Annotated in this window: 107 protein-coding genes and 6 pseudogenes (1 of these 113 only partly in view); 58 read left to right on the top strand and 55 right to left on the bottom strand. The window is 63.5% G+C overall.

What is annotated here, in order from left to right:
* Positions 1-802, top strand: partial view of an adenylate/guanylate cyclase domain-containing protein gene (locus AC0L14_RS18400; RefSeq protein WP_473750287.1) — the end only. The gene continues 923 nt to the left of window position 1, outside the view; the window shows 802 of its 1,725 coding nt (coding positions 924-1,725); the start codon falls outside the window, past its left edge; it ends in the stop codon at positions 800-802.
* A gap of 429 nt (positions 803-1,231) precedes the next feature.
* On the opposite strand, the gene AC0L14_RS18395 is transcribed toward AC0L14_RS18400, so the two are convergent.
* Positions 1,232-1,987: an SDR family NAD(P)-dependent oxidoreductase gene (locus tag AC0L14_RS18395; protein ID WP_473750286.1), complete on the bottom strand. Its 756-nt coding sequence runs from the start codon at positions 1,985-1,987 to the stop codon at positions 1,232-1,234.
* Positions 1,988-2,190: 203 nt separating this feature from the next.
* On the opposite strand from AC0L14_RS18395, the gene AC0L14_RS18390 reads away from it, so the two are divergent.
* The 3 genes from AC0L14_RS18390 to AC0L14_RS18380 all read left to right on the top strand — a co-directional run bounded on the left by AC0L14_RS18390 (position 2,191) and on the right by AC0L14_RS18380 (position 4,675).
* Complete coding sequence (locus AC0L14_RS18390) at positions 2,191-3,072, top strand: AraC family transcriptional regulator (protein ID WP_473750284.1); 882 nt, start codon at positions 2,191-2,193, stop codon at positions 3,070-3,072.
* 722 nt (positions 3,073-3,794) lie between these two features.
* Positions 3,795-4,133: a 4a-hydroxytetrahydrobiopterin dehydratase gene (locus AC0L14_RS18385; RefSeq protein ID WP_473750283.1), complete on the top strand. Its 339-nt coding sequence runs from the start codon at positions 3,795-3,797 to the stop codon at positions 4,131-4,133.
* Between the two features lie 170 nt (positions 4,134-4,303).
* Positions 4,304-4,675 carry a hypothetical protein gene (locus AC0L14_RS18380; RefSeq protein ID WP_473750282.1) on the top strand — a complete coding sequence of 124 codons (372 nt, stop codon included), beginning with the start codon at positions 4,304-4,306 and terminating at the stop codon, positions 4,673-4,675.
* A gap of 313 nt (positions 4,676-4,988) precedes the next feature.
* On the opposite strand, the gene gndA is transcribed toward AC0L14_RS18380, so the two are convergent.
* The 6 genes from gndA to AC0L14_RS18350 all read right to left on the bottom strand — a co-directional run bounded on the left by gndA (position 4,989) and on the right by AC0L14_RS18350 (position 10,825).
* Positions 4,989-6,416: an NADP-dependent phosphogluconate dehydrogenase gene (gndA, locus tag AC0L14_RS18375; RefSeq protein WP_473750281.1), complete on the bottom strand. Its 1,428-nt coding sequence runs from the start codon at positions 6,414-6,416 to the stop codon at positions 4,989-4,991.
* 141 nt (positions 6,417-6,557) lie between these two features.
* A complete protein-coding gene (locus AC0L14_RS18370) occupies positions 6,558-8,183 on the bottom strand; it encodes a copper resistance CopC/CopD family protein (protein WP_473750279.1) in 1,626 nt (541 codons plus the stop codon).
* Between the two features lie 50 nt (positions 8,184-8,233).
* A complete protein-coding gene (locus AC0L14_RS18365; protein ID WP_473750278.1) occupies positions 8,234-8,752 on the bottom strand; it encodes a YcnI family copper-binding membrane protein in 519 nt (172 codons plus the stop codon).
* 60 nt (positions 8,753-8,812) lie between these two features.
* Positions 8,813-9,352 (bottom strand): copper chaperone PCu(A)C, encoded by a 540-nt coding sequence (locus AC0L14_RS18360; protein WP_473527345.1) that lies wholly within the window; start codon positions 9,350-9,352, stop codon positions 8,813-8,815.
* A 103-nt stretch (positions 9,353-9,455) separates the two neighbouring features.
* On the bottom strand, positions 9,456-9,809 hold the full coding sequence (locus tag AC0L14_RS18355) for a DUF2946 family protein (RefSeq protein WP_473750315.1): 354 nt from the start codon (positions 9,807-9,809) through the stop codon (positions 9,456-9,458).
* Positions 9,810-9,904: 95 nt separating this feature from the next.
* The gene (locus AC0L14_RS18350) at positions 9,905-10,825 is read right to left on the bottom strand and encodes a GntR family transcriptional regulator (protein WP_473527347.1); all 921 of its coding nucleotides are present in this window, start codon (positions 10,823-10,825) and stop codon (positions 9,905-9,907) included.
* A 271-nt stretch (positions 10,826-11,096) separates the two neighbouring features.
* Between AC0L14_RS18350 and AC0L14_RS18345 the strand changes: the two genes are divergently transcribed.
* From AC0L14_RS18345 to AC0L14_RS18320, 6 genes are all read left to right on the top strand, one after another.
* Positions 11,097-12,602: a UxaA family hydrolase gene (locus AC0L14_RS18345; RefSeq protein ID WP_473750277.1), complete on the top strand. Its 1,506-nt coding sequence runs from the start codon at positions 11,097-11,099 to the stop codon at positions 12,600-12,602.
* 79 nt (positions 12,603-12,681) lie between these two features.
* Positions 12,682-13,680, top strand: a complete 999-nt coding sequence (locus AC0L14_RS18340) for an aldo/keto reductase (RefSeq protein WP_473750276.1) — start codon at positions 12,682-12,684, stop codon at positions 13,678-13,680.
* Positions 13,681-14,015: 335 nt separating this feature from the next.
* The gene (locus AC0L14_RS18335) at positions 14,016-15,011 is read left to right on the top strand and encodes an ABC transporter substrate-binding protein (protein WP_292209167.1); all 996 of its coding nucleotides are present in this window, start codon (positions 14,016-14,018) and stop codon (positions 15,009-15,011) included.
* Positions 15,012-15,102: 91 nt separating this feature from the next.
* A complete protein-coding gene (locus AC0L14_RS18330) occupies positions 15,103-16,656 on the top strand; it encodes a sugar ABC transporter ATP-binding protein (protein ID WP_473750275.1) in 1,554 nt (517 codons plus the stop codon).
* Positions 16,653-17,618, top strand: a complete 966-nt coding sequence (locus AC0L14_RS18325) for an ABC transporter permease (RefSeq protein ID WP_292209161.1) — start codon at positions 16,653-16,655, stop codon at positions 17,616-17,618. The genes AC0L14_RS18330 and AC0L14_RS18325 overlap by 4 nt, the downstream gene beginning before the upstream one ends.
* A 67-nt stretch (positions 17,619-17,685) precedes the next feature.
* Positions 17,686-18,702 carry a zinc-binding alcohol dehydrogenase family protein gene (locus tag AC0L14_RS18320; RefSeq protein WP_473750274.1) on the top strand — a complete coding sequence of 339 codons (1,017 nt, stop codon included), beginning with the start codon at positions 17,686-17,688 and terminating at the stop codon, positions 18,700-18,702.
* 8 nt (positions 18,703-18,710) lie between these two features.
* Here AC0L14_RS18320 and phnF read toward each other — a convergent pair whose 3' ends face one another.
* Positions 18,711-19,460 (bottom strand): phosphonate metabolism transcriptional regulator PhnF, encoded by a 750-nt coding sequence (phnF, locus tag AC0L14_RS18315; RefSeq protein ID WP_473750273.1) that lies wholly within the window; start codon positions 19,458-19,460, stop codon positions 18,711-18,713.
* A gap of 122 nt (positions 19,461-19,582) precedes the next feature.
* On the opposite strand from phnF, the gene phnG reads away from it, so the two are divergent.
* The 11 genes from phnG to phnE (AC0L14_RS18260) all read left to right on the top strand — a co-directional run bounded on the left by phnG (position 19,583) and on the right by phnE (AC0L14_RS18260) (position 29,521).
* Positions 19,583-20,047, top strand: coding sequence for a phosphonate C-P lyase system protein PhnG (phnG, locus tag AC0L14_RS18310; protein WP_473750272.1), 465 nt, complete (start codon positions 19,583-19,585; stop codon positions 20,045-20,047).
* Entirely contained in the window at positions 20,047-20,658 is a 612-nt protein-coding gene (phnH, locus tag AC0L14_RS18305; protein WP_473750270.1) for a phosphonate C-P lyase system protein PhnH, read from the top strand. The genes phnG and phnH overlap by 1 nt, the downstream gene beginning before the upstream one ends.
* A gap of 1 nt (position 20,659) precedes the next feature.
* Positions 20,660-21,772, top strand: a complete 1,113-nt coding sequence (locus tag AC0L14_RS18300; RefSeq protein WP_473750269.1) for a carbon-phosphorus lyase complex subunit — start codon at positions 20,660-20,662, stop codon at positions 21,770-21,772.
* Positions 21,769-22,680, top strand: a complete 912-nt coding sequence (locus AC0L14_RS18295; protein WP_473750268.1) for an alpha-D-ribose 1-methylphosphonate 5-phosphate C-P-lyase PhnJ — start codon at positions 21,769-21,771, stop codon at positions 22,678-22,680. The genes AC0L14_RS18300 and AC0L14_RS18295 overlap by 4 nt, the downstream gene beginning before the upstream one ends.
* Positions 22,677-23,453, top strand: a complete 777-nt coding sequence (phnK, locus tag AC0L14_RS18290) for a phosphonate C-P lyase system protein PhnK (protein ID WP_473750267.1) — start codon at positions 22,677-22,679, stop codon at positions 23,451-23,453. Before AC0L14_RS18295 ends, phnK begins: the two co-directional genes overlap by 4 nt.
* A gap of 2 nt (positions 23,454-23,455) precedes the next feature.
* Positions 23,456-24,163, top strand: coding sequence for a phosphonate C-P lyase system protein PhnL (phnL, locus tag AC0L14_RS18285; protein WP_473750266.1), 708 nt, complete (start codon positions 23,456-23,458; stop codon positions 24,161-24,163).
* Positions 24,160-24,777, top strand: a complete 618-nt coding sequence (locus AC0L14_RS18280; RefSeq protein ID WP_473750265.1) for a DapH/DapD/GlmU-related protein — start codon at positions 24,160-24,162, stop codon at positions 24,775-24,777. The genes phnL and AC0L14_RS18280 overlap by 4 nt, the downstream gene beginning before the upstream one ends.
* A gap of 215 nt (positions 24,778-24,992) precedes the next feature.
* Positions 24,993-25,865, top strand: coding sequence for a phosphonate ABC transporter ATP-binding protein (gene phnC, locus AC0L14_RS18275; RefSeq protein WP_473750264.1), 873 nt, complete (start codon positions 24,993-24,995; stop codon positions 25,863-25,865).
* A 143-nt stretch (positions 25,866-26,008) separates the two neighbouring features.
* Positions 26,009-26,917, top strand: a complete 909-nt coding sequence (gene phnD / locus AC0L14_RS18270) for a phosphonate ABC transporter substrate-binding protein (protein WP_473750263.1) — start codon at positions 26,009-26,011, stop codon at positions 26,915-26,917.
* 74 nt (positions 26,918-26,991) lie between these two features.
* Complete coding sequence (gene phnE / locus AC0L14_RS18265; protein WP_473750262.1) at positions 26,992-27,966, top strand: phosphonate ABC transporter, permease protein PhnE; 975 nt, start codon at positions 26,992-26,994, stop codon at positions 27,964-27,966.
* A 4-nt stretch (positions 27,967-27,970) separates the two neighbouring features.
* Entirely contained in the window at positions 27,971-29,521 is a 1,551-nt protein-coding gene (phnE, locus tag AC0L14_RS18260; protein ID WP_473750261.1) for a phosphonate ABC transporter, permease protein PhnE, read from the top strand.
* Between the two features lie 15 nt (positions 29,522-29,536).
* Here the strand turns inward: phnE (AC0L14_RS18260) and AC0L14_RS18255 are convergent, their stop codons facing one another.
* Complete coding sequence (locus AC0L14_RS18255; protein WP_473641246.1) at positions 29,537-30,391, bottom strand: sugar phosphate isomerase/epimerase family protein; 855 nt, start codon at positions 30,389-30,391, stop codon at positions 29,537-29,539.
* Between the two features lie 330 nt (positions 30,392-30,721).
* On the opposite strand from AC0L14_RS18255, the gene AC0L14_RS18250 reads away from it, so the two are divergent.
* The 6 genes from AC0L14_RS18250 (at position 30,722) to AC0L14_RS18225 (ending at position 37,358) form a co-directional block, all read left to right on the top strand.
* Complete coding sequence (locus tag AC0L14_RS18250) at positions 30,722-31,702, top strand: ABC transporter permease (RefSeq protein ID WP_473750260.1); 981 nt, start codon at positions 30,722-30,724, stop codon at positions 31,700-31,702.
* Positions 31,703-31,855: 153 nt separating this feature from the next.
* Complete coding sequence (locus tag AC0L14_RS18245) at positions 31,856-32,110, top strand: hypothetical protein (protein ID WP_133254785.1); 255 nt, start codon at positions 31,856-31,858, stop codon at positions 32,108-32,110.
* 177 nt (positions 32,111-32,287) lie between these two features.
* The gene (locus AC0L14_RS18240; RefSeq protein WP_473485843.1) at positions 32,288-32,893 is read left to right on the top strand and encodes a helix-turn-helix transcriptional regulator; all 606 of its coding nucleotides are present in this window, start codon (positions 32,288-32,290) and stop codon (positions 32,891-32,893) included.
* Between the two features lie 28 nt (positions 32,894-32,921).
* Positions 32,922-34,100, top strand: a complete 1,179-nt coding sequence (locus AC0L14_RS18235; RefSeq protein ID WP_473485844.1) for a hypothetical protein — start codon at positions 32,922-32,924, stop codon at positions 34,098-34,100.
* A gap of 373 nt (positions 34,101-34,473) precedes the next feature.
* The gene (locus tag AC0L14_RS18230) at positions 34,474-36,495 is read left to right on the top strand and encodes a hypothetical protein (RefSeq protein ID WP_473525797.1); all 2,022 of its coding nucleotides are present in this window, start codon (positions 34,474-34,476) and stop codon (positions 36,493-36,495) included.
* Positions 36,496-36,680: 185 nt separating this feature from the next.
* A complete protein-coding gene (locus AC0L14_RS18225) occupies positions 36,681-37,358 on the top strand; it encodes a methyltransferase family protein (protein ID WP_244602857.1) in 678 nt (225 codons plus the stop codon).
* A 43-nt stretch (positions 37,359-37,401) separates the two neighbouring features.
* Here AC0L14_RS18225 and AC0L14_RS18220 read toward each other — a convergent pair.
* The 18 genes and pseudogenes from AC0L14_RS18220 to AC0L14_RS18135 all read right to left on the bottom strand — a co-directional run bounded on the left by AC0L14_RS18220 (position 37,402) and on the right by AC0L14_RS18135 (position 52,614).
* Positions 37,402-37,836 (bottom strand): annotated as a pseudogene (locus AC0L14_RS18220) (EamA family transporter).
* A gap of 411 nt (positions 37,837-38,247) precedes the next feature.
* Positions 38,248-38,533: pseudogene (locus AC0L14_RS18215) on the bottom strand (ATP-binding protein); the annotation flags it as partial.
* Between the two features lie 140 nt (positions 38,534-38,673).
* Complete coding sequence (gene ampH, locus AC0L14_RS18210) at positions 38,674-39,804, bottom strand: D-alanyl-D-alanine-carboxypeptidase/endopeptidase AmpH (RefSeq protein ID WP_473485846.1); 1,131 nt, start codon at positions 39,802-39,804, stop codon at positions 38,674-38,676.
* A 489-nt stretch (positions 39,805-40,293) separates the two neighbouring features.
* Complete coding sequence (locus AC0L14_RS18205) at positions 40,294-41,793, bottom strand: helicase HerA domain-containing protein (RefSeq protein ID WP_473525799.1); 1,500 nt, start codon at positions 41,791-41,793, stop codon at positions 40,294-40,296.
* A 105-nt stretch (positions 41,794-41,898) separates the two neighbouring features.
* The gene (gene arsK, locus AC0L14_RS18200) at positions 41,899-43,131 is read right to left on the bottom strand and encodes an arsenite efflux MFS transporter ArsK (RefSeq protein ID WP_473750259.1); all 1,233 of its coding nucleotides are present in this window, start codon (positions 43,129-43,131) and stop codon (positions 41,899-41,901) included.
* Entirely contained in the window at positions 43,128-44,561 is a 1,434-nt protein-coding gene (locus AC0L14_RS18195) for an NAD(P)-binding domain-containing protein (protein WP_473750258.1), read from the bottom strand. The genes arsK and AC0L14_RS18195 overlap by 4 nt, the downstream gene beginning before the upstream one ends.
* A gap of 50 nt (positions 44,562-44,611) precedes the next feature.
* Positions 44,612-44,932: an ArsR/SmtB family transcription factor gene (locus AC0L14_RS18190; protein WP_123148885.1), complete on the bottom strand. Its 321-nt coding sequence runs from the start codon at positions 44,930-44,932 to the stop codon at positions 44,612-44,614.
* Positions 44,933-45,007: 75 nt separating this feature from the next.
* Positions 45,008-45,427 (bottom strand): arsenate reductase (glutaredoxin), encoded by a 420-nt coding sequence (gene arsC, locus AC0L14_RS18185; RefSeq protein WP_473485850.1) that lies wholly within the window; start codon positions 45,425-45,427, stop codon positions 45,008-45,010.
* Entirely contained in the window at positions 45,424-46,113 is a 690-nt protein-coding gene (locus AC0L14_RS18180; protein WP_473486004.1) for an aquaporin, read from the bottom strand. Before AC0L14_RS18180 ends, arsC begins: the two co-directional genes overlap by 4 nt.
* Before the next feature lie 4 nt (positions 46,114-46,117).
* On the bottom strand, positions 46,118-46,624 hold the full coding sequence (locus AC0L14_RS18175; protein WP_473485851.1) for an arsenate reductase ArsC: 507 nt from the start codon (positions 46,622-46,624) through the stop codon (positions 46,118-46,120).
* Between the two features lie 16 nt (positions 46,625-46,640).
* Complete coding sequence (locus tag AC0L14_RS18170) at positions 46,641-46,973, bottom strand: ArsR/SmtB family transcription factor (RefSeq protein WP_258121464.1); 333 nt, start codon at positions 46,971-46,973, stop codon at positions 46,641-46,643.
* Between the two features lie 156 nt (positions 46,974-47,129).
* Positions 47,130-48,119 carry an energy transducer TonB family protein gene (locus AC0L14_RS18165; protein WP_473750257.1) on the bottom strand — a complete coding sequence of 330 codons (990 nt, stop codon included), beginning with the start codon at positions 48,117-48,119 and terminating at the stop codon, positions 47,130-47,132.
* Positions 48,119-48,576 (bottom strand): annotated as a pseudogene (gene exbD, locus AC0L14_RS18160) (TonB system transport protein ExbD). Before exbD ends, AC0L14_RS18165 begins: the two are co-directional and overlap by 1 nt.
* Before the next feature lie 15 nt (positions 48,577-48,591).
* Positions 48,592-49,541, bottom strand: a pseudogene (gene exbB / locus AC0L14_RS18155) (tonB-system energizer ExbB).
* A gap of 28 nt (positions 49,542-49,569) precedes the next feature.
* Positions 49,570-50,304: an ATP-binding cassette domain-containing protein gene (locus tag AC0L14_RS18150; protein WP_473750256.1), complete on the bottom strand. Its 735-nt coding sequence runs from the start codon at positions 50,302-50,304 to the stop codon at positions 49,570-49,572.
* 453 nt (positions 50,305-50,757) lie between these two features.
* Positions 50,758-51,726 carry an LLM class flavin-dependent oxidoreductase gene (locus AC0L14_RS18145; RefSeq protein WP_473485855.1) on the bottom strand — a complete coding sequence of 323 codons (969 nt, stop codon included), beginning with the start codon at positions 51,724-51,726 and terminating at the stop codon, positions 50,758-50,760.
* 136 nt (positions 51,727-51,862) lie between these two features.
* Positions 51,863-52,018 (bottom strand): hypothetical protein, encoded by a 156-nt coding sequence (locus tag AC0L14_RS18140; RefSeq protein WP_473485856.1) that lies wholly within the window; start codon positions 52,016-52,018, stop codon positions 51,863-51,865.
* A 203-nt stretch (positions 52,019-52,221) separates the two neighbouring features.
* The gene (locus tag AC0L14_RS18135) at positions 52,222-52,614 is read right to left on the bottom strand and encodes a hypothetical protein (RefSeq protein WP_473525804.1); all 393 of its coding nucleotides are present in this window, start codon (positions 52,612-52,614) and stop codon (positions 52,222-52,224) included.
* A gap of 229 nt (positions 52,615-52,843) precedes the next feature.
* Between AC0L14_RS18135 and AC0L14_RS18130 the strand changes: the two genes are divergently transcribed.
* Positions 52,844-54,994 carry a DUF294 nucleotidyltransferase-like domain-containing protein gene (locus AC0L14_RS18130; protein WP_473750255.1) on the top strand — a complete coding sequence of 717 codons (2,151 nt, stop codon included), beginning with the start codon at positions 52,844-52,846 and terminating at the stop codon, positions 54,992-54,994.
* Between the two features lie 6 nt (positions 54,995-55,000).
* Here AC0L14_RS18130 and AC0L14_RS18125 read toward each other — a convergent pair whose 3' ends face one another.
* The gene (locus AC0L14_RS18125) at positions 55,001-55,633 is read right to left on the bottom strand and encodes a hypothetical protein (RefSeq protein ID WP_473750254.1); all 633 of its coding nucleotides are present in this window, start codon (positions 55,631-55,633) and stop codon (positions 55,001-55,003) included.
* A gap of 284 nt (positions 55,634-55,917) precedes the next feature.
* Here AC0L14_RS18125 and AC0L14_RS18120 point away from each other — a divergent pair, with 284 nt between their 5' ends.
* From AC0L14_RS18120 to AC0L14_RS18105, 4 genes are all read left to right on the top strand, one after another.
* Positions 55,918-56,172, top strand: coding sequence for a DUF4212 domain-containing protein (locus tag AC0L14_RS18120; RefSeq protein WP_192362171.1), 255 nt, complete (start codon positions 55,918-55,920; stop codon positions 56,170-56,172).
* A 14-nt stretch (positions 56,173-56,186) separates the two neighbouring features.
* A complete protein-coding gene (locus tag AC0L14_RS18115) occupies positions 56,187-58,052 on the top strand; it encodes a sodium:solute symporter family protein (RefSeq protein ID WP_473750253.1) in 1,866 nt (621 codons plus the stop codon).
* 108 nt (positions 58,053-58,160) lie between these two features.
* Entirely contained in the window at positions 58,161-58,469 is a 309-nt protein-coding gene (locus tag AC0L14_RS18110) for a YggT family protein (RefSeq protein WP_192362175.1), read from the top strand.
* A gap of 4 nt (positions 58,470-58,473) precedes the next feature.
* Positions 58,474-58,794, top strand: coding sequence for a hypothetical protein (locus tag AC0L14_RS18105; RefSeq protein WP_473750252.1), 321 nt, complete (start codon positions 58,474-58,476; stop codon positions 58,792-58,794).
* Between the two features lie 17 nt (positions 58,795-58,811).
* Here the strand turns inward: AC0L14_RS18105 and AC0L14_RS18100 are convergent, their stop codons facing one another.
* From AC0L14_RS18100 to AC0L14_RS18065, 8 genes are all read right to left on the bottom strand, one after another.
* Complete coding sequence (locus AC0L14_RS18100) at positions 58,812-59,756, bottom strand: ABC transporter permease (RefSeq protein WP_473750251.1); 945 nt, start codon at positions 59,754-59,756, stop codon at positions 58,812-58,814.
* Entirely contained in the window at positions 59,753-60,808 is a 1,056-nt protein-coding gene (locus AC0L14_RS18095) for an ABC transporter permease (RefSeq protein ID WP_473750250.1), read from the bottom strand. The genes AC0L14_RS18100 and AC0L14_RS18095 overlap by 4 nt, the downstream gene beginning before the upstream one ends.
* Entirely contained in the window at positions 60,808-62,298 is a 1,491-nt protein-coding gene (locus AC0L14_RS18090; protein ID WP_473525987.1) for an ABC transporter ATP-binding protein, read from the bottom strand. The genes AC0L14_RS18095 and AC0L14_RS18090 overlap by 1 nt, the downstream gene beginning before the upstream one ends.
* Before the next feature lie 215 nt (positions 62,299-62,513).
* Complete coding sequence (locus AC0L14_RS18085) at positions 62,514-63,545, bottom strand: BMP family protein (RefSeq protein WP_473750249.1); 1,032 nt, start codon at positions 63,543-63,545, stop codon at positions 62,514-62,516.
* A gap of 171 nt (positions 63,546-63,716) precedes the next feature.
* The gene (locus AC0L14_RS18080) at positions 63,717-65,021 is read right to left on the bottom strand and encodes an NAD(P)/FAD-dependent oxidoreductase (RefSeq protein WP_473750312.1); all 1,305 of its coding nucleotides are present in this window, start codon (positions 65,019-65,021) and stop codon (positions 63,717-63,719) included.
* On the bottom strand, positions 65,021-66,373 hold the full coding sequence (locus AC0L14_RS18075; protein WP_473638523.1) for a glutamine synthetase family protein: 1,353 nt from the start codon (positions 66,371-66,373) through the stop codon (positions 65,021-65,023). The genes AC0L14_RS18080 and AC0L14_RS18075 overlap by 1 nt, the downstream gene beginning before the upstream one ends.
* A gap of 37 nt (positions 66,374-66,410) precedes the next feature.
* Positions 66,411-67,691, bottom strand: a complete 1,281-nt coding sequence (locus AC0L14_RS18070; RefSeq protein WP_473638524.1) for a glycosyltransferase — start codon at positions 67,689-67,691, stop codon at positions 66,411-66,413.
* A gap of 8 nt (positions 67,692-67,699) precedes the next feature.
* Entirely contained in the window at positions 67,700-68,638 is a 939-nt protein-coding gene (locus tag AC0L14_RS18065; RefSeq protein ID WP_473750248.1) for a GntR family transcriptional regulator, read from the bottom strand.
* A gap of 234 nt (positions 68,639-68,872) precedes the next feature.
* Between AC0L14_RS18065 and AC0L14_RS18060 the strand changes: the two genes are divergently transcribed.
* The 8 genes from AC0L14_RS18060 to AC0L14_RS18025 all read left to right on the top strand — a co-directional run bounded on the left by AC0L14_RS18060 (position 68,873) and on the right by AC0L14_RS18025 (position 77,147).
* Positions 68,873-69,937: a polyamine ABC transporter substrate-binding protein gene (locus AC0L14_RS18060; RefSeq protein WP_473750247.1), complete on the top strand. Its 1,065-nt coding sequence runs from the start codon at positions 68,873-68,875 to the stop codon at positions 69,935-69,937.
* 404 nt (positions 69,938-70,341) lie between these two features.
* Positions 70,342-71,184, top strand: coding sequence for an ABC transporter permease (locus AC0L14_RS18055; RefSeq protein ID WP_473750311.1), 843 nt, complete (start codon positions 70,342-70,344; stop codon positions 71,182-71,184).
* 186 nt (positions 71,185-71,370) lie between these two features.
* Entirely contained in the window at positions 71,371-72,162 is a 792-nt protein-coding gene (locus AC0L14_RS18050) for an ABC transporter permease (RefSeq protein ID WP_473750246.1), read from the top strand.
* Complete coding sequence (locus tag AC0L14_RS18045; protein WP_473750245.1) at positions 72,159-73,232, top strand: ABC transporter ATP-binding protein; 1,074 nt, start codon at positions 72,159-72,161, stop codon at positions 73,230-73,232. The genes AC0L14_RS18050 and AC0L14_RS18045 overlap by 4 nt, the downstream gene beginning before the upstream one ends.
* A gap of 17 nt (positions 73,233-73,249) precedes the next feature.
* The gene (locus AC0L14_RS18040; protein ID WP_473750244.1) at positions 73,250-74,524 is read left to right on the top strand and encodes a glycosyltransferase; all 1,275 of its coding nucleotides are present in this window, start codon (positions 73,250-73,252) and stop codon (positions 74,522-74,524) included.
* 73 nt (positions 74,525-74,597) lie between these two features.
* Positions 74,598-75,107, top strand: coding sequence for a cupin domain-containing protein (locus tag AC0L14_RS18035; RefSeq protein ID WP_473750243.1), 510 nt, complete (start codon positions 74,598-74,600; stop codon positions 75,105-75,107).
* Between the two features lie 24 nt (positions 75,108-75,131).
* Positions 75,132-75,476 carry a cupin domain-containing protein gene (locus AC0L14_RS18030; RefSeq protein ID WP_473750242.1) on the top strand — a complete coding sequence of 115 codons (345 nt, stop codon included), beginning with the start codon at positions 75,132-75,134 and terminating at the stop codon, positions 75,474-75,476.
* A 162-nt stretch (positions 75,477-75,638) separates the two neighbouring features.
* On the top strand, positions 75,639-77,147 hold the full coding sequence (locus AC0L14_RS18025; RefSeq protein ID WP_473750241.1) for an aldehyde dehydrogenase family protein: 1,509 nt from the start codon (positions 75,639-75,641) through the stop codon (positions 77,145-77,147).
* A 16-nt stretch (positions 77,148-77,163) separates the two neighbouring features.
* Here the strand turns inward: AC0L14_RS18025 and AC0L14_RS18020 are convergent, their stop codons facing one another.
* From AC0L14_RS18020 to AC0L14_RS18000, 5 genes are all read right to left on the bottom strand, one after another.
* A complete protein-coding gene (locus AC0L14_RS18020; protein ID WP_473485885.1) occupies positions 77,164-77,925 on the bottom strand; it encodes an SDR family NAD(P)-dependent oxidoreductase in 762 nt (253 codons plus the stop codon).
* 10 nt (positions 77,926-77,935) lie between these two features.
* Positions 77,936-78,748, bottom strand: a complete 813-nt coding sequence (locus AC0L14_RS18015) for an ABC transporter permease (RefSeq protein ID WP_473485886.1) — start codon at positions 78,746-78,748, stop codon at positions 77,936-77,938.
* Complete coding sequence (locus AC0L14_RS18010) at positions 78,748-79,611, bottom strand: ABC transporter permease (protein ID WP_473750240.1); 864 nt, start codon at positions 79,609-79,611, stop codon at positions 78,748-78,750. Before AC0L14_RS18010 ends, AC0L14_RS18015 begins: the two co-directional genes overlap by 1 nt.
* A gap of 75 nt (positions 79,612-79,686) precedes the next feature.
* Entirely contained in the window at positions 79,687-80,850 is a 1,164-nt protein-coding gene (locus AC0L14_RS18005; protein WP_473525823.1) for an ABC transporter substrate-binding protein, read from the bottom strand.
* Positions 80,831-81,967: an ABC transporter ATP-binding protein gene (locus AC0L14_RS18000; protein ID WP_473525824.1), complete on the bottom strand. Its 1,137-nt coding sequence runs from the start codon at positions 81,965-81,967 to the stop codon at positions 80,831-80,833. The genes AC0L14_RS18005 and AC0L14_RS18000 overlap by 20 nt, the downstream gene beginning before the upstream one ends.
* A 113-nt stretch (positions 81,968-82,080) precedes the next feature.
* Between AC0L14_RS18000 and AC0L14_RS17995 the strand changes: the two genes are divergently transcribed.
* Positions 82,081-82,893 carry a helix-turn-helix domain-containing protein gene (locus AC0L14_RS17995; protein WP_473525825.1) on the top strand — a complete coding sequence of 271 codons (813 nt, stop codon included), beginning with the start codon at positions 82,081-82,083 and terminating at the stop codon, positions 82,891-82,893.
* Between the two features lie 361 nt (positions 82,894-83,254).
* Here AC0L14_RS17995 and AC0L14_RS17990 read toward each other — a convergent pair whose 3' ends face one another.
* From AC0L14_RS17990 to AC0L14_RS17975, 4 genes are read right to left on the bottom strand one after another with little or no spacing between them, the layout of a single operon-like run.
* Positions 83,255-84,202, bottom strand: coding sequence for an ABC transporter permease (locus AC0L14_RS17990; RefSeq protein ID WP_473525826.1), 948 nt, complete (start codon positions 84,200-84,202; stop codon positions 83,255-83,257).
* 3 nt (positions 84,203-84,205) lie between these two features.
* On the bottom strand, positions 84,206-85,186 hold the full coding sequence (locus AC0L14_RS17985; RefSeq protein ID WP_473525827.1) for an ABC transporter permease: 981 nt from the start codon (positions 85,184-85,186) through the stop codon (positions 84,206-84,208).
* A 1-nt stretch (position 85,187) separates the two neighbouring features.
* Positions 85,188-86,708: an ATP-binding cassette domain-containing protein gene (locus tag AC0L14_RS17980; protein ID WP_473525828.1), complete on the bottom strand. Its 1,521-nt coding sequence runs from the start codon at positions 86,706-86,708 to the stop codon at positions 85,188-85,190.
* Between the two features lie 45 nt (positions 86,709-86,753).
* Complete coding sequence (locus tag AC0L14_RS17975) at positions 86,754-87,767, bottom strand: substrate-binding domain-containing protein (protein ID WP_473750239.1); 1,014 nt, start codon at positions 87,765-87,767, stop codon at positions 86,754-86,756.
* A 202-nt stretch (positions 87,768-87,969) separates the two neighbouring features.
* Between AC0L14_RS17975 and AC0L14_RS17970 the strand changes: the two genes are divergently transcribed.
* The 6 genes and pseudogenes from AC0L14_RS17970 to AC0L14_RS17945 all read left to right on the top strand — a co-directional run bounded on the left by AC0L14_RS17970 (position 87,970) and on the right by AC0L14_RS17945 (position 95,668).
* Positions 87,970-90,381, top strand: coding sequence for a glucan 1,4-alpha-glucosidase (locus AC0L14_RS17970; protein WP_473750238.1), 2,412 nt, complete (start codon positions 87,970-87,972; stop codon positions 90,379-90,381).
* Between the two features lie 33 nt (positions 90,382-90,414).
* A complete protein-coding gene (gene gnd, locus AC0L14_RS17965) occupies positions 90,415-91,431 on the top strand; it encodes a phosphogluconate dehydrogenase (NAD(+)-dependent, decarboxylating) (protein ID WP_473750237.1) in 1,017 nt (338 codons plus the stop codon).
* Positions 91,432-91,447: 16 nt separating this feature from the next.
* Positions 91,448-92,824, top strand: coding sequence for a glucose-6-phosphate dehydrogenase (zwf, locus tag AC0L14_RS17960; protein WP_473750236.1), 1,377 nt, complete (start codon positions 91,448-91,450; stop codon positions 92,822-92,824).
* Positions 92,825-92,841: 17 nt separating this feature from the next.
* Positions 92,842-93,546 (top strand): ROK family protein, encoded by a 705-nt coding sequence (locus AC0L14_RS17955; RefSeq protein ID WP_473750235.1) that lies wholly within the window; start codon positions 92,842-92,844, stop codon positions 93,544-93,546.
* 147 nt (positions 93,547-93,693) lie between these two features.
* Complete coding sequence (locus AC0L14_RS17950; RefSeq protein WP_123148847.1) at positions 93,694-94,155, top strand: Ros/MucR family transcriptional regulator; 462 nt, start codon at positions 93,694-93,696, stop codon at positions 94,153-94,155.
* A 273-nt stretch (positions 94,156-94,428) separates the two neighbouring features.
* Positions 94,429-95,668: pseudogene (locus AC0L14_RS17945) on the top strand (MFS transporter).
* Positions 95,669-95,750: 82 nt separating this feature from the next.
* Here the strand turns inward: AC0L14_RS17945 and AC0L14_RS17940 are convergent.
* Positions 95,751-96,182 (bottom strand): winged helix-turn-helix transcriptional regulator, encoded by a 432-nt coding sequence (locus AC0L14_RS17940; RefSeq protein ID WP_473750234.1) that lies wholly within the window; start codon positions 96,180-96,182, stop codon positions 95,751-95,753.
* Positions 96,183-96,388: 206 nt separating this feature from the next.
* Between AC0L14_RS17940 and AC0L14_RS17935 the strand changes: the two genes are divergently transcribed.
* Together AC0L14_RS17935 and AC0L14_RS17930 are read left to right on the top strand one after the other, a co-directional pair.
* Positions 96,389-96,745 (top strand): hypothetical protein, encoded by a 357-nt coding sequence (locus AC0L14_RS17935; RefSeq protein WP_473750233.1) that lies wholly within the window; start codon positions 96,389-96,391, stop codon positions 96,743-96,745.
* Between the two features lie 94 nt (positions 96,746-96,839).
* A complete protein-coding gene (locus tag AC0L14_RS17930; RefSeq protein WP_473750232.1) occupies positions 96,840-97,655 on the top strand; it encodes an oxidoreductase in 816 nt (271 codons plus the stop codon).
* 64 nt (positions 97,656-97,719) lie between these two features.
* Here the strand turns inward: AC0L14_RS17930 and AC0L14_RS17925 are convergent, their stop codons facing one another.
* From AC0L14_RS17925 to hemC, 6 genes are all read right to left on the bottom strand, one after another.
* Positions 97,720-98,436: a glutamine amidotransferase gene (locus AC0L14_RS17925; protein WP_473638547.1), complete on the bottom strand. Its 717-nt coding sequence runs from the start codon at positions 98,434-98,436 to the stop codon at positions 97,720-97,722.
* An 11-nt stretch (positions 98,437-98,447) separates the two neighbouring features.
* Positions 98,448-98,927: a tellurite resistance TerB family protein gene (locus AC0L14_RS17920; protein ID WP_473750231.1), complete on the bottom strand. Its 480-nt coding sequence runs from the start codon at positions 98,925-98,927 to the stop codon at positions 98,448-98,450.
* Between the two features lie 45 nt (positions 98,928-98,972).
* Positions 98,973-100,553: a heme biosynthesis HemY N-terminal domain-containing protein gene (locus AC0L14_RS17915; protein ID WP_473750230.1), complete on the bottom strand. Its 1,581-nt coding sequence runs from the start codon at positions 100,551-100,553 to the stop codon at positions 98,973-98,975.
* A gap of 10 nt (positions 100,554-100,563) precedes the next feature.
* Complete coding sequence (locus tag AC0L14_RS17910; protein ID WP_473750229.1) at positions 100,564-102,048, bottom strand: COG4223 family protein; 1,485 nt, start codon at positions 102,046-102,048, stop codon at positions 100,564-100,566.
* A 91-nt stretch (positions 102,049-102,139) separates the two neighbouring features.
* Complete coding sequence (locus AC0L14_RS17905) at positions 102,140-102,856, bottom strand: uroporphyrinogen-III synthase (RefSeq protein ID WP_473638551.1); 717 nt, start codon at positions 102,854-102,856, stop codon at positions 102,140-102,142.
* Between the two features lies 1 nt (position 102,857).
* Positions 102,858-103,784: a hydroxymethylbilane synthase gene (gene hemC / locus AC0L14_RS17900; RefSeq protein ID WP_473750228.1), complete on the bottom strand. Its 927-nt coding sequence runs from the start codon at positions 103,782-103,784 to the stop codon at positions 102,858-102,860.
* A gap of 104 nt (positions 103,785-103,888) precedes the next feature.
* On the opposite strand from hemC, the gene tsaD reads away from it, so the two are divergent.
* The 6 genes and pseudogenes from tsaD to AC0L14_RS17870 all read left to right on the top strand — a co-directional run bounded on the left by tsaD (position 103,889) and on the right by AC0L14_RS17870 (position 108,050).
* Positions 103,889-104,974, top strand: coding sequence for a tRNA (adenosine(37)-N6)-threonylcarbamoyltransferase complex transferase subunit TsaD (gene tsaD / locus AC0L14_RS17895; RefSeq protein WP_473750309.1), 1,086 nt, complete (start codon positions 103,889-103,891; stop codon positions 104,972-104,974).
* Positions 104,971-105,981 carry an NAD(P)H-dependent glycerol-3-phosphate dehydrogenase gene (locus tag AC0L14_RS17890; RefSeq protein WP_473485907.1) on the top strand — a complete coding sequence of 337 codons (1,011 nt, stop codon included), beginning with the start codon at positions 104,971-104,973 and terminating at the stop codon, positions 105,979-105,981. The genes tsaD and AC0L14_RS17890 overlap by 4 nt, the downstream gene beginning before the upstream one ends.
* Before the next feature lie 25 nt (positions 105,982-106,006).
* The gene (locus AC0L14_RS17885) at positions 106,007-106,303 is read left to right on the top strand and encodes a YciI-like protein (RefSeq protein ID WP_123148836.1); all 297 of its coding nucleotides are present in this window, start codon (positions 106,007-106,009) and stop codon (positions 106,301-106,303) included.
* A gap of 127 nt (positions 106,304-106,430) precedes the next feature.
* A complete protein-coding gene (locus AC0L14_RS17880; protein WP_473750227.1) occupies positions 106,431-106,856 on the top strand; it encodes an EVE domain-containing protein in 426 nt (141 codons plus the stop codon).
* A gap of 53 nt (positions 106,857-106,909) precedes the next feature.
* On the top strand, positions 106,910-107,509 hold the full coding sequence (locus AC0L14_RS17875; protein WP_473486009.1) for a class I SAM-dependent methyltransferase: 600 nt from the start codon (positions 106,910-106,912) through the stop codon (positions 107,507-107,509).
* A 134-nt stretch (positions 107,510-107,643) separates the two neighbouring features.
* Positions 107,644-108,050 (top strand): annotated as a pseudogene (locus AC0L14_RS17870) (DUF1761 domain-containing protein).
* 136 nt (positions 108,051-108,186) lie between these two features.
* Here AC0L14_RS17870 and gcvA read toward each other — a convergent pair.
* Entirely contained in the window at positions 108,187-109,122 is a 936-nt protein-coding gene (gene gcvA, locus AC0L14_RS17865; RefSeq protein ID WP_473486010.1) for a transcriptional regulator GcvA, read from the bottom strand.
* Between the two features lie 163 nt (positions 109,123-109,285).
* On the opposite strand from gcvA, the gene AC0L14_RS17860 reads away from it, so the two are divergent.
* A complete protein-coding gene (locus tag AC0L14_RS17860; protein ID WP_473525844.1) occupies positions 109,286-109,522 on the top strand; it encodes a hypothetical protein in 237 nt (78 codons plus the stop codon).
* A 113-nt stretch (positions 109,523-109,635) separates the two neighbouring features.
* On the opposite strand, the gene AC0L14_RS17855 is transcribed toward AC0L14_RS17860, so the two are convergent.
* Positions 109,636-110,232: a L,D-transpeptidase family protein gene (locus tag AC0L14_RS17855; protein ID WP_473485909.1), complete on the bottom strand. Its 597-nt coding sequence runs from the start codon at positions 110,230-110,232 to the stop codon at positions 109,636-109,638.
* A gap of 84 nt (positions 110,233-110,316) precedes the next feature.
* On the opposite strand from AC0L14_RS17855, the gene AC0L14_RS17850 reads away from it, so the two are divergent.
* Positions 110,317-111,000, top strand: coding sequence for a response regulator transcription factor (locus tag AC0L14_RS17850; protein ID WP_029349304.1), 684 nt, complete (start codon positions 110,317-110,319; stop codon positions 110,998-111,000).
* A 230-nt stretch (positions 111,001-111,230) separates the two neighbouring features.
* Positions 111,231-111,686, top strand: a complete 456-nt coding sequence (locus tag AC0L14_RS17845; protein ID WP_473485910.1) for a cyclic nucleotide-binding domain-containing protein — start codon at positions 111,231-111,233, stop codon at positions 111,684-111,686.
* Positions 111,687-111,926: 240 nt separating this feature from the next.
* Here the strand turns inward: AC0L14_RS17845 and AC0L14_RS17840 are convergent, their stop codons facing one another.
* Positions 111,927-112,733 carry an exodeoxyribonuclease III gene (locus tag AC0L14_RS17840; protein ID WP_473485911.1) on the bottom strand — a complete coding sequence of 269 codons (807 nt, stop codon included), beginning with the start codon at positions 112,731-112,733 and terminating at the stop codon, positions 111,927-111,929.
* Positions 112,734-112,926: the final 193 nt, after the last annotated feature.

Here is a 112,926-nt window from a genome sequence, read left to right as displayed (position 1 = left end):
AATCGTGACGACGCTCGAGGGGCGAATGGTGGCCGCTGCTGCTCTTCAGGTGCGCAAGCGGCCAACGTCGAGCTGGACGGCCTATGACTTTTTCCTGCAGGGCCGGGAGCTGGCCGACGCCAACATGGAGAAGGAGGCCGTTCCGCTTTTTTCCCGCGCGACGGCGATCGATCCCGATTTTGCGCACGCTCACGCCTGGCTGGCGATCGCTCTCCTCGGCCGCTACTGGTTCGACACCGATCCACGAACGCTGCACGAAGCGTCACTTGCCGCACAAAGAGCCATGGAGTTGGACAGCAACGATCCGACGGTCCACCACGCCAACGGCATGGTCATGGTGTGGCTCCGCGAATACGAACGGGCCGGCGTCCATTTCGACCGCGCCGTCGCTCTCAATCCGGCCGATGCGCAAATTCGCGCGGACCGAGCGAATTGGTTGCGATACGCCGGCCGGCCGGAGGAGGCTCTGGCTTCAATCGACGACGCGCTGAAGAGAACCCCGTTTCCACCACACTGGTTCTGGGTAATTCGCGCCAAAATTTTGTTGGAACTGAGGAGATATGGCGAAGTCGTAGCGGCCTTGGACAACATGCCAAAAAAGGATCACCCCGCTTGGCTCACACTGGCGGCCGCCCATGACCATCTCGGCCATGCCGCTCTCGCTGCGCATGCGCTGGCGAAGGCTCGCGAACTTAGACCCAGCATCTCATCGCGGGAACTGATCGCTGTGAATCCTTATGCTCACCGAGATGCGCTCAAACCTCTGCTCGATGGCCTGCGCAACGCCGGATTGCCGGAGTAAGTAGGCCGCCAATGGGACATTGAAAATTTACACCACGCGGCGAGTTCACCGGAACGCATGCGGATGGCTTCGCGGTCGCAAACGATAGTTCGTCCCTTGAGGTTGCGGAACACCGCGCCTCTTGCCCCGGCCGTAGGCTACGCGCGGAGTGGGTGACGAATGCGGCGTTTCGCGTTCGTATCGTGAATGCCCAAAGATGGCGCGACCGAGCCGGCGGTAGGATTCGGCTCTGCCGTACAGCCGCGGAGCGTTCTACGTCGCCGTTGGGTGGAGGACCGCCCTTCAAGTGTGGCTCTCGGAACGACGTGGTTGCCGGACATTCCGGTCTTTCAGCTTCAGTCGACGGCCAAAGGAGGCTTTTCCCGACGGCGGAATGACAATGCGCGCGGCTATGCGGCCGCGCGCTTCAGTTGTCGGGGGTCCGACTGATCAGATCGCCTGACCACCCGAAACCTCGATCCGCTGTGCCGTAACCCAACGGTTATCCTCGCCCAGAAGGCTTGCCACCATCGGCCCGATGTCGTCGGGCAGCCCCACGCGGCCAAGCGCGGTCATCCCTGCGAACTGCGCGTTGACTTCGGCATTGTCGCGCACCAGCCCGCCACCGAAATCGGTCTCGATCGCTCCGGGCGCGACCGTGTTCACTGTGATCCCGCGCGCACCCAGCTCTTTCGCCATATAGACGGTCAAGATTTCGACCGCCCCCTTGGCGGCCGCATAGGCCGAGAAGCCCGGATAGGACACGCGGGTCAGGCCCGAAGAAAAGTTCACGATCCGCCCGCCATCTGCGATGAGCGGCAGAAGCGCCTGCATGAGGAAGAAAACGCCCTTCACATGGACGTCGAACAGACCGTCGAACTGCGCCTCGGTGGTATCGCCGATCATGGCGAATTCGCCGTGGCCGGCATTGTTGATCAGGTAATCGAAGCTGTCGCGGCCCCAGGTCTCTTTCAGCGCCGCGCGCAGGGTCTCGGCAAAGGCCGCGAAGCTGGCGACCTCGCCGAGATCGAGCTGCAGGGCAACCGCCTTACGGCCCAGGGCTTCGATCTCGGCCACAACCTCGCGAGCCTGAGATGCGTTGCCGCGATAAGTGACGATCACGTCGCGGCCATGCTGCGCGATGCTGACAGCGGTGTTGCGGCCGAGGCCGCGGTTGGCGCCGGTGACAAGTGCGATCTTGGTCATGCGGGAAGTCCTTTCATCCGAAGCGATGGGGACAACATGCGGCAAGAGCGTCTCCAGTTGTTGCCGATTCCTCGCGTAGTCTTGCCTGTTCCTGCAAATCTGGATCGGCCTTGCCGCACAGGATTTGCCAGAATGTCCGGATTTCTTGCCTGATCCTTCTTTAGTTCTTGCCTGAAACGCCACCACCCTTCAACTTGCCCCCAATGAGCCGAACGCTTCTCGACCTTGTGCGCAGCTTTGCCGACACTCATGCCGACCGTTTCGGGGCGGCGTCGACGCCTATTCCCGGCCTGACCGCGATCCGCGCCACGCAGCCCGGCGAATTGCAGGTGGCTGTCAATCGGCCGCTGGTGGCCATGCTGTTACAAGGTGTCAAGCGGGTCACGATAGGGGCCGAGACATTGGAATTCGGTCCGGGCGAGTCGCTGCTGATCTCGGCCGATGTGCCCACGGTCAGCCAGATCACGCAGGCAAGCCTCGGCGCGCCCTACTATTCGCTGGTGCTGGAACTCGACCCCGTCCTTATGCGGGAACTCGCGGTCGAGATGGCGGCGGTCCCGGGCGATCCGTGCAAGCCTGTCCGAGTGGAGCCGACCGACGCAGATGTCGCCGATGTGGCCCTGCGCCTGATGCGGCTTCTGGACCGTCCCTCTGCCCTCCCGGTCCTGCAAGGGCCGTTGCTGCGCGAGATTCATTTCTGGCTTCTGGCGGGACGGCACGGATCGGCCCTCCGCAGCCTCGGCGGGGCCGATGGCCATGCACAACGCATCGCCCGTGCGGTCGCTATGATCCGCGAAAGCTATGCACGGCCGATCCGCATCGAGGAACTGGCCGAGGCCGCGGGGATGAGCACCTCGTCCTTCCACCAGCATTTCCGCCAGACCACCACGCTGTCTCCCTTGCAATTCCAGAAGCAGTTGCGCCTGATCGAGGCTCGGCGCCAGATGCTGGCCGATGGCATGAGCGTGAGTTCGGTGTCTTATGCGGTGGGCTATGAGAGCGTGCCTCAGTTCACCCGCGAATATGGCCGTCTGTTCGGCAAACCACCGGCCCGCGACATACGACAGGCACAGATGGATGCGTAGTCTGACTCTGCTTCAGAAGAAAGCGAGCGTCCGCTGTGGGCTCAATTGAGCCGTTCGTCGCGTCCGCCGCCGAGGACCGGAAAGGGTCGACACCTGCCGGAGCGTGAACGTCCCGTTCGGAGAACCGTCGGGAACGGCGGCTTATGGCGCAACCGCGACCTACCACCCGGCATCCGGAATGTCGGCTTTCAGTGAGCGGGCAAACCGACCACTATGACTGCCATCAGGCGCGAGTTCGCCGTCTACTGACTAATCCGGCGGCTAGGATCGGCGGCGCAAACCGGTTCTGTTCGGACTTGAGCTTGCCGTTCACAATACCTGCGCCATAACGGTTGTGTGGGAATGGATTTTCGCAAATCCGTCGATGAAGCGATCGATGGGGTAGGTCTGCTGGCCGGCCTGACCGGGCGATACAGCCAGTCGCCGGCGCTGGTGGTCAGAGAGCGTCCTCGGTTCGGGCTCGCGATCGGAACCCGGTCGAGATCGTCTCTTGAACGGAAGGCGGCCCCGTTGCCGCAGGTGATTTGAGATGCACAATCACCCGAAACAGAGCCGGGGCACCGATCGACTGAGTCCACAAAAGCACAGCGATCGGCCGAGGGAGACGGACAACAAGCGCCTTGCCGATCAGATTCGCAAGTTTCTCCGTAAGCACTATGCGAGCAAATATCGAGTGCGGTAAACAGTGGTCGCTCCACTTGGAACAAGAAGGGGAGATCGTCATGGCAGAGAACATTGCCCAGAAAACCTGTACGCCCTGCCGCGGCGGCATACCGCCGCTGACCGAGAAGGAAGCCGGCGGATATCTTTCTCAGACGCCGGGCTGGAATCTTCTGGAGGCGGGACACCTGATACGCCGCAAATTTAAGTTTGCGGATTTTCGGGAAGCACTCACCTTCGTCGACAGGGTCGGCCGGTTGGCGGAAGAGGAAGGGCACCATCCGGACATCTGCTTCGGCTGGGGCTACGCGGAAATCTCGCTGCAGACCCATAAGATCAGGGGCCTGCACGAGAACGATTTCATCATGGCTGCGAAGATCAATCAGCTAGCTGGTTTGTAGGAGCGGCCCTTGCTCAGCGCAGGCCGAGCTGCGTGCCGCACTTTGATAACGAAATCTGAAACCGCTGCCGATAGCCGGTTCCAGATTATCCCCATGCCCCCAAGAAACCACGTGGTCTGCTGAAACCCAGGCTCTCCCAAATCGTTGTGGTGTTAAACGGAGGACCGACCATGCGCAATTTCCTGATCAATTCCGCCCTTGCCTTGGCAATGGGCATTTCGGGCTTGCCGCTGATTACCGGCTCCACCGCGGCACAAGAATTCGAGTTCAGCATCGGCCGCGATGGCCCGCAACTCCGCACGCGCGAACGTTGCGATCCTTACGAAGACGATGACTGCTACGAGGGCCGCTATGCCGAGCAGCGCGTTGTTCGTCGCGGCTGCGCGGAAGACCGAGCGCTCGACAAGGCCGAGCGGATGGGCGTCCTACGGGCACGCATCGTCACGGCGGGTCGTCGCACTATCGAAGTGCGCGGTCGGTCGCGCGATGGTGAGCGCGTCTATCTGACTTTCGGCCGCGAGCGCGGCTGCCCCGTCTATTGACGCAAGTCAGTGCGAGCCGATGACCACGGCATAGGTGCCGAGTGTGCGGGCGAAGTAAGACCGTCCAGTGGCTAGGCTGTGGGACGAAAACCGCCAGAAGTTGGACTACCCCTTGGGGCGACTCCCGCTACGCGAACGCCCGCTTTGGGTCATGTGTAGGGTTTCGGATGCCGGCCCAAGCGAAAGCCTGTCCTTCGGCAGGGGGCCGACGTCGGAAAGCCTCCAGGGAAGGAAACCGCGACCTCAATATGTATGCCGGCAATGTCTGCTTACGGGAAGTGGCAAAGCTGGCCTCAACGGCCGACATGGGGCGCTAACCTGCCGCTCCGCTCCCCCAAGGGCCATGGAACGCGCCCGGCCCGTCGAAGCGCTCGAAGCCGTGCGCGCCGAAGAAATCGCGTTGCGCCTGGATCAGGTTCGAGGTGCCGCGGCCCTGGCGATAGCTGTCGAAATAAGCAAGCGCCGACGACATCGCCGGCACCGGCGAGCCGGCTTCCGACGACCTTGCCACGATGCGCCGGAGCGATGGATGCGCGTCCTGCATCATTGCGATGAAAGCCGGCGCCATCAGCAGATTGGTGGCCGCCCCGCCGCTGCCGAAGGCTTCCGCCATGGTGTCCAGCAATTGCGAGCGGATGATGCAGCCTGCCCGCCAGATCTTGGCGATGGTCGGCATCGGCAGGTTCCAGTTGAATTCCTTCGACGCGCCGCTCATCACCGCGAAGCCTTGCGCGTAGGCTGATATCTTGCCGGCGAACAGCGCCAGTTCGAGATCGCCAAGAAGCGCGTCCTTGTCTGCGGAAATCTTGGTCAAGCCGCCATTGCCATAGGCCTTTTCGGCGGCCAGGCGCTCGTCCTTGATCGACGACAAGACGCGCGCCGCCACCGCGGCCTCGATCACCGTGGCCGGAATGCCGAGCTGCTGCGCCTCGATGACCGACCATTTGCCGGTGCCTTTCTGGCCGGCGCGGTCGAGGATGATGTCGACCATCGGCTTGCCCGTCTTCGGATCGTCGGCAGCCAGCACCTTGGCGGTGATTTCGATCAGATAGGAGTTGAGCCGGCCCTTGTTCCAGCCGGCAAACACCTGTGCGATCTCCTTCGGCCCCATGCTTAAGCCGTCGCGCAAGATGCCGTAGATCTCGGCGATCATCTGCATGTCGGCATATTCAATGCCGTTGTGGATGGTCTTGACGAAATGCCCGGCACCATCGGTGCCAAGCCATGCCGCACAGGGCTCATCCCTGAACTTGGCCGAAATGGCGGTCAGCACCTTTTCGACGCGTTTCCAGGACTCTTCCGTGCCGCCGACCATGATCGACGGTCCATGGCGCGCGCCCTCCTCGCCGCCGGACACGCCCATGCCGATGAAGGTGAGACCCGAATCGGAAAGCTCGGAAAAGCGTCGCATCGTATCGCGGAAATTGGCGTTGCCGGCATCGATGACGATGTCGTTGGCCGACAGCACGCCGCGCAGCGCCGATATCTGCTCGTCGACCGGCTTGCCGGCCAGCACCATGATGATGATCGGCCGCGGCGGCCGAATGGCGGCGGCGAGTTCCTCCAGGCTGTAGCAGGGCACGACCATGTTCTTCAGCGCGCCGGCATTCTCGACAAAGGCGTCGGTACGTGCGGCGGTGCGGTTGAAAACGGCTATACGGTGCCCCTTCTCGGCGATATTGAGCGCCAGGTTGGAGCCCATCGTGCCAAGGCCGATCAGACCGATTTCGGCTTTTTCCATCGTTTCTTCCCTGCTTTCGGATCATTTGCCGAGGCCGCGATTTGCGGCGACGCTCATTCTTCTCCGGATTCTTGCCGAGATGATTGACGGGCCTTCAGGGCCGCGTCAACCGCACTCGCCGAATTGTGTTGCAGCTTGTCCTCACGGCCTGATGTCGATCGGCGCCTCGATCTTCACCATCTCGAAGTCCGAAATGAGAACATCGAGCCGTGCCGTCCATCGGCCTGGGACCGGGACGACGAGATCGTCGACGCGCCAGGTGCCGTCGCCTGGTTTTTTCGCCGCGCGCTTGATCGGCTCGATGCCGGAATCGGGTTTTGACAGCACCAGCGTCACTTGCTCAGCGTCGAGCGGGCCGAAATCCCCGGTCATGATGACGATCGAGGCGGCAACCGGTCCAACATGGCCGGGCGTGATGCTGAGGTCGGCCATCGCCTTCGGCGTGTGGATATGCACCGATGCCGGCTGCGCTGCTGCGATCGCCAGGGCGCGTGGCGGCGGCGTGAAGCGCCAGCCGGCGGCAACGCCGAAGATCGCCAGAACGATCAGCATTTCAATTCCGATCGAGCGGACCAGCCTCCTCTGTGCTTCCGTCTCTCCCGCTTCGGCCGGACCGGTCAGCTTCCAGCGGTTGATGGCGGCCAGAGTGAACAGAAACAACAGCAGTGCCAGCTTGACCAGCAGCAGCCGACCATAGGCGGTCTCGAGCAAAGCTGGGGGCGCCTGCACCTGGACGACAGCCAGCACGGTGCCGGTGGTCGCGAGCACGGCCACGACAGGCAGGATCGCCTGGGAAACCCGATGCAGGAAAGGCGCGGCCTCGGCCGGCTTCCGGCTCATGGCGAGACCGAGCGGCGCCAGCGCCCCAGCCCAGAAGGCAATGCCGGCGCCGTGCAGAAACACCATCGGCCCTGTCAGCCATTGCGGTTCGGCGGCACTTGCATGCCCGCTGGCGGCGAGGGCGGCGCCGACACCGGCCAAACCGGCAGCGGCAAACAGATTTGCGCCGCCGCGCGGCCCGACCAACGACAGCAGGCCTAGGCCAAGCGCCACCAGCGCGACCAGCACCGTCCGGCCGAAGCTGGTGGCGAGCCCGGCCTTCCAGATGTCCGGCTGCGCCAGCCGGGCGAGCGGTGCACCGAGCGCGTCCAGTCCCTGCAAGCCGAGCGACAAGGGCGCCGCGGCAAGGCCGCACAGGATCGCGGCGATGACGAAGCGCTGGCCGGAACGCCCGCCCTTTGCCAGCCAGGCGATGGCAAAAGCGCCGCCGACGCCGAGAAACAGGCCGACATAGAGAAAGACCTTGCCGATCCAGATTGCCGACCTCAGGCCCCGGTCGACAGCTTCGGAGACGGCCGGCGCAGCGCTCGGCGCGCCGATGGAAAACAGCGCCGAGCCGCCGACCGGATGGCCATCGGCGGAGATCACCCGCCAGCTCAGCACATGCGTGCCGGATCCAAGCCTTTGCGGATTGTCGATGTCGAGCGTCTGGCCGTTGAGCCGAAATGACGTCAGCGAAACCGGCGTTCCATCAGGCCGTACCAAGGTCAGCACCAGCGGCGACACCGGCTCGCTGAAGGTCAGCGACAACTGCGCGGGACTCTGCTCCAGCACGGCGCCGTCCGCCGGCTCGGTTGTGACCAGCGCCGCGTGGGCGAAGGCCTGATTTGGCGCGGCAATGGCGGCAAGCAGCACGATCGCAGCCAACAGGCAGATCGCAAATCGGCCGGTTGTGCACACCGTTCGCAGCAGGGATGCAGCACTCATGTCACAAAAACAGCGGCGCGCTCTTTCGAACAAAGCGCGCCGCCAAACAATCATTGCTTCGGCGCAAGCTTGAGGCTCGGCGCCGGATTTTCCAGCGCGTCCTCATCCTGCCCGGCCGCTGGAATCTCGATCCAGCGTTCGGCGGCGCCGTCGCATTCCTGCACCACCGGGAAGTAGAGCGTTTGGCCTGCCGGCAGATCCGCCGCCAGTGTGCCGCGGAAGACGAATTCGTCGTAGAATTCGTCCGGCAGGCTGCCGCCGCTCCAGTTGACTTCCTTGACGCCGCTGGACACCTCTTGACCATGTAGCTGATAGGATTTCTCGTATCTGCCGTTCTTGACCTGCAGCGTCCAGCCGGCTTTCGGCATCGGCTTCACTGAAATCACTCCTTCCGGGATTTGCACGCGCACCGCGGTCGTCGCCTTGCCCTCACAGCCATGCGGCACGCGCAGGATCGCCTTGTAGGTCGAGCCGACAGGCGCCTCCTGGGTTTCGAGCGTGACATGGGCGAAAGCCGCACCCGTCCCGAAGACGAGAAACGCGCAGGCCGACAAAAGATACTTGTTCATGATGGTCTCTCTGATTTCCATAACGGTGCTTCTGATTGCGACCTTTAAGATTTTTCCGGATCAATTAGCATGGTCAGCCATGCCGCCCGTTTCGCCCATGCCCTCGACGGCGAACTCGACGGTCACCGTGCCGGCCTTTTCGAAGGTCAGCGTGGCGGAAAACGTCTCGCCTTGCTTGGGCTGACGCTTCAACCCGAAGAACATCAGATGATAGCCGCCGGGTGCCAGCGCGACCTTGCCGCCGGCCAGGATTTCGAGGCCGCCGCTGACCGGCCGCATGGTCATGACACCGTCCTTGACGCCCATCTCATGCAGTTCGGTCTTGGCCGAAATTTCCGAGGAGATCGACAGCAGCCGGTCCGGCGAACTGCCGGTGTTGGTGATACTGAAGTAGCCGCCGGCCACTTTGGCGCCAGGCGGCGTGGCGCGCGACCAGGGATGCACGATCTTGAGGTCGCCAACCCTAAACTCATGCGCGAAAACGGCCTGGGCGCTGACGAACAGGAGGGCGAGGAGGAACACGGTGATGCCGAGTCGCTCCTCGAAGCTGTGCAGGAAGGACCTGTTGCGGCCGAACCGCGCGCGAAAAGAATGAGACATGATAGCTCCAGAACTGAGAAATCGCGCCGTCGGCCGGTCGCGAACAGTTTCGATGTTGAACGAATTCGCCCGCGAAAAATTCCGCAAGGCGAACTGGGACGGATCAGGCCGACGCCGGCGGCGCGCGCGGATTCGACGGAGAGCGGTCGCGGGCAAAGTCGAGATGCCTGAACGCCGGCAGCACAAAGGCGACGGTTTCGTCGGAAAAAATGCCGGACACCGTGGCGGCAGCGGGTGGCGGCGCGTAAACAGCCGAGGCCATGCCGCAGCCAAGCATGCAGCAAGCCGGCATGTGCTGCTGCGGATCGCCGCCTGGAAGCTGGGCCGCGCCCTCCTGGGTGCAGATGACATTGCCGAAGGCGTCGAGTTGCGAAGCATTCGGGCTTAAGCCGAAGGCGAATGCGCCAAGCGCCGACTGAAGCACGAGCAGGCAGGCCACGGCGAACGCGGCCGGTATGCTCCATCGTCTCCGCCGGATATTCAAAGACCTGCCTCTTCACGCAGCAACGGCCAGATGTCTAGCACGGGCTCAGCAGGTGGAAAATCGCCAAATCACTGCTGCGGCAACGCGGCGCGATCGGGGCGCTGCTGGCCTTCCGGAATCGACGTCAGCAGCGTGTGCCGTGCCGACTTCAGATGCTTGCGGCAGGCGGCGTCGACCTTATCGGGATCGCGCGATTTGAGCGCTGCGATATAGGCCAGATGCTCCGCGACCGCCACTTCGTTGCGCTCGCGCTCCTGCGCCTTGTTCCACTGGTAGTGGTAGTGGAAGATCATAGCGATGACGTCGTAGAAATCGACGATGAAGCGATTGTGCGACGCGCGGTGTATCAGCCGGTGAAAGCGCTCGTCGAGCTCCGAGAATTCGTTGAAGCGCGTGGCGATCTCGCGCGCCAGCAGGCGATGCTCGTCTTCCAGGAGGTCGAGGTCGGCCCAGACCGGGCTGTCTTCCGGCAGGGCGGCAAAGGCGGCAGCCGAGCGCAATTCGAACATCTCGCGGATTTCGGTCAGTTCCAGCGCAAAAGCGCGGGTAAAACCTTTCAGCACCCAATGGCTGTTGCGGCGTTTCTCGATCAGCCCGAAGCGGGAGAAGCGGATCAGGAACTCGCGCACGCTGGTGGTGCCGACGCCGATCTCGCGCGCCAGCTCGAGCTCGTTGATCTGCATGCCGGGCTCGGCGCCGCCGGCAAGCAGCCGCCGCATGAAGGAGCGCTCGATGATCTGCGACAGCGTGTCGGTCTCTTCCTCGGGGAAAAAGTCGTCCGGCCGCGGCACGCGCAAAACCGTCTTGCTGCGCTTGTTCCAGGTGATCAGCCCCGTCTCTTCCATGCGCGCAAGGATGGTGCGGATCGTCGTGCGGCTGACGCCGAGCAGCGCGCCCAGCTCGGGCTCAGACGGCAGGCTTTTCGTTTCATCGAGCAGCCGCAGACCGCGATTGTAGGCGTCCTTATAGACGTTATTGCTCTTCGACATCCCTGCCCCATTGCGCGCCGGCGCTTGCGGCGGCCGGCTTGAAGCGCGATATTGATAAACGTTCCTAGCGCAGGCCCCCAAAAAGCGGAATTGCTCTTCAGAAGTCAGCCTGGTTTCAGTGTCCGGTTCTCTGCGCATCCATAGGATACGCGCGGCGCTGTCACGAAAAAACAATTGACGCAAAACTGTTTTTTCACGATAAAAGACATTATCTTTTAACAGGCGCGTGTCAATCCGCTAGCGCATCCCAGGAACACCCAGGAAACTGCCCGTGAACGCCGCAAACAGCATTCTTCTGTCTCCCGCCGACAATGTCGCGGTCGCCAATGGCCGCATCGAGATCGGCGCGGTGCTGCCGGGCGCCGCCGTCGCCACGGCGCTGATCGAACCTGGCCACAAGGTGGCGATCAAGCCGATCGCAGCCGGCGAGGCCGTGGTCAAATACGCCCAGGCGATCGGCCGCGCCACCCAGGACATTGCGCCCGGCGAGCATGTCCATTCGCACAATCTGGTCTTCGAGTCCGGGCGTTTGCCGGTGGTGCCGCCGAGCGAAGCCGTGCACGCGACCGAGGCCGACCGCGCCCGCACCTTCATGGGCTACCGTCGCTCCGACGGCCGTGCCGGCACGCGCAATTTCATCGGCATTCTCGCCAGCGTCAATTGCTCGGCCACCGTTTGCCACGCCATCGCCGACGAGGCGAACCGCACGCTGCTGCCCAGATATCCGGGCATCGACGGCTTCGTTCCCATCGTCCACGGCCAGGGCTGCGGCATGAGCGCAACCGGCGACGGCATGATGGTGCTGCACCGCACGCTGGCCGGCTATGCCCGCCATCCGAATTTCGGCGGTGTGCTGATGGTCGGTCTCGGCTGCGAGGTCAACCAGCTCACCCTCTATGGCCAGAAGGGCGTCGCTGCGGGAAAACGCCATTTCAACATCCAGGAAGCCGGCGGCTCGCGCAAATCGGTCGAGAAGGCGTTGGTCGTGCTGGCCGAGATCGCCGAGGAGGTCGGCAAGCTTGAGCGTGAGCCGATTCCGGTCAGCGAGATCGTCGTCGGCCTGCAATGCGGCGGCTCCGACGGCATGTCCGGCATCACCGCCAATCCGGCGCTGGGCGCCGCCGTCGACATCCTGGCCGGCGTCGGCGGCATCGGCATCCTCTCGGAGACGACGGAAATCTACGGCGCCGAGCATCTGCTCGCCTATCGTGCGGCGAGCCCGGAGATCGCCGCCAAGCTGGACGGCTATGTGAAGTGGTGGGAAGACCATGTCGCCAAGCACGGCGCTTCCATCGACAACAATCCGTCGCCCGGCAACAAGCGCGGCGGCCTGACCACCATTTTGGAGAAGTCGCTGGGCGCGGTCGCCAAGGGCGGCCAGACGCCGCTCAACGGTGTCTTCGGCTATGCCGAGAAGGTCACCGGGCACGGCTTGGTGTTCATGGACACGCCCGGCTACGACCCGGTCTCCGCCACCGGCCAGGTCGCGGGCGGCGCCAACGTCATCGTCTTCACCACTGGCCGCGGTTCCTGCTTCGGCTGCCGGCCGACACCGTCGATCAAGGTCGCCAGCAACTCGACCATGTACCACGTGATGGAAGAGGACATGGACGTGAATTGCGGCGTCATCGCCTCGGGCGAAAAGACCATCGCCGGCATGGGCCGCGAGATCTTCGAACTGATCGTCGAGACGGCTTCCGGCCGCAAGACCAAGAGTGAGGAGTTCGGCTACGGCGACAACGAGTTCGTGCCCTGGCACCTCGGAGCGACCCTCTAGACCAGCCACTAACTGACTTAAGACATAGACGGGCCAGAGACATAGACGGGCCAGGCAAATGGCCGGTGGGAGGCTTTGCATGAAGAAACGCTGTGTTGGCAGCACTGCGCTGGAAATAACCGAGGTCAGCTTCGGCGGCGCGGCGGTCGGCGGCCTCTACCGAGCTTGCCCGCGCGAGGCGGCGATGCAGACGCTGCAGGTCGCCTGGGATGCCGGTTTGCGCTATTTCGATACGGCGCCCTTCTACGGCTTCGGCCTTTCGGAACGCCGCTTCGGCGATTTCCTGCGTGACAAGCCGCGGGACTCCTACGTGCTGTCGACCAAGGTCGGGCGCCTGTTGCGGCCGGTGCCGGAAGACCAGATTCCGGACCATTCCTATGTCGATCCGCTGCCCTTTGCGCTCGACTACGACTATTCCTACGACGGCATCATGCGTTCGGTCGAGTTCAGCTATGCGCGGCTTGGCCTCAATCGAATCGACATCCTGTTCGTCCACGACATCGGCGTCTACACGCATGGCGTCGAGAAAACGAAGCTGCATTTCCGCCAGTTTATGGATGGCGGGCTGAAGGCGCTGGAAGAGCTGAAGTCGTCCAGGGTCATTTCCGCCTACGGCCTTGGCGTCAACGAGGTGCAGATCTGTCTCGATGTCCTGCGCCAGGCGCCGCTCGACTGCATCCTGCTCGCCAGCCGCTACTCGCTGCTCGACCGCACCGCCGAAGCCGAACTGCTGCCGCTTTGCCGGCAACTGCAAACCTCGCTGATCATCGGTGGCGTCTTCAATTCCGGCATCTTGGCGATCGGCCCGGTGCCGGGTGCGCATTTCGATTACCTGCCGGCTACCCAGAACATTCTTGACCGCGTCGGCGCCATGGAAAAAATCGCCGCCGAGGGCGGCTATCCGCTTGCCGCGGCGGCGTTCCAGTTCCCGCTGCACGAGCCTGTGGTGGCTTCTGTGCTGACGGGCACCGCCAAACCGACCAATCTGGCGCGAAATCTCCAACTGCTCGACGTCCAGGTGCCCGAAACCGACTTCGCCAAATATGATCCCTACACGGTCGTTCAGAAACTTGGCTGATGCGCTGCGGCCTTCGCCGGTTAAACGGCGGACGGTGCGATCAAGAGGCGTCACAATCGTGCCCGCAAGTAAAGAATGAATATTCCATCTTGACTGGTTGCTGGAATTAATATTCCATTCCTTTTCGGAGAGGATCTGGAGGGTTTCCAATGAGGATCGGCACTCCCTTCCGGTCGAGGCATACGGAGGGCGATGCGAAACACCGCTTGCGTCGACCCAACCTATGCACTATCAAAATACGGTAAATGTTTTTTATTGATAAAGTTCTGTTTGGGCAGCGCCTATCCAAACCGGGCTTCCGCAACGTTCACCGGGCGACTTAGGGAGGAAGTCTAATGAAATTCGTGACCAGCATTCTCAACCGCCGCGCATTCGTGGCGCTCGCCGCCGCCTCGATGCTTGCCGGCGTGATGCATTCGGCGCCGGCTTCGGCGGCGGACGTAACCATTCCGATCATCGTCAAGGACACCACCTCTTTCTACTGGCAGATCGTCCTGGCCGGCGCCCGCAAAGCCGGCAAGGACCTCGGCGTCGACGTGCCGGAACTCGGCGCCCAGGCGGAGACCGACGTCAACGGCCAGATCTCGATCCTTGAAAACGCCGTCGCCGGCACCCCGGCTGCCGTCGTCATCGCACCGACCGAAGCCAAGGCGCTCGGCAAGCCGATCGATGAGGCGGCCACCAAGGTCAAGATCATCGGCATCGACTCCGGCGCCGACTCCAAGGCCTTCACTTCGTTCCTGACCACAGACAATATCCAGGGCGGCCGCGTCGCCGCCGACGGGCTGGCGGCCGCGATCGCCGAAGCCAATGGCGGCAAAATCGAGGGCGACGTCGCCCTGATCACCGCGCTTCCCGGCGCTGGCTCGCTCGAACAGCGCGCCCAGGGCTTCAAGGAACAGCTTGCCGCCAAATATCCCGGCCTCAAGCTCATTGCCGACAAATACGCCGACGGCCAGGCCACGACCGGCCTCAACATCGCGACCGACCTGATCACCGCCAACCCGAACCTCAAGGGCATCTTCGCCTCCAACCTGATCATGGCGCAGGGCGTCGGTCAGGCGATCGCCGAGAACAGCCTTGCCGGCAAGGTCGGGCTGATCGGCTTCGACAGCGACGAGAAGCTGGTCAAGTTCCTTAATGACGGCGTCATTTCCGGCCTCGTCGTCCAGGATCCGTACCGGATGGGCTATGACGGCATCAAGACGGCGCTCGCTGCCTCGAAGGGCGAGAAGGTCGAGGCCAATGTCGACACCGGCGCCAACCTCGTCACCAAGGCCAACATGAAGGATCCGAAGATCGACGCGCTGCTCAATCCGAAGCTCGACTGAGCATCGGCATTGGCGCACCGTTTCCGGGGCTTTTTGCCCCGGAAACGACCTACACTCGTGCCACTCGTGAGGCCGATCTGGGAGGATTGTCATGACGACGACGGCGCAGGAACTGCATCCGGCCCCAACGCTGGAACCGGGCAGGACGATCCTCGAACTCAAGGGACTGGAAAAGCAGTATCCCGGCACGCACGCGCTGAAGCCGGTTAACCTTGCCTTCAAATCCGGTGAAATCCACGCCATCGTCGGCGAGAACGGTGCCGGCAAATCCACCCTGATCAAGCTTTTGACCGGCGTCATGCCGCGCACCTCCGGCGACGTCATCTGGGAGGGCAAGCCGGCAGCGCTGGCGACGCCGCATGAGGCGATGGCGCTCGGCATCAATGCCGTGCATCAGGAGGTCGTTCTGTGCCGCCATCTCACTGTCGCGGCCAACATGTTCCTCGGCGAGGAAGATTCCCGCTTCGGCATCCTGCAGCAGCGGGCCATGGTCAGGGAAGCGCAGAAGATCATCGACGATCTCGGCTTCGATCTGCCGGCGCATGTCGTGCTGGGTGACCTGACCATAGGCCAGCAGCAGCTGATCGCCGCCGCCCGTGCCACCGTGCGCGGCACCAAGTTCCTGATCTTCGACGAACCGACTGCCTATCTCACCCGCAAGGAAGCCGACCAGCTGTTCACGCTGATCCGCCGGCTGAAGGGCGAAGGCGTCACCATCATCTATATCAGCCACCGCATGGAAGAGGTGTTCGAGCTCGCCGACCGCGTCTCGGTGCTGCGCGACGGCACGCTTGTCGGCACCAGGAACATCGCCGAGACCAACGACGCCGAACTGGTCAAGATGATGATCAACCGCTCGATCGAGCAAGTCTATCACAAGGAGCATTTTACCCCGGGCGCGACGCTCCTCGAAGCCAGAAATCTCTCCGGCAAGGGCTTCGAAAATGTCTCGATGTCGGTCCGTGCCGGAGAAATCGTCGGGCTCTACGGCCTGATCGGCGCCGGGCGCAGCGAGTTCGTCACCACGCTCTACGGCCGTCACCGCAAGTCGGCCGGCCAGATCCTCTGGGAGGGCAAGGCGGTTCAGGTCAACTCCGAGCATGACGCTATCAGGCTCGGCATGGCGCTGGCGCCGGAAAGCCGCCGTGACCAGGGCCTCTGCCTCAACCTGCCGGTCGGCCTCAATCTCAATCTGCCGATCTACAAGCGCATCTCCAGCAATCTGCTGATCTCCAGCGCACAGGAGAAGGCCGAGGCGGATCGCCAGATCGCCAATCTCAGGATCAAGACGCCGACGCGCAACGCACTCGCCTCCAGCCTGTCCGGCGGCAACCAGCAGAAGATCGTCATCGGCAAATGGCTGGCGCACGGCGCCAAGCTGTTCATATTCGACGAGCCGACAGTTGGCGTCGATGTCGGCACCAAGGCCGAGATCTACCGCCTGTTCGGCGAACTGTTGTCCAAGGGCGCCGGCATCATCCTTATCTCGTCCTATCTGCCCGAGGTCTATGAACTGGCCGACACGCTGCATGTGTTCCGGCGCGGCAAACTGGTGGCCACTCATGGTTTCCACACTGCCGACCATGAGGAGATCCTCACCCAGGCGCTGGCCGAGAAACAAGAAAAACCGGGAGGACAGATATGAGCACCGAGGCGATCCCGGCCGAAAGGCCGAAACGCAACTACAACGCCCTGTTCGGGCTGACGCTGCTGGCGCTGCTGGTATTGTTGTGGGTCATCCTGTCGGTGGCGACGCCGAGCTTCGCCTCCGCCAACAACATCTCGAACCTGCTGCGGCAAGGTTCGATGATCGCCATCCTGGCGGTTGGCCAGACCTTCGTCATCATCACCGGCGGCATCGATCTTTCCGTCGGCGCCGTGGTCGGCTTCGCCACCGTCATCGCGGCGATGCTGATCAACGCCGGCGTGCCGATTTTCCTCGCCATCCTGATCACCTTGCTGGTCGGCGTCGCCATCGGCCTGTTCCACGGCTTCGGCATCGTAAAGATGGGCCTGCCACCCTTCATCATCACGCTGGCGACACTGACCTCGCTGCGCGGCATCGGCCTCTTGATGACCAACGGCAACTCTATCTCGATCAACAACGATGCCTTCCAGACATTTTCGCGCAGTTCCTTCGCCGGCATCCCCAATCTGTTCTGGATGGTGATCCTCGTCGGTATCCCGGCCTACATCTTCCTGCATCACAGCCGCTGGGGCCGGTATCTGTTCTCGGTCGGCTCCAACGCCGAGGCATCGCGGCTTTCCGGCGTCAACGTCCAGCGTACCATCTACATGGCCTATACGCTGTCTGGCCTGTGCGCGGCTTTTGTCGGCGTGCTGCTTGCCTCGCGCATCGGCATCGGCAATCCGACGCAGGCCGAGGGCTGGGAGTTGCAGGCGATCGCCTCGTCAGTGATCGGCGGCACCTCGCTGTTCGGCGCCGTCGGCTCGGTGCACGGACCGCTGCTCGGCGCTTTCATCCTCGCCACCATCAACAACGGCGCCAATCTCTTGAACGTCAATGCCTTCTGGCAGCGCATCATTACCGGCGTGCTGATCATCGTCATCGTCTATTTCGACGGCCTGCGCCGCCGCGGCAAGTAGACCATTTTAACAACCGCTGGCCGGCGCTAACGGGGCCGGCGGTGCCATGAACCGACTGGATCAAAACATGAAAGCCGTCGTCTGCCGTTCGCCCGGTGAGCTTGTTGTGGAAGACCGCCCGGCGCCAGGCACTCCGCCCTCTGGCTGGGCATTGGTCGCGGTCAGTCATGTCGGCATCTGCGGCACCGACTATCACATCTTCGAGGGCAAGCATCCGTTCCTCGCCTATCCCCGTATCATGGGCCACGAGGTTTCCGGCACTGTGATCGAGGCCGGCGAAGGCGTCGATCTGGCCGTCGGCGAACCGGTGATCATCAACCCCTATCTCGCTTGCGGCAAATGCATCGCCTGCCGCCAGGGCAAGCCGAATTGCTGCGTCAGGATCGAAGTGCTCGGCGTCCACCGCGACGGCGCCATGTGCGAACGGATCCTGGTGCCGGCGCAAAATCTCTATCCGGCAGAAGGCCTGTCGCTGGCCGATGCCGCCGCCGTCGAATTCCTGGCGATCGGGGCGCACGCCGTGCGCCGCTCGCTGGCTGATCCCGGCGCGCGCACGCTGGTCATCGGCGCAGGGCCGATCGGCCTCGGCACGGCGCTATTTGCCCGTATCGCCGGTCTCGACGTGACGCTGCTCGACATGAGCGCGGAAAGGCTGGGCTTCGCCGCAAGCGAACTCGGCTTCGCCACCCTCGACGGTTCGCGGCAGTCTGCGACCGATCTGGTGCGCAAGGCGACCGGCGGCGAAGGTTTTGGCGTGATTTTCGATGCCACCGGCAACACCAAGTCCGTCCAGTCGGCCTTCGCCCATGTCGCGCATGGCGGGACGCTGGTCCTGGTCAGCGTCGTCAAGGACGACATCATCTTTTCCGATCCTGAATTCCACAAGCGCGAGATGACGCTCATCGGCAGCCGCAACGCGCTGCGCGTCGACTTCGATCATGTCGCCGCTTCGATCCGCGATGGTGCTGTACCGCTGGCAAAGCTCGTCACCCATCGCACGACGCTTGGCGACACACCGCGCGACCTCGCCCGCTGGGCGCATGAGAAATCCGGCCTGATCAAGGCCGTCATCCAGGTCGGATAAGACCAGACCTAAAGCGCCGATATCTTGAGCTCGACCCGCTCAGCCGGGAACCGCGTTTCGGCGAACTGGATCGGCTGGCCGTCCGGGGTAACGTTGACTGCGACCGTAACCAGCACGATGGCGCCGGGCTGCAGATCGAGATCGGCAAGGTCGGCGGCGTCCGCGTGGCGGGCCGACAACACCGTCGATTGCCTGAGATAGTCACCGATGCCGAAACGCTGGAATGAGGCGGTCACCGATCCGGTTTCGGCCATGGCGGCATCGATGCCGGCGAAGCGTCCCGCATCAAACCAGCCGGTGGCACGCGAGACCGGTTGCCCATCGGCTTCGCCGCGTGTCTCGAGGCGTATGACAGTCGAACCCTTGGCGAGCCCCAGCCCTTCGGCGACGCGCCGGCTGGCCGGCTCGACCGCCGATTCGAGCAGCACGCTGCGACGCTCCGACGCCTGCCCTTGCAAGCCCTCCGAAAACCGGGTGCGCGCGCCGATCGGATAGGACAGGCGCTTGCGCGACAACACAAAAGTCCCGCGCCCCTGTTCGGCCCTGAGCACGCCATCCTGCACCAGTGCGGCGATGGCGCTGCGCACCGTATGGCGGTTGACGCCATAGCGCTCGGCCAGTGCAACTTCCGGTGGCAACGCGGCATTCTCGGCAAAGTCGCCGACGGCGATCGAATGCATGATCTGCTCGGCGATCTGCCGCCACAGCGAGACGCCGCTGCGCCGCTCCAAGCTGCTGGCCATCTGCTGACCGATCATCTCTTTGCCCCGAGCTTTTGCGCCGTGTCATCCATCCGTCATGGACAGGCTTTAGAGAATAGGTATAATTTGTATAATTGTCTACATCATTATACAAATTCGAATGAGAAGGAACGGCGGCCATGCGAGAACAGGAAGCGCGCGATCAGCAGCTTGAGCGCAAGGCCATCATGGCGACGCTGGCGCAATCGACCGGCGACGATATCGTCCGCCTCTGGAACGAAGCCGGCCTGCCTTCGCAAGCGGAACTCCTGCGCGGACCCGAAACCGGCCTGGTCACCGTGCGTGGCCGCATCGGCGGCGGCGGCGCGCCGTTCAACGTCGGCGAGGCGACGGTCACCCGCGCCACCGTCCGGCTCGCATCCGGACAGGTCGGCCACTGCTACGCGCTCGGCCGTGACAAGCAGAAAGCAAAACTGGCGGCGATCGCCGACGCGCTCTGGCAAGATCCCACCCGCCGTAACGAGATCGAGACCAAACTCATTGCACCGCTGCAGGCCGCACTGGCCAGCGGACGCGAGCGGCGGCGCGCCGAGACGGCGGCAACGAAGGTCGATTTCTTCACCATGGTACGCGGAGAAGACTGATGGACATCGCAACGCAAGCGATCGAGGGCGGCTTTGCCGATCCGGTGTTCGACGCCCAGACAGTGTTCCGCGCCGTGATGGATGCGATGGCGCGGCCGGGCACCCTGCAGCCCCTGCCGGTCTTTGCCCGCCCGCCGGCGCCGCTGTCGGTCACCGCGGGTGCTATCGCGCTGGCACTGTGCGACAACGACACGCCGCTCTGGCTCGACCTCGTTTTGCAGGCCCCAGCGACGGTGAAATCCTGGCTCGGCTTCCACACCGGCGCGCCACTGGCCAACACGCCAGCCGATGCGCATTTCGCGCTGATCGCCACGCCGGCCGAGATGATGGCGCTCGACGGCTTTTCGCAAGGCACCCAGGACTATCCCGACCGCTCGACGACGCTGATTCTGCAGGTGAGCGATCTCGTTTCAGGCGCCCCTCTGCTGGTCGAAGGTCCCGGCATCGAAAGAACCGCGACAATCGCGCCGGCGCAAATGCCGCGCCACTTCGTCGAACAGTGGAAGCAGAACAACCAGCGTTTTCCCCGTGGTGTCGACATTATCCTCGCCACCCCGGAAGGCGTTGCCTGCCTGCCGCGCACGACGCGCATCAAGACGATGGAGGCGTGATATGTATGTCGCGGTAAAAGGCGGTGAAGCGGCCATTGCCAACGCCCACGCCCTGCTCGCCGACCGCCGCCGCGGCGACCGTTCGGTGCCGGCGCTTCGCCTCGACCAGATCGTCGAGCAACTGGCGCTCGGCGTCGACCGGGTGATGAGCGAAGGTTCGCTCTACGACCGCGAATTGGCGGCGCTGGCCATCGTTCAGGCGCGCGGCGACGTGATCGAGGCGATCTTCCTGGTTCGCGCCTATCGCACCACGCTGCCGCGCTTCGGCTACACCAGGGCGATCGACACCGGCGCGATGCTGGTGGAGCGGCGCGTGTCGGCGACCTACAAGGATCTTCCTGGCGGCCAGGTCCTCGGCCCGACCTTCGACTACACCCACCGGCTGCTCGATCCCGAACTCGCCGCCGGCGGCGACGTCGCCGAGCCGCTGCAGCGTGCCAGCGACGCGGACGCCATGCCGCGCGTCTCCGCCATCCTCGCCCGCGAAGGCCTGATCGAGCCTGATGGCGACATGCCGCAGGACCATATCCCCGGCGACATCACCCGCGAGCCGCTGGAATTTCCGATGGCGCGCGACATCCGCCTGCAGGCGCTGTCACGCGGCGACGAGGGTTTTTTGCTGGCGCTCGGCTATTCCACCCAGCGCGGCTATGCCCGCAACCATCCGTTCGTCGGCGAGGTTCGCATCGGCGAGGTCGAGCTGGAACTCGACGTGCCGGAGCTGCCATTCGCCGTACCGCTCGGTTCTGCGCGTGTCACCGAGTGCCAGATGGTCAACCAGTTCAAGGGCTCGGCCAAGGCGCCGCCGCAATTCACCCGCGGCTACGGCCTCGTCTTCGGCCAGAGCGAGCGCAAGGCGATGGCCATGGCGCTATGCGACCGCGCGCTTCGTGCAACCGAATTCGGCGAAGACGTCGTCGCCGCGGCCCAGGACGAGGAGTTCGTCATCTCGCACTCCGACAATGTCCAGGCGACCGGCTTCGTCGAGCACCTCAAGCTGCCGCACTATGTCGACTTCCAGGCCGAGCTCGATCTGGTGCGCCGCATGCGCGCCGAGCATGACGCCCGCGAGAACGGCGGCAAGATGGAAGAAAAAAGGGAGGCCGCGGAATGACCGCACAACCGACCGATATCGCCACCTACAACTTCGCCTATCTCGACGAGCAGACCAAGCGGATGATCCGCCGCGCGATCCTCAAGGGCATCGCCATTCCCGGTTATCAGGTGCCGTTCGCCTCGCGCGAAATGCCGATGCCCTATGGCTGGGGCACCGGCGGCGTCCAGGTCACCGCCTCGATCATCGGCCCCGACGATGTGCTGAAGGTCATCGACCAGGGCGCCGACGACACCACCAATGCCGTCTCGATCCGCGCCTTCTTCAGGAAGGTCGCCAATGTCGCCGTCACCACCGAGACGGCCAAGGCGACCATCATCCAGACCCGTCACCGCATTCCCGAACATCCGCTGACATCGGGCCAGGTGCTGGTCTATCAGGTGCCGATCCCCGAGCCGCTGCGCTTCCTCGAACCGCGCGAGACGGAAACGCGGAAAATGCATGCGCTGGAGGAATACGGCCTCATGCATGTAAAACTCTACGAAGACATCGCCAGGCACGGCCGCATCGCCACCACCTACGCCTACCCGGTCAAGGTCGAGGGTCGCTATGTGATGGATCCGTCGCCGACGCCGAAGTTCGATAACCCGAAAATGCACCGTTCACCGGCTCTGCAGCTGTTTGGCGCTGGCCGCGAAAAGCGCATCTACGCGCTGCCGCCTTTCACCGAGGTAGTCAGCCTCGACTTCGAGGACCATCCGTTCGAGGTGCAGACCTTCGACCAGCCCTGCGCACTGTGCGCGGCCGAGAACGTCTATCTCGACGAGGTCATCCTCGACGACCATGGTGGCCACATGTTCGTCTGCTCCGATACCGACCATTGCGAGAAGCGGCGCGAGCAAGGCCATCGCGGCCACCTCGCGCCTGAAACCCCTCTTGCCCTGGAAAAAACGGAGCCGGCGCAATGAGCGACGAACCGCTGCTGCGCGTTTCAGCGCTGTCAAAATTCTACGGCTCGCGCATTGGTTGCGAGAACGTCAGCTTCGACCTTTGGCCGGGCGAGGTGCTGGCAGTGGTCGGCGAATCCGGATCCGGCAAGACGACGCTGCTCAACTGCCTGTCGACCAAATTGCTGCCGAGCTCCGGCACAGCCAGCTATCGCATGCGCGACGGCCAGTTCCGCGAGCTTTACCGCATGAGCGAGGCCGAGCGCCGCTTCCTGATGCGCACCGACTGGGGTTTTGTCCACCAGAACCCTGCCGACGGGCTGCGCATGACGGTGTCGGCCGGCGCCAATGTCGGCGAGCGGCTGATGGCGGTAGGTGATCGCCACTATGGCAAAATCCGCGCTACCGCCGTCGACTGGCTGTCGCGCGTAGAGATCGACGAGGACCGTATCGACGACGAACCGCGGGCCTTTTCCGGCGGCATGCGCCAGCGCCTGCAGATCGCCCGCAACCTCGTCACCGGGCCGCGGCTGGTGTTCATGGACGAGCCGACCGGCGGCCTCGACGTTTCCGTGCAGGCGCGCCTGCTCGACCTGTTGCGCGGCCTGGTCACCGATCTCGGCCTGGCTGCCATCGTCGTCACCCACGACCTTGCGGTGGCGCGTCTGCTGTCGCAACGCATGATGGTGATGAAGGACGGCCGCGTCGTCGAAAGCGGCCTAACCGACCGCGTGCTCGACGACCCGCGCGCGCCCTACACCCAGCTTCTCGTTTCTTCCATACTGCAGGTGTGATCATGGCAACCCCGCTCGTCGTCGCCGATGTCGCCAAGAGCTTCACCATGCATCTGCGCGACGGCATCAGACTGCCTGTCGTCGCCGGCGTGTCGTTCTCGATCAGGAGCGGCGAATGCGCCGTGCTCGGCGGCCCCTCCGGCGCCGGCAAGAGCTCGATCCTGAAGATGCTCTACGGCAACTATGCCGTCGATGCAGGCCAGATCATCGTCCAGCACGAGGACGGGCTCATCGATCTGGCGACGGCCAGCCCACGCACCGTGCTTGCCGTGCGCCGCCTCACGATCGGCTATGTCAGCCAGTTCCTGCGCACAGTGCCGCGCGTCTCGGCGCTGGATGTCGTCGCCGAACCGCTGGTCGAGCGCGGCGAGGACCGTGAGGTCGCGCGCAGCAAGGCGCGCGCCTTGCTGGCGCAGCTCAACCTGCCGGAAAAGCTCTGGATGCTGCCGCCGGCGACCTTTTCCGGCGGCGAGCAGCAGCGCGTCAACATCGCGCGCGGCTTCATCACCGAGCACCCGATCCTGCTGCTCGACGAGCCGACAGCCTCGCTCGACGCCAGCAACCGCGACGTGGTGATTGCGCTGATCGCGGCCAAGAAGGCGGCCGGCGTCGCCCTGCTTGGCATCTTCCACGATCACGACGTGCGCGAGGCAGTGGCCGACCGCGTCATCGACGTGACCGCTTTTGCCGCCGGGAAAATCGCCGCATGACCAGAAAACTGTCGGAAACGCCGCTGGTCCACGAAACGGCGGAAGTCGACAACTCGACGCTCGGCCGCTGGACCGAGATCGCCGAACGCTGCCGGCTTTCGGAAAGTACGCTCGGTGACTATTCCTACATGATGCAGGACTGCAGCGCCTGGTGCGCGACGATCGGCAAATTCGCCAACATCGCCGCCAGTGTGCGCATCAACGCCACCAACCATCCGACCTGGCGGCCGACGCTGCACCATTTCACCTATCGCGCCTCTGACTATTGGGACGACGCCGAGCACGAGAGCGAATTCTTTGCGCAGCGCCGCGCCAAACGGGCCACCATCGGCCACGACACCTGGCTTGGCCACGGCTCGACCATCCTGCCCGGCGTCAGCGTCGGCGATGGTGCGACGGTCGGCGCCGGCGCCGTGGTGTCGAAGGACGTCGCGCCCTACACCATCGTCGGCGGCGTGCCGGCCAAACCGATCCGCGAACGCTTCGACCGCCGCACGGCGGAACGCTATCAGGCACTTGCCTGGTGGGATTGGGACCACGCCCGCCTGCGCGCCGCACTCGACGATTTTCGCGGGCTTTCGGCGGAAGCGTTTCTGGAAAAATACGGCAGCTAGTGAATGGTGAATGGTCAATAGTGAATGGCGGCTGGGAAGCCGGTCTTGTCACCATTCACCATTCACCATTCACCGATCGAACCGCGGCCGCCGGCTCGCCTCCTTCAGCCTGTGGACGGTAACAAAACTGACATCAATCCGACACCGCGGTTTCACGCGGCTGCGCTAGCGAAGGTTAACAGACCTTCAACTGCGACTGGACTGGAACCCGCTCTATGCCAGCAACCTCAGCGCCAGCAACCTCAGCCACGCTCGAGATCCGCGGCGTCACCCGCCGGTTTGGCAGGAACACCGCCGTCAGCAATGTCGACATCTCGATCCCGCACGGTCAGATGGTCGGCATCATCGGCCGCTCGGGTGCCGGCAAGTCGACGCTTTTGCGCATGATCAACCGCCTCATCGATCCCAGCCAGGGCTCGATTTTCTTTGACGGCGCCGAAGTCTCCAGCCTGCGCGGTTCGCTGCTCAGGCGCTGGCAGCGCGATTGCGCCATGATCTTTCAGCAATTCAACCTGGTGCCGCGTCTCGACGTGCTGACCAATGTCCTGCTCGGCCGGCTCAATCACCGCTCGACCCTTGTCAATCTGCTCGGTGTCTTCTCCCGCGAGGAACGGGCCGAGGCGATCGCGGCGCTCGAGCGTCTCGACATCGCCCGCACGGCGCTGCAACCGGCCGGCACGTTGTCCGGCGGCCAGCAGCAGCGCGTTGCGATTGCCCGCGCCATGATGCAGCAGCCGAAAGTCATCCTCGCCGACGAGCCGATCGCCTCGCTCGACCCGCTCAACGCCAAAGTGGTGATGGATTCGCTGCAGGACATCAATCTGCGCGAGGGCCTCACCGTCGTCACCAATCTGCACACGCTGGATACCGCGCGCACCTATTGCAACCGCATCATCGGCATGGCCGCGGGCAAGGTCGTGTTCGACGGCCCACCCGAAGAGCTCAACCGCGAGGCTGTGCGCATGGTCTACGGCGCCGACAGCAATGGCGGCGAAATCTCCGAGGCCATCACCTCGACCAGCGTCACCATCAAGCAAAAAATCGCCGCATCCACCGGACCGCTCGAGCCCGCATTTCCAGGCTACTAGTTCCATGATCCCGGAAAGTGGATACCGGTATACGAAAGGTCATGGACAACCGAAGAGCACCTGGATCGCCAGCCCGCGTCAAGGGCGCTGTCAAAATTCGAACGCTGCCGGCGCGATGCCGGAACCAACAGGAGAGACGCGAAATGTTTAGAAAGATAATCTTCGGTGCCGTTTCCATCCTCGCCATGGCGGTGGGCACGGTCCAGGCACAGGACCTGAAGGAGTTCCGCGTCGGCATTCTGGGCGGCGAGAACGAAGCCGACCGTCTGCGCAATTACCAGTGCTTCGCCGACCACATCAAAGAAGTCCTCGGCGTCGAGAAAGTTTCGCTGTTCCCGGCCGCCGATTACGACGGCGTCATCCAGGGCCTGCTCGGCGGCACGCTTGACTTTGCCGAACTGGGCGCTTCCGGCTACGCCAAGATCTATCTCGAAAACAAGGACGCGGTTCAGCCGATCCTGACGACGGTCCAGACCGACGGTTCGACCGGCTACCATTCGGTCATGGTTGCCCGTGCTGATTCCGGCATCAAGACGCTCGCCGACATGAAGGGCAAGAAACTCGGTTTCGCCGATCCCGATTCGACTTCTGGTTACCTGATTCCGGTCACTTCACTGCCCAAGGACATCGGCATGGACGTGAAGAGCTATTTCGCGTCGACCGGTTTCGGCGGCGGCCATGAACAGCTTGTCCTTGAAGTCCTGAAGGGTACGTTCGATGCCGGCACCACCTGGGCCTCCGGCGTCGGCGACTTCAAGGACGGCTACAGCTCGGGCAATCTGCGCAAGATGGTAGACAAGGGCGTCCTCAAGATGGATGACCTCGTCGAATTGTGGCAGTCGCCGCTGATCCCGAACGGCCCGCTGGTCGTGCGTACGTTGATCGACGTCGGCGCCAAGCAGAAGATCACCGACTTCCTGACCAAGCTTCCGGAAACCGATCCGGCCTGTTTCTCGGCGATACAAGGCGGCGATTACAAGGGCTATTCGCCGGTTACCCCGGAATTCTATCAGGCAATCATCGACGCCCGTAAGGCGAAGATCGGCTCGTAAAGCAAGCTGCCAAAACGCCGCCGGGGCCATGAGCCGCCGGCGGCGTTGCCGCATCAGGGGCCGGGGATCTATCGATGAGTGCGACCGACGTTTACCGCGCGCCTGCCCTTTCCCCGGAGGGAGCCACCGTCGAGCGGCACTGGCGCGACCTCGCCGCTCGCCGGCGCCTTTACACGATCGGAGGCCTGGTTTTCCTATTTCTTGCACTCTCTGGCTCGCTCTGGTTCGCCAACGAAACCAACGCCGGAAAGTTCTTCGACCGCCTTCCCTACGTCGCCGACTTTTTCACCGAGCTGAAGCCGCGCGACTGGTTCGACCCGGTGCGCGCGCTGTTCGACCTGCCGTCCCCTTATGACGATGGCAGCCTCAAGTTCGACTACCCCGAAGGCCGGGTCTACCTGACCCAAAGCATCTACATTCCGGAATATTTCCACCGGATGATCGAGACGCTGAACATCGCCCTGTTTTCGACGCTCGTAGGCTCTACATTCGGTTTCCTGCTCTGCTTCCTCGCCGCGAGCAATATCACGGCCAACCGCTGGCTCCGTTTCGCCACGCGTCGCTTCCTTGAAATCGTCCGCGCCTTTCCGGAAATTGTTATTGCCGGCTTCTTTCTCGCGATTTTCTCGCTTGGACCCATTCCGGCGATCATTGCGGTCAGCATCCATACCGTCGGCGCGCTCGGAAAAATGTTCTTCGAAGTGGTCGAGAATGCCGACATGAAGCCTGAAGAAGGTCTGCGCGCCGTTGGCGCCAACTGGGTGGAGCGGGTGTGGTTCGGCATCGTGCCCCAGGTCCTGCCCAACTTCATGAGCTATTTCCTGCTCCGCTTCGAGATCAATGTGCGCGCTTCGACCATTCTCGGCGCCGTCGGCGCCGGCGGCATCGGTGAATCGCTGCGTCTTTCGATCGGCCGAGGCCATGAGGCCAAGACCATCGCCATCGTCTTCCTGCTGTTCTGCACGATTGTCGCCGTCGACCAGTTTTCGGCATGGCTGAGACATCGTCTTGTCGGCCGGCAGGCGTTCGCATATGGGCGCGGAGAGTAAGCGAATGAACGCCGATGCCATCAACGACATCGCCATTCGCCATCCGGATGCGTTCCGGCGCTCCCTATGGAAGCGCTACGCCGCCCCGATCGGCATCCTTCTTTGCATTCTCTACACCTTCTATTGCGCGTGGTTCTTCTCGATCGCCAGCGTTCTTGAAAAGGCGAACTGGAACCTTGCCGGCGCGTATCTCGCCGACTGGGTGTCTTACGAAATCCGGCCCGACATCGAATTCAAGGACAATTATCTGACGATCGATTACTCCCGCTTTTCCAAACTGGGATCCAATCCAGATCCCGACTGGGTGGCCAAGCAGATGGGTGTGATCGAGCGCCGGGTCGACGCAGCACCAGCACCGGCAAACGCGACCAACAAGTCGTCGCAGGATTCGTTTATGGCGCCTGGCGCGCCAACCGCCGAGAGCCCAACCGCCCCGTCAAACCAACCCGCTCCGGCTGTGCCTGAAACGGTGCGCGAAAACGCCGTCGTGGCGGCGACCGTCGTTCTTGGCAATGGCCGGATCGCCATCACGCCAAACCTCGTCACAGTGACGCGCGGCGCCGAAAGCGTCATCTTCGACATCGCCAAGGACAGTTCCGTCACGCCGCGCACACCGCTGCCTGACTGGATCGAGCAACGCAGGCCAGGCTCGACAGCCTATGTCTCGTTCGGATTTCTCGGCCGCGCTGAGGTGCAAAGTGACGAAGTGGTCGCCTGGAGACGTTTCTTCGGCTGGGCCAATTTCGTGTTCGACACGAATTCGCCATTCTGGGGAAAGCCGTTCGGCGAGGTCGCTTCACTGGTCGTTTCCGGGGCACGCATCGACCCGTCGCGATCAAACGCAGCGCTCGCCTGGGATAACGTCCTCAACAACGCCGAATGGCAGCACGGTGACGTCTGGCTGAAACTTTTGCAAACCATCGTCATGGCTTTTGTCGGCACTGTGCTGGCCTCGATCGTCGCCTTTCCGCTCGCCTTCCTGGCTGCGCGCAACGTCACGCCGAGCCGGATAGCCAACCAGCTAACAAAGCGCTTTTTCGATTTCCAGCGCTCGGTCGACATGCTGATCTGGGCGCTGTTCTTCACGCGCGGCTTCGGTCCGGGGCCGCTGGCCGGCATGTCGGCGATCTTCTTCACCGACACCGGAACCCTGGGCAAACTCTATTCCGAGGCGCTGGAAAACATCGACGACAAGCAGCGCGAGGGCATCCGCTCGGTTGGCGCCACGCCGGCAATGGTGCAGCGCTACGGCGTGCTGCCCCAGGTTCTGCCGGTGTTCCTCAGCCAATCCCTCTATTTCTGGGAATCGAACACCCGGTCAGCGACGATCATCGGTGCTGTCGGCGCCGGCGGCATCGGCCTGAAATTGTGGGAGGCCATGCGCACCAACACCAACTGGGCCAATGTTTTCTACATGGTTCTGCTGATTCTGCTCGTCGTCTTCATCTTCGACAACATCTCCAGCTATCTCCGCCGCAAGCTGATGGGGACCGTCGCAAACAGCAACGATGAGCGGCGCGTTTCCGCCCGTCCGGCGGCAGCTCAGATCGCCTGAGAGGAAGGCTGCGTCCTAGGCTCCGGCCCTCTTCCAGCCGCTCTTGATGTGCTTGTAGCCGTCGCGGTAGACGGCTTCCGGGCTTTCCGAAAAATCGCGCCACACCTTGGTAGCCGCCGCCAAATCTTTCAGCGAGCGGCCGAAGGCCTCGATCGTCAGCCAGTCGTCATAGCCGCTCTTGCGGATCGCCGAAAACGTCTCTTGCCACGGAATGTGACCGCGCCCAGGCACGCCGCGATTATTCTCCGAAATATGGATATGGACGATATTTTTGCGGTGGCGCGTATAGGCGCCGATCGGGTCGGCCTCCTCGATATTGGCGTGGAAAGTGTCGTACATCGCCTTGATATGCGGCCGGTCGATCGCGTCGACATGCTCCGACAGATCGTCCATCGTGTTGAGCAGATAGCATTCGAAGCGGTTGAGCGCCTCCAGCCCGATGGTGACGTTTTTCTTGCCGGCATGGTCGCCGATGGCGCGTTGCGAGGCAACGGAGCGCTTCTTCTCCGCCGCCGTCGGCCCACTGCCGGAGAAGGCGCCGAGCGTCGAATGCAGCGGGCCGCTCAGCGTTTTGGCGCCAAGCGCTTGTGTGCAGTCGATCGCCCATTTCATATAGTCGATGCCGGCCTTGCGCGTTGAGGCATCGGCCGAGATCAAATTCATCGCCGGATCGCCCATCGCCGAAACGGCGGTGCGCTCCAGTCCGATGCGGTCGAGCAGTTCACCGAGCTTCTTGTAGTCGTCCGGCGTGCCGGAGAAGATCGGTATCTCGACGCCATCGAAGCCGGTCGCCTTGATATCCCTAAGCAGTGGCTCGTGTCTCTTCGACACGGCCGTCGTCCACAAGAACATGCACATGCCGATTTTCATCGACGCCCCTCCCCATTTGACGGACGGCTGGCTCCTCCGCCGACTTCGCCATAAGCCCCCTATCCGGCCGCTTCGCGGCCACCTTCTCCCCGCTGGGGAGAAGAGGCAGACGCCAGCGCCGGCGATCTCCTCTCCCCTCGGGGAGAGGTCGGATTGCCCCCGAATTGCCCTTGCAATTCGGTTGGCAATCCGGGTGAGGGGGCACTTGCTCCTATGCGATCGCCCTGTCCCTCGTGGCGACCGGCAGGACAGAGGGGGGCGCCGTGGAACGCCATCCTCCCCCAACCGGAACAGCACCAACATCGGGCAAAACCAATCGCGAGCAACGTCATGAGCACAACCGCGATCCAACCGGTACCCTTCGGCCGCCGCCTCAAGCGCTTCATGGCCGACCGGCCGCTGATTCCCCTGATCATCCTGCTCGTCATCCTGGTGCTGGTGCTGCAGATCCTGCGCCCCGGCATCGTCAACGAGCGGTGGCTTGCCAACACCGTCAAATTCGCCATCCCGCTGGCAATTCTGGCCGGCTGCCAGACCATGACCATGCTGACCGGCGGCATCGATCTGTCGGTCGGAACCGTAGCGACGATGAGCGCCTTCATCATGGCGACGCAGGTCGTCAATCATGACCCGGCGGTGGCGATCCTCATCGCACTTGTGCCGGCGGTGCTCATTGGCCTGGTCATCGGCATCGGCGTCGGCGTGTTTCGCGTGCACCCGCTGATCATGACGCTCGGCACCAGCCTGATCGGCACCGGCTGCCTGCAGGTCTATCAGCGTACCGTCATCGCTTCGGGCGCCAAGATTCCGCCCTTCCTGGCCTGGCTCGGCACCGGCCTGACCTATGGCGTGCCCAATGCGCTGCTGTTGTTCGTGCCCATCGCCGTCCTCATTGTTTTCACCTTGAACCGCACCGGGTTCGGCCGCCTGCTTTACGCGGTCGGCGACAATGAAGGGGCAGCACGCCTGTCCGGCGTCCGCTACTGGCAGGTCATCACCGCGCTCTACGTCATCTCGAGCGTGCTCGCAGGGATTACCGGGCTGCTCTACATCGGCCTGATCAAGGCGCCGTCGCTGTCGCTGGCAGAGCCGCTGGTGCTGCCCTCGGTAGCAGCCGCCGTGATCGGCGGAACCTCGATCTTCGGCGGCCGCGGCGGCTACACCGGCACCATCATCGGGGCGCTGATCCTCACCGTGCTGACGACGCTGCTCACCATCCTGCAGATGCCAGAAGGCGCGCGGCGGATACTGTTCGGGCTGATCGTGCTGTTTGTGACGGCGGCTTATCTGCGGATTATTGAGGATCGGTAGGGGAGGATTGACGCGAGCAGCTGCTTTGACCCGAAGCAGACTCTCGCAAACGGAGCCGTGCATGACAGCTTTGCGCCCCGATGTCGTGCATCGAGATCAGAATTGCCGCTTCCTGAGAGCCGACATCCCAAGCGACCACGCTGAGGGTCGTGGTTGCCGGGAGCAGTCATTCGGTGGAAGCTGGATAAATGTCCGCTTTGCGCCGCCAATTACGGACTTCCGCTGACGCCGGCCCGCTGTCAGGACGACCTGCTCGTGGGCGGTGGCGTAGAAGGAACCAACACCTTCCGGTTTTCCGCCACGGCCGGAGAGGGCGATTTCCCTACGCTCGCAGATTTGGTGGCGCGCTTCGATGGCGTCGCGCTCGACACGAATAATGATTTTGGGTTCCGGGGCGACGCGGCATGACCGGGAGCGTGGAGATCACGCTGGCGGGATCGCGTTGCTCGGCGCCGATGACCTTTTCTTCATCACGTGACTGACGCCCTCGCCCATCTGTTGCACGTTGCGGCTGGCAGGCGCAAAATGGCGGCGACATGGCGAGCCAAGGGCGCGCAGCCGCTACTCGAGCTTCGGAGACAGACTATGGACTGGACCAAGGGACGCGGCCGGCAGATCCTGATTGCGGGTGCGGTGGGGGCCTTCGCCCTCCTGCTCGGCATGGAGGCGGTGAGGGAGGATGAGGTGGTGACCCTCACCGAGCTGTTGACGGAAGCGGCGGGCATTGCACTTCTCGTAGGCTGCTCGGCCTGCGTTGCGCTCCTGTCCTCGCGCCTGCGGGAGCAGGAAGCGGAAAGCTTCGACATGCGCGATGAGATTGCGCGAATCCGTGAGCGCGACACGCAGTGGCGGGCCGGCCTGGATGACCATTTCCAGGAACTCGGCGCCGCCATCCAGCGCCAGTTTGCGGCTTGGGGTTGCACCCAGACGGAGCAGGAGGTCGGGCTCCTGCTGCTCAAGGGCTTCAGCCACAAGGAGATCGCGCGAATCCGGGGAGCAAGCGAAGCGACCATTCGCCAGCAAGCGACTGCGCTCTACCACAAGGCTGAGCTCTCGGGCCGCGCGGCGCTCTCTGCCTATTTCCTCGAGGAGTTGCTTCTGCCGCCGGTGCCGTCGAACTCCTTGGAGGCTCGCAACGGCCTTGCTCGTCCCGAGATGTCGAGCCGGCCGGCCGCTTCGCGCCGGGCGTAGCGCGGAGCTAGCTCCAGGGTCACGGGCCGTGCGCTTTCTTGCCTCAGTTCTCACCGGCCTGGGGTTGCTTGTATTCTCAACTCCAGTACTGGCCGAAGATCCAGTAGCGGAGCTGGTCGAGGGCTGCGCGGCGCCCTGTGTCAGTTACGAACTATCTACGGAACTTCAAAACGACTGGATTTTTGCGGCCGATCCGTCATTCCTGACGTCCGACGTGCTTCAACCGACATTCACAGCCGATTTGCTTTTCGCGCCGACGGATTATCTGCAACTGGAGACTTCCATCATCACCGAGCCGGTGGTGGACTCGGCGCCCGGCGAGAATACGGTTCTTGAAGGAATTGGCACCTACGTAGCCGAACTGTATACCGTGATCGAGGCAGGTCCCGCTACCACGCGGGCCGGAAAATTCGATACGATCTTCAGTCTCGCCAGCGAAGTCGCGCCAGGGATCAATGCCACGGAACTGGTGTCGGATTTCGACGCGGACGAACGTCTAGGCGGGGAAATTGTTCTCCGCTTCGAAAACCTCGGGTTGAACCATGCTTTGGCAGCGACTGCATTCACAACCGATCGCACGATCCTCAGCGAGTCGCTCTTTACCAACCGGGGCCGGGCCAGCCTGTCGGATGGCGGCGCGGGCAACACAAAGGGCGTGTCGTCGTTCTCGGTAACTCTTGATGGCTGCGAAGGTTCGGAAACAGCCGATTGCTATTTGGACGGCGAATTTGGCTACAGGTTCGGCTTTCGGTATCAGAGGGCCGGGCATCCTACCGAGGAGGACATCGAAGACGACGTTAAGCTTGGTGACGAACTTGCCTACCTCGCCGCCGCGACCAAGAGTTTCGAACTGGACGAAATGACGCTCAGGCTGCTGGGCGAAACGTCGTATCTTCGGCATTTTGACGGCCGCCAGGACGATGCCCTGGTCGTCACGGGCTCCGCCGCGCTCGACGTAGACTCCTTAACCTATATCGCGACCTACACGGAGCAGACGAACCTGGTCGCCGGAGGTCCGGATACCCGCGATTACCTAGCTGATTTCGAGGTCATATATTCGTCCGACGACAATACGCCGTTCGTTGGATCAAAATGGCAACTCGCCGCCGCCTATACGTTCGCGCGGAATGCGGATCACGAAAACGCTCACATTCTCAGCGTGCGTGCGGTGTTCGATTTCAGCGGAGGTGTGGAGTTCGGCAGGTAGACTGCCGCACGTCGGCACGGAGATAAGGGCCCCAATTGCGTTCACGCATGATGGCCAAGGCGTCCCTTGAAGAAGCCCGTGAACGCCAAAATTGCCCTCCCTCGTTTTGGTCCGCCGCTGGCCAGCTTCAAGGCTTCACGCCCTCAGAGATACTCGACTGCAGTCCGTGACCGGGAAAGCTGTCATGCTAACTGCCGCCGGCAGGGCACTCACATCCGTAGGATGTGCCGTCTAGGGCTTTGAAAGGCTGAGTCTTTTTACCCGTCACGCCTGCCGGATTCCCGTGAGGCGGGAGCCAAGCCATGCTGGGGACTGCGGCGAGCGTCCGGCCGCGGACGCGCCCGCGACGCGATCCACCTCGGAGGACATTCCCATGGCCATTTTACCCGACTTCGCCGCCGCCACGTTCGGCAATTCCACGAATATCGACAACACGTTCTTTCCGCTGCCCGGCGGCACCATCAACAGCTACGGCGCCGCGCTCATCGATCCCGAGACCGGCGAGGAGGAGACGGAGCGCAACGATCACTTCGCCACGTTCGAGACGAAGATCATCGAGGGCGTCGAGACGATCGTCGTCCGCGATACGGCCTATGCTGACGGCGTTCTCGTCGAGGACACGCTCGACTGGTACGCGCAGGCCGATGACGGCAATGTCTGGTATCTGGGCGAGATCGCGACGAACTACAACTACAACGACGAGGGCGAGTTCATCGGGACCGACTTCGGCGGATCGTGGGAGGCAGGCGTCGACGGCGCCGCGCCGGGCTGGATCATGCGCGCAGCACCGATGCCGGGCGACAGCTATTTTCAGGAGTTCTACGCCGGAGTGGCGGAGGATGAAGGCAAGGTGATCGCGACAGGCCTCGACGTCGAGACCGACTTCGGCTCCTTTCACGGTGTCGTCAAGATCCTCGACACTTCGGGCCTGGAGCCCGGCGTGGGCGCCTACAAGTACTTCGCGCCCGGCATCGGCCTGGTGTTGGAGGAGGAGGTCGTGTTCCCGGAGGACGAGCCCGAGCTCGTCATCGAGATCACGAACAGGCGCGAGGTCGACGTTTCCGCCCCCGTCGATCCGACGGAGCTCGCCTTCGCGGGAGACGGCGCTGCCAAGACCATCACCTTCATCAGCGAGGACGCGAGCACCAACGGCGCGATCGGCGCCTACACTTTCGACACCGCGACGGGCGAAATTGGCGAGGCGCGCATCCTCTTCGCCGACACCGAGGACGTGAAGGCGGGCGCCCAGGCGACGATGGCAGTCGCGGCCGGGCAGTCGCTCGGCCTGTTCCTCATCCCGGATGTCGAGGAACTCGGCCTCGAGCTCGAGGACTACGCAGACGGCGGCCTCTTCTTCCGCAACTTCACCTCGGGCGATGTCGCCGACGTTTACGACGGCGACGACGCGACGACCTACACGCCTGGCCCGGCCACCATCTACGACCGGGTGGCGCCGGTCGTCACCGATGCCGACGGCAACCTGCTGCCGATCCGGGCGTTCCATTCGGTCGGCAACCGCGACGGCTTCAACTTCCTGAACCCGGTGGCCGGCGAGAACGCCCTTGCAAGCGATATCGACGACGGCCTCGCCGGGGTCGAGGTGGTGAGCTTCGAGGATGGCCTGGCCAGCACCGAGGACTTCGACGGCGATTTCGACGATGCTTTCGTTGCCGTTAGCGATGCGCCGCTCAGCGGCGAGACAGTCAATGCCCTGGTTGAAGCAACCGGCATCAGCCGGCGGGTCGGCACGGACGGCCCGGATCGGCTCGTCGGAACCGATGAGGACGATCAGCTCATCGCGCTCGACGGCAATGACGTGATCCGTGGTAGCGGCGGCGGCGACCAGATCGAGGCCGGCGACGGCAACGATCGTGCCTATGGCGGCGCCGGCGATGACGAGATCTCCGGCGAGGAGGGGCACGACCGGCTGTTCGGCGACGAGGGCGACGACGAGATCGATGGCGACGAGGGTCGCGACAGAATCCAGGGCGATGCGGGCGATGACGAACTCGCAGGTGGCGAGGGTAACGACCGGCTCTGCGGCGGCGATGGCTTCGACGAGCTCAAGGGCGGTGAAGGCGACGACCGGCTCCAGGCCGGCGGCGACGGTGCGCGGATGTCCGGCGGCGCGGACGACGATACCCTCTTTGGCGAGGCCGGCGCCGAGGATGTCTTTGTCTTCGACCTGATACCTTTCGGCAGTGACCTGATCCGGGGCTTCGAGAACGGCGCCGATCGCATCGAGATCGCGACCTATACGGGCGTCGAGAGCTTCGAGGACGTCGCCGTCACGCAGGACGGACATTCGACCGTGCTGAGCTTCGCGGAGGGAACCGTAGAGATCGCCAATTTCGACTCCGCGCTGATCAATGCCTCCGATTTCTTCTTCGTCTGACGCGCGGGCGGGGCGCGGTCTCCCTGGCCGCGCCCTTGCCCATCGGCTGGAAGGAGTCACCTGCAAGCGCTACAAGCGCAGCACGGCGCGTGAAGTTCTGATTAATAGTAAGGAATAGGGCCGCATGGGCCGGCGCCGCTTGCTCCGCGGTCATTGGCCCTAAACTTGCGGCGCCTCTCCCGAAAATGAACCGGATGCTTGGCGCGAGCGCCAAAAAGGCCTCTGTCAAAGGAACCATGATGTCCGCTTCAATTGCCCCGCAACCTTTCAATCAGCGAAAGAGACTTCTTGTCGTCCAGGGCTTGAGCATCGCGGCGATCGGATCGCTGTTGTTCTCTCGACCAGGCTGGGACGAAGCATCGACCCTTCATGAACTTATCGAGATGACAGGCTTTGTCCTGATCCTCGTCTGCATATTCGGAAGATTGTGGAGCATCCTATATGTCGGGGGCCGGAAGAACACCGAGTTGGCGGTAAACGGGCCATACTCGATCACTCGCAATCCCCTGTATCTGTTTTCGATGATTGGAGCATTCGGCATCGGCCTCATGTTCGGGTCGATCATCGTTGCCGTCGTTCTCGGAGTGTGCACCTACGCGGTTTTCGGGATGACCGCTAGAAAGGAAGAGGCGTTTCTTCTGGGAAAGTTTGGCCCGAAATACGAGGCGTATGCGGCCAGAACACCACGGTTCTGGCCCAAACTATGGCTTTATCACGACGAGCATCAGCACACGTTCTCCACGAAAGCGCTAAGAAGCACATTCTTCGATGCTCTCTATTTTCTCGCGGTCTTTCCAGCCATCGAAGGCATCGAATACCTCCAGGTGATTGGTTATCTGCCAACCTATTTCTGGCTATTCTAATCCCAAGGTCGAGGCAATCCGCCGTCGCCAACTTGCCTACCATTTAGCCTTTGGAACCCACTAGAACCGCGCCTGTTGCGATCAATATAACACCTACCCAATTCGACAACGACGAGTGCTCCTTGAGGAATGTCACTCCGAACATCGCCACGAGCACGACGCTCAGTTTGTCGATAGGGGCAACGCGTGCCGCATCTCCCAATTGAAGCGCACGGAAATAGCAAATCCACGACGCACCTGCAGCAAGCCCCGACAGGCCGAGGACAGGTAGGTCCTGCTCGAAATAGAGCTAAGCGGCTGGAACTGTTGGTGGCCGCAAGGATCGTCCCAAGGACTAACAGAATAACAATGGTACGGATGAAGGTGGCGAAGTCCGAGCTAACGTTCTCCACTCCGACCTTGGCGAAAATAGCGGTCAGAGCGGGGAAGCAGCCGAGAGCACCGCCCAGGACTGCCACGAGAGGAGAAGGTACTTCACACTTCTTACCCACAAATTGTACCGATCAGGAACGGCGGCGTCCAGCGCGACAAGCAAGTAAGCCGCTGTCGCGAGAGGTTGAAGACGCGCCCCATCATTACGGCTGTCACGTTCGCCCGCAAAGATGTTGCCGAGCGCAGCCCCGCTTTTTTTGGTGCAACTTGCTCGTTGGGTGGGACAGAAGGCAGCTTTCCACACTAAGCTGACCATCGTGCAGTCCGGCCGAGAGGTCCGGTTCGGTCAGGTTATGACGATGCTCACGCCGACATGAACGTCCGCTCTTGAAGATCCGCAGCCTGAAGCTGCCAGTCCGCTCGGCCCCAAACGCGACGTCTGAGTAGCACAATGACCGCTCTTGGCGCTTTTCTGATTTTTGAGCGACGTCAGCTTTCGCCCAAACTGCATCAGCCCTCACACAGCCAAGCTCCCCTGCGCCACCTCCTCCGCATTAGGATCCCCCGGCGCCGTCGCCCAGGCCAATTCCACCAGCGTCACTGTCCGCCTCCCGACCCCGTCAAGCTGGCATACGATCAGCCCCTGCTCCTAGATATAGGTCAGCAGGCGCCGGGCGCGGCGCAGCGAGTGCGAACCATAGGCGCGGGGCAATCGCCGCGTCGCTGGGGCAGGACCAGCCTTCCTTGGCCGCGCGGGCGATCATCATGAACACACCTTGCATATCCTCGGGCAGCAGCGAGGCGCAGGTCGTCCTCAGGAGGGATAGCTAAGCGGTCGGCCGGAAATAGCCGATGTCGCGCTTGCCTTGCCGCGAAACATGCCGTCCGTCAGGCCCCTCCACAGCATTAATCATCGCGCACGTTCCCCCGATCAGCGCGGAAATCAGCGTGGAGCGATCTCTGCGACGAGATCGTTCGTCGTCTTGACCCCAGCCATGAAGCCGGCGGCATTGAATTCGTTCATGACGAAGAAAGCGCCGACGCCGCGTGTCGGTGCAATCGCAACATAGAGAAACATCCCTTGCAGGCCGCCGCTCTTCTGGAGGATGAGCGGGCGATGCTCGTTGGGGAGCATGATGACCCATCCGAGACCCATGGCGTCCATCGGGCCGCCGTCATCCAGCCCCACCACCGACGCGAGCCCGTCCCGGTACAAAAAAGCCGCGTGGTTCACGAGGCGGAACTCGGCGTCGGCCGCGGAAGGCTTGTTGTCGACATGCCAGTTCATCCAGCGCAGCAGGTCGGCCGCGGTCGAGTACAATCCACCGGCGCATTCCATGGCTGTGCTCGTCGGCACGATTGGCATGGGGCTGCCGTCGAAGTTATGGCCCTGCATCAGGCGCGGCTCGTCGTCCGGCCTTGGGTTGAAAACCGTGTCTTTCATGCCGAGGGGATCGAGGACACGCTCCCGAAGGACCTCGGCATAAGGCTTTCCAGAGACATTCGCGAGCGCCGCTCCAAGGAGGTCGTATCCGAAGTTCGAATAGAGAACGGCGGTACCCGGCGTGAACAGCAGCGGATTGTCCTTGAGGGCGGCAATCTGCGCCTCTTTGGTGTTCGTAGAGAAGGGGTCGGAGGGGGGCGCCTCGGCCACTGGCACCTCCCGCGGAAGGCCGGAAGCTTGCGCGACGAGATCGATCAGGCGGAGGGCGTGGCCATCTTTCTCAGGGAGCGGGACGTCCCAGCCAAGGCGATCCTGCAGCCGGTCGGTGAGCTGTACCTTGCCGTCGATCGCCAGCGAGGAAAGCACACTGCCGCAGAACACTTTGCTCACGGACGCGATGCGGAACATTGTGTCGCCGTTGGGCACCTTTTCACTCCCGTCGGCAATCTTGCCGAAACCGGCCAAGGCCGTCTCGCCGTTGCGCACCGCGCCGAAGATCAGGCCAGGCACCTCGGTGGAGAGATACAGGATTGTACCGTTGAACTGCACCGCTTCCGTCAGCAGCTTGTCCTCGGCATGTCCATAAGAGGGAAGGGTGACGGCTGCGATTGCCGTCAAAGCGATGGCCATAAGTCGGCGCGATCGAGACAAACGCATTGCCAAATCCTTTGATGAAGCTGCAGAATAAATCTTCGGAAAAGAGCCGCCGCGTAGTATCTTACCATCTCTCCAGAAGCAGGAGATGTCAACAGAACGAACCGAGGGGGTAATCGGCGGCGGTAGCCGTAGTTTCGGCGGCTATTTGCGCTACAGTCCTGCCGTATTTCTTATCCTTCGTCAGTTGATCGGGGCTGATCTCTTCATTGGCAAACCGACGCGCGGGTAATTTAGAAGATATGTAAAGCGCCGTCGGCAGGAGGGAGTGCTGTAGCGTCGAACAACTTACAATAGGCGGATCTGCGTCGCGCCAATCGTCGTCGTATGATGAAGACCGGGCAGAAGAGTTGTGGCGGGCCAGCGAGGCCCTATCTGCGCAAAAAAAGACTCGCCGCTGTACCTGCCGCTTAGCCATACCTCGACTTTATGCGTGGCATTCCCCTTGCGCGCTCGGCCGCCGCCTCACACAGCCAAACTGCCCTGCTCCGCCTCCTCGACGTTGGGGTCGCCGGGTGCCGTTGCCCAGGCCAATTCGACGAGCGTCACGACCCGCCGGCCGAGACCGTCAAGCTGACACACGATCAGGCCCTGCTCCTCGATATAGGTCAGCAGGCGCCGGGCGCGGCGCAGCGAGTGCGAGCCGTAGGCGCGGGCAATCGCCGCGTCGCTCGGGCAGGGCCAGCCTTCCTTGGCCGCGCGGGCGATCATCATGAACACGCCCTGCATATCCTCGGGCAGAAGGGAGGCGCGCACCGAGACATCCTGCCACGCGTCATCGCCTGCCATATCGGAGCCGAGGCCGGCGCGGGCGCGTGTCAGCATGCGGCGGAATTCGGGCAGATCCGGCACGACCGAGGCGAGGCCTTCTATGCGGCAGCGGACCACGAACTCCTGATAGAGCACGCCGATGACACGGAACCCCGCATCGGGCTGCGCCAGCACGGCGCGCAGCACGCGGTCGACGCGCTCACGCCGCTCCGCCAGATCCTCGGCACTGATCGGCGGCTCCACCGGTTCGGGGCGGATTTCCAGCGCCGCCGACTTCGCCGCCATCAGCTGATCGAGCAGGTCCGGCGACGACCGGCGCTGCGGCCGGACAGTTTCCGGCGGCGGGGCTGCCAGGATGATGGCGCGCGCGTCCTCCAGTGCCGCTTCCGGCAGCGGCATCAGCCGCGGCGTGCCATTGCGCGGACTTGTATCCGTCGGGCCGATGCGCAAGCCGAGCGGACGGCGCGACAGCGCCGGGCCCAGCGCCATGAATTGCCCACGCTCCAGGTCGCGAAAAGCCTCCGCCTGCCGCCGCTCCATGCCCAGAAGGTCGGCGGCGCGCGCCATGTCGATGTCGAGAAAAGTCCGGCCCATGAGGAAATTGGAGGCCTCGGCGGCAACGTTCTTGGCGAGCTTGGCCAGTCGCTGGGTGGCGATGATGCCGGCCAGGCCGCGTTTGCGGCCACGGCACATCAAATTGGTCATGGCGCCGAGCGAGAGCTTGCGCGCCTCGTCCGAGACCTCGCCCGCCACTGCCGGCGCGAACAGCTGCGCCTCGTCCACCACCACCAGCATCGGATACCAGTGGTCGCGGGCGACTTCGAAAAGCCCGCCGAGAAAGGCGGCGGCGCGCCGCATCTGGTTCTCGGCGTCGAGCCCCTCGAGATTGAGCACCGTGGAGACGCGATGGATGCGCGCCCGCTCGCCGGCGCTCTGCAGGCCGCGCTCGGTATGCTCCTCGGCATCGATCACCAGATGGCCGAAACGGTCGCCCAGCGACACGAAGTCGCCTTCGGGGTCGATGATGGTCTGCTGCACCCAGGGCGCACTCTGCTCCAGCAGCCGGCGCAGCAGATGGGATTTGCCGGAGCCCGAATTGCCCTGCACCAAAAGGCGGGTCGCCAGCAGCTCCTCAAGATCCAGTGCCGCCGGGGCGCCCGCGGTCGTGTGGCCCATCTCGATCGCAACGGTCATGTCTCGACTCTCCTTGAGGAGAGGGCTTATCAACCGCATTACAGCCCGTCGAGCGCCGATGGCCGGCGGCACGGGGTTGCGCACAGGTCGACGCTGCGCGCGGTGTCAGTTCGCTGACGTAAGCATCACGGGCGCAAGAGGCTGTCTTCTGATCAGGACGATTGCCGAGAAAGCCAGTATTCCGAGCATGCCGACCGCAGCAGTCAACCAGAGCGATGGCTGGACGCCGATGCCTGCCATCGCCATGGCTAGGGCAAACGGCGCAAGCGCTGAAGAAAACTGACGCGCGGCCGTCACCCAGCCGAGCCGGGCGCCGTAGCGCTCCCGTCCGAACAGTTCCAGGGGCAGCGTGCCGCCGACGATGCTGGCGAGGCCCGAGCCCAATCCAAACAGGATGACAAAGGCGATGGCGCCAGGCACCGATGGTGTGGTCCCCAGCAGGGCGACAAGGCCGAGCGGTAGCAATGTCGCGCCGATGACCGCGAGCCAGGTCTGTGCCAGCCGGCCGCCGAACAGCATGTTGATCAACCGGCTCGCCACCTGGGACGGGCCAAACAGCGTGGTTACGACAAGCCCGACGGAGCCAAGCCCGAGCGCCGTCGTCAGCGGGACCATGTGAACGAGGATCGAGGAGAGGACAAAACCCTCGACCGCGAAGCCGCCAAGCATGAGCAGAAACACTCTGCTGCGGTCGCGCGCGGTGAACGCAACCGGACCGCCTGCCGACCCGATGGCAGCAGCTGTCGCCGAAGCGTTTTTGTCCACCCGACGCGACAGCCGCGCCAGCCAGGCATGGATGGGCAGGCAGATGGCGACATTGATGCCGGCATAGACCAAATAGACCTCGCGCCAGGTCAGGTATTCGTGCAGTGCCGCCGTCAGCGGCCAGAACAGGGTGGAGGCGAAGCCGGCGATCAGCGTCAGATGGGTGATGCTGCGCTGCGCCTTGGCGCCGCCGATCTGGACGATCGCGACGAAAGCGGCGCTGTAGAGCACGAAGGTGGACGCCAGCTCCATCACCATCAGCGCCGCCACGAAACTCACCCGGCCTGGTGCTATCGCGCAAGCGACAAGCGCTGCTGCGGCCGCAAGCGAGCCAAAGGTCATCACCCGGCCGGCGCCGAAACGATCGGCCCAGCGCCCGGCTGTCGGAGCAAACAGACCACCGACCAGCAGCGACGCCGACAAGGCGCCGAAAACCCATTGTTCCGGCCAGGCGAACTCTAGCGCGATCGACGGCACCAGGATGCTAAAACTGTAATAGAGCGTGCCGTAGCCGATGATCTGCGTCAGCCCCAACGCCCAGAGTGCGGCAGCCGGGATTTTCCGGTCGCTCATTGGGCGGCAATCTCGAGATCGCCGCTGCGCACTGCTGCGATCGCTTGCGTGCTGCCGCAGCCGCACCCAGACTTGCCGCTCGCCTTTGCCTTTGCATCGTCGGCACAACAGGCATCGACAGCAGCCGGCGCGGGTCCGCCGCAGCAACCCTGAGATGACGTGCCTGAAAGTGACGCCGGCACAGTGCAGACGCCGGTCTCGGGCAACACCAGTTGCACAGCATCGGCGGCAGCCATGTCGCCGGCGAGCGCCGCGGCGACCGAGCGGACCTGTTCATAGCCGGTCAGCAGCAGGAACGTTGGCGCCCGGCCATAGCTTTTGACGCCGACCGTATAGAAATCGGGCTCGGGGTGGCTGAGTTCGCGATGACCATGCGGTGGGACATCGCCGCAGGAGTGTTCATTTGGATCGATGAGCGGTCCGAGCGCCTTAACTCCTTCGAGCCACGGATCGAGGTCCAGCCGCAGCTCCCGGGTCAAGGCGAGATCGGGGCGCTGCCCCGTCGCGGCGATGATCCTGTCGACGGGGCCGAGCGTGCGCAACCCGTCCTTTGTCTGGCCTTCGACAATCAGCCGGCCGTCGACCTCGCGAATGGCAACCGTGGCAAAGCCGGTCACCAGCCGCACACGGCCGCTCTCGGCGAGCTGCCGGACATCGGAACCAAGCTCGCCCCGCGCCGGCAGGGCATCGGCATCGCCGCCGCCGTAGATGCGGACAAGATCGGTGCTGCGCGTCACCCATAGTGCCGAGGTGCCCGGTTCGGTTTGCGCGAGCCTGTCCAGTTCCAGCAAGGCGTTGGCGGCGGAATGGCCGGCGCCCACCACCAATGTCGTGCGGCCTGCATAGAGATGACGGTCGCGTCCCAGGACATCCGGGATGCCGTAGGCGATGCGGTCGCCAAATTCCCTCTCGCCTTCGGCCGGCAAGCCGCCCGCACCGAGCGGGTTCGGCGTCTGCCAAGTGCCGGACGCATCGATGACGGCACGAGCGCTGTCCCGGCGCGTGCCTTTCCCCGTTTCGACCAGAAGCATGAACGGCCGCGTCTGCCGCGCCTTGCTCAACACCTTGTCGGCCCCCCACCGGGAAATGGCGACAACACGGGCACTGGTCCCGATCGACGGCGCCAGTTCGGAAAGCTTTGCGAGCGGCGCGAGATACTGGTGGACGATCTCATTGGCGGTGGGGAATGCCTCCGGCTCCGGCATTTGCCAGCCGTGGCTCTCGAGAAGTTTTCGGGCGACCGCATCAACACAATAGCGCCACGGCGTGAAAACCCGCACATGGCCCCAGTCCAGAAGGTTCGACCCAACCGCGGAACCTGCCTCGTAAACTGTGACCGGAAGGCCGCGGCTGACAAGTTGGGCGGCGGCCGCCAGGCCGACAGGTCCGCCGCCGATGATGGCGACCGGGAGATCGTTTTCAGAAACCATGGCACACCTTCTATGTTTCTAGGATTATAGAAATATAGGCCAAAAAAGAGTTAAGCAGCCGCCTCGCCGACAGCCGGGCCGCATGCGGCATCGGCACAACATTCATCGGCAAGAAAGCCAAGGAGATCGTTCATCACAGGGTAATTGGCACGGCAAATCAGCGTCGTTGCCTGGCGTTCCTGGGTGACCAGGCCGGTCAGGATAAGCCGGTGGAGATGATGCGACAGGGTCGACGCAGCGATGCCGAGGGCTTCCTGCAGATAACCGACCGGTCGCCCGGCCTCACCTGCCCTCACCAGCGTACGATAAAGATTGAGCCGCGTCGGATTGCCGAGCGCCTCGAGCTGTTTTGCTGCTTGTTCGAGTTTCATGGAAATAAGCTAGCGCCCGCTGCCGGGTGTCGTCAAGCGCTATTTCCAAGGTTATCGAAGAACTACATTATACCTTCAGACGCGCCGCCCCGATGCGTCGATGACGACTTCGCCGTCTTCCTTGGTGAACGGCCCGATCTCCGGATTGGGCAGGATGTCGAGAACCGCTTCAGACGGCCGTGCAAGCATGGTGCCGAGCGGTGTGACGACAATCGGCCGGTTGATCAGGATCGGATGCGCCAGCATGAAATCGACGATCTCGTCGTCGGTCCATTTGGGGTCACCGAGATTGAGTTCGGCGTACGGCGTACCCTTCTCGCGCAGCAATTCGCGCGGTGTCATCCCCATCGCCTTGATCAGCTCGACCAGCCGTTCGCGCGACGGCGGGTTTTTCAGATACTCGATCACATCAGGCTCTTCGCCGGACTGCCTGATGATGGCGAGCGTGTTGCGCGAGGTGCCGCAGTCGGGATTGTGATAGATGGTGATGGTCATTTCGCGGCTCTCATCTGTCTGACTGGTTTGGGCTCGCTGAGCAGCCATCCTGCCAAGGCCATGGCAAGCAGCGCCCCCAGGAGCTCGGCGAGGATGAACGCCGGCAGGTCCATCGGCCGGATGCCCGCGAAGGTGTTGGAAAGAGCGCGGGCGACCGCGACCGCTGGATTGGCGAAGGACGTCGAAGCCGTGAACCAATAGGCCGCGGTGATGTAGAGGCCGACCAGCCATGGAATCGCATCCGAACGGAAGCGAAGGCCGGCGAGAATGGTGAAGACCAGGCCGAAGGCCGCCACCAACTCCGCAATCCATTGTCCGTTTCCGGTCCGCACGGTTTGCGAGATCTGGAGAATCGGCAGTTCGAACATGGCGTGCGCCATCAGCGTCCCGGCGACGCCGCCGACAATCTGGGCGATCACATAGGCCAGTGCAGCGTTCGCTTCGATTTCCCGCCTGAGGGCAAAAACCAGCGTCACCGCCGGATTGAAATGCGCCCCGGAAATCGGACCGAGTATGGTGATCAGCACCACCAAAATCGCTCCAGTCGGCAACGTGTTGCCGAGCAGGGAGAGACCCACGTCGTCCGTCAGACGATCTGCCATGATGCCGGACCCGACGACCGTCGCGACGAGCATTGCCGTGCCGAGCGCTTCGGCGACGATGCGACGGGGAATGTCTGCCGCCATGAGGTCAGCCGGCCTTCGGTAGATCGCGGCCGATTTCATCCAGCCGTTTCTGCAGGGCGAGCTTGTCGATCGTGTTCATCGGCAGGCTGACGAAGATCGAGATCCGATTGTTGAGCATGCGGTAGGCTTCGGCAAAGGCCAGGTGCTTTTCGGCGTTCGTGCCGTCCACGGCGGCCGGGTCGGGCACGCCCCAATGCGCCGTCATCGGCTGTCCCGGCCAGACCGGGCAGGATTCATTGGCCGCGTTGTCGCACACGGTGAAAACGAAATTCATCTCCGGGGCGCCGGCAGCCGCGAATTCCTGCCAGTCCTTCGAACGGGCGAAGGACGTGTCGTGGTTGAGGGTTTTCAAAAGCTGGAGTGCGTAGGGATGGACTTCTCCCTTCGGGTGCGATCCGGCCGAATAGGCCCTGAACTTGCCGGCACCGACACGGTTGAGGATCGCTTCGGCAAGGATCGACCGTGCCGAATTGCCGGTGCAGAGAAAAAGCACGTTGTATGGGTCATTCATGGGGCGGTCCTCCCTTCTAACAGTTGCAAGTCACGGCCTGAATGACCGGCTGGCAGAGTTCCGGCGCGCCGTTGCAGCAATCCTCCATGAGATAGGCAAGCAGATCGCGAAAACCGGTCATGTCGGCGACGTAGCGGATCGTCCGGCCGTCGCGCTCGGCGCGGACGAGACCGGCATGATCGAGAACCTTCAGATGCGCCGACATGGTGTTCTGCACCGTACCGAGGCGCGCGGCGATCTCGCCGGCAGGCACACCGTCTGCGCCCGCCCGCACCAGCAGGCGAAACACCTCGAGCCTGGTGTCCTGGCCAAGCGCTGCCAATGCGAGAAGAGCGGTGTTCTTATCCATGCATCCTAGAATCCGGAATTATGGATGTATATGGCCGGCATATGACAGACACATGACGACGGATAGTCGAGATTATCGCTGGATGCTGGCTGCAATGGTCCGCGCCCTGCAAAGGCGACTACGAAATCGGAAGGACCTGGTCCTCGGTCGCGTCGCCTAATTACGCAGGGCGAACGTGAACGGCGCGGTGCGGGTTATGCGGGAGCCGAGTTCCGGCGGCGGCTTGGGCACTGAGGCACCCTGCAATGTGCTAAGCGCCGCGCTATCGAGGTCTGGATCGCCGGAGGAACGAGCCAGCCGGGCGGATAGGACCCGGCCGGACGCGTCGACGGTGAAGGTCACGCTCGGACTACCTTCCACGCGCCGGGCCTTCGCGGCCCTCGGATAGTCGGTGTGCCGCCTTATCCACGCACGCAATTGAGAGTCCCATCTGGGCGAGTTGCCGCGTTTTGCAGCCGCCGCTTTGGCCGATTTCGGCGCGGCCGCCCTGGCTGCGGGATTCGCAGCGACACTGGCGGTGACTGTCTTCTTCGGCGGAGGTGCGGCTTTCTCCTTTTTCGGACGCTTTTTGGCCTCTTCGACCGGCTCCTTGGCTTTGACCTCAGCCGGCTCCTTCACCTTGGCCTTTGCCTGCTTCTTTGGCTTGGCCTCGACGGGTATCTCGACCGGTTTCGGCTGCGGCAGCAGGATGACCACTTCCGGCGTGACGGCCTCGGCAACATCGGGCACGACCTCCTCGAGCGGCGGCTGGTCGACCCGTTCCGCCACGGTCGGCGGGGTGGGCTCGACTGTGTCGGCCGGAGCGGCTTCCGACGGCTCGGTGACCGGCTCTGCCCGCTCGACGGACGGTTCGGGCGGAGGCTCCGTTTCGACTGTCTCGGGCTCGTCGACCGGATCCGGCTGATCGGGCGCTATCTCCTCCGTCAGCGGGGCCGGCATGGCCGGCGTGAACGCCATTGGCGCCAACTCGATCACCTGCGCCTGCGGCGGCCCGCCATCGGGCTCGGCCGGGCGCCAGCTCTGCATCGCATAGCCGATCGCGGCATGCGCCACGAGAACCAGTGCAGCCGGGCCCGCCCACCAGGCAATCTCGCGCACGCCGAAACGCCGCTGATCGGCCATCGGCAGGGCGGCCGACGGCGACATTATTGGCCCGTTCCGACTTGCGGTGCCGCGGCATCGCCGGGCGCGGTCTCGAGGCCGACCAGCGCGATCTTCAGATAGCCGGCGCCCCGCAAAAGGTTCATCACCTCCATCAGCTCGCCATAGCCGACCGCCTTGTCGGCGCGCAGGAAGATGCGCGTCTGCCTGTCGCCTTTTGTCCTGCCGACCAGCGCGGCGGCGAAGGCTTCGCGCGGCACGGTGTCGTTGCCGATTGCCAGGCCGAGATCATCTTTCAGCGTCAGGAACACGGCGTCTCCGGCCGGGGAGACGGCGTTGCGGTCGAGCCCGGCAGGTCGACATTGACGTCCACCGTCGCCAGCGGCGCCGCGACCATGAAGATGATCAGCAGGACCAAGATCACATCAATGAACGGCGCGACGTTGATCTCGTGGTTTTCCTCGAGATCGCCGTCGATGTTCTCTCGAATTCTAGCCGCCATGGCGTCGCTCCGTGTTCATTCCGCGGCCATCTGCTTTGCCGGCGCGACCGTGCGGAAATCCAGATCCCGGCTGACCAGCCGTTCGACCCCTGCCGACGCGTCGGCGAGGATCTGCCTGTAGCCGGCTATCGATCGCGCGAAGACATTGTAGATGACCACCGCCGGGATCGCCGCGACAAGGCCCATCGCGGTGGCCAGCAAGGCTTCCGCAATGCCCGGGGCAACGACGGCGAGATTGGTGGTCTGCGCCTGCGAGATGCCGATGAAGGCGTTCATATGCCCCAGACGGTGCCGAAAAGGCCGACGAAGGGCGCGGTCGAACCGATCGTCGCCAAGACGCCAGTGCCGCGCGACATGCGCCGCGCCGCCGCCGCCTCGATGCGCGACAGGCGCGAGGTGACCCGTTCCTTCAGCCCGTCGCCGGACACATGGTCGAGCGAGCCGGCCGAAAGCGCTGTCTCTTCTTCGGCTGCGCGCACCAGCAGGGCGCCAGGACCGTTATTATGGCCAAGCGCGCGGCCGGCCTGGTTCAACGTCGCGGCATTGCCGATCGCTTGTGCCGCGCGGCGGGCACGCAGCTTGCCGCCAAGGATCTCCAGCGATTTGGCCAGCCATATCGTCCAGGTGACGAAGGACGCAAAGGCCAGCCCGATCATCACCGCTTTCACGACGATGTCGGCCGCCATGAACATGCCCCATGGCGACAGGTCGCGCGGCAGGGTCAGGGAGGTTGCCGTCGAAGGCCCCGTCTCGACAGGCGTGGTCACGGTAGGCGTGGCCTCTGGGGGCGCGGGCACGCCGGGCTGGGTCGCCGGTGGCACGGCGGCGTCTGGCGCAGCCTGCCCAGGCGCCGGAGCCGGCGCCTCGATCGCCGGGGCCGCGGCCGATTGCTCCTGGGCGGCAGTGCCGCCGGCCGACAGGATGACGGATGCGAGCAACGCCGCGAACAAACCATGTCTGGACAAGGGCTTCTTCCTTATTCTCACAGTGGCCTCATTGCACATAGCCGATGGGCTGGCCGGTGACGGGGTGCGCAAACACGCCCATCTCGACACCGAAAATTCCTCTAAGCACCTCGCCCTGCATGATCTGGTCCGGCGTGCCGCGCGTCAGCAGCCTGCCGTCCTTCAGTGCGATCAATTCGTCGCAGTAGCGCGCCGCCATGTTGGGATCGTGCAGCACGACGACGACGCACAGGTCGCGTTTGCGGCTAAGATCCCTCACCAGTCCCAGCACCTCGACCTGATGGGCGATGTCGAGCGCCGAGATCGGCTCGTCGAGCAGCATGACGCCGGCATTCTGCGCCACCAGCATGGCCAGCCATGCGCGCTGGCGCTCGCCGCCGGACAATTCGTCGACCAGCCGGTCGGTGAAGTCAGCCATATCGGTCAGGACAAGCGCCTCGTCGACATGGCGCCTGCCCTCGTGCCCGAAACGGCCGAGCGCGCGGGCGAGTTCGCGTGCGCCCCACTGCGCCTGCGGCCGCCGCGCGAAGGTGATGCCTCCCGAGCTTGCCGGCTGCTCGCGCGCCAGGAGCTTGATCAGCGTCGACTTGCCCGAGCCGTTGTGCACGATCAGCCCGTAGATGCGCGAGCGTTGCAGCTCGAGCGTAACAGGACCGAGCAGGTTCCGCTCGCCGACGGCGAATCGCACCGCTTCGACCTGGAAGGCAGTCTGGGCATGAGTTCCTGCCACGGTCTCGGCCTCTTTCCAGCTTCGCGCGCGCATTTCGAAATCCGGATTTCGGCAATACGATTTGCGGCTCCGACGCCCGGTTGACTATGAAACATGAGTTTACGAGTCAACAATGAAGATGGCTGTTTGAGTCAACAAAATGTCGTGACGCCGGATTTACCTCGAAATTCGAAAGGGGAGCGCGCCGAGATGGTGACTGGTTTTGGTCGCGGAAGAATTCGAGACGAAACGACTGCGCGCCGAAACCTGCTGATCGCGGCACTGTCGCTGCCGGTGCTGCTTGGCGGCCACGCGTCGTGCAGGAGGCGACCACCACTCTCGACCCGACCAACATTCAGGAACGGGTCGAAAGCGTCCTTTGGGACGGTCGACGGCGATGTCGCCACCCAGGGCTCTACCGCCCGACCGAGGAGACCCTCCGCGAGATCGAGCTCGGCGCCGGAAGTTTCGACCGCTATGAAGGAAAGTTCGACTTCAGCGGGGCTGTCAACGCTGACAAGTCGCTGCCGTTCCGCCGGCGCGTGCTTCCCGGATCGCGCGGGACGCAAACGCCCCGGGCTGGGGGACATCGGCCTCGCGGCGCGTCAGCGAATTGCGCAGCAGCGCGATCGTTTCGCGGCCCGCCGCCGCGATCTCGCGCGGCCTGTCGACACCGACGATCATGAATTCCTCGATTCCCAGCGCCGCATAAGGGAGCAGCGACAACGCGACCTGTGCCGGCGGTCCGGCAATTTCGACCGCCTTCTGGCAGGGGTCGTTGTGCTCCGAACGGATCCGGACGGGAAGCGCAAAACGCAGCTTGCCGGCCCGGCCGTGCTCGGCGGCGGCACTGCGCACCCGCCCTATCAGCTGCCGGATCTCGTCGGGCGAACCCGGCGCCAGTTCGAAGACATCGGCATGCCGCCCGGCGACCCTGAGGGCCGTTCCGGACTGTCCGCCCATGCGGATGGTCATGTCGGCGCCATGCGGGCCCTTGCGCGGCACGTAGCCGCCCTTGACGCTGTAGAAGGCACCTTCATGATCGAACGGCCTATCGTTCGACCACAGCCGCTTCAGCAGCACCAGATATTCGTCGATCCGCTGCCAGACGATCGTATGGCCGACCGGCCGTGCCTCGGCATCGTCGTCGTTCAGCGGCTCGCTGAGCATCCTGAGCGACAGCCGCCCGCCGCTTTCTGCGTCGAGCGCCGCCAATTGCCGTGCCGCCACCGTCGGCTCGATCACACCGGCCCAATGCGTGAGAACGACCTCGAGTGAGGACGTGCGGTCCAGCGCCCGGGCGGCAATATCCATATTGGTCAGCAGCCCGGCCGGATCGTCGACGACGATCTTCTGAAAACCGATGTCCTCGATCAGCAACAGCTTTGTCGCGGTTTCCGCGAAATCGTAGAAAAACGGCACGGTTGAATCGGCAGGGTGAGTTTTGCCGGGAACATGCGTGAACTCGATCGGCATTGCCATCTCCTCCATCACGTTGGGTCAGGGGCACGCGCGAAAGCGCACCGGCACTGGGTTCATTCAACTCCGATATTGCGCAACGGCAGATCGCTATCCCTGTAAGTCAGGACCCGATGACTCGGGCGCTCCATGATCAGGGGATAAGGCCCAGGACGACTGCCCCGGTGAACACGAACGCAAGGGCAAAGACGAGATAGGCAAAGGCGCCCTCATAGGCCGGCCGCCAAGTCTGGTCAGAACCGAGTCTTTGGTCTTTGCGGGCGGTCCGGGCGTTCTGGAAATAGGACATATCGATCTCCGTCTCGGCAGTTACTCTATAAAATCAGTAGACTTTGTCGAGTGCTATTTTCCAGCGATCCTTGGAATGTTTTTCTCAAATCAGAAGGCAATTTGGTTTGTTTGCTGCTTAGCGCGGCGCTCCCGAGCCCGATCGGCCCGATGGCAAAAACGCCGGGCCCATGCAGGCGCAGGGACACGGGCCGGGGCGGCGTGCTATTTGCTGGGCGGCCTGTAAGCTTCCAGACCGAACAGCATCAGCACCAGCGACACCAGGAAGAATCCAACCGCTACGCCGAGCGCGATCCGGGCGTAGAGTTTGTAAACATCGCAGATGATGGTGCCAAACACCCGTCGCGCCGGGCCATCGGCTGGGCGCGATTTCTCATCGAGGTAGAGCCAGACTTCGGTGTGTTTGGGATTCTTGCTGCCTGCGGTCGTGGCTTTCCACATCAGTGCCAAAACCATAGTCAGCGTGAGGAACGCGCCGGAACGGAATGCTGACACCGGGTTGAAGGAGAAGCCGACCATGACACAGCCGATGGCAAGCGATCCGAACATTACGGCGCGCCCGATGCATCCCACAGCAACCCGTCTGATCTCATCCATCGGCCGCCTCGGCAACAAACTCGCCGACAATGTGCGAGCGCTTCGACCGTATCAAATCACTTTAAGGCGAATGTGCCGCCTGGACGGGTGTGCCATCGCCTGAATTCGGCCATCGACGCGGCCCGGCGGCGCGCTCTATGCTGCAGGGCAAGCAGGATCGAACCTTTCCGGCATCGACAGAGCGCTGTTTCGGCAAGCCGGGACATCCGGCAGAGGAAGCCTATCAGCTATGTCAAAAGGGACGAAATTGAAGCCGGCGACCGGCGCGACACCGCTGATAGCGATTGCGGCTGCCGCCGTCGACACCGAAACAACCGGGCCAGACGCCACAAGGGCACGCGTGGTCCAGATTGGTGCGATCGGCATCGCGCATGGCAAGGTCGTCCGGAAACCTCAGCTCGATCTCCTCATCGATCCTGGCGAAGCAATCTCGTCCGAGGCCTCGCTTGTCCACGGCATCACCGATACCGATGTTGACGGAGCCGGGAGCTTCCCTGATGCATGGGGGCAATTCCAGGAGTTCGTCGGCGACCGCATCCTCGTCGGACACTCGATCGGCTTCGACCTGGCGGTCTTGGAGCGCGAATGCCGACGCGCCCGCTTGCCCTGGAAAAAGCCTCGGGCGCTGTGCGTCCGGCTTCTTGCAACCATAGCAAATCCCAATCTGGCAGATCATTCGCTGGAAACGATCGCCGCCTGGCTTCGCCTGGAGATAGCTGGCCGCCATTCGGCCCTGGGCGATGCGATCGCGGCGGGAGACATCTTTGCCGCGTTGATTCCGGAATTGCGCAAGCGCAACATCCGAACACTCGGAGAGGCCGAGGTCGCCTGCCTTGCTCTTTCGGACGCTCTCGAAGCCGGCCATCGCGCCGGCTGGGCCGAGCCGGTGTCGCGACCCCAGGCTCCCGCGTTTCAGCCGGTTGATCCCTATGCCTATCGCCATCGCGTCGGCAGCCTCATGAGCGGCCCGCCAGTCGTGGTCAAGTCGACCAAACCGACCAGGCAGGTCATCGACCTCATGGTGAAGCGCAAGATCAGCTCGGTCCTGGTGTCCGACCGTGGAACGCCGGATCAACCGATCGAGGAGTATGGCATCGTTACCGAGCGTGACCTGATGCGCCGCATATCGTCCGACGCCGAGCGGGCTTTTGACATGCCGGTCGGAAGCATCGCAACGCGACCGCTGATAAGCATCCGCGCCGCCGCCTTCGCCTATCGGGCGATCGGCCGCATGGATCGACTGAAAGTCCGCCACCTCGCTGTCCGCGACGATGGGGGCATGCTGGTCGGCGTGCTTTCGGCGCGTGACCTGCTCAGGCTCCGAGCTGCCGCGGCCATCGATCTCGACGACAACATCGAACATGCCAGGGACGCCGCCGAACTGGCGGCCACCTGGTCGATGCTGCCGGGCGTGGTACGTTCGCTCATCGGCGAGGAAATCGACCCGCGTGTGGTGGCGGAAATCATCAGCGACGAACTTTGCTCGCTTACCCGTCGCGCCGCCGTGCTTGCCGAACAACAAATGCAGATCGAAGGCCACGGCCCGCCGCCCTGCGCCTATGCCGTGCTCGTGCTCGGCTCGGGCGGCCGTGGCGAAAGCCTGATGGCCCCGGACCAGGACAACGCCATCGTCTTTGCAGACGGCGAACCGGATGGGCTCGAAGACCGCTGGTTCAAAAATCTCGGCGCCAAACTCGCCGATATGCTCGACATCTCAGGCGTGCCGTATTGCAAAGGCGGTGTAATGGCCTCGAATGCCGCATTCCGCGGAAGCCTCTCCACCTGGAAGCGGCGCGTCGAGGATTGGGTTCGCCGCCTGCGGCCGGAGGATCTGCTCAACGTCGATATCGTCTACGATCTGCGGCCGGTGCACGGCGACACCACGCTGGCCGCGCAGTTTATCGAATATGCGTATGAGCGTGGCCACTCCGAGCCGGTATTCGCGAAGCTTCTCGGCGAGCAGATGACCACCGGCAATCCCTTCACTGTCTTTGGCGGCTTTCAACTTGAAAACGGCCGGTTGGACATCAAAGCGCATGGCCTTTTTCCGATCGTCGCGACCGCACGCACTCTTGCAATTCGCCACGGCATCCGCGAGCGGAGCACGCGTGCCCGGCTCGAGCAACTGATCGCGCTGGATATTGGCGGCGAGCCCGACATGAAGGCGATGCTGGCCGGCCACGCCATGCTGGTCGGCTTGCTGCTCGCTCAGCAGACGCATGACATCTACGCCGGTATATCGGTATCCAACCGCGTCGAGATCAATGCGCTGGCGCGCGAGCAGCAGGCACAGCTCAAGGGCCTCATCAAGCGCCTTCAGTCGGCACCCGACCTGGTGCGGGACCTGATGTTCGCATCGCCGGCGACGCTCGGACAGTAAACAAACTCAGATGCGCGCGGCGCCAAACAGTTCATCGACGAGGGCGCTGAGATCGGCCTGCACCAGGAAATCCTCATGCGCGCGCAGCAGATTCATTCTCAGGAAGTTGAAGATATAGTCGTAGTCGTTGGTCAGCAGATTGGGGTGGATCGGGACCATCTCGAAAACCGTTCGCGCCAGCGGCTCGGGGATCTCGCGCACCGGGCGCGGCGGGCCGATCTGGGTGGCGGCGAGGCGCTGACGTGTGAGCTCGGCGGCGTCCTCCCAGAAAGTGGGGGGCGAGCCCTCCGGAACGGTATATTTGGAGAAGCTTGCCAAAGCGACTTTTTCCAGCGCCGCTGGCAGGCCTCGCTGGCGCAAGCCGGCAGGTTCGCGCAGCGCACCCTCCACCATTTCCGCCACCATGGCGTAGCACGCAGGGTAGGCGCGCCAGCGTGAATGGTTGAGCGCCGCCTGGAACTCCTTCTCGCTGAACAGCTTCTGCCAGTAGACCCCTGCCCTGACGCGGCAGAACTCGACGATGCTCTTCTGCGCCAGGAAGGCGGCACGCGAATCCATGAAGTCAGCCAGTCCGTCGACGCTGACGATCGGCTGCGGCTTGCGCAGGAACTCGGGCAACAGGTCGTTCAGCAGGCCCATGGCGCTCTCCCTTCGGTTTTGTTCCCAACCGACGTTGACCGTTTAGCCTCCACCACGCCGCACCGCCAGTCCTCATGCCGATTCTCCAATCCTCTCACCGATTCTAAAGTCGTATGAACAGCAGCGACAAAAAGTGATACCCCTACAAAGTTACGGTCGACTGATTCTATACTTGGCCGCGACATATGCCGGAGGGCTTCCGCGGCAGCGGAAGAGGCAAGCGTTAAACGGCGCCTTGCGGTCGAGACGGTTCGCAAGCTGCCAACCAAGGGAGGGTTCAAGCTATGGCGACGCCAGACCGCGTAAGTTATTGGAACAAGACCAAGGGCCTCATGTTCACCATGCTGGGCCTGTGGGTATTCTTCGGTTACGTCATCCACATGTTCGTGGAGCAACTCAACACCATCGTCATTTTTGGCTTTCCGCTCGGCTTCTACATGGCCGCTCAGGGTTCGCTCATCGCCTTCGTCGTCATGCTGTTCTGGTTCGCACGGCGCCAGAACGCGATCGACGAAGAGCACGGCGTCCATGAAGATTGATCGGGGGAACGTCAATGGCTAACACGACATCTACCACCGCAGGCGGAAGCGACTTCACCTCCAATCTCGGCCGCATCTACGGCATCTACACCGGCGGCTTCATAGCCTTCATCATCCTGATGGCCATCTTGAGCGCCATGGGCGTCGAAAATGTTGTCATCGGCTACCTGTTCATGGGCTTTACCATCGTCATCTACGCGGTGATCGGCGTCCTGAGCCGCACCATGCACGTCGGCGAATATTACGTCGCCGGGCGTCGCGTACCGGCGCTCTACAACGGCATGGCGACCGGCGCCGACTGGATGTCAGCGGCCTCCTTCATCGGCATGGCCGGCTCGCTCTATCTGCTCGGCTATGATGGTCTCGGATTCGTGCTCGGCTGGACCGGCGGCTACGTGCTCGTGGCCATCCTCGTTGCGCCCTATCTGCGCAAGTTCGGCGCCTACACCGTCCCCGACTTCCTGTCGGCGCGCTACGGCGGCAATCTTGCCCGCTTCATCGGCGTGATCGTTCTGTTCTCCTGCTCGTTTACCTATGTGGTCGCGCAGATTTTCGGCACCGGGCTGATCTCGGCTCGCTTCCTTGGCATCGACTTCAACGTCGCGGTCTATGTCGGTCTTGCCGGCATCCTGGTGTGCTCCATGCTGGGCGGCATGCGCGCCGTCACCTGGACGCAGGTCGCCCAGTACATCGTGCTGATCATCGCCTATCTCATCCCTGTCATCTGGATGTCGACGGTGAAAACCGGCGTGCCGATCCCACAATTGATGCAAGGCCAGGCGCTGGCGAACATCACCGCGCTTGAGACGGCGCAGGGCATCACCGTGCATCACATCACGCCGTTCGTGCATGGCGGCTATGATGCCAAGAACTACTTCCTGCTCATCCTCTGCCTGATGGTCGGAACGGCGTCATTGCCGCACGTCCTGATGCGCTACTTCACCACCCCGTCGGTGCGTGAAGCGCGTGTTTCGGTCGCTTGGTCGCTGCTGTTCATCTTCATCCTCTACTTCACCGCGCCCGCCTATGCGGCATTCGCCAAGTGGACGATGCTCGACCTGGTGGCGTCGGGTCTGACGCCCGAAAACATCGCCGAGAAAGCCGGATGGATGATGCGCTGGGCCGCTGCCGACAATACGCTCGTGCAGATCTGCGGCAAGGCGGCGACAGACACCGCAGCGATCGTCGCGGCCTGCGCCGAAAAGGGCGTGACGGCACTTTCGTTTGCCGACATCAACCTCAACGCCGACATGATCGTGCTGGCCACGCCGGAAATGGCCGGCATGCCCTACGTCATCTCGGGCCTCGTCGCCGCCGGCGGTCTTGCCGCCGCGCTGTCGACGGCGGACGGCTTGCTGCTGGCCATCGCCAACGCGCTCAGCCATGACATCTACTACAAGATGATCGACCAGAATGCGCCTACGTCGCGGCGCCTGATCGTGTCCCGCATCTTGCTGGTTATGGTCGCCGTGCTGGCCGCCTACGTCGCATCGACCAAGCCGTCGGACATCCTGTCGATGGTGTCGTGGGCCTTCTCTCTTGCCGCCGGCGGGCTGTTCCCGGCGCTGGTGCTCGGCGTCTGGTGGAAGCGCGCCAACTCGGCGGGCGCTGTCGCCGGCATGATCGCAGGCTTCGGCATCACCATCTTCTACCTTGTCATGACGCAGTATGGCGCCGACTTCGACAAGGCGACGCCGAATATGGAACTGTGGTGGGGCGTGAAGAACATTTCGTCGGCGGCCTTTGGTCTGCCGGTGGGCTTTGCCGTGATGATCATCGTCAGCCTTCTCACCAAGGCACCATCCCGGGCTATGCAGGATTTCATCGAGGAAATCCGTGTACCGCGCGGCAAGCAGATGATGGAAGAAAAGACTGCCTGATCGCGCATAGCGATCGGCGCTCGAAGCGGGGTCCGGCGACGGACCCCGCTTTCATTTCGGGGGCGTCGCTGGCATAACGCGGCGCCACCGCTGCTTGGAAAAGCCCACATGAACGACTTCTGGTCCTATTGGTATTTCCACATACCAAATTTCATCCTTGCCGCAGTGATGTACACGCTGATGGGGCGTCTCCTGCTCGGCCTCTTCGTGCCCGAAAGTTGGGACAACTACATCTGGCGCTTCTTTAAGACCGTCACGGACCCGTTCCTGCGGATCGTGCGGACCATCACGCCGTCGATCCTGACCCAGCCGGTGGTGATCGTTTTCAGCGTGCTCTGGCTCATGGCCTTGCGCATCGGCTATCTCGTCTTGCTGATCAATGTCGGCATTGCGCCGATGGCTTCACAGGGGGGTTGAGGCAATGGACAGAAACGCTCTTGTGCCGGTCATGGCGGTCGCCATCGTCAACGGTATCTTTTCGCCGTGGGTGCTGATGGTGTTCCTGCTCTATCCGATCTGGTATCCGGGCTGGGCGCCTCCCTTAAGCCAGATCGTTTACATGGCAAGTGCGCTGATCCTGTCGACGGTGACCATCATGCTCGCCGGCGTGCCGGCCGCGCTTTATGAGCGCTGGTCGGCGCAGCCCAGGAGCATCGTCGTCTCGTCTATCTGGCTCGCCGGCACGGTTTTGTTGACGTTGCCGGCGCTGCCGAATGTGATGCGGGCGCTAAGCGGCGGCTGATAATTTCCCCCAGCCTGTCAGCGTTCCTCCCGGCGGAACGGCTTGAGCAGCGCCGAAGGCGCGACGGCATTGCGCGACATTGCCGCCATGGCGACGATGGTGAAGATGAAGGGCAGCATCAGGAACGCCTCATAGGGAATGTGGCCAAGCCCACTCGCCTGCATGCGCAACTGCAAGGCGTCGACAAAGGCGAACAGCAGCGCCGCCCCAGCCGAGCGCCACGGGTCCCAGCGGCCGAAGACGACGAGCGCGATTGCTACCCAGCCGCGACCCGACACGATGCCGAAGGTGAAGGCGTTGAACTGCACCATCGACAGGAAGGCACCGGCCAGCCCCATCAGGGCACCGCCGAGGATCACCGCTTGGAAGCGCGTGGCGATGACGCTGACGCCGGCCGAGTCGGCGGCGCGTGGATTTTCGCCGACCATGCGCACCGACAGGCCCCACGGCGTCCGATAGAGCACGAAGGCGGCCAGGGGAACGGCTGCCATCGCCATGTAGACCAGCGAAAACTGGTTGAATACCGCCGGTCCGAGCACCGGGATGTCGGAGAGAACAGGGATCGGCAGCGTTTCGAAACTCTTGATGCTGGGCGGCACCGATTGCTGGCCGAAGATCAGCCGGTAGAGGAAATAGGCCAGGCCCGACGAGAACAGCGTGACGCCGATGCCGCAGACATGCTGACTGAGGCCGAGCGCCACCGTAAACAGCGCATGCACGGCACCCATCAGCGCACCGGTCAGCATCGCCGCAAGCACGCCGAGCCACAGGCTGCCGCTGAGGCTGGTCGCGGTGAAGCCGGTCATCGCCGACAACAGCATGATGCCTTCGATGCCGAGATTGAGCACGCCGGCCCGCTCGGAGAACATCTCGCCCAGCGTTGCGAAAGCCAGCGGCGTGGCAATGCGGATGATGGCGGCGAGGAAGCCGACCTGAAAAATCTGTTCGAGCACCACGCTCATCTGGCTGTCCCCACGCGGCGGACGCGGTAGGCGGTGAACAGCAGCGCCACCAGCATGGCGAGCAGCGCGGTTCCCTGGATGACATCACTGAGGAAGGCGGGAACGCCGGTCGCCCGCGACATCGCCTCGGCGCCGGTCATGACGGCGGCGAGGAAGAGCGCCGCCGGCACCACGCCGAGCGGATTGAGCCTCGCCAGCATGGCGACGACGATGCCGGAATAGCCATAGCCCGGCGAGATGTCGCTCATCACCTGGAAATGCACGCCGCCGACCTCGCCGACCCCGGCAAGGCCAGCCAGCGCGCCGGACAGCAGCGCCGTCGAGATCAGCACCCGCTCGACATGGATACCGCCATAGCGCGCGGCCTCGGGATTCTCGCCGATGACCCTGATCCTGAAGCCGAGCGTCGTGCGCGCAATCAGGAACCAGATCACCGGCGCAGCAAGGAAAGCCGCCACGACGCCGAGATGCAGCCGCGTGCCTTCAAGCAGCACCGGGAAATTCGCGGAATCCTCGATCGGCGGCGAGATCGGGTAGCCGCTGAAACTGTCTTTCCACGGGCCTTCGATCAGCGCCATCAGGGCATAGAAGATGACCGAGTTGAGCAGCAGCGAGCTGACCACGTCATCAACCCTGAAGTTTACGCGCAGCGTCGCCGGCACCAAAGCGACTGCCGCACCGGCGGCAGCGCCCGCCACCGCCATCAGAAGCATGGCGAGCGGCCCCGGCATCGGGATGGCGCCGACGGCGCAGCTCGCCACCGCACCGGCAAGCAACTGCCCCTCGGCGCCGATGTTCCAGAATTTGGCGCGGAAGGCGACGGCGACGGCAAGCCCGGTAAAGATCATCGGGGTCGCGCGCACCAGCGTTTCGGTGATGGCGTAGCTGTCGCCCAGCGACGCCGAGAACATCACGCCATAGGCCTCGATCACCCCGGCGCCGGCCAGCGCGATGAGGCCGCTGCACAGCACCAATGTCGCGCCGATCGCCAGCAGCGGCAGGGCGAGATTGAACCAGCCGGGCGTGCTGGTGCGGGCTTCGAGACGGAACATCAACTATGGCCCTCCGCCCCGGTCATCATCAGGCCGAGCCGCGCGATGGTGGCATCGGCGCTGTCGAGCGTACCGACGATACGTCCCTCATACATCACCGCAATGCGGTCGCAGAGCATGAGCAGCTCTTCGAGATCCTCGCCGATGACGATGATGCCGCAGCCCTTGGCACGCATGTCGAGGAACTTCTCGTGGATGAAGCGCGCCGCACCAATGTCGAGACCGCGCGTCGGCTGCGACACGACCAGCACCTTTGGGTCGAAGGCGAGCTCGCGCGCCAGCAGCGCCTTCTGCAGATTGCCGCCGGAAAGCGCCCCGGCCCGCGTCATCGGTCCCGGGCAGCGTATGTCATAGGCCTTGATCTGTGCTTCGGCGAAGGCGCGGATCGCGTCGGACCTGAGCAGGCCGTTGTGGCTGAACGCCCCCGTGCCGATGCGCGGCAGCACCATCGAATCCGCCAGCGGCAGATTGGTGACCAGCCCGGTCGTCATGCGGTCTTCCGGTATACGCCCGAGACCGAGCGCCTGCACCTCGCGCGGCGAGAATCGCGAGACCATTTTGCCGGCTATCGTCATCCGGCCGGCATCGGGCGCACGAATGCCGGAGACCACCTCCGCCAGCGCCCGCTGGCCATTGCCGGAAACGCCGGCAATGCCGAGGATCTCGCCCGCGCGGACAAAGAGCGAGACATCGGCGAGCGCCATGCCGGAATGGCGCGAGGTCGAGATGCCGTCAAGGGTCAGCACAGCCTCACCCGGCGTGGACGGTCCCCTGGCCGGCGGAACGATCTCGTGGCCGCACATCAGCCGCGCCATTTCCGACGACGTCGTGCTGGCAGGGGCATCGACGCGCCCAGTCACGCGGCCATGCCGCAGCACCACGCAGCGATGGGTCAGCGCGCGCACCTCGTTGAGCTTATGCGAGATGAAGATGATGCCGAGACCCTGGGCCGCCATCGACCGCAACGCCGAAAACAGCCCGTCGACCTCTGTCGGCGCCAGCACCGCCGTCGGCTCGTCGAGGATCAGCAGCCTTGCACCGCGAAACAGCGCCTTGACGATTTCGAGCCGCTGCTGCTCGCCGATCGACAGCGCCGAGACGGGAAGGTCCGGATCGAGCGTAAGCCCATGCTGCCGGCCGATCTCGTTGAGCCGCGCCCGCCCACCGGCGCGATCGATCCGGCCCGATTTGCCGGGAATGCCGATCAGCAGGTTTTCCAGCACCGAAAGCCGCGGCGCCAGATGAAAATGCTGGTGCACCATGCCGATGCCGGCGACGAGCGCATCGGCCGAGCTGTTGATCGTCACCGGCCGGCCCTGAACCAGGATCTCACCGGCGTCCGGCGCATAGGCGCCGAACAGCACGTTCATCAGCGTCGTCTTGCCGGCGCCGTTTTCACCCAGCAGCCCGAGAATTTCGCCCGGCGCGACGCTCAGATCGACGGCTTCGTTCGCCTTGACGGCGCCGAAGCTCTTGGAGATGCCGCGCATTTCGATGAGAGGGGCGGGCGTTGACAAGGGTGCTCCTGGTGAGAGATGGCGCTGACACCCCTCCCCCTTGAGGGGAGGGTGCCGAGCGAAGCGAGGCGGGAGGGGTCACCTCAGCTGCCTCGACCTTTAGACCGATAAAGATGGAGCGCGTCACAGCGGACCCCACCCGGTCCTTCAGGCCACCCTCCCCTCAAGGGGGAGGGCTGCTGCGCCGCTCAATCCGAAACCGGCGTTTCCTCGTCGACGTTAACGCGGAAATTGCCGTCGAGGATTTCTGCCTTTTTCTTTTCGACCAGCTCCTTGACGTCGGCGGGCAGCGTCTTGTCGAATTTGTGATACGGCGCCAGAAAGGAGCCGCCCTTGGCCATGCGCGAGAAATCGCCATAGTCCTGCGCGGTGAAGACGCCGGCCTTGACCAGCTTGATCGCGTGCTCGACCGTCGGATACATGTCCCAGACCGGGCCGGTGATCACTGTGTCCGGGCCGAGGTTGGACTGGTCGGACATGTTGGAGATGGCGAGGATCTTCCTCTCGACCGCCGCTTCGATGACGCCGAAACGTTCGGCATAGATCACGTCGACACCGGCGTCGATCTGGGCGATCGCCGCTTCCTTCGCCTTTGGCGGGTCGAAGAAGGAGCCGATGAAAGCGACCTTCCTCTTGATATCAGGATTGACCTCCCGGGCGCCGGCAAAGAAGGCATTGACCAGCCGATTCACTTCCGGAATGCCCATCGCCGCGACGGCGCCGATCGTGCCTGATTTCGACATCTTTCCGGCGATCAGGCCGGAGAGATAGGCCGGCTCGTGAATCCAGTTATCGAAGACTGCGAAATTCGGCTCGGCCGGCCCGGCGCCGGAGCCGAACAGGAAGGCGATCTTCGGAAACTGCTTGGCCGTGCGGCGGGATTCGCGCTCGGCCGCGAAAGCATCGCCCAACACCAGCTCATAGCCGCCCTGCGCATATTCGCGCATGACACGGCTGAAGTCGGCCGTCTGCACTTTCTCCGACCATTTGTATTCGATGCCGAGTTCCTTCTCGGCCCTCTGCAGGGCGACATGGATCTGGTGGACCCATGGCTCCTCGGTCGGCGTGGCGAAGATCGCCGCCACCTTCAGCTTCTTGTCCTGCGCCAAGGCACTGCCCGGCAGCATGGCTGCCGCCAGGCCAAGCGCGCCGAGTTCCAGCACATTGCGTCGCGAAAGTCCTTCGCGTTTCGATTGCATTTTGCTCTTCCCATTTTCCATTGCATGCCCCTCTGATTGGCGCCGCGTCGAGCCGGCTTTGTTCTCTTGAGTATCAGCCAGAGAACTATGGAACGGAGCCCCACCTTTGTCCACATGGTCAAATTTGCCGGCGGAAAAGCTGCAACCTGGCCGCCCTCCATCGCAACCACGGCGGCAGTGGATCGCTTGCGCTCAATGCTTGATGCGGTCGCGCATGGCGTACCAGAGCATGCCGAGCACATAGAGCGGGCCGCGCAGCGCGGTGCCGCCGGGAAACGGCATTGGCCTCAGCGTCGAAATCAGATCGAGCCGCGAAGCATCGCCGGTGATCGCCTCGGCAAGCAGCTTTCCCGACAGCGTCGACAGGATCACGCCCTTGCCGGAATAGCCATGCGCAAAATAGACCTCGCCATAGTGGCCGACATCCGGCAGGCGCGATGTTGTCACCGAGACCAGCCCGCCCCAGGCATGATCGATGCGGCGGCCGCGCAATTGCGGAAAGGTCTTTTCCATATGCGGCCGCACGAAGCCGGCAATGTCGGCGGGCGGCGACGGCGTGTAGCGCTCGCCGCCGCCGAACAGCAGGCGTCCGTCCGCCGACAGCCGGTAGTAGTTGACCACGAAGCGGGTGTCGGAAACGGCGACATTGCTTGGGATGACGTCGCTCGGGTCGTCCAGCGGCTCGGTGGCGACGATGTAGTTGCCGACCGGCATGATGCGGCTGTTGACGCGCGGCTCGAGCCCCTGGAGCAGCGCGTCGCCCGCCAGCACGACATGCTTGGCCCGGACCGAACCCTTGGCCGTCGCAACCCTGATGGCAGGTTCCCGCTCCAGCCGCAGCGCCACCGAATTCTCATGGATACTGACGCCCGCCGCTGCCGCGGCGCGGGCAAGACCCAGCGTGTAGTTCAGCGGATGCATGTCGCCGCCGAGCTTTTCGTACATCGCGCCGTGATAGGGCGTGTTCACCATTCCGCGCGCCTGTGCTGACGACAGCATCTCTACATCATGAAAATTCATCACGGTGGCAAGGCAATCGGCCTCTTCTTCGAGGTCGCGCAGGTCGGAGCCATTGACCGCACCGGCCAGATGGCCAGTCAGCCGGAGGTCGCAATCGATGGCGTGGCGCTCGATCAGGTCGAGCACCAGTCCGCGCGCCTCGAAGGCGAGATCGAACAGCGCCCGCGCCCGTTCGGGCCCATAGAGCTTGACCAGGCCCTTGGCGCCCTTGCGCAGGCCGGGAATGATCTGGCCGCCATTGCGCCCCGACGCCCCCCAGCCGATCTTGCCGCCTTCGAGGAGCACCACCTTCAGCCCGCGCTCGGCGGCATGAAGGGCTGCGGACAGGCCGGTACAGCCGCCGCCGACCACCACCAGATCGGCGTCGACGTCGCCTTGCAACGCCGGATGATCCGGAGCCGGACTGGCCGTCGCGACATAATAGGATTTGCCGATATCCAGGCCGGAGTTGAAGCCCCCAGAATTAAAGCCCATCATCATACCTTGAGCAGCAGATGATCGCGTTCCCAGCTGGTGACGACGCTCTGGAACAGGTCGAGCTCGACGCTCTTGACGCGCAGATAGGTCTGGAAGAAATCCTCGCCGAGCAAGTCCCGAACCGGACTGCACGCAGCGAAACGGTCGAGCGCCTCCTCCATGGTTTTCGGCAGCGTGCTCTTGCTGCGATAGGCATTGCCCGATGCCTCGGGCGAACGCGAGAGCTTTTCCTCGACGCCGAGATAGCCACAGAGCAGCGAGCCGGCCATCGCCAGATAGGGGTTGGCATCGGCGCCGGGCAGCCGGTTTTCCACCCGCCGCGCGGCCCGCCCGCCGGCCGGCACGCGCAGGCCGCAGGAGCGATTGTCATGCGACCACTCGATGTTGGCGGGGGCGCTGTGGTTCGGCCGGATGCGGCGGAACGAATTCACGTTCGGCGCAAACAGCGGCATCACCTCGGGAATGTATTTCTGCAGGCCGCCAATGAAATGCCCGAACATCTCGGTGTCGGCATCATCACGCCCGGCAAACAGCGTATTCCCGGCCTCGTCGATGACCGACATGTGGAGATGCATGGAGCTGCCGGCTTGCGCGGCGATCGGCTTGGCCATGAAGGTCGCATGCATGCCACCTTCCTGCGCGGCCTGGCGCGTCAACCGCTTGAACAGCAGCACCTTGTCGGCCAGCGGCAGCGCGTCGCCATGCAGGAAATTGATCTCGAGCTGCGCCGTGCCCGATTCGTGGATCAGCGTGTCGAGCGGCAGCCCGGCCGCCGCGGCATAGTCGTAGAGGCGCCGGATCACCGGCTCGAACTCCTCCAGCGCCGCCATGTCGTAGGGGTGCTGTACGGTTTCGGGGCGGCCATTGCGCCCGACCGGTGCGGTCAGCGGCCGATCGGGATCTGGATTGGGCGCGGTCAGGTAGAATTCGAGCTCCGGCGCGACTACTGCCCGCCAGCCGCGCTGGCGATAGAGATCAAGCACGGCCCTCAAGACATGACGTGGCGAGGCCATCCACGGCCGGTCGTCCATGTGAAACGCATCGGCGAAGACATAGGCTTTCCCTGCTCCGGCACCGGGTGCAAGGCAGAGCGTCGCGACATCCGGCACCATCCGCATGTCGGGGTCCTGATAGCCGAAGCCCTCGTCGTTGGAACCGGAATAGCGGCCGTCTATGCAGACCAGGAAGGCGCTGCTCGGCAGGTAGAGCGCACGGTCCTCGAGCGACTTCAGGAACCTGGCCTTCGGCAGGGCCTTGCCACGCAACACGCCATTCACATCCGGCACCAGGCACTCGACTTCCCTGATCCCCTGCTGCTCCAGCCATCCCTTCGGATCCTCCGTTGGGGTCATTTGCGGTGCATCCGTTGTCGTGGCGTTGAGCATCAGGTCACGTCCTTACGAGGGCGAGAATGGCTTCGGCGGTGGCGTCGGTTCCCGGCGCCCGTGCCATGGTGGCTGCATTCTCCTTGAGACGAAAGCGCATCTCGCGATCGGCCATTAGGCCAAGGATGGCGTTTTCCAGTTCGTCGTCGCTCCAGCCATCGCGGCTGATGTGGCGGCCGACTCCGGTTTCCTCGGCGCGTCGCGCATTGTCATGCCCGTCCCAGCAATAGGGCATGATCAGCGACGGCACGCCGAAACGCAGCGCTTCGCAAAAGCTGTTGTTGCCGCCGTGATGGATGAAGAGGTCGGATTTCGCAACGACCGACGGCTGCGGAAACCAGGCGTCGAGATAGACATTGTCCGGAACCGCGCGATAGGTGTCACGCAGGCCACCGACATTGACGATGAAGCGGGCCGGAAGCCGGTCGAACAAGGTGAGCATGCGCTCAATCAGGCCGACATCCATGGCGCCCAGGCTGCCGAAGCTGAGATAGACCAGCGGCCCGTCATTGCGCGGAAAGACCGGCACGTCGAACGGCCCTTCCGAGCGGACGCAGCCTTCAAGATAGACGAAGCGGGCCGGGTCGAGCGGCTCTGCCCGCTCCCTGCGCACGATCGTCGGAGTCAGCAGCAAATTGAGGTCAGGCGAAGCTTCCAGAAAAAGACCCTTCGGCAAGGGCGCAAGTCCAGCGTCGGTCCGAAGCCGGTTAAACCGATCATGCGCCGGAGCGACCGCTGCCAGATAACGGACCTCGAAGGCCGCACGGCTCGGGTCGTCGGCGGCGAGCCCGGACAGATAGGGGGGTACATCGGCGTCGGGTAGCTCGGTCTCGGCGCAGGAGACGACGCGCACCCAGGGGCAGCCGGCGGCAGCCAGCGCCGGAAACATGATGACGTTGTCGAGCACCACGGCATCCGGCTTCAGCCTGGCCAGCAATTGGCGCAGCGGCGCCTCGGCATTGACCGCGGTATCGACGATCGCTTCCCAGGTCGGGGCGACGTAGGTTTCGAGCTGGTCGATCGGGCTCAGCCTGAAATGCGGCAGATGGCGGCGCACGAACGCCTGCCAGTAGCTCTGGCGCTCGCTGTCGGTCAGCGGATCGTCGGTCGGCAACTGGTATTCCTGAAACCCGTAGTCGGCAAACACGCCGGAAAAGCCGGCGTGACAGATGAACACCGGCCGGGCGCCCCTTGCGCGCAAGGCCTGTGCGATGCCGACGCAATTGAGCGCGGCGCCGAAGCTCGCTTCGGGAAACAGCGCGATGGTCGGGCTGGCTTTGCGCATGTTCCTCGTTATTCCGGCCGGCTGATCATGCCGAACAATGCGGGGGCCCCGCGACTGGCCGCCTGCGGCCGCTGACTGCGGGACAACCGCAGGTGGACGCGAAGCAGATCGGCTGCAACCTCATACTGCCGGCTTTCCAATTGGTCGAGTATGGTCAGGTGCTCGCGCAGCGATTGTTTCAGCCGGAAGACGTTGACGCCGGCATAAGTCCCCGGCAGCCGGCGCAGCCTGAGGTGATCGGACAGCGCGTCGGTGACGAACCGATTGGCGGCGCCGTCGGCGATCATGCCGTGAAAATCGATGTCCAGCCGCTGGAACTCTCTGATATCGAACGCGGCGTCGGGCAGCGCCAGCAGCGTTTCCATGCCCTGGCGCAAGGCTGCCGCGCGGGTCCCGTCCAGCCGAAAGCCAGACGCCAGAATGGCGGCGGGTTCCAGCATCAGGCGGAACTCGTAGCTTTCCCCTTGTGCCTCCGGATCGTCAGGCGCTCGCCTGAACAGCCAGGACTGTCCCGGTGCTCGGTCCAGAAGATTTTCGTCTGTCAGTTTCTTTAGCGCTTTTAGTACCGTCTTCCGCTCGGCATCATACCGCCGCATCAGCGCGCCGATGGTCACCGTCTGATCCAGTCGGCGCGCCGACCGGTCGCGCAGGATCATCTCCGCGAGTTCGTCTTCTTCGGCGCTCGGCAGGTCGGCGGCAGCGGTCGCCTGGTTGGTGAGGTCGACGGCCAGCCGATAGCCGGATTCAGCTTCCCAGCGCACCACGCCTTTTTCGGTGAGCAGGCGCAACGCGGCCCGCACCGGGGTCCGCGAGACGTTGCAGAGAGAAGCGATCTGCTGTTCCGGGAGATGAGCGCCGGCCTCGAAGCCGCGTTGCCGGGCCACATCGAGAATGCGCTGAGCGAGATCGAGATGGTTGGTACGTGGTCGTCTGGCAACGGCTTGCATGGCGATTCTCGTGAACGGGCTTGACCGCTGCGGTTTGACCGATCGCCCTTGTAGACACAATCGGCGATTTCGCAGCGATCTGGCAAATTATGGATTGACGTACTTTTTTATGCAATAGTACTGTAACATCAATCGGCAACAAAAAGACCGGGGAACAGGATCGAAGCGGCGGCATGATCGCAAGCGCTGGTCCGACGATTTGAATTCGACGATCAACCAGAATGGGAGTCTGTCATGACCGCTACCACCCTGCGGCACCGTTCGTTAAAAACATCCTCGATCGCGCTTGGCCTCGCCATGGCGCTGTCGGCGCCGGCGGCCGCCGCCGACCTCGTCATTTCCAACTGGGACGGCTACATGGCGCCGGATGCCATGGCCGCCTTCAAAGCAGCGACTGGCGTTTCCGGTGAGGTTGTCGTTCACGCAACCAATGAGGAGATCATGGGCAAGCTCGTCGCTTCGGGCGGCAAGGGCTATGACGTGGTCTTCGTCTCCTCGCCCTTCGCCGAAGTGCTGAACAAGCTCGGCCTGATCGAAACGATCGACCACGCCAAGGTCCCCAACCTCGCCAATCTCTATCCCGAGGCGGCGAAGCTGCCGCACGACGTCGGCAACAATTTTTCCGTGCCTTACACCTGGGGCACTACCGGCCTCTGCTACCGCTCGGATCTGGTCAAGACTGAGCCGGCCAGCTGGAACGATCTTCTCGCCCCGTCCGATGCGCTCAAGGGCAAGACCACCATGCTGGCAACTGACCGCTGGCTGCTTGCCGCCGGCCAGCTCGCCAAGGGCTATTCGGTCAACGAGACCGATCCCGCCAAGCTCGCCGAGGTCAAGGACCTGCTGATCTCGGCCAAGAAGACTTTGCTCGCCTATGACGACACCACTTTCTATTCGAAGCTGGTCTCGGGCGAGGCGCTGATGGTGCAGGCATGGGATGGCTGGTGTAATTACGGCATAGCCGAAAATCCGCAGATTAAATACACCATACCCAAGGAAGGCTCGGACCTGTGGGTCGATACGATGGTGGTGATGAAGGCATCGGCCAACAAGGACGCCGCCTTCCAGTTCATCAACTTCATGCTGGACGCCAAGAACCACGCCTGGGCGGCCCAGAACATCGACTACAAGGTGCCGAACAAGCCGGCTATGGAAAGCCTGCCGGCCGATTTCCTCGCCAAATTCCCCAATATGGCCATGCCGGTGGCCGAACTGGTCAAATTCGAGCAGCTGCGCGACGTCGGCGATGCCCAGCGCGACTATTCGAAGATCGTCAGCGAGATCAAGGCCGCGCAATAGTTTCGGGATCTGGAATCAGGCTTGCGTTCCTTCACGCCCCCCTCTGGCCTGCCGGCCATCTCCCCCTCAAGGGGGGAGATCGGCTGGATTGCGGCCTGTCGCCAATCTCCGGCGCAGCACCCCCTCATCCGGCCGCGGAGCCTGTCCTCGGGCTTGCCGGAGGCAAGACCCGTGGGCGGCCACCTTCTCCCCGCTGGCGAGAAGAGGCAGGCGCCAGCGCCGACGACCTCCTCTCCCCTCCGGGAGAGGTCGGATTGCCCCGAATGGCCCTTCGCAATTCGGTTGGCAATCCGGGTGACGGGGCGCCTGTCCAAACACAAATTCGATGCCTTTGAGATGGCCGGCAGGCCAGAGGGGGGTACTCCTCAATGAGATCTTTCGTCCCCTCTCGCTCCTCTTTGCTGATGGCGCCGGCGCTGGCCTGGCTCACCGCCTTGATGGTGGTGCCATGCGCGTTGGTGCTGGCGCTCGCCTTCTTCCGGCGCGGCATCTATGGTGGCATCGAATACACCTTCACGCTGGAGAATTTCGGGCTGGTCTTCGACCCGCTCTATGCCGGCATCTTCCTCAATTCGGCGCGCATCGCCGGCACGGCAACCCTGATCGCCGTGGTGATCGGCTATGCCGCCGCCTATGCGATCGCTGCGGCACCGCGCCGGCTGCAGCCGGTATTCCTGTTCTTCGCCGTATTGCCGTTCTGGTCCAACTACCTGATCCGCACCTATGCCTGGATCGTGCTGCTCAACCGTGAAGGCCTGATCACCCAACTCTTGCGCTGGTTCGGCTACACCGGCGAGCCGCCGTCGATGCTTTACACCGAAGGCGCCGTCATCGCCGGGCTGGTCTACAATTATCTGCCCTTCGTCATCCTGGCCTGCTACGCGCCGCTGTCGCGACTCAATCCGGAGCTCGCCGAGGCATCGCGCGATCTTGGCGCTTCGGCCATGACCACATTTCGCCGGGTCATCCTGCCGCTGACGGTGCCGGGTATCGCCGCCGGGGCGGTCTTCGTCTTCGTGCTGTCTATCGGCAATTTCGTAACGCCCGCACTGCTCGGCGGCGGCCGTTTCCAGATGATCGGCAATCTCGTCTACGACCAGTTCCTGACCGCCAATGACTGGCCGTTCGGCGCAGCACTGGCGATGGCGCTGATCGCCATCATGCTGCTGGTGCTGACGGCGCAGGCCCTGGCCGCAGATCGCGCCGCGGGCCGTATCGCCGAAGCGAAAGGAGCAGCCGATGGCTGAGCGCTCCCTCCTTTCCTTCTCCCCGTTCACGGGGAGAAGGTGCCCCGAAGGGGCGGATGAGGGGCGGCGCAAACGCCGGCAATGTTGGGCGTTGCCCCTCATCTGCCTGCCGGCATCTTCTCCCCGTAAACGGGGAGAAGGACGCTGGCCGCTCGCTCACCGTTATACCTTCAAGCGGCGGCCATCATGACCCAGTCGTTTGCCCGCATCTTCGGCCTGCGAACGATTCTCATCCTCGTCTTCGCCTTCCTCTACATTCCGATCGCCGTGCTGGTGGCGCTGTCCTTCAATCAAGGCGGGCTGCCGACCGTCTGGTCGGGCTTTTCGCTGAAATGGTATGCCTCGCTTGCCGGAAACGCCGCGATCCTTTCCGCCGCCCTCAACACGCTGATCGTGGCGCTGGTCTCGACCGCCATCGCCACGCTGTTCGGCACTCTGCTGGCGATCGGCGTCGAAATACGCCGGCAATATGGGAGCGGCCTCGAGGCGCTGATCTTTGCGCCGATGATCATTCCCGACATCGTGCTGGCGATCGCGCTGCTCAGTTTCTTCTCTTTGCTCGATTTCACCCTGGGCCTGCACACCATCATCCTCGCCCATGTCGTCTTCAACCTCGCCTTCGTCTGTTCGGTGGTGCGCGCGCGGCTGAAGAGCTTCGACTGGTCGATCGTCGAGGCCTCCGCCGATCTCGGCGCTTCCGCAATCACCACCTTCAGGCGGGTGACATTGCCGGTCATCCTGCCTGCGGTCGTCGCTGGCGCACTGCTCGCCTTCACCCTTTCGGTCGACGAATTCATCATCGCCTTCTTTACGTCAGGCGCCGGCCGCGCCTCGACCACGCTGCCGATGCAGATCTATTCGATGATCCGCTTCGGCATCACTCCGGAGATCAACGCATTGGCGACCATCGTCATGGCGGTCTCGATCACAGCGCTGACCCTGTCGCAGCGGCTCAACCGTGGGGTGATCGGCCAATGAGCGCACCCCGCACGCTGTTGGCGATCGACAAAGTGTCGAAGAATTTCGGTCGGGTGACCGCCGTCGACGGCATTTCGCTCGATATCCGTGAGAATGAGTTCTTCGCTTTGCTCGGACCTTCGGGCTGCGGCAAGACCACGCTGCTGCGCATTCTGGCCGGTTTCGAGACGCCCGATAACGGGCGCATCCTGCTCGACGGCCGCGACATCGCCCGGACGCCGCCCAACAAGCGGCCGGTCAATCTGATGTTCCAGTCCTATGCGCTATTTCCGCATATGAGCGTCAGGGCCAATGTCTCCTACGGCCTTGAAATGGAACGCTTGCCGGCAAAGGAAATCCGCTCGCGCGTCGACGCCATCCTGGCGACGACCGAGCTCGTTCCCTTCGCCGACCGCAAGCCGGAGCAATTGTCGGGCGGGCAGAAGCAGCGCGTCGCGCTTGCCCGGGCGCTCGTCAAGCGACCGCGGCTGCTTCTGCTCGACGAGCCTCTCGGTGCGCTCGACAAGAAATTGCGCGGCGCCATGCAGCTCGAATTGAAGCGCCTGCAGCACGAGGTCGGCATCACCTTCGTCATCGTCACCCATGACCAGGAGGAATCGCTGGTCATGGCCGACCGCATGGCGGTGCTCAGGGACGGCAAGCTGTTGCAATGCGACACCCCGCACGCGGTATACGAGTATCCGGCGGACCGTTTCGTCGCCGACTTCATCGGCGTCATGAATTTCGTGTCCGGCCGCGCCACCGCCGACGGCGTGCTGGCGGCCAATGGTGCGCGGATATCAGGCAAACTTCCCGCAACACTTTCGCCCGGTGCTGCGGCGGTCGCTTCGGTGCGGCCCGAACGCATCCGGCTGTTCCCGTCGGCAGAAACGGCCAACCGTGTTGCTGGCACCGTCGAAGCGCTGGCCTATCAGGGGCTCGACCTGCAGCTGCATGTCCGCACCGCTCTGTCGCCAAAGCCGTTCCTGGTGCGCGTCACCGCCGATGCCGCCGACCGCCGCCCGGTCTCGTCAGGCGATGCGGTCGAGCTCGGCTGGGACACCGCCGACGTCAGAATTTTCGCAGATTGATTGAAGGAGAAGCTTTCATGGCGCAGAAGACGATCGCGTTTTTTCCGGAAGCGGCCTATGGCCCGGCGCTCAATTCCGTCGGTATCGCCCAGGCGGTCGAGGCGCACGGCCACAGAGCGGTGTTCCTGTCGGATCCCGGCTTTATCGACGTCTACAAGGGCTACGGCTTCGAAGCCCATCCGGTGAACCTGTCCGAGCCGATGCCGCCGGAACAGATGGCCAAGTTCTGGGAAGACTTCATCAACGGCCATATCCCGAATTTCCGCAAATCGCCCTACGACCAGGTCGACAATTACGTGAAGGATTGCTGGACGGCGATCGTCGACAGCGCCAAATGGGCTGAGAAGGACCTGCCCGGTGTGCTTGCGACGATCAAGCCCGATGTCATCTGCGTCGACAACGTCATCCTGTTCCCGGCGATCAAGCAGTATGGCAAGCCATGGGTGCGCGTCATCTCCTGCTCGGAAAACGAGATCGAGGACGAGGATATCCCGCCGCATCTGTCCGGCTGCGGCGAGAACGACCACGCCTGTCATGAGCGCTACCGCAACCATTTCAACGCCGTCATCAAGCCGATCCATGACGACTTCAATGCATTCTTGAAAGCGAACAACGAAGCGCCTTATCCGATCGGCCAGTTCTTCGAGGCCTCGCCCTACCTCAATTTGCTGCTCTATCCCGAGGCGGCAAAGTTCAAGCGCCGCCGTCCGCTCGACCCGGCAAAGTTCCAGTATCTGGAAGGCTGCGTGCGGCAGGAGAAGCCCTACACCGTGCCGACCTTCGCGAAAAACAATGACGGGCCGCTGCTCTATGTTTCCTTCGGCAGTCTTGGCGCCGGCGATGTCGACCTGCTGAAGCGCATCATCGCGACGCTGGGCAAGACGCGCTACCGGGCGCTGGTCAATGTCGGCGGCTACAAGGACCAGTACGCGCAGGTGCCCGAAAACGTCATCGTCGAGAGCTGGTTCCCGCAACCTTCGGTCATCCCGCAGGTCGATGCGGTGATCCATCACGGCGGCAACAACTCGTTCACCGAGTGCCTCTATTTCGGCAAGCCGGCGATCATCATGCCCTATGTCTGGGACGGCCACGACAACGCGACACGGGTCGAGGAGACCGGCCACGGCTTCGGCATGCCGCGCTACGACTGGACCGACGCCGAGCTGATCGCGAAAATTGAATCTTGCCTGACCGACCCGGCAATCAAGGCCAAGCTGGCGAAGACATCGGCGCAGATGCAGGCGCAGAACGGCCCGGAGAAGGCTGTCGGTCTGCTGGAAACGTTGCTGTGAGCGGGCTGATGGGTATGGCGTTCCTTCGCGCCCCCCTCTGTCCTGCCGGACATCTCCCCCACTTGGAGGGAGATTGGCCGTCATCACTGTTTTCGTTTATCGCCAACATCGCAAAGGGGGCGTTTTCGGCGAAGCTGCCGATCTCCCCCCAAGTGGGGGAGATGTCCGGCAGGACAGAGGGGGGCGCCGTAGAGCGCGGACACGTCAAGCACAAGCATGGCGGAGAACCCACATAACCTCCTCCGCGCCACATCTCCACCAAGCCTCGACCCGCACCGACCTCGTCGACTGGGGCGCACAGCCGGATGCGCTGGAAGGCGCTTCGCACTCCACCGGCAGGCTCGTCCACAAGGGGCCGAACAACCAGCCCGAATCCGGCATCTGGGTCTGCACGCCCGGCCGCTGGCGGCTGGCGATCCCGCGCGACGAATTGTGCCATTTCGTTGCTGGCCGCGCGACCTACCGATCGGACGACGGCGAGGTGATAGACGTCTCCGCCGCCACGGTGGTCATGTTCCCGGCCGGCTGGGCGGGCGAATGCACCGTCCACGAGACCATCCGCAACATTTACATGCTGGCCTGAAGCCAGCCACTGGAGCTTCACGACATGCCGACACCGATCATGAAATCGCCGCTCGCCATCACCGATCTCGTCGACTGGGGCGTCATCCCCACCATGATCGAGGGGGAATCCCGCACCTCGGGCAAGCTGCTGCACAAGGGTCCGGAGGGCCGCTCCGAATGCGGGCTGTGGGTCTGCACCCCGGGCAAATGGCACTGCCACGTCACCCGCGACGAGTTCTGCCATTTTCTCGAGGGCCACTGCACTTATGTCCACGAATCCGGCGAGGCGATCGACATCGAACCGGACACCGCAGCGTTCTTTCCGCAGGACTGGAAGGGCGTCTGCACCGTCCACGAAACCATCAAGAAGGTCTACATGATCCGCTGAGCTTTCTCGATAATTCTACCCCTGCCGGACACCTGACGCGGTTTTCTCCGCTTCCGATGCTCACGGACTGCAACGTCCGCTCCGCTTCGGTTCTCGAAAACAACATCATCTGTCTCGGCAGGGCGAATTCTCAAAAAGGCTCTGCACACACGAGAGGACAGAATGGACTTTTCACCTGACCGGCCGACCTTCTTCGTCAATTCGGACTATCGGCCGATGACCGGTGCGGCAAAGCCGGTGATCGATCCGGCGACGCTGGAAACCGTCGGCGCGATTACCGCAGCCAGCGATGGCGAGGTCGACGCCGTGCTGACCGCGGCGACCAAGGCGCAGGCGGCGTGGAAAAAACTCGACGCCAAGAGCCGTGCCAGGCATCTGCACGCAGTCGCCAACGCCATCGAGGCGGCCGACTTCACGCGCTGCGCCGAGCTGATGGTGCGCGAGATGGGCAAGCCCTATCCGGAAGCGATCGGCGAGATCGCCAACTGCGCGCCGATCTTCCGCTACTACGCCGAAATCGCGCGTGACGACGCCGGCAAGATTGCCGGCACCACGCAGGCCGGTTCGTTTCAATATGCGCGCTACGAGCCTTACGGCACGTCCGTGCACATCATGCCCTACAATTTCCCGATCCTGTTGATGTGCTGGACCGTTGCCGCCTCGCTTGCCGCCGGCAATGCCTGCGTCATCAAGCCGGCCGAAGCGACGACATTGTCGACGCTGGAGTACATGACGGTGTTCCGCTCCCTGCCGGAGGGCCTGGTTTCCTGCTTGCCCGGCGGGGCGGCCACCGCGCAGGCTTTGATCGCTTCCGATCGCACCCATGCCGTCGCCTTCACCGGCTCGGTCGCCGCCGGCAAGGCTGTAGCCGTCGCTTGCGCCGAACGCATGAAGCCTTGCGTTATCGAGGCCGGCGGCAGCGATCCGCTGATCATCAGCCAACGCGCCCCGCTCGAGGTGGCGGCAGCCGGCAGCGTCACCGCCGCGTTCCATCTCACCGGCCAGGTCTGCACCTCGGCCGAACGCTTTTTCGTCGTCGATGCCGTTCACGACCGTTTTGTCGAGCTGTTTGCGCAGAAGACACGGGCGCTGCGCATCGGCAACGGGCTGGACAAGACCGAGATCGGGCCGCTGGTCAGCGAGGCGGCGCGGGCAAAAGTCATGCGGCTGGTCGATGATGCGATCCGCAGCGGCGCCAAGGCCGTCACCGGCGGGCGCATTCCACCGGCGCACAATGTCGGCTGGTTCTACGAGCCGACGATCCTGACCGGCGTCACCCCTGACATGGCGATCGTGCGCGAAGAATGTTTCGGTCCGGTCGCCGCGATCTGCCGGGTCAAGGATTTCGACGAGGCGATAGAGCTTGCCAATGACAGCCCGTTCGGGCTCGGCGCCTCCGTCTTCACCACCGATCTCGCCGAGGCGCATGAGGCAGCGGAGCGGCTCGAGGCCGGCATGGTCTGGGTCAACAACCCGCTGATCGACAATGACGCACTGCCGTTCGGCGGCTGGAAGGCGTCGGGCCTCGGCCGCGAGCTCGGCCGCCAGGGGCTCGATGCCTTCCGCCGCTCGAAGATGGTCATCATCGACCACAAGCCAGCGATCCAGGACTGGTGGTATCCCTATCCCGACAGCTGGTTCCGCGAAGCCGGCGGCCGCAAGCACGTATGAGATATGAACGGCTGCGTCAGCCGATGCTCTCGCCGCCGTCGATCACCAGCGCTTGGCCGGTCATGAAGGACGAGCGATCGGAGACGAGGAACAGGATCGCCTCGGCTATTTCTTCCGCGCTGGCCCAGCGCTGCATGGGAATCTTGGTGCGAACGTAGCGTTCGATCGCGTCCCGCCCGCCCATCTGGGCGATGAACGGCTCGTTGAAGGGCGTGTCGACCCAGCCCGGGCAGAGCGCGTTGACGCGGACATTGTGCTTGGCATAGTCGAGCGACATCTGCCGGGTCATCGCCACCACGGCATGTTTTGAGGTTGCGTAGGCGATCATCTCGCGGTCGTAGAACACACCCGAATTCGAGGCGGTGTTCAAGATGACACCGCCGCCCTGTTCGATCATCGATGGCATGACGAGCCTGGCCGCGAGGAACTGCGCCCGTACGTTGATCCGCCAGGAGGCATCCATCCCGTCGATGCCGACTTCGGTCAGCGTGCCGCCGACCTGGACCCCGGCATGGTTGTGCAGGATATCGATCCGGCCATGTTTGCCCAGTGTGTCGGCAATGAGTTGCTCGACCGCCGCGTCCTGACCAACATCGGTCGCGACCGCTTCGGCCCGGCCGCCGGCTGCTCGGATGCCGGAAGCCGTGGCTTCGCCCGCAGGCTGATCCCTGTCGGCGACCACAACCACCGCGCCTTCCCTGGCCATGACCATGGCACCGGCGCGCCCGATGCCCGAGCCGGCGCCCGTCACCACGGCAATGCGATCTTTCAGAATCATGATGCGACTTTCAGTTTGATGGATTGCGTCGGCGCAATTGCCATTGGGCAAGCACCACAAGCAGAACGGAGGCGACGAGGACGATCGTCGCGATGGCGTTGATTTCCGGCGTGACCCCGCGCCGGATCGAGGCAAAGACATAGATCGGCAACGTCGTCTGTGCGCCGGCGACGAAGAAGGCGACGATGAAATCGTCGAAGGAGAAGGTGAAGGCGAGCAGGAAGCCGGCGATCACCGCCGGCATGATCTGCGGCAACACGATGCTGCGGAAGGTCGTCAGCGGGGTGGCGTAAAGATCACTCGAGGCCTCGACCAGATTGCGGTCGAGGCTGCCGAGGCGTGTGCCGACGATCATCGCCACCAGCGCCATCGAAAACAGGCCGTGCGCGGCGATGATCGAGCCGTACCCGAGCGCCAGGCGTGGCGGCTGGTCGTTCGGCCACAGCGACGCGAGAAACGGATTGACGACCCCAAATAGCTGGACGAGCGCGACCAGCGTCGAGATGCCGATGACGACACCCGGGACGACGATCGCAGCACCCAAAAGCGCATCGAATACGGCCCGCGTCCGCGCGCCGACACGCGCCAGGCCAAGCGCCGCCGCCGTGCCGCACAGCGCCGCGAGCAAGGCGCTGGTGGTGGCGATGAACAGGCTGTTCTTCAGCGCTTCGACCAGGAACGGGTTCGACAGCGCCTTGCCGTACCACTGCACCGAGAAGCCGGTGAATTCGCTGGCGTGGCGACCGGCATTGAAGGAGAACAGCACCACAAGCGCGATCGGCAGGTACAGGAAGGCAAAGACCGCAACGACGAAGGCGCGCATCAGATCAGGTCCACCCGGCGCGCGCCGGAAAGCCGGGTCGAAATGCGGTTGGCGACAATCAGCACCACCACCGAGACCAGAACCAGCGTGATCGCGATTGCCGATCCGAACGGCCAGTTGCGTGATTGCAGGAACAGATCGACCAGCGCGTTGCCGATGAAGAACACCTTGCCGCCGCCGAGCAGTGTCGGGATCAGATATTCGCCGAGCAGTAGGATCATCACCAGTGAGAAGCCGGTCATCACACCCGGCAGCGACAGCCGCAGCGTCACGCCAAGGAATGTCGAGATCGGCGTTGCGCCGAGATCGGCGGAGGCTTCCAGCAGTCGGCGATCGAGCCGCTCGAGGCTGACATAGATCGGCAGGATCATCAGCGGCAGATAGCCATAGACGATGCCGAGCAGGACCGCGCCCGGCGTGTTGATCAGCCGCACATCTTCGAACCCGACATAGGTCAGCAACGCCGGGATGCCGCGCCCACCCAGAACGTACATCCAGGCGTAGGTACGCATCAGCAGGCTAGTCCAGAACGGGATGACGACGAGCGCAAGCAGGATCAACCGCCACCGCTCCGGCGCGCGCAAAGCGAGGTAATAGGCGACCGGATAGGCGACGAAAAGACAGGCCAATGCGCCCGCCGGCGCCAACACCATCGTGTTCCAGAAGGCGGTCGCCCGCGCCGGAAGATTGGCATATTGCGCCAAGGTGAAAGCGGCCTGATAGCCGCCTTCCGGCGCCCGCTCGCCGACGCTGAAGACAGCGATTGCGACGAACGGCAAGACCAGAAACACCACCAGCCACGCCGCTGCTGGACCGAGCAACAGCGCAGTCAGGAGATTGTGACGAAGGACATTGCTGCGCATTGAAACCCGCCCGGGTGCCGGCGGACATCTGCCCGCCGGGTGAGTTGCCTGCATCGGACCTATGGCCCGCCCGGTTCAAGCCGACTTGAAGCGTGCCATCAGTTCGGCCCGGCCCGGATCGGTCAGCGTCGCAGCCGCACCGAATTCCAGCGGCTTCAGCAGATCGGCCGCCGGGTAGAGGATCGGATTGTCCAGCACTTCCTTGGGCAGCAGCGCATTGACCCGCGCATCGGTGGAGGGCGCACCGTTGGCCAGATGCTCCTTGACCGCGACTTTCGGGTCCATCAGATAGTTGAGAAGGGCATAGCCGGCGGGCTTGTTGGGCGCATCCTTCGGAATGGCGTAGAAGTCGGTCCAGATCTCGCCGCCCTCCTTGCCAAGCACATAGGCGATCTCGGGAATGTCGCGGTGAAGCTGAGCCCCGTCATTGGTCCAGCACATCGTCATCCAGGCGTCGCCGGCACGCATCGACGGCTGATAGTCGCTGGAGACCGCAAACAGATGCGGCTTGACCTTCAGCAGCAATTCCTCCGCCTTGGCGAGCTCGTCCTGCTTCAGCGAGTTGAACGAGAAGCCGAAATATTTCAGCGCATTGCCGATCGTAGTGAGCTGGTAGTCGTGAACCATGGTCCGGCCGTCGCCCTCCGACATGGCCGTGTCCCAGAATTCCTTCCAGCTCGTCATCGGCTTGGTGAGCTTCTTGGTATTGACGGCAAATCCGGTGGTGCCCCAATTCTTCGGCACCGCGTAGGTTACGCCGTCGATCGTGCCTTCCGAGGTGAAGCGCAGGTCCTGTTGCGAGCCGTCGAAATTGGCAAGCTTGGCCATGTCGAGCGCTTCGATGATGTCGAGCTTCTTGTAGGTGGAGATGGTGTAGTTCGTCGGAACGAAGAGGCTCCAGCCCGAGGCGCCAGCCTGCAGCTTGGCCAGCATCTCCTCGTTTGACCCGAACACATTGACCTCGACGGCGACGCCCGTCTCGGCCTTGAAATTCTCGAATGTTGCCGGGTCGTGATAATTGGGCCAGGTGGCGATCGACATGCGGTCGCCAAGACCCTCCTGGGCGAAGGCCGGCGACGGCATGATGCCTAGCTCGCGGGCCATCACCGCCGTTGCGATGCCAAGACCGGTGAGGCCGAGAAACTCGCGGCGGCCGATGGAACCGCGCTTGAGGCGCATCAATTGATCGACGAATTTTTCGGGGCTTATCGGCAGTCCGTCACGATATGATTTCGACATGTCTGTTTTCCCTCTGGTTGGTCCCGTTGTTCTTGGGTTCCGGAAACGCGAGCGGCGTTCCGGCTGTAAAGCCGATGGCGACGGGTTCACCCGGCTTGAAGAGATTTCCACTGCCGATCAGGTGATCGGCCTTGGCGAGCAGCGTTCCGATACCCCCAACCTCGATCGCGTATTCCGCGGTCGAGCCCAGAAAGATCCGGTTGCGGACAATGCCGTTGAGCCGGCCGCTTCCCGGCGCGCCGAGGCTTAAAGATTCAGGACGCAGGCTGACCGAAACGGCTTCGTCCTGCCGCAGCGAAGTCCGCTTGCGCGCGGCAATGACGGTACCGTCGGCGAGCGCCACCTCGACGAGGTTGCCCGAATGCCCGGCGACCTTGCCGCTCAACAGGTTGGTCTTGCCGACGAAGTCGGCGACGAACAGGTCGGCGGGCTCGTCATAGATCTCGTTCGGCTGTCCGAGCTGGACGATGCGCCCGCCATTCATGACGCAGACGAAATCGCTCATCGACAGGGCTTCTTCCTGGTCGTGCGTAACAAGGACGAAGGTGATGCCGATCTCGCGCTGCAGGTTCTGCAATTCTATCTGCATGTCTGTGCGCAGCTTCTTGTCGAGCGCCGCCAGGGGCTCGTCGAGCAGCAGCACCGCCGGCTTGTTGACCAGCGCGCGCGCCAGGGCGACACGCTGCTGCTGGCCGCCGGAAAGCTCGTGGATCTTGCGGCGGCCGTAGCCGGCAAGCCGCACCATGGCGAGCGCCTCGCCTGCTCTCAGGCTGATCTCCCGCGACGCCAGCCGCGGCCGCGCCTGGCGCAGCCCGTAGGCGATGTTGTCCTCGACATCCAGATGCGGAAACAGCGCATATTGCTGGAACACCATGTTGACCGGCCGCCGATAGGGCGGCGTGCCGGCCATATCGCGGCCGCGGATGAAGACTGCGCCTTCGCTCGGCTGTTCGAAGCCCCCGATCATGCGCAGGCAGGTTGTCTTGCCGCAGCCGGACGGCCCGAGCAAGGCGACAAAGGCAGACGGCGGGATGGCAAGATCGATGCCGCTGACCGCGGTCACGCTGCCGTAGCGTTTGGTGACCCCGCGAAACTCGATATCGGGTACTGCGGTCAAAGCTGCGGCTCCAGCAACAAGACAATCTCGAAACGCTATCAGAGCCAATGCCGGCTAGTATATACCTCGCGGGTGGTATATTTGGTCTATTTTATCGTTTAAAGGGGTATGGATTGAGCGTATCGCGCAACGACGAATACAACCAGCTCGCTACGCTCATCGCTGCGACACGGGAGACGAGCGGCGAGCTTTTCGGCAAGGCGATGGTCGCCTGGCTCCGGCAGCATGTCAGCTTCGATCACTGTGTGATCTTCGGCTATCGCGGCGCGTCGCGCCCGCCGCTGCTGTTCGAGACGTTCTCCCCAACCGAAAGCCACGTCTTCGTCGCGCTCTATCAGGAAGGGCCTTATCTGCTCGACCCGTTCCACCACGCGGCGGTCGAGCGCAAGGAAGGTTTTTGGCGCATGCGCGAACTGGCGCCGGATCGCTTCTATGCCAGCGAATATTACCGCTCCTACTATAGCCAGACCAAGCTGGCCGAGGAGGTCGGTTTCTTCGTGCCGCTGTCGGGAAAGGACGCGCTGGTGGTCTCGCTGATGCGACTGCACGCTTCGGGACCCTTCGGAACCGCCGATACCAGGCTACTGCGCGACATGGCGCCGGCGGTGATCAGCTTCGTCAGGCTGCGCTGGCCTGGTCTTCCGGCCGACAAACCGGCAGAGACGAAGCATGACGAGGCGATGGCTACAGTCAACGAATTCGAACGTGCTCATATCTGGAAGAGCCTTTCGCTCACGCCGCGCGAAAAGCATGTTGTCGATCTGGTGCTTCAGGGGCATTCCACGGAATCGATAGCCAGGGCGATGCGCATCGTACCGGGAACCGTAAAGGTTCATCGCCGCAACATCTATCGCAAGCTCAAGATCAAGTCGCAGGCGGGTCTCTTCGCGCGTTTCGTCGAGATCATGGACGCTCGGATTCGGTAATCCACGATTTCGAAAATGGCCTCGCTCAGGCAATTTAGCTGACAACGCCTTCCCAGGAGCCGGATGCTGCCATTTGCCGGAGCAGGGGCGCCGGCTTGAAAACATCCTTGCCGGTCCGTTTGTGCCAGCAGCGCGTTGAGCGGCGGGTTGTCGATGTTCACGACCGCGACGTCGGCCATCCCTGGTAACGCTGACGAAATTGCTACACGCAATTCTCTCGCAATGATATCGGCCGAACGATTTACAGGGCCGATGCCGGATGGGAACCGGATGTTTTCGCGGAAGACCTCGCCGCCGCAGCGATCGTCATCCTGGGCGGAGCAAGGAGCGAAGCGACGCGGCGCAGACCCGAGGATGACGATCAGCGCAGCGCCTTCTGGCCGCCGGCAGCGGTGATGACGCCGACGATGATCAGTCCGGTCAGCAGCAGCCGGACGCCGGCGCTGACGCCGAACGTGTTGAGCATGGTCAAGAGCAGCACCAGGAACAGCGCCGCGCCCCAGACGCCCGGCACATTGGCCTTGCCGCCGGCCACCGACGTGCCGCCGATGACGACCACGGCGATAGAGGCCAGTAGGTACTCATTGCCGATATCGACATTGGCGCCGCGGAAATAGCCGGCGAGCAGCGCCCCGTCGAGGCCGCCGAGCGCGCCCGACAGCGTGTAGGTGAGGAAGCGGATGCGGCTGACATTGACGCCGGCAAGCCACGCGGCGCGAATGTTCTGGCCGATCGCCAGCACCGAACGGCCATAGATCATGCGCTGCAGCGCGATCGCAGCGCCGATAGTGAACAGCACGGTGAGGATCGCCAGCACCGGAACGCCAAGAATCTGCCAGTTGGTGAAATTGGCAAAGCCCGGAGGCGGCTTGATCTGCAAACCGCGGCCATAGCTGATGTCGATCGACTGGATGATGAAGCTCGCCGACAGCGTGGCGATGATCGGCGGAATGCGCAGCGCCCAGATCAAGAGATAGTTGGCGGCGCCGATCGCCATGCCGCAGGCCAGCGCCGCCAGCAGCCCGACGGCGATCATCTGGTCATTGCCGTCCATCACCTTCATGGCGACGGCACTGGCGAGGCCGATATTGGCGGGCAGCGACAGGTCGACATTGCCCGGCCCGAGCGTGATGACGAACATCTGGCCGACACCGACGATGACGGTAAAGACGGCAAGCGAAAGTGCCGCCGTGATCATGCCGCCGCCGCCATATCCGCCGGTGAAGGTGATCGTCGCCAGCCAAACCAGCAGCGCGCCGATGAAGGACCAGATCCAGGGTTTGGCGAGCAGCAACCGCAACGAGGCCATCGCTCACCTCTCCCTGCGGCTGATCAGTACCCGGGCCGCCAGCACGATGATGAGGATGGCGCCATTGGCGGCCACCTGCCAATCGGGCGGAATGTGCATGAAGGTCAGCAGCGGCGAGGCGGCGAGCGCCAGCGTCAGCGCGCCGATCACCGCGCCGATTGGCGATACCCGGCCGCCGACAAATTCGCCGCCGCCGAGGATGACGCCGGCTATCGAAAGCAGCGTATAGCCGTTGCCGATATTGGCATCAGCCGAGGTGGTGATGCCGATCAGGGCCATGCCGGACAAAACGCCGAACAGGCCGGTCAATGCGAACAGCACGATCTTGGTCTTGAGCAACGACCAGCCGGCGCGGCTGAGAGCCGCGGCATTGCCGCCGGAGCCGCGCAGGATCACGCCGTAGGAGGTGCGCATCAGCCCGAAATGGACGATCGCGGCGATCAGCAGCGCCGCTATGATCGGAAAGGGAATGAAAGGCGGCTTGAAGGCCATGAGCGACAGCAGCCAGTCCGGCGCCTTGCCGCCGGGCTTCGGCAGGATGAGGATGGCCAGACCCTGCCAGACAAAACTCATGCCGAGCGTCACGACGATTGAAGGCAGATTGCGCAGATGGATCAGCGCGCCGAGCAGCGCATAGACGCCGATCGACCCGAGCAGGATCAAGACGCCGACCAGCGGCGCGTCCTTCAGCCACGTCGCCGTGACGCAGCCGACGAAACCGACGAAAGTGCCGATCGACAGGTCCAGCTCGTTGCCGGCGATGACGAACATCTGCGCGATCGTCGCCAAGGCGATCGGGATCGCCAGGTTTAGCATCAGGCTGAAGCCGAAATAGCTGATGGCGCGCGGATTGAGCCAGGCGATCGCCAGCAGTACCAGCACTAGCGACAATGCCGGCAGCAGGCCGCGCAACAGGCGCGCCCGCGCCAGCCTGCCGCGCTCGGAGAAACTTTTGATGCCGGTCTCGACGGGTGCTGCCGTCATCTCAGGCCGCATCGCCGAACGAGGACTGGATGATCTTTTCCTCCGTCAGCTCGTCGCGACCAAGGTTGGCGACGATCCGGCCGTTCTTGAAGACATAGACTTGGTGGCAATTGTCGAGCTCTTCGGTTTCCGTGGTGTACCAGAGGAAGGTACGGCCGCGGCCAGCCTCTTCGCGCACAAGGTCGTATACCTCGAGCTTGGTGCCGATATCGACGCCGCGCATCGGGTCGTCCATCAGCACGATCTTCGCGTCGGAGCCGAGCGCCCGGGCAAACAAGGCCTTCTGCTGGTTGCCGCCGGACAGCGAATAGATGTTGTTGTTCATGTCGGGCGTGCGGATGCCGATCTTTTTTTGCCAAAAAGTTGCGAGCTCGGCTTCGCGCTGCGGCGAGATCAGCAGGCCGTTGCGCAATCGCGCCAGCGAACGGATGCCGATATTTTGCGCAATCGACCATTGCGGAAAGATCCCGTCAGACTGGCGGTCGCCGGCCACCAGCGCCACCGGCGCGGTGACCTCGAAGCCGGTTTTGGCGCGGGCAGCGGCGGCGAAGATCGCGAGCAGCAGGTCGGTCTGTCCATGGCCGGCAAGCCCGGCAAGGCCGATGATCTCGCCTGCATGCGCCACAAGTTCGTTGCCGTCCTCTTGCCGCGCCGGCCGGGCCCGGACCCGTAACGGACCGGTCTCCGGCTTTTGGGTCGCGATTTCGGCCGCGATCTTCTCACGCGCTTCCGCTCCCCCCATGGTCGTCACCAGCCTGTCGCGGTCGAAAGCCTTCGCCGCGTCTGACGCAACGACCTTGCCGTCGCGCATCACCACGATGCGGTCGGCATTTCCGAGCACCTCGGCCAGAACATGCGAGATCAGGATACAGCTCTTGCCCCCGGCGACAAAGCGCCTGACGAAGGCCAGCAACTGGCCGGCCGTATGCGCGTCGAGCGAGGATGTCGGCTCGTCGAGGATGACCAGTTCGAGCGGATCCTGCGTCACCGTGAAGGCACGCGCCACCTCGACCATCTGCCGCCTGCCAATGGAAAGGTCGCTGGCGATATCGGAGGCGGAGATGCTGTGGCCCGGGAATATCTCGTCGAGCTTGGCGGCAATAAGATCGGCCGCCTTGCGCCGCCAGCCAAAACCGCGCAGCGCCGGGTGGTTGATACGCGTGTTCTCGGCAACGCTGAGGTTCGGGCACAGCGAGAGTTCCTGGAATACGCAACGAATGCCGAGCTGTTGCGCGCGAGGCACCGAATAATTGTCCTCGATGGCGCCACGCACCGCGATCCGACCGCTGTCGGGCAGGAGCGTGCCCGCCACCATATGCATGAGCGTCGACTTGCCCGCGCCATTGTGGCCGACGAGGCCGACGCATTCGCCGGCACCAACGTGGAAGTCGACGCCGGCGAGCGCCCTGACGGCGCCGAAACGTTTTTCGGTGCCGTCCAGTCTGATGATGTCGATATTGGCGGCGCCGAAATGTTTTTCGGCGCCGTCCAGCCTGACGATGTCTGCGTTACCCCTAGGCATCCCTAGCGATATCCAGTTGGCGATGCAGTTGGCAACGTGCCACGCTCACTTGATGTTGGCTTTGATCGCCGCGATGGCGTCTTCCTGCGTGTATTCGTGGCTGGCGACACCACCCTTGGGGATTTTCGGCAGCGCAGCCTCGAAATCGTCCTGGGTGAAGGCGAGGTAGGGCACCAAGAGATCATGCGGGACGTCAGTGCGGCCGTCGAGCACCTGCTGCGCCACCCAGAAGGCCAGCGACGATACGCCCGGCGCGATGGACGCCGACCAGGTCTGGTAGCCGTCCTTGTCCTTCTGTTCCTTCCACCATTGCAGCTCGTCCTGACGGTTGCCCATGATGATGGTCGGACGCGGCTTGCCGGCTGCGGCGAAGGCTTGCGCCGCGCCATAGCCGTCGCCGCCCTGATCGACGACGCCGACGATTTCCGGCAGCGATGGCAGGATCGTCGCGACCGCCTTCTGTGCTGTGGTCTGATCCCAGTCGCCGGTTACCGAACCGACGATCTTGAACTCGGGATGAGCGGCGACGCCCTCCAGAATTCCGGCATGGATGGCGTCATCGATCGAGGTGCCGGCAAGGCCGCGGATTTCCAGCAGATTGCCGCCCTTAGGCTGGAATTTGGCCATCTGCTCGAGTTCCTGCCTGCCCATGTCCTTGAAGTCGACGACCACGCGGTAGGCGCAGGGCTCGGTGACGATGCCGTCGAAGGAGACGACGACGATGCCGGCGTCGCAGGCCTGCTTGATGGCGCCGTTGAGTGCGTCCGGCGAGGCGGCGTTGATGACGATCGCATCATAGCCTTGCAGGATCAGGTTCTGGACCTGGGCTGCCTGGGTCGGCACTTCCTTGTCGGCCGTCGTGAAGATGTCCGCGGCTGCGACCACCCCGTCGGCGACCGCCTTCTTGGTGACGATGGCATAGCTGTCGAGCATCGCCTGTCGCCACGAATTGCCGGCATAATTGTTGGAAAAGGCGATCTTCTTGTCGCTGGTGTCGGCAAGCGCGGCGCCTGACGCAAGCATCGCCGCCAGGGCACTCAAGACGAGTATCTTCTTCATGTGTTATCCTCCCATGGATTGCTGGTAGTTGTTGGCTGCTGGTGGCTGTTATGACGACCCTCGTTTCAATATTGTCAGACAAATTTAGATGGGCGCACTTGTCAACAGCGATCGGTAGCGGTTTGACGATCAACTTGCGGTGCCATGATTGAAAAGGGTTCGGCTCCTGGTTTAGGGGTGGGGCAGGGAGACCGAAATCGAGATGGCAGCGACGCCGACTGATGCGCTGGGTGCACCCGGAATTCCGGCGCGCTGGACGTCAAGCGCCAAGAGCGGCGTCGGAACTGCGCTTTCGCCGGCCTGCCCTATCTGGTTTACGATCAGCCACGGCATCCTCAACGAAGTCTATTATCCCAGCCTCGACAGCGCCTGCACGCGAGACACGGGGCTGGTCGTCACCGGCCCCGGCGGCTATTTCTCGGAAGAGAAGCGCGATGCCGTGCACAGCGTTGAGCCGTTCGAGGATGGGATGCCCGTTTACAGGCTGGTCAACACCGCCGCCGATGGTACCTACCGGATCGAAAAGCGCATCGTTACGGACCCGGAACGCCCCGTTTTGCTGCAGGAAATCAGCTTCGCGCTGTCGGATGGCGCGGTTGCCAACCACCGCGTCTACGCACTGCTGGCGCCGCATCTGGTCAACGCCGGCATGGCCAACACGGCCTGGGTCGGCGACTACGAGGGAAAGCCTGTCCTGTTTGCATCGGGACGTGGCGTCTGCCTGGCGCTGGCCTCTTCGCTGCCCTGGGGAGCATGTTCGGCCGGCTACGTCGGCGTTTCCGACGGCTGGCAGCAACTCCGTCGTGACGGCCGGCTCGACCCGGCCTGCCGCAGGGCCGAAGACGGCAATGTCGCGTTGACCGGGGAGATCGGTTTTTCGGCTGCGAACCTGAAGGCCCTGCTGGCGCTGGGTTTCGGAATGACGCCACAAGAGGCGGCGGAAAATGCCTCGGCCAGCCTGAAGCGGGGTTTTGAGCCCGCGGCCAAATCCTATGTCGAGAAATGGCGGGATTGGCAGGCAGGGTTGCTGCCGCTGGACCGGCACGCCGCGTCCGGAGTTAATACCTATCGTGTCAGCACGGCGGTTCTGGCGACGCACCGATCATCCGCCGGAGCGGCCGTCGCCAGCCTGTCGATCCCATGGGGCTTCAGCAAGGGCGACGACGATCTTGGCGGCTATCACCTGGTCTGGCCGCGCGACCTGATCGAAACCGCGGGCGGCTTCCTGGCCGCCGGCGATCCGGCGCAAGCGCTTGATATCCTCGCCTATCTCCGCTCCATTCAGCAGCCGGACGGTCATTGGCCACAGAACGCCTGGCTCGACGGGTCTGCCTATTGGGCCGGCATCCAGATGGACGAATGCGCCTTTCCGCTGCTGCTCGCCGACGCGCTGCGCCGGGCTGGGCACCTGCCGCACGCCAAGCTGCTCGCCCTCATGCCGATGATCGAGCGCGCCGCTTCCTATGTCGTGCGCAACGGTCCCGTCACCGGCGAAGACCGCTGGGAAGAGGATGCCGGCTACAGCCCATTCACGCTTGCCGTCGAGATCGCCGCCCTGCTTGCCGCGGCGGACATGTTCGACGTTTGCGGCAAGGGAGAGCCGGCAAATTATCTGCGTGAAACCGCCGATGTCTGGAACGACCAGATCGAGCGCTGGACCTATGTCACCGGCACTCCACTCTGCGAGGAGGTCCGCGTCGAAGGCTGTTACGTCCGCATCGCGCCGCCCGACACCGCCGGTGCGGCGTCGCCGAAGGACGGCTATGTGCCGATCAAGAACCGGCCGCCAGGCGACACCGACCGGCCGGCCGAGGCGATCGTCAGCCCGGATGCGTTGGCGCTCGTCCGCTTCGGCCTCAGGGCCGCCGACGATCCGCGCATCGTCGACACGGTCAAGGTCATCGACGCGCGGCTGCGCTGCGACCTGCCGCAGGGGCCTGTCTGGTATCGCTATACCGGCGACGGCTATGGCGAGCACGCCGACGGCGCGCCCTTCGATGGAACCGGCCCGGGCCGGCCCTGGCCGCTGCTGGTCGGCGAGCGCGCCCACTACGAACTGGCGGCTGGGCGCAAGGACAAAGCGGCGAGCCTACTCGAGACGTTCGAAGCCTCAGCCGGGCCTGGCGGCCTGCTGCCCGAGCAGGTCTGGGATGGTCCCGACATGCCGGAACGCGAACTGCGGCACGGTGGACCGACGGGCAGCGCCATGCCGCTGGTCTGGGCGCATTCGGAGCATATCAAGCTGCTGCGTTCGCTCAGCGACGGCGCGGTCTTCGACATGCCGCCGCAAGGCGTGAAGCGCTACATCGAGGACAGGACCGTGGCGCCGCGCCGGACATGGCGCTTCAACCACAAGCTCCGCACCATGCCCGCTGGCAAGATGCTGCGCCTCGAGCTGCTGGCCCGGGCGGTGGTGCATTGGAGCAGCGACGGTTGGGCAACCGTCCATGATGCCGAGACGACCGAGAATGCCTTCGGCATCCATCTCACGGACCTGCCCGTTGCCGATATTCCACCGGGCAATACGATCGTCTTTACTTTTTTCTGGCCCGATGCCGGCTGTTGGGAGAAGGTCGACTTTTCCATCGGTATCGACAAGATGGATAACCAATAGATCTTCTATCCCTCAAGAACCAGGACGAGAAACATGCAGATCGGAATGATGGGACTGGGCAGGATGGGCGCCAACATGGTGCGGCGCCTGCTGCGCGACGGCCACGAATGCGTGGTCTACGACATCAACCCGGCCAGCGTCGCCGCCCTTGTGACGGCTGGCGCGATCGGAGCGGCTTCGATGGAGGATTTCGTCGGCAAGCTGACCAAGCCGCGCAGCGCCTGGCTGATGCTGCCGGCGGCGATCACCAGCCGGATCGTCGACCAGGTGGCCGACCTGATGGAGCCGGGCGACATCATCATCGACGGCGGCAATTCCTATTATCACGAGGCTGTCGACCATGCAGCGCGCCTGGCATTGAAAGGCCTGAACTACGTCGATGTCGGCACCAGCGGCGGAGTCTGGGGCCTCGAGCGCGGCTATTGCCTGATGATCGGCGGCCCCGACAGCGCGGTCCAGCATCTCGATCCGGTCTTCGCCACCCTGGCGCCGGGCGCCGACGCCGGGATGCCCGCCCCTGGGAAGGATGCAGGAACCGCCCCCTTCGGCTATCTCCACTGCGGACCGAGCGGCGCCGGCCATTTCGTCAAGATGGTCCACAACGGCATCGAGTACGGTGTCATGGCCGCCTATGCCGAGGGCATGAACATCCTGAGGTCGGCGAATGCAGGCAAGAGACAGCGGACGGCCGACGCTGAAACCAGTCCATTGGAAAACCCTCAATACTACCAGTTCGACATCGATATCGCCCAGGTTGCAGAGGTCTGGCGGCATGGCAGCGTCATCGGCTCATGGCTGCTCGATCTGACGGCCGGCGCGTTGAAGGCCGACTCGGCCCTGACGCAGTTTGGCGGACGGGTTTCGGATTCCGGCGAAGGCCGCTGGACGCTGAAGGCGGCGATCGACACCGGCGTGCCGGCGCCGGTTCTGTCCTCGGCCCTGTTCGACCGGTTCTCCTCGCAAGGCGAATCCGAATTCGCCGACAAGCTGCTGTCCGCCATGCGCTACGCCTTCGGTGGCCATGTCGAAAAGCCGAAGACCGGCTCGTGACAGGGAAGGCACGCTCATGAACCAGGAACGGTCCGACACGCTGGTGCTTTTCGGGGCGACCGGTGACCTCGCCCACAAAAAGATCTTCCCGGCACTTTACACCATGGTCGCCAAGGGAACGCTGACCGAGCCGGTGATCGGCGTCGCTTTCGAGGCCTGGGACCTGAAGCAGCTGCAGGCGCGCGCCCGCGACGGCATCGTCAAGGCTATCGGCAAGGTCGACGAAAAGATCTTCGCGAAACTAGCCTCGCTGCTTCGCTATGTCAGCGGCGACTACCGTAGCGCCGCGACATTCGAGAAGCTGAAAAGCGCGCTCGGAACCGCGCAGCACCCGCTGCACTATCTCGCGGTGCCGCCGACCATGTTCGAGACGGTCATCCAGGGGCTGGAACAGTCGGGCGCGGCCCAGGGCGCGCGCCTGATGGTGGAAAAGCCTTTCGGCCACAATCTGCAATCGGCGCGCTGTCTGAACCGGGTCCTGCACCTGGTGTTCGACGAACAGTCGATCTTTCGCATCGACCATTATCTCGGCAAGGAGGCGATTCAGAACCTGCTCTATTTCCGCTTCGCCAATTCCTTCCTCGAGCCCATCTGGAATCGCAATTTCGTCGAGAGCGTCCAGATCACCATGGCCGAGAATTTCGGTGTCGAGGGCCGTGGCCGCTTCTACGACGAGGTCGGCTGCATCCGCGACGTCATCGAGAACCACCTGCTCAACATCCTGCTGCTGCTTGCCATGGAGCCGCCCGTTGGTCGCTCGGCCGACGATCTGATCGACGAGAAGGTACAGGTGCTGCGGGCGATCCGGACGCTGACCAAAGACGATGTCGTGCGCGGCCAATTCAAAGGCTATCTCAGCGAGCCGGGCGTCGCGCCAAACTCGCCGGTCGAGACGTTCGCGGCGGTGCGGTTTTTCGTCGACACCTGGCGCTGGCAGGACGTGCCCTTCTTCATCCGCGCCGGCAAATCAATGCCGGTGCACGCCACCGAGGTCATTGTCCGGCTGAAGCGGCCGCCGCTCGACGTCTTCGACCCGATCAAACCGGGCGACGCAAACTATGTGCGCTTCCGCATTGACCCACAGGTAGCGATCTCGATTGGCGCCCAACGCAAAGCCGCCGGTGACGATATGATCGGCGAGCAGGTCGAACTCACCGCGCTCGACGACAGCAAGGGCGACATGCCGCCCTATGAGCGGCTGATCGGCGACGCCATGAACGGCAACGGCCAGTTGTTCACCCGCCAGGACGCCAGCGAACTCGCCTGGCGGATCGTCGGCCCGGTGCTTGGCGACACCACGCCGCCGCAGCTTTATGAGCCGGGGACATGGGGTCCTGCCGATGCGATGGCCGGATTCGGACCACCAAACGGCTGGATCAATCCGGCGAAATGATCTCGAGAGGCGACGCAATGGCCAAAACGGCGAAGAAGTCGGCACCGGATAGCGAAAACATCGTGCTTGCGATCGATATTGGCGGCTCCCACGTCAAGATCCTCACCAGCGCCGGCGGCGAGGAGCGCAGGGCCGATTCCGGACCCGGCCTGACGCCGCAGCAGATGATCGCGGCCGTGCAGACGCTCGCCGACGGCTTGCCCTACGACGTCGTCTCGATGGGTTATCCCGGCCCGGTGCACCACAACAGGCCGCTGACCGACCCCGCCAATCTCGGCAAGGGCTGGGTCGGATGCAACTTTGCAACGCAGTTCGGTAAACCGGTGAAAATCGTCAATGACGCGCTGATGCAGGCAGTCGGCAGCTATGAAGGCGGGCGCATGCTGTTCCTGGGTCTGGGAACAGGCCTGGGTGCTGCGATGATCGTTGACAACGTCGCCCAGCCGATGGAACTCGCGCATCTTCCCTACAAGAAGGGCGGCAGCTTCGAGGACTATGTCGGCGAACGCGGTCTTGAAAAGCGCGGCAAGAAGAAGTGGCGCAAACACGTCTTCGACGTCGTCGAGCGGCTGCGCGCCGCCATGCAGCCTGACTATGTGGTCATCGGCGGCGGCAATGTCGACGAGTTAGACGAATTGCCTGCCGGTTGCAGGCGCGGCGACAACACACGCGCCTTCGAAGGGGGATTTCGACTGTGGCGCGACAAATCCCTGATTATCTGATATTATAATGGTTTGCGATCAGACCTGTTGATCTGGTCCGGGCGTTAGTATTGTTATTCAAAATAATGTGTGGCGTGGTGCGGCGTCATTGCGTTACGCAGATTTGCCGACTAGGAATTCTGCGACCCCACTAACGGAGAAAATAGATTGACCGACGACAGCAACAAGGCCCGCAAGGACATCGACCTTCTCGAGCTGACCGCTCACATCGTGTCCGCTTACGTCGAGAAGAACCGCTTGCCCGCTTCCGGCCTCGGCGATCTCATCGCCAGCGTCAGCGCGTCGATAAGTGGACTCGGACAACCCGCCGCTCCGGTGGCAGCGCCGCTGATCCCCGCCGTCAATCCTAAGAAATCGGTGACGCCGGACTACATCATCTGCCTCGAAGACGGCAAGAAGTTCAAATCCCTGAAGCGCCATATCGGCGTTCATTTCGGGCTGACGCCGGATGCCTACCGCGCCAAATGGGGCTTGCCTGCCGACTATCCGATGGTTGCCCCCAATTATGCGGCCTCGCGCTCGCAACTGGCGAAGGCGATCGGCCTTGGCCGCAAGGCCGCCCCGCCGGCGCCGGTCAAGAAGGCCAGGAAGCCCAAAGCCACGGTCTGACACGTCGTTCGAAGCCCGGCAAACGCAAGCTTCAAAGATTGGCGAGTCAGAGAGGGCGCGAAGGAACTCGACCTGCGCGCCCAATAGCCTCTCCACCTCCGCCGAGCGCGTTTGCCCCCATGCAATTAGCATGGTAGCCCGGAAATCCTCGATCCAGAGCCGATTTTTGCGCGCGCCCCGCACCGAACTGCGCTAAAAGCGCTGTGGTTGGACCAGCGCCCTTCGTGGAAGAGCCCCGCCGGCCGATACACAATCTCGTCGGGGCCATTCACAATGACAGCCGAACAGACATCGCCCGACCGGCGCTATGCCGCCTTCCGCCACAAACCCTTCCTGAGTTATTGGGCGGCACGCTTCCTCTCCACATTCGCCACCCAGATCGTATCCCGTCGCCGTCGGCTGGCAGGTGTACGACCTGACCCGCGATCCATTCGATCTCGGCCTTGTCGGCATTGTCCAGTTCTTGCCTTCGCTGCTGCTGGTGTTGGTCACCGGGGTGGTCGCCGACCGTTTCGGCCGCCGCCTGATCATGGCGCTGACCGCACTGCTGGAGGCGATCTGCGCGTTGGCGCTGCTGCTGCTGACGCTGCGCGGCCTTAGCGGGCCGGGGTTGATCTTCGGCGTGCTCGCCATGTTCGGCATCGCGCGCGCCTTCTTCGGACCGGCGGCAGCGTCGCTGTTCGCCAACCTCGTGCCACCTGAGGATTTCGGCAACGCGATCGCCTGGAATTCGTCAGCCTGGCAGACGGCGACCGTCGTCGGACCGGTCGCCGGTGGCTTGCTCTACGGGCTTTCAGCGGAAGCGGCATACGGCACCGCAGCCGTTCTGATGTTTGTCGCCGCGGTGCTGGTCTTTACTATCCCGAAGCCTGCCCAGCGCAGCGAAACCGACAGGCCGACGATGCAGACCCTGTTTGCCGGCTTCGGCTATATCTGGAGCGAAAAGATCGTGCTCGGCGCCATTTCGCTCGATTTGTTCGCCGTGCTTTTATCCGGCGCCACGGCACTGCTACCGGTCTACGCGCGCGACATCCTCGAACTCGGCCCATGGGGTCTGGGACTGTTGCGCTCGGCACCGGGCATCGGCGCCATCTGCGTTGCCATCTGGCTGGCCGGACATCCGATCCGCAACCATGCCGGCGTGGTCATGCTCGGCTTCGTCGCGCTGTTCGGCGCCTCTACCGTGCTGTTCGGCCTCTCCACCATCACCTGGCTGTCGATCGCAGCGCTCGCCTTGCTCGGCGCCACTGATATGTTCAGCGTCTACATCAGAGAGACGCTGATCCAGCTGTGGACGCCGGACCAGGTGCGCGGCCGCGTCAACGCCGTCAATCAGGTTTTCGTCGGCGCCTCCAACGAGCTCGGCGAATTTCGCGCCGGCACCATGGCGGCATTGATCGGCACCGTGCCCGCGGTGGTGATCGGCGGCGTCGGGGCAGTCGTTGTCGCCGGGCTGTGGGCGGTGCTGTTCCCGCAACTGCGCAAGGTGCGCCACCTCAACGGGCGAAACTGATCCAGGGCATACTGATCCAGGCGCGGCCCGCGAACTCCGAATGACCCCGCCACGTCTCAGCACTCATCGATCGGGAAGGATGCTATTCGGGTGTAGCAACGCGAATCGCGCGGGTGCCGATCTTTGCCCCTGTGACGGCATCCACGGCCACCGGCTCGATTTCTGCTCCTGTCTCAGCGTCGATGTATCGCGCCAACCTGCCTTCGCCACGGTACTGGCGTCCCCACGCACCCAGTAAGATCAGCACCGGCAAGATATCGCGTCCGGCGGCGGTCAGCACGTACTCATCGCGCGGAGGCCGCTCCGAGTAGCGTCGCTTTTCCAGAAGTCCCTCCTCCGTCAGCGTCGCCAGCCGCCGGGTCAGGATGGTTGGGGCGATGCCCAGACTTTTCCGGAATTCGTCGAAGCGGGTGAGGCTCAGGCTCGCGTCGCGAAGGATCAACATGCTCCACGCATCGCCGACGCAGGTCAGGCCGCGGGCGATCGGACAAAAGGCATCGGAAAGATTCTTCATGTTCATATCATTTTGATAGTGACTTCATATCGAAATGATAGTAACGTCCTTTTGAAATGCAATCCAGCACAAAGAAAGGAGTGACTTCCATGAACAGGACCAGCCTTGGCGTCCCCCATCCCGAACGCAACCGTCAGCGCGTGCAATCGACACATCATGTCGCCGCGGGCCGGCCGAGATCGGCATCATCCAATCGGAGCGTCGCAATGATCAACCTCATCGGTGGCGTGGCGGCATTCTTCCTGGCCGCGTCTCCGTTGCATGCCGGCGAGCTGTCGGTCATGGCCGGGGAGAGTATCGATCTCGGCGGTTTTCCCGGCGTCTTGCACTACACCGACGAAAATGACGGCTATCGGGTGATCGCAACGATAGCCGATGGTGAGGCCGGGCTCCCGGTGCGCTTCTCGGCCACGCTCGCCGAAGGGCAGTCGGCTACGATATCCGTGCCGCGGAAATTGGGCGAACCGGAGCAAAGCCTCGAGATTTCGCGCGCCGGCGACAAGCTTACCGTCACCGAGCTGGGGTCGGTGTCCAATCAGCGAACTGGGGCCCTTGCCGAGTAATGCCGCTCATCGGATCGCCGGGGCGTGCGCCACATCTCCATTTGGCGCGCATGCCTGCAGCCGCCAATCCAACACAAAGAAAGAAGTGACTTCCATGAACAAGACCAATCCTGGCGTCGCCCTGGTGACAGGGGCATCCACCGGCATCGGGCGCGCAACGGCCATTGCTTTGCAAACCGCCGGCTTTCGCGTGTTCGGCACCAGCCGTCGCGCGGTCGCCGAACGATCCGACGGCATTACCATGCTGACCTGCGACGTCACCGATGACGCGTCGGTGGCGAAACTGGTCGATGACGTGTTGGCCGAAGCCGGGCGTATCGACCTGCTCGTCAACAATGCCGGCATCGGCCTGCTCGGCGGCGCAGAGGAGTCCTCGACCACTCAGGCTCGGGCGCTGTTCGACGTGAACGTCTTCGGCGTACTCCGCGTGACCAACGCGGTCCTGCCGACAATGCGCCGTCAAGGAACGGGCAGGATCGTCAATTTGAGTTCAGTATTGGGGTTAATCCCAGCACCCTATTCCGCGCTCTATGCGTCGACCAAACATGCCATCGAAGGTTATTCCGAATCGCTCGACCACGAACTGCGCCCTTTCGGAATTCGCGTCGTGCTGGTCGAGCCCGCCTATACCCGGACGTCGTTTGAGGAAAATCTCGCAAGGCCGGACCAGTTGCTTGATATCTATGACGCTGCGCGCGCTGGCATGGATGCGATCCTGCGCAAAGCAATCGAAACAGGCGATGCTCCCGAAATCGTAGCCGAGACGGTCTTGGAAGCAGCGACCGAATCCGTTCCGAGGAGGCGCTATGCGGCGGGAAAAATGGCGCGCCAGGTCAGTTTCCTGCGCCGTTTCGTCCCGGCATCCGCATTCGACAAGAGCCTGCGAAAGCAGAACGGGCTGCCGGTCTGACGTCGACAATGACGTCCTGCTTCGGTCGAACCGGCAGGCCACAGCAGACTGCTGTCGCACGACATCAGGACAGTGCGGGCTTGCCGAAAATCGTCTGCAGGAATTCGCCGAGCCAGCGTTTGAGATGCATGTCCCAGATCAGCCGGCCGCCGAGATGATCGCGGCCGGGCTGCGCGCCGGGCAACTCGAAGCGATGCGCGCCGCGAACCACCCAGCGCTGCATCATCGCCCTGGTCAATTCGCCATGGAACTGGATGCCCCAGGCATTGTCGCCATAACGAAAGGCCTGGTTGGGATAGGTTTCGGCCGTCGCCAGCAGCGTCGCGTCCTTCGGCAGCGAGAAGCCCTCGCGGTGAAACTGGTAGACCATCTCAGGCCAGTGCATCAGCTTCTTGCCGTCCTCCGTCGCCTTCAGCGGATACCAGCCGATCTCGACCAGCCCCTCGCCATGACCCTCGACCTTGCCGCCAAGGTGGTTGACCAGCATCTGCGCGCCGAGGCAGATGCCGAGCAACGGCCGGTTCTCCCTGAGCGGAACTTTCAGCCAGTCGGTCTCTCGGCGGACAAAATCGTCATCGTCATTGGCGCTCATCGGTCCGCCGAACACCACGGTTCCGGCGTGACCGTCCAGTGTTTCCGGCAAGGTGTCGCCGAGCGGCGGGCAGCGGAGATCGAGGTCGAAGCCCTCCTCGATAAGCATGTGGCCGACGCGCCCGGGGCTCGAACTCTCCTGATGCAGCACGATCAGGATTTTTGGTCTCGGCCTCGGCGTGGATGGCATCGGGATCCCGTCTATTCGTCGCTCGACGTTCCAGTGGCGCCCGGCGCTTCGGCGGCCGCCTTGCGGCGTGCCTCGACGCGGTCGTGGCGTTCGACGCCGATCAGCTCGGCGACCCGCCAGACGATATTGTCCTCGAGTTCGTGCAATTCGCCATCGGCATAGACGATCTCCCACATCAGGCCGATGAAGGCTTTTCGCGCGTCTGGATCGAGCTGGCGCTTCAACACGCTGGTGAAGGCGTAGAGGTCGATCGCCTCATTGTCGGCCCGCTCGCCGGCAGCGGCAAGCGCGTCGAGCTCGTCGCCGCTGATCGAATAGCTTTCCGCCAGAACCGCCTTGAACCGCTCCCATTCGGCATCCTGACGCACGCCGTCGGCACTCAGCACATGGTAGAGAAGGGCGGATGCGGCAACGCGCGGATCATCGGCGTTGTTGCGGGCGCTGCCAGCTGCCGGCAGGTCCTTCAGAAACGACAGAACGCGTTCGAACATGTGATTCTTACTTCCCATCGGCCAAAACTAGCAAGCTCTGCCAAATCAGAACAATCGAAATTTGCGTGGTGATTTTTGGTCTTCGTCGTCCGGATCGACGCCGGGGTCGTCGGGCAGCCGGGCCGGTTCCTCCGCCGGTTCGACGGCTTCCGCATCCGTCGCGGTGACCGGCGTAACATCGTCTTCGCCGCTTTCCGATGCCGTCGCGGTGGCCGGTCTTTCGGCCGAACCAGCGGGGTTCAGCTCGATCACATTTTCCTTTGCCGGCTTGATGGGCGCCGCAATGGTCGGCACCGCGGCGTCCGGCGCGTCCTGGTCACTGTCGATGAGCTGGCCGAGCCGCTCCATCGGCGCCCGCCACTCGAAGGCGTCGAGCTTGCCGGTGATCGGCGACACCGGCGCCCAGCGTTCGGAGACGACGCCGTCGGCAACCCAGGCCGGATCGCGCGGTGCACGCACTGCCTTGGACAAAAGCTGCCGCACCTTGCCCTGATCGCCGGTCTCGGCCTCCTCGATGTCGGCCAGAAGCAGATAGGCGCCTTCGCGGCGATCCATGCGAATGGCCGCCTCGACCTCTTTACGGGCGGTTGAAAAGTCCTGCGCGTCGAGCGCGGCGCGCGCCACCGCCAGCGAGGATTCGGCGTGGTTCTTCTTCATCTCCTGCAGCTTCTTCGCCCGGTTCAGGCGGTCTAGCACGGCATCGCCCGGCCGGGCGTGTGTGTAAAGCTCGGCGATCTCCGGATGCGGCTCGGCTTTCCACGCCGCTTCGAGTATCTTCGCGCCCTTGCGCACGTCGTTCTGCCTGAACAGCAGTTTGGCTGCGACGACCGCCGCCGGGGCGAAATCCGGCCGCAGCCGGTTGGCCTCGAGAGCAGCGGTTTTGGCGGCATTGGGATCGCTGTCGATCAGCGACTGCGCCTTTGCGGTGAGCAGCACGGCGCGACGCCGGTTGGCGGCGTCGCGCTCGATCTGGCGCGTCGATTTCTGCGCGTCGACCAGTTTCAGCGCGCCATCCCAGTCGCCGCGCCCGGTCAGGTCTTCCAGCGTCGATTCGGCGGCCCAGGCCAGTTGCGGCGCCATCACCGCGGCACGGCCGGCATAGTGCCGCGCAGCGTTGCGATCACCGAGGCGCTCGGCCTCGAGATAAAGCCCGCGCAGGCCGAGCAGCCGCATTTCCGGATCGTCGAGCATGGTCTCGAACTTTTCGCGCGCACCCTCGTGGTCGCCTTCCAGCAGCGAAGCTTGCGCCTCCAGCAATTGGATCAGCGGCTCCTGGTCGGAGCGGATCAGCTTTGCCGCTTCCTTGGTCTTCTTGCGGGCAAGCGCCCCGTCACCGGCGCCGGCGGCGATCATGCCGGTCGACAGTGCCTGATAGCCACGATCGCGACGGCGCACGCGGAAATAACGCGAGATGGTGTAGGGACTGTTCCACAGCGCCTTGAGCAGCCACCAGACGATCATCACCGCGGCAACCACGGCGACAACCGCCACCGCCGCCACCATCAGGCTGACCTGGTACTGATAGCCGCTGAAGGTGACGACCATCTCGCCCGGCCGGTCGGCCAACCAGGCGAAACCCAGGCCGAGCGCGAAAACGACGGCGAGGAAAAGCAGAATGCGAATCATCGGGTTTTCCTCACGCCTTCATCGCACCTGATATCAGCGCGTCGACCTGCTTCTCGACCTCGGTCCGCGCCTTCAATTTGCCGACAAAATCGGCGCCGGCAGCCTTCACCGCCTCGGGCAGCGTATCGTATTCGCTGAGCGCCTTGGCGTAGTCGCCCTGGTTGACCGCCACCTCCACGCGGGCGACGGTTTCCGGAGCACCAGCGCCTTCGACGGCACCGATCGGCCTGACCTTGACCAGCGATTCGGCGCTCGACAGCAGGCTTTGCAGGAAGCCGGCATTCTGGTCGACGGGCTCGGAGGCAGCGACCATGGCATTGGCGGCGGCAGGCATTTCGGCGGCGATCTCCGCACGGGTCGGAACGCCCTTTTCGGCGTAGGCACGTAAGCCTGCGATCCCTGGCGCATCCGGTGAAATCGCCGCAAAGGTTTCGAGTTCGGCGGCGAATGGCGCACCGCGGTCGAGGGCTGCCTTCAGCGCCGATGCGGCGATGGCGAGCGCAACCTTCGGCTGCCCGGCCTGTGCTTCGACCTTGCCGGAAAGCTGCGCCACCGACTGTTCCAGCGCCGCAAGCCGGCGGTCCTGTGCCGTCGCCGTCTCACCCGCGGATTTTACCGCCGCGTCGAGCCCGGCCAGCCTTTCGTTGAGTGGCCCGAGATCGGCCGGCGCCGTATTGCCGGCCTGGCCAAGCGCAGCGACCGCCGTCTCGATCTGCCTGACCTTGTCGCCAAGCGCTGCAAGCCCGGCAGTGTCGCCTGCTCCGCCCTGCTCGACCGCCGACTTCAGCGCCGCGACATCCGTCTTGACCTGATCCAGCGCCGACGCCAGCCCGTCCACCTTGGCCGACGCATCACTGTTGCCGGCTGTGTCCTTGAGCCCGGCGATCTCGCTCTTCAGCGAAGCGATTTCGCCATTGACGCCATCGAGCGACACGCCGCCCGAGGAGACATCGCCAGCTCCTGGCGCGCCGAGCAGGCCCGCAAACTGCAGCCCTCCAGCGGCAGCGAGCGCGATGACGCCGCCGATAATGCCGGCAGCGATGCCGTTGATGCCGCCACGCTTCGGCTGCGCTGCCATGTCTTCATTCCCTATCTGGGTTTCTTTCGGCGCTTCATCGGTCCCGCTGCCGGTCTTGGCGGATGCGTCGTCGAAACTGTAGTCGAAGGCCCGGTTCGCCGATGCCTCCGAGCCGGCCGGATAAGTCGGTTTGGGTCCTTCGGGACCTTTGGCGCCGCCCTCTGCCGGCTCTTCCGAGCCGGCCGGCGGGGCCGCGTCGGCATGTTCCCACGGCTCGATGTCGGTCTGATCGGCATGCACGGGTTCTTCAGGCGCTTCCGGCTGCGACGCGTTTGCCGCTTCCTCCGCCTTCGCCTCGTCGGTCCGCCCGTTGGCGGCATCCTCGTCGGCAACGCGCGAGACAGCGCCCGGTTCGAGCTCGATGGTCACCGGCTCGCGACGGCTTTTCGAATGCCGCATCTTCGGCGTCTTGACCATGCTTGGGCTCCGCAAAATTCGCTTCGGGATGGTTCAGGAAGGGTCTAGCACATCACCAAGCGGTGAAAAGGGGCGGCGTGATGACACGGGGTCAACGCCACGTCCGCAAAAGCTCCAGCAGTGCCTCCTCGCTGGGCTCCGGCGCAACGCGGAGCTTTTCTGAGGCGACAGTTTCCAAGGCTGCGGCAATACGTCCGGACAGCGCGAAAAACCATGTCTCTTCAAAAAGATCGCGCAGCGCCGGCCGTTCGGTCAGGGCCTGCATCGCTGCCGCCGCCTTGGCCGAATAGAGCAGCACCGCTTCAACCGGCTGGCCGGACAGGCGCGCAAGGATTGCAGCGTCCAAATAGCTTGGCGCAACGGTGTCGTAGGTCTCGATGGCGCGGACGTGGACATCCGCGGCCTTCAGCCGCGCCTCGAACGCCGGAAACCGCACCCGTCCGCACAGATAGATGATCGTCTTTGCCATGAAGCCGCCGGCAAGCGCATCGGCCAGCGCCTCGGCATCGCCGGGGCCTTCGCTGACGGACAGGAATCCCGCCGTGCGGGCCGATTCCGCTGTCCGTCTGCCGACTGCATGGCAGGGCAAGGCGGCCAGCGCCGCGATGATTTCCTTCGGTGCATGGCGCACAGCATTGGCGCTGGTGACCGCAACGGCGGCGGCACTGATTGCGATCCCGTCCGCATCGACCGGCAGAGCCACCGTTTCGGTCAATGGCAGCAGGATCGGCTGATAGCCCTGGTCTCGCAGCCGCTGTGCCGTGCGCGAGGCGCCCGGTTCCGGCCTCGTCACCAGGACGCGAACCATGTCAGGCCCAGCCGTCGAAGAATTTTTCGCCGGCCTTTGCCCGCACGGTCCTGGCCGCGTGTTCGCCGATGCGGGCGGCATCCTGCGCCGGGCCTTCCGCCCTGACCTCATGGGATTGCCTGCCGTCCGGCGAGATGATCAGCCCGGCGAAGAAAACCGTTCCGCCCGATATCGTCGCATGGCCGGCGATTGGCGTGCGGCACGACCCGTCGAGCGCCGCAAGGAAGGCGCGTTCGCAGGCCATCGCCTGCCCGGTCGGCACGTCGTGGATTGCCGTCAGCATCTTTTCCACATCGCGATCGCCGATGCGGCTTTCGATGCAGATCGCGCCTTGCCCAGGCGCCGGCGGAAAGGTGTCGAGCGGCATCAGGTCGGTGACGACATTTTCGAGCCCGAGCCGCTTCAGCCCGGCATAGGCGAGGATGGTACCGTCGGCGACGCCCTCGTCGAGCTTGCGCAGCCGTGTCTGCACATTGCCGCGGAACATCACCACGTCGAGGTCCGGCCGCATCCGCCGGATCAGTGCCTGGCGCCTGAGCGACGACGAGCCGACCTTCGCGCCGTGCGGCAATCCGGCGATCGTTTTCGCCGCCTTGCCGACGAAAGCATCGCGGGCATCCTCGCGCGGCAGGAAGGCGGCCAGTTCCAGCCCGTCGGGCAACACCGTCGGCATGTCCTTCGACGAATGCACTGCGATATCGATGCGGCGCGCCAGCAGCGCGTCCTCGATCTCCTTGGTGAACAGCCCCTTGCCGCCGGCTTCCGCCAGCGGCCGGTCCTGGATGCGGTCGCCGCTGGTCGAGATGACGACCACCTCGAACGCCTCAACCGGCATGCCGTGCGCCGCCATCAGCCGCGCCTGCGTTTCATGCGCCTGCGCCAGCGCCAGCGGGCTGCCGCGTGTTCCGATTTTCAAGGTTGTTTGCATGGCGCGCCGTCCGTGATAACCCCCGGCAGATTGAGGCCGTTTTCCCGGCTTTCTCCTAACGGGGAAAGGCTGGTTGCACAATCTCTAGGGATGGCGACGAATTGATCCGCGTTCTGGGCATTGAGACGAGTTGCGACGAGACCGCCGCCAGCGTGGTAGCGCTGGACGCCGGCGGCGCACCCAAAATCCTGTCAGATATCGTGCTCAGCCAGATCGAGGAGCATGCCGCCTTTGGCGGCGTCGTGCCGGAAATCGCCGCGCGCGCCCATGTCGAGGCGCTGGACGGCATCATCGAGGCAGCGCTCGCCGATTCGGGCGTCGAACTCGCCGACATCGACGCAATCGCCGCGACTGCCGGCCCCGGCCTGGTCGGCGGGCTGATCGTCGGGCTGATGACGGCGAAAGCCATTGCCGCGGCCGCAAACAAGCCGCTGATCGCAATCAACCACCTCGAAGGCCATGCGCTGACCGCGCGGCTGACCGACGGGCTCGACTTTCCCTACCTGTTGCTGCTGGTTTCCGGCGGTCACACGCAGATCGTCGCGGTGCGCGGCGTCGGCGACTACCAGCGCTGGGCGACAACCATCGACGATGCGCTCGGCGAAGCCTTCGACAAGACGGCCAAGATGCTCGGCCTGCCCTATCCCGGTGGACCGAACGTCGAGAAGGCGGCGGCGACCGGCGACGCCGCGCGCTTCGCCTTCCCGCGGCCAATGAAAGGCTCGGCGCAGCCCGATTTCTCCTTTTCCGGGCTGAAGACCGCCGTGCGCCAGGCGGCGACGGCCATCGCCCCATTGAGCGACCAGGACGTCGCCGACATCTGCGCCTCGTTCCAGGCGGCGGTGGCGGATGCGCTGGACGATCGTGTTGCGAGGGCGCTGAACCGATTCCATCAGGAGTTTCCAGGCGAACTGAAGCCTGCGCTCGTTGTTGCCGGCGGCGTCGCCGCCAACCGGACGATCAAGACGACGCTCGAAGCCCTGTGCGAGAAAGCCGGCTTTGCTTTTGTCGCGCCGCCGCTCAAACTCTGCACCGACAATGCCGCGATGATCGCCTGGGCCGGCATCGAACGGCTGCGCGCCGGCATCGCGGGTGAAAACGCCGCCGATTTCGTGCCGCGCTCGCGCTGGCCGCTGGACAGCATCTCTGCCCCGATGGTCGGTTCGGGCCGGCGTGGGGCCAAGGCATGACCGGCAGCGAGCACAAGGCGCCAAGCGGCTGGCGCATTGCCGTGCTCGGCGGCGGTGCCTGGGGCACGGCGCTGGCGCTGGCCATGTTGCGAGCCGGTCATTTCGTCCGCCTCTATGCGCGCGACCCGGAGACCGTCGCCGCGATCGACCGTGGCGAAAATCCGCGCTATCTGCCGGGCATCGCGCTCCAGGCCGGCATCGTGGCGACAAACGACATCGAGGCCGCGCTCGACGGCGCCGACTGCGTGCTGGCGGTGGCGCCGGCGCAGTCACTGCGCGCCATGCTGACCACCGCGAAAACCCATATGCCCAAAGACGTCCCGCTGGTCCTCTGCGCCAAGGGCATCGAGCGTGACACCGGCGCTTTGCTGTCGGCGATCGTCGACGAGATCCTGCCTAAAAATCCGGTCGCCGCCCTGTCCGGCCCGAGCTTCGCCACCGACGTCGCTAGGGGTCTGCCGACGGCCGTGGTGGTCGCCGCCCGCAACGAGGGTCTGGCGGCCGATCTTGCCGCCCGCTTCTCGGCGCAGAACCTGCGCTGCTATTCGAGCGACGATCTCATCGGCGTCGAGATCGGCGGTGCGCTGAAGAACGTCTTCGCCATTGCCGCCGGCGCGGTCACCGGCGCTGGGCTCGGCGCCAGCGCCCAGGCCGCCATGGTGACGCGAGGCTTTGTCGAATTGCGCCGCATCGGTGCTGCCTTCGGCGCCAGGCCCGAAACGCTGATGGGGCTTTCCGGGCTCGGCGATCTGCTGCTGACCTGCTCGTCCGCCCAGTCGCGCAATTTCGCCTACGGGCTGGCGCTGGGGCAAGGCAAGCCGCTTGCCGGGCTGCGCTTGGCCGAAGGCGTGCCGACGGCGGCGATCGCCGCCCGCATCGCCACCGAACGCAAGATCGACGCGCCGATCATCGCCGCCGTCGCCGCCATACTGGACGGCACGATCACCATCCGGCAGGCTGTGTCGGCGCTGATGACAAGGCCGCTGAAGACCGAAAGCGACGTGTAACCTCGAACGATCCGGAGATGGAAAGATGCTGTTTGCTTTGATTTGCAAGGACAGGGCCGGACGCCTGCAGGTGCGGCTGGATACGCGGCCCGAGCATGTTGCCTTCCTGGAAGGATTGAACGGCGAGAAGAAGCTGGCCTTCGCCGGTCCGTTCCTCGACACCGACGGCAAGCCGAACGGCAGCCTCGTCGTGGTCGAGGCGCCCGATCTGGCCGCGGCAGAGGCGCTATCGGCAGCAGACCCCTACGCCAAGGCCGGGCTGTTCGAAAGCGTCGAAATCCGGCAATGGAATTGGACCTTCAACAAGCCAGCGAGCGCATGACCCCGAAAATCGGAATCGATTTTCGGAAAGGATCATGCGCAAAATCAAATTGCCACAGCGTCCTTTGCGCGTCTGAAAGACGCGCGGCGCTGTGGCTGATTTCCAGCCGCCGGGAGGAGCAAAAACGATGAACTACTGGCTGTTCAAATCCGAACCCTCGGTCTTCTCCTTCGAGGACCTCAAGGCGAAGGGCAAGGCCGGCACGCAGTGGGACGGCGTGCGCAACTATGCGGCGCGCAACAACATGAAGGCGATGCAGATCGGCGATCTCGGCTTCTTCTATCACTCCAACGACGGGCTCGATGTGGTCGGCATCGTCGAGGTCTGCGCGCTGGCCCATCAGGACACCACTACTGACGATCCGCGCTGGGAATGCGTCGATATCCGCGCCGTCAAGGATGTGCCGAAGCCGGTGATGCTGGAGCAGGTCAAGGCCAATCCCAAGCTTGCCGAGATGGCACTGGTCCGGCTCGGACGGCTTTCCGTACAGCCGGTGACGCCGGCCGAATGGAAAGAGGTCTGCCGCATGGGCGGCCTGACGCCGGCTCCGTGACGGCGCTGACGCCAAACAGCGCGAAAAGCTTCATCCTCGACAACACGGCGCTGATGGCGCCGCCGCATGTGCCGGAGATCCTGCTGCATCTGGCCGACGAGGCGCATGAATTGTGGCAGCGGACCGAGGACGAACTGGCCGAAATCGGCCTGCCGCCGCCTTTCTGGGCCTTCGCCTGGGCCGGCGGCCAAGGCCTTGCCCGCTACATCCTCGACAATCCGGCTGATGTGCAGGGCAAGCGCGTGCTCGACTTTGCCTCCGGTTCCGGCCTTGTCGCCATTGCGGCGGCGAGGGCCGGCGCGGCAGAGGTGATCGCCGCCGACATCGACCCGTTCTGCGCAACCGCGATCCGCCTCAACGCCGAGGCCAATGATGTCGGGATAAAGTTCCTCGGCTCGGACTGCATCGGAACCGATGCGGGTTGGGATGTGGTTCTGGCCGGCGACGTCTTCTACGATAAATCCTTCGCCGACCGGCTTATGCCATGGTTCGCGACGCTGAAGGCGCGCGGCGCCGACATCCTCGTTGGCGATCCCGGCCGCTCCTATCTGCCGAAGACGGGGCTGGAACCGCTTGCCGTCTATGAAGTGGCGGTAACCCGGGCGCTGGAAGATGCCCTGGTCAAGCGCACGACCGTCTGGCGGTTTGCTTGACGGCGCCGCCGAACGGGCGTTCCATCACGCATCGATTTTGAGAATACGCATGTCGTCGTCCCAAAACCGCTGGGCACCCCCGGTTCGGGCCCGGGGGCATGCTTTTGGGCGACATGCTTCCTAGGAGGGAGATCATGGATTTTTCAGCAGTGAACTGGCTGGCCGTGATCATCGCCGCCGTGGTGGCGTGGTTGTTCGGCGCTGCCTGATACATGGGCCTGAGCAAGCCGTGGCTCAAGGCCGCCAAGCTTGATCCGGCGACCATGAGTAAATCGCCGTTGCCCTTCGTCATCAGCTTCATCGCGGAACTTGTCATGGCGCTCGTCATGTCTCTGGTCATTGGAGCGATGACCGGTGGCGAACCGAGCCTCGTTGCCGGGCTCGTCTTCGGCTTCGTTCTCTGGCTCGGATTCGTCGCCACCACGCTATCCAAGGTTTCGGCTGGGATCTGACCATCATCGACTGCGGCCACTGGCTTGGCGTGCTGCTGATCATCGGCGCGGTGATCGGCTGGTTCGGCGCGGCGGAAGTCGCCGGCTGACCCTGCCGCCATGAAATAATGCATGTCGCGCAAAAGTGTGCAGCGGTTTTGCGATAACGACATGCATAAAAACAACGACTAAAGCGCGTCGCTTTAGTCGACGACCGCCGACTGGCCACTCAGAGCGACCTAAAGCTCATCCAAGCGTCGGGTCCGGCTGCGGGTTGTGAACTTCGTTCAGGAGCCAATCCCTGAACGCCACGATCCTGGGGTCGTTGGCCGAGGCGATGGGATAGACCAGATGATAGGCGAAGTCGGGCGGAACCTTGATGCCAAGTTCGAAGGGCCGGATCAGCCGGCCCTCGGAAAGGTCGTTTGCCACCATGGCAAAATCGGCGAGTGCGACGGCATTGCCGTCGAGCGCGGCCTGTACGGCGTCGGTCGAGGTGTTGAACACGATTGTCCGGCTGTCGTCGAAATCGTCGACGCCGGCCGCCGCCATCCACATCCGCCAATTCGGCCAGGTCACGCCTTGTCGCGCCCACTCGATATGGGCGAGCGTGTGATGGAAGAGATCGCGTGGCTCGCGCAGCGGGGGGCCGGAGGCCAGCAGGCTGGGGCTGCACACAGGTATGATGACATTTTCGAACAGCCGGTGGGTGCAAAGGCCCGGATATTTTCCCGCGCCGAATCGGATGCCGACATCGACGTCGTCCAGGTCGAAATCGCGCAATTCGGAGGCAATGTCGAAGCGGAGCTCGATGCCCGACCGCTGCTTGCGAAAATCATCGACGCGCCGCATAAGCCATTTTGTCGCGAACTGGGCGTCGAGGGTCACTTTCAGCAGCGCCGTTCCGCGCGCCATCTTGTGCGCCCGTGAGACGGCCCGGCCAAGCAGGTCGAGCGCGTCGGTCGAAGCCTCGAACAGCACCGCGCCCGCCTCCGTCAGCCGAATCGTGCGGCTGGTGCGCGTGAACAGCACGATGCCGAGCTGATCCTCGATTTCCTTGATCTGGTGGCTGACCGCGGCCGGCGTCAGGCCGAGCTCGTCTGCGGCGCGGGTGAAATTGAGGTGCCGGGCCGCCGCCTCCAGCGTCCTCAGTGCACGGGTTCCGGGCAGCAGGCGAGCCATCAGAGTAGGACGAGAGGAGGCCGGTCGAGCATTTCCAATCCTCAAACAAAACTTGAAGATGTAGAGAAAACTACTCGTTTCTCGTTTTAATTTCAATCCGTCATGATGTGACCATCGAACAAACATCAAACCGGATTTGATATCCGGAGAAGCGGATTGCACCATGTCTCACATTGCCTTGAGCTCTGAAACCATCCGCCCGGCCTGGCTGCGCGCGGTGTTTGATTGGTTCCGCCATGCAAAAATCGCGATCAACCTCCCGCATGAGAACGTCGAGGATCTTGCGGACCGCCAATTGCGCGACATCGGCGCCGAACGCAAGGATGTCGCGCACGTGATGGACCGGGAACTCGGCCGGTTGGGTCTGCTCGACATCGGCTGGCAGAGGCCGCGGACGTAGGGGAGTAGGGGAGTAGGGGAGTAGGGGAGCTAAGCGGCGCGTCTGCGCAATCCTGCTGACACTTTCTTACTGCCCTATTCCCCTATTCCCTACTGCCCTACTGCCCTATTCCCCTACCTCACCACCCTCATCACCGTGCGGTCCGACAGCAGCGGTAGCAGCCGGGCCATGGTGCGTGCCGTCACCGCGACGCAGCCTTGCGTCGGCGTGAAGCCGGGGCGCGCCAGGTGAAAGAAGATCGCGCTGCCGCGCCCGCGGCGACGCGGCGAAATGTTCCAGTCGAGCACCAGGCAGGCATCATAGAGCCGGTCGGCGCGCAGCATCCGCTCGTGGCTGGCGCCATACGGAATCTTGACCGGACGGTTGTAGTTGCGGTCCTCAGGCACTTCGCACCAGCCGAGATCGGGACCGATCGGCGTCATCGCCAGCCGGGTATTGCGGCCGCCGGAGAAATGATCGTTACGGAAATATCCCGACAGGATCCGCATCGAACCAAGCGGCGTGGCGCCATCGCCTTCGCGTTTGCCGGCCGATATGCCGCCGCGTCCCAGCGCACAGGAAAACACCAGTTTGCCAGCCTGCAGGAGCCCCTGGCTGGCGTGGCCGGGCCGGGCACGCACCGTGAGAACACGAAGCCCTTTTCGCAAAAATGCGCTCGCCTCATTGCACGCGCGTTTTTTCTTGTATGATCGTGCCACGGAACAAATCATTGTGATCGGCTGTTGTGCCGGTCAGCTTCCGCATAAACAGGCAGCGGTCAACTGAATTTTCTTTTCAAAACAACGGATTGATCCATGACTTCACGCACCATTCTGATCGTCGATGACGATGACGACCTGCGCGGCACGCTCGTTGAGCAATTGTCTCTCTATGAGGAATTCGATGTCCTGCAGGAATCAACCGCCGCCAAAGGCGTCGCCACGGCCCGCGGCGGCCTCATCGATCTGCTCATCATGGATGTCGGCCTGCCCGACATGGATGGCCGGGAGGCGGTGAAGATACTACGCAAGGGCGGCTACAAGTCGCCCATCATTATGCTGACGGGACACGACACCGATTCCGACACGATTCTCGGCCTCGAAGCCGGCGCCAACGACTATGTGACCAAGCCGTTCCGCTTCGCGGTTCTCTTGGCCCGCATCCGTGCCCAGCTTCGCCAGCATGAGCAGAGCGAAGACGCCACCTTTTCGGTCGGCCCCTACACTTTCAAGCCCAGCCAGAAGCTTCTGATCGACCAGCGCGGCGCCAAGGTGCGGTTGACCGAAAAGGAAGCCTCGATCATCAAGTATCTCTATCGCGCCGACCAGAAGGTGGTGACGCGCGACGTGCTGCTCGAGGAGGTCTGGGGCTACAATTCCGGCGTCACCACGCACACGCTGGAAACCCATGTCTATCGGCTGCGCCAGAAGATCGAGCGCGATCCTTCCAATGCAGAAATTCTTGTGACAGAAAGCGGCGGCTACAAGCTGGTTCCTTAAACATTTAATCATTCAATCAGCGGTCGGGGCAGGGGCCGCTTTCGGGGTACGATCCTGAGACTGGAGGTGGTTCTGGATCGAACTCGCTGACGCATCGGCCCAAAAATCGGGTTCGATTTTTGGAAAGCACGGTGGGTCAAGTTCAAAGCGTTCGAGCGTCCTTTGCGCGTCGAAAGGAGGCTCGGCGCTCTAAGGGAGGGATTGGACTGGCCGTTCGGGGACATAGCTAGATGGCGTTGGATGACGACATCCGCATCCTGTCCGCCGTGAGGCTCTTCGAGGGCTTCACGCAGGAACAGTTGCGTCTGCTCGCCTTTGGCGCGGAAACCACCAGCCTGCAGGCCGACCACAAGCTTTACCGCGAGGACGACGAGGCCGATTGTGCCTATATCGTGGTCAGTGGGCGCATCGTCCTCTATCGCGAGCAGGATGGCGCCCGCGTGCCGATAGGAACGGCCGGCCCCGGTACCATGCTGAGCGAACTGGCGCTGATCGCCGACACCAACCGGCTGACCAGCGCATCCGCCGAAATCGATTCGGAAGTGCTGCGGCTCAGCCGCAAGATGTTTCGCCGCATTCTGGAGGAGTATCCCGAGGTCGCGGTCCATCTGCACCAGCGTATCTCGGAGGATTTTCAGGCATTGATCCGCCGCATCGAGAAACTGGCGCCGCGTTTCGACAACTGAACCGGATGCTTTTCAACTCGCACTCGCAACCAACAGACCGTGAAAGCCAATCGGATCAGGGCGGCAAGGGTTGAGGTGTGTCGAGATTCAGATCAGGCCGAGCCGGAGTCGAAGACGGGCGCGAAGCGACCAGAATGGTGGGGTCCGAGAACCGGAGCGGAGCGTACTTTTGGGTACGTGAGCACCGGAAGCGCAGGAGACCACCATTCGCAGGCCGGCCTCATCTGAATATCGATACACCTAATCCAGGTCGAACCGCGCGATCACCGGCACATGGTCCGAAGGCCGTTCCCAGCCGCGCGCCGGCCGCAGGATTTCGTAGCCGGCAAAGCTCGGCACCAGGTTTGGCGACGACCAGACATGGTCGAGCCGCCGGCCGCGATCCGACGCTTCCCAATCCTGCGCGCGATAGCTCCACCAGGTGTAGAGCTTCTGCTCATAAGGCACGTTGAGCCGCATCAGGTCGACCCAGTTGCCGGCGAGCCGCATCGCCTCGAAACTTTCCGTCTCGACCGGCGTATGGCTGACCACTTTCAGGAGCTGCTTGTGCGACCAGACATCGTGCTCGAGCGGCGCGATGTTGAGGTCGCCGACCAGGATCGAGCCGGACATTTCGTCGTGCTCGGCACGGATGGCGTTCATTTCGGCGACGAAATCCAGCTTGTGCCTGAACTTGCGGTTGATCTCCGGATCGGGCTCGTCGCCGCCGGCCGGCACATAGAAATTGTGCAGCAGGATCGCCTTGCCGCCGGCCCGCACGGTGACCGACAGATGCCGGCAGTCCTCGATCTCGCAGAAGCGGCGCTTTTCGACCACTTCGAGCGGCCGGCGCGCCACCGTCGCCACGCCGTGATAGCCCTTCTGGCCGTGGAACACGATGTGCTCGTAGCCGAGCTTGCGAAAGGCCGCCTCGGGAAACAGCTCGTCGGGAACTTTGGTTTCCTGCAGGCAGAGCACGTCCGGTGCCTGCTCGACAAGCAGGCGTTCGACGAGCGGCATGCGCAGGCGGACGGAATTGATGTTCCAGGTAGCGATGGAAAAGGGCATGTTTGGGATTCCGGGACAGCGCAAGGTCCGCCAGATGGCTCCGACGGAAAGTCAATCCCGGAAACTACTGCCAGCCGCGCACCGCAAAAACAAGCCGGGCCCGCGCCCCCCCCGGCCCCCGCGGGGACCCAGGGTCGGCGAGAGTGGCGGGCGGCCCAGGGCCGAATGGGGGGGGGGGAGGGGCGGCGCGGGG

The organism is Mesorhizobium sp. WSM4841 (genome assembly GCF_055811515.1).
The sequence above is the reverse complement of the archived record's forward strand: the minus strand, read 5'-3'. Positions and strand labels throughout refer to the sequence as shown.

Bases quoted from the DNA above. Each gene is read 5' to 3' on its own strand.
- AC0L14_RS18395 (WP_473750286.1), bottom strand. From the start codon at position 1,987: ATGACCAAGATCGCACTTGTCACCGGCGCCAACCGCGGCCTCGGCCGC.
- AC0L14_RS18390 (WP_473750284.1), top strand. From the start codon at position 2,191: ATGAGCCGAACGCTTCTCGACCTTGTGCGCAGCTTTGCCGACACTCAT.
- AC0L14_RS18385 (WP_473750283.1), top strand. From the start codon at position 3,795: ATGGCAGAGAACATTGCCCAGAAAACCTGTACGCCCTGCCGCGGCGGC.
- AC0L14_RS18380 (WP_473750282.1), top strand. From the start codon at position 4,304: ATGCGCAATTTCCTGATCAATTCCGCCCTTGCCTTGGCAATGGGCATT.
- gndA (WP_473750281.1), bottom strand. From the start codon at position 6,416: ATGGAAAAAGCCGAAATCGGTCTGATCGGCCTTGGCACGATGGGCTCC.
- AC0L14_RS18370 (WP_473750279.1), bottom strand. From the start codon at position 8,183: ATGAGTGCTGCATCCCTGCTGCGAACGGTGTGCACAACCGGCCGATTT.
- AC0L14_RS18365 (WP_473750278.1), bottom strand. From the start codon at position 8,752: ATGAACAAGTATCTTTTGTCGGCCTGCGCGTTTCTCGTCTTCGGGACG.
- AC0L14_RS18360 (WP_473527345.1), bottom strand. From the start codon at position 9,352: ATGTCTCATTCTTTTCGCGCGCGGTTCGGCCGCAACAGGTCCTTCCTG.
- AC0L14_RS18350 (WP_473527347.1), bottom strand. From the start codon at position 10,825: ATGTCGAAGAGCAATAACGTCTATAAGGACGCCTACAATCGCGGTCTG.
- AC0L14_RS18340 (WP_473750276.1), top strand. From the start codon at position 12,682: ATGAAGAAACGCTGTGTTGGCAGCACTGCGCTGGAAATAACCGAGGTC.
- AC0L14_RS18335 (WP_292209167.1), top strand. From the start codon at position 14,016: ATGAAATTCGTGACCAGCATTCTCAACCGCCGCGCATTCGTGGCGCTC.
- AC0L14_RS18330 (WP_473750275.1), top strand. From the start codon at position 15,103: ATGACGACGACGGCGCAGGAACTGCATCCGGCCCCAACGCTGGAACCG.
- AC0L14_RS18325 (WP_292209161.1), top strand. From the start codon at position 16,653: ATGAGCACCGAGGCGATCCCGGCCGAAAGGCCGAAACGCAACTACAAC.
- AC0L14_RS18320 (WP_473750274.1), top strand. From the start codon at position 17,686: ATGAAAGCCGTCGTCTGCCGTTCGCCCGGTGAGCTTGTTGTGGAAGAC.
- phnF (WP_473750273.1), bottom strand. From the start codon at position 19,460: ATGATCGGTCAGCAGATGGCCAGCAGCTTGGAGCGGCGCAGCGGCGTC.
- phnG (WP_473750272.1), top strand. From the start codon at position 19,583: ATGCGAGAACAGGAAGCGCGCGATCAGCAGCTTGAGCGCAAGGCCATC.
- phnH (WP_473750270.1), top strand. From the start codon at position 20,047: ATGGACATCGCAACGCAAGCGATCGAGGGCGGCTTTGCCGATCCGGTG.
- AC0L14_RS18300 (WP_473750269.1), top strand. From the start codon at position 20,660: ATGTATGTCGCGGTAAAAGGCGGTGAAGCGGCCATTGCCAACGCCCAC.
- AC0L14_RS18295 (WP_473750268.1), top strand. From the start codon at position 21,769: ATGACCGCACAACCGACCGATATCGCCACCTACAACTTCGCCTATCTC.
- phnK (WP_473750267.1), top strand. From the start codon at position 22,677: ATGAGCGACGAACCGCTGCTGCGCGTTTCAGCGCTGTCAAAATTCTAC.
- phnL (WP_473750266.1), top strand. From the start codon at position 23,456: ATGGCAACCCCGCTCGTCGTCGCCGATGTCGCCAAGAGCTTCACCATG.
- AC0L14_RS18280 (WP_473750265.1), top strand. From the start codon at position 24,160: ATGACCAGAAAACTGTCGGAAACGCCGCTGGTCCACGAAACGGCGGAA.
- phnC (WP_473750264.1), top strand. From the start codon at position 24,993: ATGCCAGCAACCTCAGCGCCAGCAACCTCAGCCACGCTCGAGATCCGC.
- phnD (WP_473750263.1), top strand. From the start codon at position 26,009: ATGTTTAGAAAGATAATCTTCGGTGCCGTTTCCATCCTCGCCATGGCG.
- phnE (WP_473750262.1), top strand. From the start codon at position 26,992: ATGAGTGCGACCGACGTTTACCGCGCGCCTGCCCTTTCCCCGGAGGGA.
- phnE (WP_473750261.1), top strand. From the start codon at position 27,971: ATGAACGCCGATGCCATCAACGACATCGCCATTCGCCATCCGGATGCG.
- AC0L14_RS18255 (WP_473641246.1), bottom strand. From the start codon at position 30,391: ATGAAAATCGGCATGTGCATGTTCTTGTGGACGACGGCCGTGTCGAAG.
- AC0L14_RS18250 (WP_473750260.1), top strand. From the start codon at position 30,722: ATGAGCACAACCGCGATCCAACCGGTACCCTTCGGCCGCCGCCTCAAG.
- AC0L14_RS18240 (WP_473485843.1), top strand. From the start codon at position 32,288: ATGGACTGGACCAAGGGACGCGGCCGGCAGATCCTGATTGCGGGTGCG.
- AC0L14_RS18230 (WP_473525797.1), top strand. From the start codon at position 34,474: ATGGCCATTTTACCCGACTTCGCCGCCGCCACGTTCGGCAATTCCACG.
- AC0L14_RS18225 (WP_244602857.1), top strand. From the start codon at position 36,681: ATGAACCGGATGCTTGGCGCGAGCGCCAAAAAGGCCTCTGTCAAAGGA.
- ampH (WP_473485846.1), bottom strand. From the start codon at position 39,804: ATGGCCATCGCTTTGACGGCAATCGCAGCCGTCACCCTTCCCTCTTAT.
- AC0L14_RS18205 (WP_473525799.1), bottom strand. From the start codon at position 41,793: ATGACCGTTGCGATCGAGATGGGCCACACGACCGCGGGCGCCCCGGCG.
- arsK (WP_473750259.1), bottom strand. From the start codon at position 43,131: ATGAGCGACCGGAAAATCCCGGCTGCCGCACTCTGGGCGTTGGGGCTG.
- AC0L14_RS18195 (WP_473750258.1), bottom strand. From the start codon at position 44,561: ATGGTTTCTGAAAACGATCTCCCGGTCGCCATCATCGGCGGCGGACCT.
- AC0L14_RS18190 (WP_123148885.1), bottom strand. From the start codon at position 44,932: ATGAAACTCGAACAAGCAGCAAAACAGCTCGAGGCGCTCGGCAATCCG.
- arsC (WP_473485850.1), bottom strand. From the start codon at position 45,427: ATGACCATCACCATCTATCACAATCCCGACTGCGGCACCTCGCGCAAC.
- AC0L14_RS18180 (WP_473486004.1), bottom strand. From the start codon at position 46,113: ATGGCGGCAGACATTCCCCGTCGCATCGTCGCCGAAGCGCTCGGCACG.
- AC0L14_RS18175 (WP_473485851.1), bottom strand. From the start codon at position 46,624: ATGAATGACCCATACAACGTGCTTTTTCTCTGCACCGGCAATTCGGCA.
- AC0L14_RS18170 (WP_258121464.1), bottom strand. From the start codon at position 46,973: ATGGATAAGAACACCGCTCTTCTCGCATTGGCAGCGCTTGGCCAGGAC.
- AC0L14_RS18165 (WP_473750257.1), bottom strand. From the start codon at position 48,119: ATGTCGCCGTCGGCCGCCCTGCCGATGGCCGATCAGCGGCGTTTCGGC.
- AC0L14_RS18150 (WP_473750256.1), bottom strand. From the start codon at position 50,304: ATGCGCGCGCGAAGCTGGAAAGAGGCCGAGACCGTGGCAGGAACTCAT.
- AC0L14_RS18145 (WP_473485855.1), bottom strand. From the start codon at position 51,726: ATGCCGATCGAGTTCACGCATGTTCCCGGCAAAACTCACCCTGCCGAT.
- AC0L14_RS18140 (WP_473485856.1), bottom strand. From the start codon at position 52,018: ATGTCCTATTTCCAGAACGCCCGGACCGCCCGCAAAGACCAAAGACTC.
- AC0L14_RS18135 (WP_473525804.1), bottom strand. From the start codon at position 52,614: ATGGATGAGATCAGACGGGTTGCTGTGGGATGCATCGGGCGCGCCGTA.
- AC0L14_RS18130 (WP_473750255.1), top strand. From the start codon at position 52,844: ATGTCAAAAGGGACGAAATTGAAGCCGGCGACCGGCGCGACACCGCTG.
- AC0L14_RS18125 (WP_473750254.1), bottom strand. From the start codon at position 55,633: ATGGGCCTGCTGAACGACCTGTTGCCCGAGTTCCTGCGCAAGCCGCAG.
- AC0L14_RS18120 (WP_192362171.1), top strand. From the start codon at position 55,918: ATGGCGACGCCAGACCGCGTAAGTTATTGGAACAAGACCAAGGGCCTC.
- AC0L14_RS18115 (WP_473750253.1), top strand. From the start codon at position 56,187: ATGGCTAACACGACATCTACCACCGCAGGCGGAAGCGACTTCACCTCC.
- AC0L14_RS18110 (WP_192362175.1), top strand. From the start codon at position 58,161: ATGAACGACTTCTGGTCCTATTGGTATTTCCACATACCAAATTTCATC.
- AC0L14_RS18105 (WP_473750252.1), top strand. From the start codon at position 58,474: ATGGACAGAAACGCTCTTGTGCCGGTCATGGCGGTCGCCATCGTCAAC.
- AC0L14_RS18100 (WP_473750251.1), bottom strand. From the start codon at position 59,756: ATGAGCGTGGTGCTCGAACAGATTTTTCAGGTCGGCTTCCTCGCCGCC.
- AC0L14_RS18095 (WP_473750250.1), bottom strand. From the start codon at position 60,808: ATGTTCCGTCTCGAAGCCCGCACCAGCACGCCCGGCTGGTTCAATCTC.
- AC0L14_RS18090 (WP_473525987.1), bottom strand. From the start codon at position 62,298: ATGCGCGGCATCTCCAAGAGCTTCGGCGCCGTCAAGGCGAACGAAGCC.
- AC0L14_RS18085 (WP_473750249.1), bottom strand. From the start codon at position 63,545: ATGGAAAATGGGAAGAGCAAAATGCAATCGAAACGCGAAGGACTTTCG.
- AC0L14_RS18080 (WP_473750312.1), bottom strand. From the start codon at position 65,021: ATGATGGGCTTTAATTCTGGGGGCTTCAACTCCGGCCTGGATATCGGC.
- AC0L14_RS18075 (WP_473638523.1), bottom strand. From the start codon at position 66,373: ATGACCCCAACGGAGGATCCGAAGGGATGGCTGGAGCAGCAGGGGATC.
- AC0L14_RS18070 (WP_473638524.1), bottom strand. From the start codon at position 67,691: ATGCGCAAAGCCAGCCCGACCATCGCGCTGTTTCCCGAAGCGAGCTTC.
- AC0L14_RS18065 (WP_473750248.1), bottom strand. From the start codon at position 68,638: ATGCAAGCCGTTGCCAGACGACCACGTACCAACCATCTCGATCTCGCT.
- AC0L14_RS18060 (WP_473750247.1), top strand. From the start codon at position 68,873: ATGACCGCTACCACCCTGCGGCACCGTTCGTTAAAAACATCCTCGATC.
- AC0L14_RS18055 (WP_473750311.1), top strand. From the start codon at position 70,342: ATGGCGCCGGCGCTGGCCTGGCTCACCGCCTTGATGGTGGTGCCATGC.
- AC0L14_RS18050 (WP_473750246.1), top strand. From the start codon at position 71,371: ATGACCCAGTCGTTTGCCCGCATCTTCGGCCTGCGAACGATTCTCATC.
- AC0L14_RS18045 (WP_473750245.1), top strand. From the start codon at position 72,159: ATGAGCGCACCCCGCACGCTGTTGGCGATCGACAAAGTGTCGAAGAAT.
- AC0L14_RS18040 (WP_473750244.1), top strand. From the start codon at position 73,250: ATGGCGCAGAAGACGATCGCGTTTTTTCCGGAAGCGGCCTATGGCCCG.
- AC0L14_RS18030 (WP_473750242.1), top strand. From the start codon at position 75,132: ATGCCGACACCGATCATGAAATCGCCGCTCGCCATCACCGATCTCGTC.
- AC0L14_RS18025 (WP_473750241.1), top strand. From the start codon at position 75,639: ATGGACTTTTCACCTGACCGGCCGACCTTCTTCGTCAATTCGGACTAT.
- AC0L14_RS18020 (WP_473485885.1), bottom strand. From the start codon at position 77,925: ATGATTCTGAAAGATCGCATTGCCGTGGTGACGGGCGCCGGCTCGGGC.
- AC0L14_RS18015 (WP_473485886.1), bottom strand. From the start codon at position 78,748: ATGCGCGCCTTCGTCGTTGCGGTCTTTGCCTTCCTGTACCTGCCGATC.
- AC0L14_RS18010 (WP_473750240.1), bottom strand. From the start codon at position 79,611: ATGCGCAGCAATGTCCTTCGTCACAATCTCCTGACTGCGCTGTTGCTC.
- AC0L14_RS18005 (WP_473525823.1), bottom strand. From the start codon at position 80,850: ATGTCGAAATCATATCGTGACGGACTGCCGATAAGCCCCGAAAAATTC.
- AC0L14_RS17990 (WP_473525826.1), bottom strand. From the start codon at position 84,202: ATGGCCTCGTTGCGGTTGCTGCTCGCCAAACCCTGGATCTGGTCCTTC.
- AC0L14_RS17985 (WP_473525827.1), bottom strand. From the start codon at position 85,186: ATGACGGCAGCACCCGTCGAGACCGGCATCAAAAGTTTCTCCGAGCGC.
- AC0L14_RS17980 (WP_473525828.1), bottom strand. From the start codon at position 86,708: ATGCCTAGGGGTAACGCAGACATCGTCAGGCTGGACGGCGCCGAAAAA.
- AC0L14_RS17975 (WP_473750239.1), bottom strand. From the start codon at position 87,767: ATGAAGAAGATACTCGTCTTGAGTGCCCTGGCGGCGATGCTTGCGTCA.
- AC0L14_RS17970 (WP_473750238.1), top strand. From the start codon at position 87,970: ATGGCAGCGACGCCGACTGATGCGCTGGGTGCACCCGGAATTCCGGCG.
- gnd (WP_473750237.1), top strand. From the start codon at position 90,415: ATGCAGATCGGAATGATGGGACTGGGCAGGATGGGCGCCAACATGGTG.
- zwf (WP_473750236.1), top strand. From the start codon at position 91,448: ATGAACCAGGAACGGTCCGACACGCTGGTGCTTTTCGGGGCGACCGGT.
- AC0L14_RS17955 (WP_473750235.1), top strand. From the start codon at position 92,842: ATGGCCAAAACGGCGAAGAAGTCGGCACCGGATAGCGAAAACATCGTG.
- AC0L14_RS17940 (WP_473750234.1), bottom strand. From the start codon at position 96,182: ATGAAGAATCTTTCCGATGCCTTTTGTCCGATCGCCCGCGGCCTGACC.
- AC0L14_RS17935 (WP_473750233.1), top strand. From the start codon at position 96,389: ATGATCAACCTCATCGGTGGCGTGGCGGCATTCTTCCTGGCCGCGTCT.
- AC0L14_RS17930 (WP_473750232.1), top strand. From the start codon at position 96,840: ATGAACAAGACCAATCCTGGCGTCGCCCTGGTGACAGGGGCATCCACC.
- AC0L14_RS17925 (WP_473638547.1), bottom strand. From the start codon at position 98,436: ATGCCATCCACGCCGAGGCCGAGACCAAAAATCCTGATCGTGCTGCAT.
- AC0L14_RS17920 (WP_473750231.1), bottom strand. From the start codon at position 98,927: ATGTTCGAACGCGTTCTGTCGTTTCTGAAGGACCTGCCGGCAGCTGGC.
- AC0L14_RS17915 (WP_473750230.1), bottom strand. From the start codon at position 100,553: ATGATTCGCATTCTGCTTTTCCTCGCCGTCGTTTTCGCGCTCGGCCTG.
- AC0L14_RS17910 (WP_473750229.1), bottom strand. From the start codon at position 102,048: ATGGTCAAGACGCCGAAGATGCGGCATTCGAAAAGCCGTCGCGAGCCG.
- AC0L14_RS17905 (WP_473638551.1), bottom strand. From the start codon at position 102,856: ATGGTTCGCGTCCTGGTGACGAGGCCGGAACCGGGCGCCTCGCGCACG.
- hemC (WP_473750228.1), bottom strand. From the start codon at position 103,784: ATGCAAACAACCTTGAAAATCGGAACACGCGGCAGCCCGCTGGCGCTG.
- AC0L14_RS17890 (WP_473485907.1), top strand. From the start codon at position 104,971: ATGACCGGCAGCGAGCACAAGGCGCCAAGCGGCTGGCGCATTGCCGTG.
- AC0L14_RS17885 (WP_123148836.1), top strand. From the start codon at position 106,007: ATGCTGTTTGCTTTGATTTGCAAGGACAGGGCCGGACGCCTGCAGGTG.
- AC0L14_RS17880 (WP_473750227.1), top strand. From the start codon at position 106,431: ATGAACTACTGGCTGTTCAAATCCGAACCCTCGGTCTTCTCCTTCGAG.
- AC0L14_RS17875 (WP_473486009.1), top strand. From the start codon at position 106,910: ATGGCGCCGCCGCATGTGCCGGAGATCCTGCTGCATCTGGCCGACGAG.
- gcvA (WP_473486010.1), bottom strand. From the start codon at position 109,122: ATGGCTCGCCTGCTGCCCGGAACCCGTGCACTGAGGACGCTGGAGGCG.
- AC0L14_RS17860 (WP_473525844.1), top strand. From the start codon at position 109,286: ATGTCTCACATTGCCTTGAGCTCTGAAACCATCCGCCCGGCCTGGCTG.
- AC0L14_RS17855 (WP_473485909.1), bottom strand. From the start codon at position 110,232: ATGATTTGTTCCGTGGCACGATCATACAAGAAAAAACGCGCGTGCAAT.
- AC0L14_RS17850 (WP_029349304.1), top strand. From the start codon at position 110,317: ATGACTTCACGCACCATTCTGATCGTCGATGACGATGACGACCTGCGC.
- AC0L14_RS17845 (WP_473485910.1), top strand. From the start codon at position 111,231: ATGGCGTTGGATGACGACATCCGCATCCTGTCCGCCGTGAGGCTCTTC.
- AC0L14_RS17840 (WP_473485911.1), bottom strand. From the start codon at position 112,733: ATGCCCTTTTCCATCGCTACCTGGAACATCAATTCCGTCCGCCTGCGC.